Source organism: Frondihabitans cladoniiphilus (genome assembly GCF_039544345.1).
Lineage (GTDB): Bacteria > Actinomycetota > Actinomycetes > Actinomycetales > Microbacteriaceae > Frondihabitans > Frondihabitans cladoniiphilus.
In genome coordinates, this window is sequence record NZ_BAABLM010000002.1 from 452,735 (window position 1) to 565,732 (window position 112,998).

Consider the following 112,998-nt stretch of genomic DNA (forward strand, 5'->3'; position numbering starts at 1 on the left):
CCGGCGAATCCGTGGCTCGGCCAGCTCGTCATGATCGGCGCCACCCTGCTCGTGCTCAGCCCGCGCTACCCCTGGTACGCACTGCTGTTGATCCCCTTCGTCGCCATGACCGGCCGCTGGGAATGGCTCACGATCGCGATGGCATTGTCGGCCCGGCAGTTCTTCCTCTACGGCGGCACCCGACCGCTGACCCTGCTCGTCGCACTCGTGATCATCGTCGCGGTGAGCATCCACCGGTCCGGCCCCGGCTGGCAGGGTCGGATGCGCGACACGGCGTCGAGGGAATGGCACGCCCTGCTCCCGTCCCGACGCCGCCCCCTCGGCGCGCCCGAACCCGCCGAGTAGGCTCCCGTCATGCCGCAGATCAAGATCCCCGACGCCGCCCGCTACCTCGGAGTGAGCGACGACACCGTCCGCCGGTGGATCGACAATGGGGCCCTGGCGAGCGAGAAGAACGCCGCCGGGCGCACGGTCGTCGACGGCCTGGAACTCGCCCAGCTCGCGCGGAAGAACGCGATCCTGCCCGACGACCCGTCCGACGTGGGGCGCTCGGCGCGCAATCGATTCGTCGGCCTCGTGACCGAGATCACGATGGACACGGTCATGGCCCAGGTCGAACTCCAGTGCGGGCCGTTCCGGGTGGTGTCGCTGATGAGCTCGGAGGCGGTGCGCGAGCTCGGCCTCGAGCTGGGGTCGGTGGCGATCGCCGTCGTCAAGGCCACGACGGTGATCGTGGAGACTCCGCCGAGCAGGGCCTGACCGATGGCCGCGACGCGCACCGTGGTGTCGCCACGTCCAGGCGTGTCGATTAGCCTCGGACGATGACGATCTCGCTGGGTATCCCGACCATCCCCGGTCGACCCGATCCGACCCTGCCACCCCGGCCGGACGGAGTGCCCGGGCTCGTCGACCGCTTCGCGCGCACCGCGACCGACCTCCGCGTCTCGCTCACCGACAAGTGCAACCTGCGCTGCACCTACTGCATGCCGGCCGAGGGCCTGCCGTCGCTTCCCCGCGACCAGGCGCTCTCGGCCGACGAGATCGTCCGCCTCGTCGGCATCGCCGTCCACGACCTCGGTGTGAGGCAGGTTCGATTCACCGGCGGCGAGCCCCTGCTGCGCAAGGACCTCGTCGAGATCGTGTCGCGGTGCGCCGCACTCGAACCCCGCCCCGAGATCTCGCTGACGACGAACGCCATCGGTCTGAAGGAGCGCGCCACCGCCCTCGCCGAGGCCGGCCTCGATCGCGTCAACGTCTCGCTCGACTCGCTGCACGCCCAGACCTTCGCGACCCTCACCCGTCGACCGTTCCTCCAGCGGGTGCTCGACGGGGTCGACGCCGCCGCCGCCGCGGGTCTCGGGCCGATCAAGATCAACGCCGTCCTCCTGCCGGGCGTCAACGACCACGAGGCGCCGAACCTGGTCGCCTGGGCCCTCGAACACGGCCACGAGCTGCGCTTCATCGAGCAGATGCCCCTCGACGCCGACCACACCTGGAGTCGCGAGCTCATGGTCACCGCCGCCGACGTCCGCGCCCTGCTCGCTCCTCGCTTCGACCTGGCCGTGGCCCGCGAACCCCGCGACGGCGCACCGGCCGAGCGCTTCACGGCCGTCGGCCGCGGCGAAGAGGCGACGCTCTCGGGCACGATCGGCATCATCGCCTCCGTCACCGAGCCGTTCTGCGACGACTGCCGCCGCACCCGGATGACCGCCGAGGGCAGCATCCGGAGCTGCCTGTTCTCGCACGACGAGACCAATCTGCGCGATCTGCTCCGCGCCGGCGGGTCCGACCTCGAGCTGGCCGACCGCTGGCGTGGGGCCATGTGGGCGAAACCGAAGGGCCACGGGATCGACGACGGCTCGTTCGTCCAGCCGGAGCGTTCGATGAGCGCGATCGGGGGCTGACCCGTGGTCACGGTGACCCTCCGCTTCTTCGCCGCCGCCCGTGCCTCCACCGGACTCGACGAACTGGAATGCGTCTCGGCGGAGCCGCCGACGATCGGCGATCTGGTCGCGACTCTCCTTCCCGCCGCCGGAGTCGATCCTGCCGATCTGGCCGGGGTGCTGGAGCGCAGTTCCTTCCTCGTCGACGGCGTGACGACCCGCGACCGCGGCCTCGTCGTGGCGGACGGAGCCGTGGTCGACGTCATGCCGCCCTTCGCCGGCGGCTGACCACCCGCCGGTAGCCCGTGCCACCCCATGCGCTCGGCAGGGCCGTGTGGTTCGATAGGGCACCGCTTCCGTTTCGCCAGAGCCGGCGGACGACTGCGGACCTTCCCGAGAGGCTCCTATGAGCACGCACGAAGCGAACGACCCACCACCGTTCGACTACGACCCGTCGACGCCGTCGGGGGCCGTGATCGAAGCGCTCTACGCCCTCCAAGACGCAGAGGCGCTGTTCCGCGGGCGCCTGCGCGACCGACTGGGCATCGGTGCCAACGATCTCGCCGCACTGCAGTACCTCGCCCGTCTCGAGACCGTGGGCAAGGAGGTCCGCCCGCGAGACCTCACCCGGACCCTCGGGGTGACGAGCGCTGCCGCGACGATCATCCTGTCGCGACTCGAACTCCGCGGATTCGTCACGCGGACCCCCGATCCGTCCGACGGGCGCGGCCAGATCCTGCGGCTGACACCGCAGGCCAAGAAAGCGCTTGCGACGGCCATCGGCACCAGCCAGGGAGGGGTCCGGACCCTCTTCGCCTCGATCTCGGACCGCGAGGCCAAGCGTCTGGTGCAGTTGCTCTCCGCCGTGACCGCGTCGCTGGATGCCGGAGCCCCGCTCGACCGCTGACCCGTGCCCCACGGTCGGGCCGCGTCGATCAGCGGCGGATCTCCGAGGCCACCGGAGCGGTCAGGAGTGCCGGTTGGGGTGGAACGCCTCGGGGTCGATGTCGCCGAGCGGCAGAGGAACGCGTCCACCGCGCGCGGCGGCGTCGGCACCGGCGGCGAGGGCCGACGGGCGGAGGGTCCAGCCGAGCATCCCCCGGCTCAGATCCGCCACTGCGTAGCCCTCGTCGGCGAGGAGCCTCGCCGCAGCGGCCGAGCGGGGCCCGCGAGCGCAGTAGACGACGACCGGCACGTCGAGATCGAGAGGGGGATGCACGGGGCTGGTCGATCCGAACCCGGCCGCTGCGACGGCCCCCGGGATCATTCCCGCCTCCTGCTCGTGGGTCGCCCGCACGTCGAGCAGCACGAAGTCGTCGCGCCCCTCGGCCCGGGCGGTGAGCCGCGCCTCGAGCTCGTCGGCGGTGAGGCTCGCGACCGGGACAACGGCGGCGGATGCGGATTCGGCGGTCTGCCCTCCCCGGGCGGCGACGACCGCCTCGCGCTCGGCCCGGCGCTCAGCCGACCGGGCGATTCGGCTCTCGCGCCACGTGCCTCCGGCCGCGTCGATCGTCACGATGCGGCCGAGCAGCGGCTCGCCCACGCCTGTGAGGAGTTTCACCGCCTCGGAGGCCAGGACAGAGCCGACGGTGCCGCACAGCGGGCCGAGGACGCCCACGTCGGCGCAGGACTCGTCCCAGCCGCCGGCAGGCGCCTCCGGGTGCAGGTCGCGGTAGTCGACGCCCCGCCCGTCGGGAGCGGCGTCCCAGAAGACGCTCGCCTGCCCGTCGTAGCGGGAGACGCTGCCCCACACCACCGGAAGCCCGCGTGCGGCAGCGGCATCGGCCACGACGTAGCAGGTGTCGAACGAGTCGCTGCCGTCGACGATCAGGTCGTAGTCGTCGAGGATGCTCGCGGTCGCGTCGCCCAGTCGCACCGCGTGCACGTGCACGGTCACGTCCGGGTTCACGGCCCGCACCCACTCGGCGGCCGCCCGGGCCTTGGGCAGGCCCACCTGGTCGGGACGGTAGAGCACCTGCCGCTGGAGGTTCGACAGGTCGACCACGTCGTCGTCGACGATGCCGAGGGTGCCGACACCGCTGGTGGCGAGGTACTGGATCACCGGGGAGCCGAGGCCGCCGGCACCGACCACGAGGACGCGGGCCGCGGTGAGCCGGGCCTGGCCGTCGAGCCCCATGCCGGGCAAGCGAGTGCTGCGGCTGTAGCGGACGGACGGTGCGGCGGGCACACCGCCGGCGACGATCGGAGGCAGCTTCGGCATGGCGAGCCTCTCAGTCGGTGATGACCCGGGCGCCGTGGACCGGCCCGGACGCCCGCACGACCGCGAGCTTGGCGGCGTTCAGAGCGATCTGGAGCTCGAGCGCGCCGTCGAGGTCGGGCGCGAGGAACGCGACCGTCGGACCGGAGCCGGAGACGACGCCGGCGAGGGCGCCGTTCTGCTCGCCGAGCTCGAGGACCGCCGAGAGGCCGGGCTCGAGGTGGAGCGCCGGTGCCTGGAGGTCGTTGTACATGACGTCGGCGAGGAGCCCGGGGTCGCCCGCGCGGAGCGCCTGGAGCACGCCCGAGTCGACCCGGGGCTGCCGGACCGGGTTGATGTCGGCGAGGTGCCGCACCCGGTGCTCGTCGAGTTCGCGGTAGACCGCGGGAGTCGACAGGCCGAAGTCGGCGAGCGCGAGGACCCATTGGAACTGCCCCTGGGCCAGGGCCGGGCTGAGCTCGTCGCCGCGCCCGGTGCCGACGGCGGTGCCGCCCATGAGCGCGAACGGCACGTCCGCTCCGAGCTGGGCGCCGAGCCGGAGGAGCTCGTCTCGGCTGAGGCCCGTGCCCCACAGGGTGTCGCAGGCGAGGAGGCTCGCGGCCGCGTCGGCCGAGCCGCCTCCCATGCCCCCGGCGACGGGCACGTTCTTGTCGATGTCGAGGCGCACTCCCCCGCCGTAGCCCGTCGTCTTCGCGAGGAGCCGAGCCGCCTTGATCGCGAGGTTGGACTCGTCGGTCGGGACCCCCGCGATGTCGACGCCGCCCGTCGACGTGAACGCGACCGAGAAGTCGTCGGCGTGCCGCGCCCGGACGTCTTCGTAGAGCGAGACGGCCTGGTACGCGGTCGCGAGCTCGTGATACCCGTCGTCTTGAAGATCACCGACGGCGAGGAAGACGTTGATCTTGCCCGGCGCACGAGTGTGGACCACGGTCGAGGGCACCACGGACGTCATAGGTCCAACCTAGTGCGGTCAGACGAGGATGCTCGACTCGGCCCTCACCAGCGGGATCACGTCACGGGCGAACCGCTCCATCTCCGCCACCTGGGGCGAGAACTGCAGCAGCAGCGTGTCGACCCCCACGCGCTCGAACTCGAGGATCCGGTCGGCCACCTGCCGCGGGGTCCCGACGAAGCCGGGCCGGAGACCTCGGTTGGAGACGGAGTAGTCGCGGAGGTCGGGCTGGTGCTCGAGGTGCGACTGCTTGATGAAGTCCTGGTAGGACTCGTAGGCGGCCCCCTGGCTCACGTCGGTGATGCGGGCGAGCTCGGCTTCGGCCTCCTCCTCGGTGTCACGCACGATGGCGTAGGCGGCCATGCCGAAGTGGCTGAACGGTTCGCCTCCCGCGGCGGCGCGCTGCTCGCGCATCCCGCGGACCTTGGTGTCGAGTTCGTCGACCGTGCCGCCGTGGGTCAGGTAGGCGTCCGCGAACGACACGATCGCGGCCTTGCCGGCCGGGCTCTCGCCGCCCGCGTAGATCGTGGGCAGAACCTGCGGCTTCGGTTCGAGGTGCGAGCCGGAGATGTCGTAGTAGTCGCCGTGGAAGTCGAAGGGCGTCTCGTTCCAGAGGCCCTTGAGGATCGAGACGAACTCGGTCGTGCGGGCGTAGCGGTCGTCGTGCTCGGAGAAGGTGCCGCCGTATTGGCGCGACTCCTCCTCCCACCAGGCGCTCACGACGTTGAGCGTGAAGCGGCCGCCGGAGATCGCGTCGATCGTGGCCGCCTGCTTCGCGGTGACCGCGGGCAGGTGGTAGCCCGGGCGGACCGCCGCCATCAGCTCGAGCTTCGTCGTGACGGCTGCGAGCGCGGCGGTCAGGGCCCACGCCTCGAGCGACGGGGCCGCGACGCCTTTGATGTCGTTGAGGTTGAGCTCGGGGATGAGGGTCAGGTCGAAGCCCACGCGCTCGGCGGTCTGGACGACCTCTTTCACGTACTCGAAGGTGACGGGCATCTGCTCGTCGTCGACGTTGCGGAGCCAGCCGCCGAAGATCGGGGTCCAGAAGCCGAACCTCACGCGACGGCCTCGGCCGCGACGGCGGCATCGGCGTACTCGGCCGCCAGCAGGCCGCCCAGGAACTTGGCGATCTCGCGGGGGCCGGACTTGTCGGAGGCCGCCTCGACGTCGGGGTTGTAGTTCGTGTTCGTGTTCACGTCGTAGGGCACGACGCGGCCGTCGGCCGTCTCCATGAACTCGACGCCGGCGATCTCGACGCCTGCGGCGCGGAGGAACTCGGGCACCTTCTGGATGAACGGGTGCTCGGCGATGGGGTCGCCGTTCGTGGTGCGCTCTCGCAGCTGGAACAGGGGCGCCTGACCGGGGAGGGCGCAGGCGTCGGCCGGGCAGAACTCGAAGGTGCCGCCGGAGGTGTCGACGCGCACGGCGTAGACGAACGCGCCGCCGACGAACTCGGCGCGCGTGATGAACGACTCGGCGCCGACGAGGAGCTCCTGGATCAGGGTGATGCCGTCGGGCGAGGACTCGAACTCGGGGCCGGCGACCCAGGCGGCGAACTCGTCGTGGGTGTCCCAGCGGCGGACGCCGAGGCCCTTGCCGCCCTGGTTGTGCTTGCTGATGAAGGGCGCGTCGAACGTGGCGGCGACCGCGGCCAGGTCGCGGGTACCGAAGACGGCCTTGGTGCGGGGCACGTCGAAGCCGAGCTTCTGCAGGGCGACGTGCTGCTGCACCTTGCTGACCTCGAGCTCGATCACGGGGCGGCCGTTGACGACGCGGACGCCGTCGGCGGCGTCGAGCCAGGAGAGGACCGCGCGGGTGTACTCCTTCGAGTGCTCGTTGCCGCGGGTGTGGGCGCTGGCGCTCATGCGCGACCAGTAGATGCCGGGGGCCGGTTCGGCGGTGAGGTCGATCGAGCCGTCGGTGAGCAGGAGCTCCTCGACCGGAACGCCTTCGGCGTCGAAGGCCGCCTTGAGCGGAGGGAACCACTCGGGGTTCTCGTGGATGACGTAGACGCGCGGGCTCTTCAGATCGGTCACCGCTCAAGACTAGGCACCCGAGGTGGATGATGCGTCACTGTGTCGTCGCGCTACGGGCGAACACCGGCGCCGCGCGACGTATCTCGGACAACGCAACGTGCCGCGGCGTGTGTCCCGGACCGTCATACGTCGCGCGGCGCCAGCACCACCGGGCAGACTGTCGGCATGGCACGGCAACAGCACTTCGGATGGTTCGTCGGTCGCGGCTTCGGCCCCCAAGGCTGGCTCCGCGACGACTACCTCTGGGGGCACCGCTGGGATCGCCCCGACCTCTATCAGCAGTCGATCAAGGAGCTGGAGCAGGCCGGCCTCGACCTGCTGATCATCGAGGACTCCCTGTCGCCCGGTCCGGCCTCGCAGCTCGACCTGCGCGTGCGCGGCGCGCTCGGGGCGCCCAAGCTCGACCCGCTCCTCCTCACCCCCTACCTCTTCGCGGCGACGAGCCACATCGGCGTCGCTCCCACCGTCAACGCCGGCGTCACGCCGCCGTACCTCGCGGCACGGCAGTTCGCGACGCTCCAACACCTGAGCAACCACCGCGTCGGCCTCAACGTCGTGACGGACGTCGCGAGCAGCCGGCACTTCGGCATTCCCGAGCTGCCGCACGACGCCGCCTACGACCGCGCCGAGGAGTGGATGCACGTTGTCCGGAAGCTCTGGCACAGCTGGGGCGACGGCGCGATCCTCGAGGACACGGAGACCTGGCGCTACGCCGACGGCTCCCAGCTCGACGCCTTCCAGCACCGCGGCCAGTACTTCGAGCTGGACGGGCCGCTGAACGCGCTGCCGTTCCCCGACGGCGAGGCCGGCGACCCGGTGATCGTGTCGCCCGGCGGCTCTGGGCGAGGGCTCGCCTTCGCCGGCCACAACTCCGACGTGCAGCTCGCCCTGGCGCCGCTCGACGTGGAGAGCGTCCGGGCCTACCGCGCGAAGATCCACGCCGCCGCGTCGGCGGAAGGGAGGGATGCGGCCTCCATCAGGATCCTGTTCGTGTTCACGCCGGAGATCGTGGGGAGCGAGGAGGAGGTGACTCGCGTGGTGGCCGCGTCCGCGCATCCCACGGATTCGGAACTGCACGAGGTGATCGAGCGCCAGTCGATCATCACCGAGACCGACCTGACCCGCCTCGACCTCGATCGGCCCCTCGACGTGAACGTGTTCGGGCAGCACGTCTCGAAGGGGAGCATCGCCTCGCTCGTGGGCGACAGCGCGGGGGATGCACCGCTCCGCGACCTGTTCGTGCGGAAGTACCGCAAGGGCTCGATCGCGTCGGGCCAGGGATTCGTCGGCACCGTCGGGCAGGTGGCCGACTTCATCGAGCGGCTGGGCGACGATGCGGGCAACGACGGGTTCATCTTCAACGGCGATCTGCATCCGGCGACGGTGCATCGGATCCTCGACCGGCTGGTGCCGGAATTGCGGAAGCGGGGGATCCTGCGCACGTCGTTCGGGGACGGCGGGCTGCGGGCGAACCTGGCCGACTTCTAGCGGGGGTCGGGGTGCGGGCGTCCTGTGCGGTGGTCCCGCCCGGCGGTCGGGGTGCAGCTCACCCCCGCACCCCGAACCCGCGCGGCCGCACCCCGAACCCGCGCCACCCGAGCCTCTCGCGCCGAGCCGCACCCCCAAGCCGTGCAGCCGCACCCCCTCTCGCCGAGCCGCACCCCGAACCCGCCCGGCCGCACCCGACTCGACCACGACGCACCCTCGTCGGCCGGGGGTCCCCCGCGGAAACTGGGGTGCAGCTCATCCCTGCACCCCGAACCCGCGCGGCCGCACCCCCGCCGACCCGCCACACTTGACCCGCTCGCTCGCACGCAAGCAGGCACGGGGCAAACCCACCCACGCGCCAGCGTCAGGCGGCGTCGCGAGCGATGCGCACGACCGTCGTCGTCAGGGTCTCGCGCAGCCTCGCCACGAGTTCGGGCAGGCGGATGCGGCTCTGCACGAGGCTCACCGCGCACTGGCCCGACGCGGGCTGCCCCACCGAGGCCACGAGCAGCTCGCCGTTCGCCAGGGTCCACTCGGCCGTCGTCCGCTCGGGCAGGCGGTGCACGGCGTCGGGCTCGAGTCCGGTGAGCGCCGCGCCCTGGGCGATCGCCACGTCGAGCAGAGCCGATTGCGAGCCGGGGATGCTCCGGCTCGCGCTCACGGAGAAGGTGCCGTCGGGCTGCTGACCGGGCAACCGCATCCCCCGTTCTTGCGCGTAGCGGACCGCCACCGACTGCGCGCCCCACTCGGGAGCCTCGTAGACGTCGACGAGGAGGCCGACGATCTGGTCGTGCGACAGGCGCGTGGCGGCCTCGGCGTCGAGGATCTCGAACCACTCGGCCACCCCACGGCCGGAGCGGGCCGCGACCGCGGCGTCGCTGAGGGGGCGCGCGGCCCGGTCGGCGGAAGGGCGATCCGTTCGGGCGGCCTCACGGGATCGCTTGCGCGACGGCACGTTATTCGGCCGTGTCGCCCGGAGACGAGGCCAGCCGCACCCGCGCGATCGCCAGGAAGTCGTCGACGGTCAGCTCTTCACCGCGGCTCGTGGCCTGCAGCCCGGCGGCCTCGATGGCCTCGGAGGCCGCACCCGACGTGCCGAACACGGCCGAGAGCGACTGCCGCAGCATCTTGCGGCGCTGCTGGAAGGCGGCGTCGACGAGCTCGAAGACAACACGGCGCTCGGCCTCGGTGCCCTTCGGCTCGCGCCGGTCGTAGGCGACGAGGATGCTGTCGACGTTCGGCACCGGCCAGAACACCTGCCTGCTGACCTGCCCGGCCGTCGACCAGACCCCGTACCAGGCGGCCTTGATGCTGGGCGAGCCGTAGACCTTCGAGCCCGGGGTCGCGGCGATGCGCAGGCCGACCTCGGCCTGCACCATGACGAGGCCGCGCGTGAGCGACGGGAAGTGCTCGAGGAAGTGCAGGAGCACCGGTACCGAGATGTTGTAAGGCAGGTTCGCAACGAGGTGGGTCGGCTCGCTCGGAAGCCGCGTGACCTTCATGGCATCGGCGACGACGACGGTGAGATCGGCCTCGGGCTGCAGCAGCGAGACCGTCGCGGGCAACTGCTCGGCGAGGCGCTTGTCGATCTCGACCGCGACGACCTTGGCGCCCTTCTCGAGGAGACCGAGGGTCAGCGAACCCAGGCCGGGGCCGATCTCGACGACGTCCATGCCGGCCGCGACCTTGGAGGCGGCGACGATGCGGCGGACGGTGTTGCCGTCGTGGACGAAGTTCTGCCCGAGCTTCTTGGTGGGCTGGATGCCGAGGAGGTCGGCCAGGTCGCGGATCTCGGCCGGGCCGAGGAGGGTCGAGGGCGCGTCGCTCATGCCTCGATCACCACGGGCTCGGACTCCCAGGTGCCGTAGACCAGCTCGGTCGTCGAGGTGATGCGGGCGGCGAGCATGGAGACGTCCATTTCGAGTGTCTCGGCCATGGACCGGAGAGTGAGGGGGATGAGGTACGGCGCGTTCGGGCGACCGCGGAACGGCGCCGGGGTCAGGAACGGCGCATCCGTCTCGACCATGATCAGCTCGCGGGGAGCCGCGCGAAGGGCGGCGCGCAGGGGCTCGGCGTTCTTGAACGTGACCACCCCGGCGAACGACATGAACCAGCCGTGCTCCGCGCAGATCGCCGCCAGCTCCGGCCCGCCCGAGAAGCAGTGGAAGACGGTCCGCTCGGGAGCGCCGACCCGGAGCAGGGTCTCGACGACGTCGTCGTGCGCGTCGCGGTCGTGGATCTGCAACGCCAGGCCGTGCTTCTTGGCGATCCCGATGTGCGCTTCGAAGGAGGCGTGCTGAGCCTGCCTCGCCGCGTCGCCGTCCGATCCCTCGGCGATGCGGCTCCAGTCGAGCCCGGTCTCGCCCACGGCTCGGACGCGGGGGCGGCCCGCGAGCTCGTCGATCTCGGCGAGGGCCTCGTCGAGCATGCCGCGGGCGGCATATTTCGGCGCCTCGTTCGGGTGGATCGCGACGGCGGCCAGCACCCGGGGCTCGCGGGCCGCGATGGACGCCGACCACCGAGACGTCTCGAGGTCGTTCCCGACCTGCACGACGCCGCGCACGCCGACGCTCGAGGCGCGGTCGAGGTGCTCGCGGTAATCGAGCCCCTCGCCGTCCTGGATCTCGAGGTGGGTGTGATTGTCGTAGACCGGCACCGTCAGGGCCGACGGCAGTGGCGGGTAGGTCAGGTCGCGCTTCTGCCCGCCGGACTCGGTCGCCCGCGCCCGGAGGTGGGTGGCGGCGTCACCGGCGTCGAACGCCGAGCCCGGCGTGCCGCCGGTGTCGCCGGACGAGGCGCTCGTCACGCGACGTCCGACTCCGGCTGCTCGATGCGGGGGAACAGCGTCGACTCCAGCGGCGTCACCGCCGGGGCGGACGACCACTCGGGGGCGCGATCGATCGGCTGACTGGTCAGCTCGCCCTGCCCGATCGACTGCCAGAGCTTCTGCGTCGCGTCGGGGACGATGGGCGAGAGCAGGACGGTCAGCGTGCCGAGGCCGCGCAGGGCGGTGTTCAGCACGGTGCCGAGACGCTCGCGCGTCGCTTCGTCTTTCGCGAGGACCCACGGCTGCTGCTCGGTGATGTAGCCGTTGAGCACGTCGACGAGCTCCCAGATGCTCGAGACCGCCTCGTTGATGGCATAGGTGGCGATGGAGGCGTCGGCCGAGTCCGTCACCCGGATCTCGGTCTCGCGCACGGCGAGGTCGTCGGCCGTGAGCTCGCCGGCGACCGGCACCTGGCCGTCGAAGTAGCGCGTGATCATGGCGAGGATGCGAGAGGCGAGGTTTCCGAAGCCGTTCGCGAGTTCGGCCTGGTAGCGCGCCGAGATGTCCTCCCACGAGAAGTTGCCGTCTTGACCGAAGGTGATGGCGCGCATGAAGTAGTAGCGGAACGCGTCGACGCCGAAGGTCTCGGTGATCTGCTGCGGCGCGATGCCGGTCAGCTTCGACTTGGACATCTTCTCGCCGCCCACGAGCAGCCAGCCGTGGCCGAAGACGTTCTTCGGCACCGGCAGCCCGGCGGCCATGAGCATGGCGGGCCAGATGACGGCGTGGAAGCGGGCGATGTCCTTGCCGACGAGGTGCATGGCCGGCCAGCGGCGGTCGAACTCCTCCTGGTCGACGCCGTAGCCGATCGCCGTGACGTAGTTGAGCAGAGCGTCGAACCAGACGTAGACGACGTGCTTCTCGTCCCACGGCACCTTGATGCCCCAGTCGAAGGAGGCCCGGGAGATCGACAGGTCGCGCAGACCCTGCTTCACGAACTGCACGATCTCGTTGCGCACGCTCTCGGGTTGGACGAAGTCGGGCTGCGACTCGTACAGGTCGAGCAGCGGCTTTTCGAAATCGCTCATGCGGAAGAAGTAGTTGCTCTCCTTCAGCAGTTCGACCGGCTTGGAGTGGATGGCACAGACGAGCTCGCCTTCGAACGGGCCGGTGCCGTCGACGAGGTCGGACTGCTGCTTGTACTCCTCGCAGCCGACGCAGTAGTAGCCCTCGAACTCGCCCTGGTAGATGAAGCCGTCGTCGTAGAGCTTCTGCAGGAACTTCTGCACGCCCTCTTCGTGGCGGGCGTCGGTGGTGCGGATGAAGTCGTCGTTGGAGATGTTGACCGTCTGGAGCAGGGGCTTCCAGCTCTCCTCGACGAGCTTGTCGGCCCAGGCCTTGGGCGTGACGTCGTGGCTGGTGGCCGTGCGGAGGATCTTCTGGCCGTGCTCGTCGGTGCCGGTGAGCAACCAGGTGTCGTCGCCACGCTGGCGGTGCCAGCGCGCGAGCACGTCGGCGGCCACCTCCGTGTACGCGTGACCGATGTGGGGCACGTCGTTGACATAGAAGATGGGGGTCGTGATGTAGAAGGAGTCGCCAACGGGCATGGGGACCATACTAAAGCCGTGGCGGCGGTGTTACGGGCCGGTGCCGGGGCACCCTCGAGACGACCCGACTCGCTACCCTGGAGCCCTATGCCCCATTCCCGGCGCGCCACGGCTCTCGGCCTTCTCTCTCTCACGTTCTCGACGTTCATCGCGTTGACTTCCGAGCTGCTCCCCGTCGGCCTGATCCCACAGATCGCCGACGCCACCCGGGTCTCGCAGGGCACCGCCGGTCTCACCGTGTCGGTCTTCGCAGTGTGCGTCGCAGTGCTCGCCGTCCCGTTGGCCCGCGCCACCGACAGGTTCCCGCGCAAGTGGTTGCTCGTGACAGTCATCCTCGTCTACGCCTTGTCCGACGTCATCGTGGCGGTGGCTCCCGACTTCGCCGTCCTCCTGGTCGGCCGTGCCGTGGGAGGCATCGGCCACGCCGTCTTCTACTCGGTGGTCACGAGCTATGCGAGCCGTCTCGTCGCCCCGAATCTGGTCGGCCGCGCCATGACGGTGGCATTCGCCGGTGGCTCGTTGGGCAGCATCCTCGGGGTGCCGATCGCGACCGGCATCGGCTTGGCGTACGACTGGCGGACTGCGTTCGTCGTCATGGCGCTGGCCGCGACGGCACTGGCGCTCGTCATCGCGGCCGTCGTGCCGACCGTCGAGAACGCAGGAGTCGCCACCACCGGCACGATCTCTCAGCGAGCCTGGTGGCGGGCCGGCCTCCTCGCCGTGGGTGCCGTCAACACGCTCCTGTTCGTCGGCCAGCACTTCGCCTACACGTACATCACGGCCCTGCTGCGAGTCGCAGGGGTCACCGAACACGATCTGAGCCCGGTCCTGTTCGGCCTGGGCGTCGTGAGCGTCGGCGGCCTGATCTCGTCGGGCGCTTTCGTCGACACCAAGCCGCGACTCGGCGCCCTCCTGCACATGTCGGCCATCGTCGTCGCCCTGGCCGCGCTCGGACTCTTGCTCCTGCTCGGCCTCGGGCTCCCGGCCCTCGTCGCCGTCGCCGTGTGGAACGTGGCGTTCGCCGGTGTCGGCACGTTCATGATGACCGCCGCGATCCGGACCGGTATCGCCTCACCGAGCGTCGCGGGCGCTTTCATCAACTCGACCAGCAACGTCGGCATCACCATCGGATCCGCCTCCGGAGGCGTCGCCCTGGGTCTCGCCGGGCCCTGGGTCCTCCCGGTCGTCGGAGCCGCGGTCTGCGCCGCTGCTCTTGTCGTGATGGTAGTCGCGAGACAGGGCTTCCCGTCGAAGCCCCACCGTGAGCTCAGCCTCAACACCACCGGTTCGATCCGAACGATCCTCCCCCGCACCAAGGGCTGAGCCGGGCGTACCGCCCGGTTCCGGAGGCATCCTCGGATCCCCCTTCTCCTTGCTTTGTCATCGAGGTCATGCTTCACTGATGTCATCGGTGACATGGTTGCGACCGAGCGCAAAGAAGCGACCCAGACCAAGGAGAGAGCAATGACGATCACCACCTCGAACGAACTCACTACTCAGGAGCGGCGCGGGCTCGCGGCCATCTCGACGGACGCCGGCCACATCCTCATCGTGGCCGCCGACCAGCGGAACAGCATGAAGGCCGTCATGCAGGACGCACCCGACGGTACGTCCGCAATCACCACCGAGGAACTCGCCTCGGCCAAGGCGGATCTCGTGACCTTCCTCGCCAACAAAGGCCCCGCTATCCTCCTCGACCCCGAGGTGGCGCTCCCGGCGATCCCGAACTCGGGCGTCCTCAGCCGCGACACCGCCCTGGTGGTCGGCCTCGACTCGTCCGGCTTCGAGACGGTGGACGGCCTCAAGTACACGACCTTCGTGCCCGGCCTTACTCCTCGCCGCGCCCGTGAGCTCGGCGCCGACGTCATCAAGATGCTCTGGTACACGCGCCCGGACAAGCAGGGCCTCGACGATCGCGTCGCCGACGAGATCCGTTCACTGACCGAAGCCGCCGAGAAGGAGGGCATCCTCCTCATCGTCGAGCTCCTGACCTACCAGCTCGAGGGCGAGTCGGACGAGGAGTACAAGGCCGCGTTCCCGCAGCTGGTCGCCGACGGAGCCGCACTCGCAGTGGCCTGCGGCACGAAGCTACTGAAGATCCAGTACCCCGGCTCCTCCGAGGGCGCCGAGCTCGTCAACCGGGCCGCCGCCGGTGTCCCATGGGCCGTTCTCTCGGCCGGCGTCGACCACGAGACGTTCATCGTGCAGGTCCGTGACGCCATGGCCCACGGCGCCGCGGGCGCGATGGCCGGCCGGTCGCTCTGGAAGGACGCCCTCTCCGTAGACCCCGCCAAGCGTCAGGACCTGCTCACCACGAAGGCGCTCCCCCGCCTTCTCGAGCTCCGCGCAGCCGTCGACGGCGAATAGTCCCGAACGACGAAGGCCGCATTCCTACGGGGGATGCGGCCTTCGTCGTCCCGCAACGACCGCTACACGTTCGTGTAGCCGCCGTCGATGGGCAGCGAGACGCCCGAAATCATGCCCGCGTCGTCGCTGAGCAGGAACTCGATCGGTCCGGCGATGTCGTCCTCGGTCGCCCATTTGCCCAGAGGCATGCGTTCGAGGGTCGGTCCCTCGATCTCGGGACGACCCCAGTACCACGCCGACATCTCGGTCATGACGACGGTCGGGTTCACCGAGTTGACGCGAATGCCGTACTTCCCGAGCTCGAGGGCGGAGACCCGGGTGATGTTGTCGAGGGCCGCCTTCGACGAACCGTAGGAGATGTGGCCGACGAGCGCGACGAGAGAAGCCTGCGAGGACACGTTGACGATCGCCCCGCCCCGTCCGAGCCGGATCATCGAGGCGGCGGCGTACTTGGTGACGAGCAGCGACCCTCGGGCGTTGATGGCGATGACCTTGTCGAAGACGTCGATGTCGGTGTCGACGGGGCTCGCGATCTCGCCGCCCCAGCCGCCGCAGTTCACGACGCCCCAGAGATCGCGCCCCTCGATGGCGGCCCGGACCTCGTCCTCGCTCGTGAGGTCGAACGGCAGCGACTCGACGCCGGTCTCGGCCACGATGGGCTCGAGTCCCTCTGCCGTGCTGCCCGAGGCGATGACGTCGGCCCCGGAAGCGACGAGTCGACGCACTGTCGCACCGCCGATCCCTCCGCTGGCTCCGGTGACGAGGATCGTGCGACCGGTGAAGTCGGCCATGTGGTGCTCCGTTCTGGTTCGTGCCCACGACATCGATGTCGTGCGGGGAAGTTCCATCTTGACATCGATGACACGCGGAATCTACGGTTCACCTGTGACCAGCGCAGATCTCGAAGGAACGCGTCGTTTCGACCTCGACGCGTTGGTGGAGCGCGCACGGCGCCTAGCGAGTGCGGGGGAACGCCGCATCCTGGGCATCACCGGGACGCCGGGGGCCGGCAAGACGACCCTGAGCACAGCCTTGATCGACGCGCTCGGCGGAGATGCGGTCCTGATCGGTATGGACGGCTTCCACTTCGGCAGCACCGAGCTCCTCCGCCTCGGACGTCGCGGACGCAAAGGCGCGCCCGACACGTTCGACACCGACGGCTACGTCTCCCTCCTGCACCGCCTGAGCAGGCAGCGCGAAGGCGACGAGACCATCTACGCGCCGCTGTTCGATCGTGGCCTGGAAGAGCCGGTCGGGAGCAGCGTCCCTGTCGCCGCGGAAGTGCGGCTCGTCGTCACGGAGGGCAACTACCTGCTGCTCGAGAGCGGAGGCTGGGGCGGCGTCTCGCCCTTGCTCACAGAGTCGTGGTTCGTCTCCGTCGACGCTGAGGAGCGCCACCGCCGTCTCGTCGCGCGTCGTCTCTCTTACGGCCACGCCACGGACGCCGCCGAGGCCTGGGTGACCGACGTCGACGAGACCAACGCGGCCGTCGTCGACCGGACCGCCGGACGAGCGGATCTCGTCCTGATCTTCGACGCGACGCATCCCACGCCCCCACGATCACCGACGCGGTCCGACGCGACACCGAGGTCGACGACAGCGACGCCGCACACAGCACAAGGAGCCCCCGAATGACCCGTCTCACCGCCGCAGCCCTGCCCGAGCTCAGCGCCCGACTGCCCGTGCCCGTCTATCCGCGCGAGCGGGAGGCGACGGGCATCGTGCACATCGGCGTCGGCGCGTTCCATCGCTCGCACGAGGCGATGTTCGTCGACCGGATACTCCGATCGTCGACCGACGGATCCGCAGATTGGGGCATCTGCGGCGTGGGAATTCTCCCCTCGGACGCTGTGATGCGCGACGCCCTCGGCGAGCAGGACGGCCTCTACACCCTGGTCACCCGCTCCCCGGACGGGTCGGCAGAAGCTCGCATCATCGGCTCGCTGAAGGACTACCTGTTCGCCCCGGACGACGTGGAAGCGGTCGTCGAGCGCCTCGCATCCCCCGCCACCCGCATCGTCTCGCTCACCGTGACCGAAGCGGGCTACCCCGTGGACGACACCAGCGGCTCCTTCGACGCGACGAACCCGGCGGTGGCCGGCGACCTGGCCTCGCCCCACTCGCCGACCGGGGTCTTCGGGCTCCTGACCGAGGGGCTGCGACGACGCCGGGAGCGGGGGGTTCCCGCCTTCACCCTCATGTCGTGCGACAACATCCCCGGCAACGGCACCGTGGCCCGCACAGCGCTCACGTCGTTCGCCACCCTGGTGGACGAGTCGCTCGGCGGGTGGATCTCCGAGAACGTGGCGTTCCCGAACTCGATGGTCGACCGGATCACGCCGGCCACCACGGACGCCGGTCGCGCCGAAGTCGCTCGACGCTGGGGGGTCGAGGACTCCTGGCCCGTCCTCTCGGAGTCGTTCGAGCAGTGGGTCCTCGAGGACGACTTCCCCCTCGGTCGACCCGCCTTCGAGACGGTCGGAGTGCAGGTCGTCCCTGACGTCGAGCCCTACGAGCTGATGAAGCTGCGCCTGCTCAACGCCTCGCACCAGAACATGTCCTATCTCGGTCTGCTGGCCGGATTCGAGACGGTGCACGAGGTCTGTCGCGACACCCGGTTCGCCGAGTTCCTGCGCGGCTACATGGACGAGGAGGGCATCCCGACGCTGCGTCCCGTCCCTGGAATCGATGTCGCCGACTACTGCGACGAGCTGATCGCTCGCTTCTCCAGCGAGGCGATTGCGGACACGCTCGCTCGGCAGGTCGTCGACGGGAGCGCGCGCATCCCCAAGTTCCTGCTCCCCGTGCTGCGAGACCAGCTCGCGTCCGACGGCACCATCGACCACATCTGCCTGGTCGTCGCCGCGTGGAGCGTCTGGCTGGCGAAGGACGAGGGCGTCGTCGACGCCCGTCACGACCGGGTCGTGGCCGCGGCCCGGCTCGAGGAGACGGAACCGGGCGCCCTGCTGGACGTGACGGAGGTCTTCGGCCCGCTCGGCACGAGCACGCGCTTCCGTGACGGCTACCTCGCCGCCCGGCGGCTGATCCTCGCCGACGGTCCTTTCGCCGGACTCGCCAGCGTGACGCGCTCCGCGCGTTTCCGTGCAGATGCATCCGACGGATCAGTGACTTGACATCGATGACTCCCTCGACGGATCATTGACGTGATGTCATCGATGACATAGCTTTCAGATCGACCATGAGGAGACGAACGACGATGTCCACCACCCCTGGTAACGCCCCTGCATCCACGTCGAGCCTCGACCGGTCGACCATCGGTCGACGAGCCACCGGCCGAGCGATTCTGGTCTCCGGGGTACCGGCGAGCGGCAAGACGTCCTTCGGGCGGGAACTCGCGCGAAGCCTGGGGTGGGCTCTTCTCGACCTCGACACGGTCACCAATCCCTTGTTCGAGTACGTCGGGGGCGAGTTCCTCGTCGACGTGCCCACGGCCGATGCGCCCACCCGGGCCACCGTCAACGACGTCCGCTACCAGTGTCTCTTCGACACGGCCGCCGAGGTCATGGACGTCGGCACGAGCGTCGTCGTCGTCGCCCCCTTCACGTCGGAGCGCACCTTCCCGGCGTCGTGGGAGCGCATGTGCGAGCGCCTCGGCGTCCCCGCCGAGGACGTCACGCTGGCCTGGGTCGACACGCCCGCCGAGGAGGTCGTCGCACGCATGACGAACCGCGGCGCCGATCGTGACCTCGACAAGATCGCGCGGCCCCGCGTCTTCCTGACCCCCGACGTCATGAAGGCACCGGGCGTTCCGTACCTCCGAGTCGACGGCCTGCTGGACGTCGAGTCGCAGATCCGGGCGTTCTCCGCCGTCTACGAAAGCACGCCGGCCTCCTCGGAGCTCGCCGGCTGAGCTCGGCACGATCGTCGTCGTGAGGCGAGAAGGGGCCCTGCCGAATCGGCGGGGCCCCTTCTCGGTTCGTCGACGACGTCGTCAGGCTCGCGCCGGCCGAGGGGTCCCCTTTTCGACGATCTCCACCCGCACCCCGCCGTCGACCGGAACGAAGCGCACGAGCTCCAGGGTGTCGATCACGAGGTCGGCCTCGAGCTCGTTCGCTTCGTGGGTTCCCACGACGGCGAGAGTGGTCATTCCCGCCGCTCGGCCCGACTGGAGACCGGCGGGGGCGTCCTCGACCACCAGCACCCGGGTGGGGTCGACGCCCAGCCGCGTGGCCCCCAGGAGGAAGGGCTCCGGATCGGGCTTGCCGTGGACGATGTCCGAGGCGGTGACGATCGTGGCGGGCCGATGGACGCCGGCCGCTTCCATCCGAGCCTCGGCCAGCGGCGTCGAACACGACGTGACGATCGCCTTGCGCTCACCCGGAACGGCGTCGAGGGCCTCGTTGGCACCGGGCAGCATCGTGACGTCGTGGATCTCCTCGATCTCGATGGCCTGAATGCGTGCGGCGCCCTCGTCGACACGGTCGGCCGGGAGCAGCTCGGCGGCGATCTCACCGGCGGGCTTGCCGTGGCCGACCGTGTCTCGGAAGTTCTCCGGGAGACCCTGCTCTCTCCCCCAGCGAGCCCACGAACGGTTCACTGCGGGCGTGGAGGCGACGAGCGTGCCGTCCATGTCGAAGAGCACGGCCTCGAAAACGGTGCCGTCGATAGGGCGCGATGATGTCATGCCTCTACCTTCTCAATAGAAGACGACGACGGCCGCGCCCCGAGGGGACGCGGCCGTCGTCGTCGAGCGGACTCAGCAGGTGGTCTTGTAGACGTAGTCGGCGCCCTCGCCGTCGAGGTTGTCCTTCGTGATGGTGAAGAAGCCCGTCGGGATCTTGGCGGTGACCTTCTCGCCCTTGATGGCGGCCACGGCCTGCTCGACCGCATCCTTGCCGATCAGGGCGGGCTGCTGGGCGATGAGCGCCTGGACGGTGCCGTCCTTCAGCTGGGTGACGGCGTCCGCGCCGGCGTCGAACCCGACGACCTTGACCGAGTCCTGCTTGCCAGCCTGGCGGATGCCCGTGGCGACTCCCTGGGCGGCGAACGTGTTGGCTGCGAAAACACCGACGATGTCGGGATCCTTCGCCAGCGCCGCCGTGGTCAGCTTCGCGGCGGTCGCCGGGTCGTTGTGCGAGTACTGCACACCGAGGTAGCTGTAGGCGGAGTCCGCCTTGGCCGCCTTCTCGAAGCCCTCGACGCGAGCGTCCGCCGTCGAGACACCGGGGTCGGTGGAGATGACGAGGACCTTGCCGCCGCTGGGCGACAGGGACTTGATCGCCTTGAACGCCGCTTCGCCGCCACCCTCGTTGTCGGAGGAGATGGAGGAGGTGGCGAAGGACGGGTCCTTCACCGTCGTGTCGACGAGGACGACCTTGACCCCGGCCGCGGTAGCAGCCTTGAGGGGGGCCTGCATCGCGGAGGTGTCGGTCGGGGCGATCAGGATGGCGCCCGGCTTGGTGGCCACGACGGAGTCGACGATCGGCTTCTGCAGTGTCGGGTCGAACTTCGCGGGGCCCTGCGTGTTGACCGTGACGCCGAGCTTCTTGGCTTCGGCGTCCACTCCGCATTGCATGGTCACGTAGAAGGGATCGCCGGCGACGCCCTGGATGAACGTGAGTTTGATGTTCTTGGCACTGCTGGTGCCGCCTGCGGACGAACCGGAGGCGCAACCGGTGAGGGCCAGCGCTGTGACCGCTCCGACGGCCATGATCGCGAGGACGGGTCGCTTCAACTTCATTGTTTCTGCTCCTAGATGGTGGTGCTGTGGGTGATGACGGGGTGGGGGACAGCGAGGAAAGGGGACTAGTTCTTGGATCGTCGGAGGAGGCCGGTCAGGGACGCGGTGCGCATTCCACCGCCGCCACGGGAGGCCGCCGTCCGCCGACGCTGGTCGATGTACACGGCGACGACGAGCACGAAGCCGACCGCGACCTGCTGCCAGAAGGGCTGGACGCCGATGATGACGAACCCGTTCTGGAGGAACGCGGGGATACACAGGCCGACCGCCGTGCCGAAGATCGTGCCCACGCCGCCGAGGACGCTGGTGCCGCCGATGACGACCGCCGCGATCACGTTGAGGTTGGTCTGCGACTGACCGGCGATGGCTGTCGTCCCGAACTGGGCGAGGGACAGGAGACCCGCGAACCCGGCGAGGCCGCCGGAGAGCGCGTAGACGGAGATGAGTTGGCGGTCGACCTTGACGCCGACGCGGCGAGCCGCCTCCTCGTTCGAGCCGAGGACGAAGGTGTGGAGTCCGAACTTCGTCCGGTGCAGGATGATGCCGAACACGACCAGGAAGACGATGGCGATCACCGAGATGAGGGGGAGCGTCGTGCCCACGAGGTTGCCGTAACCGATGTTGTCGGACAGGACCGCCGGGACGGCCGTGATGTCCACACCGCCGGTGATGACCTGAGCGAGCCCCAGTGCCGCTCCGAGCGAGCCGAGCGTGACGATGAGAGGCGGGACCTTCGCCTTGGCGATCAGCCACCCGTTGAGGGATCCCCAGGCGAGTCCGGAGGCGAGGGCGACGACCAGGCCGACCAGGGCGGTGCCCCAACCGTCACCGCCGACGAAGATCATGGCCTTCGCCGAGACGACACCCGAGAAGACCAGAACCGAGCCGACGGAGAGGTCGATACCGGAGGTGATGATGACGAAGGTGCTGCCGATTCCGAGCACGCCGAGGATCGACATGTTCTGGATGACCTGCCGGAGGTTCGTCCACTGAGGGAACGCCGTCGGAGCCATAACCGTGAAGATGATGAAGATCACGACCAGGACGAGCAGGATCTGGAAGGCCTGGACCCGCAGGATGCGACGCAGGGCTCCGACCGGGGTGTCGGCATCCACGGCATTCGGATTGGCGCGGCTGGAGCCGGGGTCGGTCGTGGTCGGCTTGGCGGGGGTGTGGACGCTCATTTTGCTGCTCCTACGATCGCGCCGGTCATTGCCCCGACCAGCTCTTCCATGTTCGTTTCGGACGCCTTGAACGTCGCGATGCGCGTGCCGAGGCGAAGCACCTCGACACGGTCGGCCACTTCCATGACGTGAGGCATCGAGTGAGTGATGAGGACGACCGCGACGCCCTTGTCACGGACTCGCCGAATGCTCTCCAACACGTTCTTGGTCTGCACGACGCCGAGTGCGGCGGTGGGCTCGTCCAGGAAGACGACACCCTTCGCCCAGGCGACTGCACGAGCGATGGCGATCGCCTGACGTTGACCACCCGACATCGAGCCGACCGGCGACGTCAGGCTCCGGACGGTCGCGCCGAGATCGTCGAACGCGGCACGCGATCTCTTCGCCATGGTCTTGTTGTCGAGGAACCCCAGCTTGCCGGCGAAGCCGTCGGCCATGATCTCCCGGCCGAGGAACATGTTCTGGACGGGGTTCAGATGCGGCGCCAGAGCGAGGTCCTGGTAGACCGTCTCGATTCCGAGCTGGTTGGCCGCGGTCGGGCTGGTCAGGTCGACCCGACCTCCTGCGTAGAAGATTTCGCCCGAATCGAGCGCGAGGCTCCCGGAGAGGGCTTTCACCAGAGTGGATTTGCCGGCGCCGTTGTCGCCGATGAGGGCGACCACCTCGCCCGGGTAGATCTCGAAGTCGCAGTTGTCGAGGGCACGCACGTTGCCGAAGCTGCGAGTCAACCCCTTGGCTTCGAGGATGGGAATTTGTCCGACGGTCATGGCGTCTCTCTCCAGGTTTCTGGGTTGGAGGGCTCACGAAGTCGCACACGTCTCGGCTGCGTCCTCGAAGCTCGATCTCCCGTATCCGGGACCCGGCATCGGGTCTCGCATCGGTTGGTGTCATGAAACTAACCGCACCATGTCATCGATGTCAAGGACAATCTGCAACGAATTGGGCGATACCGTAGGGAGAGCTAGTCATCCATGACACGGCCGTCGTCGAACGCTAGGGGAATCATTCATGATGCAGCTACCGGCGGAAGCAGGAAGAACCGAATGACGACGATGCAGGACGTAGCCCTCAGGGCGGGCGTGAGCGCGAAGACCGTGTCCCGCGTATTCAACGACGATCCCCATGTGACGGACGAGACTCGACAACGCGTCACGGAGGCCATGGCCGACCTCAAGTACGTCCCGAACATGATGGCGCGCACCTTCCGCTCCGGTCGCGCATCCGTGATCGGAATCGCCGTGCCCGACATCGGCGACCCGTTCTTCGCCGCGATCATCCGCTCCGTCGACCGGGAGGCCCGCGTCCGCGGCATGTCGACCGCCGTGACGAGCCTCGGCGGCGACCCGGCGCTCGAACAGCACACGCTCGAGGCGCTCCTCCGGTTGCAGGTCAACGGGCTCGTCCTCGCCCCGATCTCGGACGACCAGTCCTATCTCGGCCCCTGGCTCGAGAACATGCCCGCCGTGTTCATCGACCGGGCGCCGTCGAAGATCACTGCCGACAGCTTCGTCGAGGACGACTTCGGCGGTGCCTTCCTCGCCACGAGGCACCTGTTCGAACTCGGCCATCGGCGTATCGCGTTCGTCGGCGACGAGGCGTCGGTCGTGACGACCGGTCAGCGCCTCCGGGGGTATCTCGCGGCAGTCGACGAACTCGGCCTCGGAGAACATCCGGAACTCATCCGTCGCGCAGCCACCGAAGACGCAGCCGAGGCCGTCACCAGCCTTCTGGCCGAGCCGGACGCGCCCACGGCGATCTTCTCGTCGAACGCCCGCACCTCGCTCGAGGTCTTCCCTGCACTCCAGCGCTCCGACCGCACCGACGTAGCCCTCATCAGTTTCGGCGACTTCCCCATGGCCGCAGCGCTGCAACCGTCTGTCTCCGTCATCGACCAAGACCCGGACCGCCTCGGTCGTCTCGCGACCGAGCGCCTGTTCGCGCGACTGGAGACGCCCTCGAAGCGACTGAAGCGCACGACGGTACTCCCGGTGACTCTCATCGAGCGCGGGTCGTCGAAGGTTCCGGCGAGGCCCTCCGCCGACTGATCGCCCGAGGGCGCTTCTTCACCGCGCGGCGAGCGCCCCCTGATACAGATCACGCTTCGAGAGCCCGGTCGCGTCGGCGACTTCGGACGCCGCATCCTTCAATCGATCTCCGGCGGCGACCGCGGCCAGCACCAGCACGACGCCGTCGGCAAGCTCGACCTCGCGCTCCGGCGCCCCCTCGATCACGATGCAGATCTCTCCGCGGACCCCCTCGGCGGCCCAGGCGGCGAGCTCGGCGGCCGACCCGCGCCGGACCTCTTCGTGCAGCTTGGTCAGCTCGCGGCAGACCACGACGCGACGGTCCGCTCCCATCGCCGTGACGACGTCGGCCAGCGACTCCCCCAGGCGGTGCGGCGACTCGAAGAAGACCATGGTGCGGCGCTCGTCGGCGAGCAGACCGAGGCCCTTGAGGCGATCGCCCTGCTTGCGCGGCAGGAAGCCCTCGAAGGTGAAACGGTCGGTCGGCAGACCCGCCACGGCGAGCGCCATCAGCACGGCGCTCGGGCCGGGCAGAGCCGTCACGGTCACCCCCGCGGCCGCCGCCGCCTCGACCAGAGGGAATCCCGGGTCGCTGATCGCGGGCATGCCGGCGTCGGTCAGCACGAGCACGTCGACCGTGCGGGCGAGCTCGACGATCTCGGCCGCCTTCTCTCGTTCGTTGTGCTCGTGGAGGGCGATGAGACGGGGCCGGTTCTCGATGCCGAGGGCCCGCATCAGGTGGATCGCCGTGCGGGTGTCCTCCGCCGCGATCACCTCGGTGTTGGTCAGCGCTTCGACGAGACGGGTGGAGGCGTCCCCGAGGTTTCCGATGGGGGTGGCGGCGAGAACGATCACGCGTTCATTCTCGCGCAGAGCGGCGCGCGTTCCCCTTGCCCGGCCCCTCTACGATGGCGGGATGACCTCTGGGCCCGGTGGCGACTTCGACGAGCTCGTCTCCGCGCAGAACGGCGTGATCGGGCACGACGTCGCGACGACCGGCACCCTCACCGCGGCCCAGCCGAAGCACGCCTTCCCCGACCACGTCGACCGTACGCACCGCTCGACCCGGCTCGACGCCTGGTGGGGCCGTGTCCTCGGCACTCCGGCCCGGCAGCGCGCGTGGACCTGGATCGGTCCGGCTCTCGTCACGATCCTCGCGGCGGTCCTCCGCCTCTGGCACCTCGGCCATCCGAACACACTGGTCTTCGACGAGACCTACTACGTGAAAGACGCCTGGTCGCTGTGGAACCTGGGCTACGAGGGCTCCTGGCCCGCGAACCCCGACCCGCAGTTCGCGGCCGGGAAGGTGAACATCTTCCTCCAGGCCGGGTCGTACGTGGCGCATCCCCCGCTCGGAAAATGGATCATCGGTCTGGGCATGGCCGTCGTCGGCCCCACGAACCCGGCGAGCTGGCGCATCTCGACGGCGGTCGTCGGCATCCTGTCGGTCCTGATCGTGACGCTCCTGGCCCGCCACCTGTTCCGGTCGAACGTGCTCGGAGTTCTGGCCGGGTTCCTGATGGCGATCGACGGCAACGCCATCGTCATGTCGCGGGTCTCGCTGCTCGACAACTTCGTGATGTTCTTCGCCCTCCTCGGGTTCTCCGCGATCCTGCTCGACCGGCGGTGGACGGCGCGGAGGCTGGAACGCTGGGTCACCCGGATGGACCACGCGGGGCGCGACCTGACCTGGGGCCCGGTGCTGTGGTGGCGGCCGTGGCTCATCGCGGCCGGGCTAATGCTCGGCGCCGCCTCCGCGGTGAAGTGGAACGGCGTCTACTTCCTGGCCGCCTTCGCGATCTACTCAGTGGCAGTCGACATGGCCGCTCGCCGCCGCGCCGGCGTCGAGTTCTGGGGCACGGGCACGATCTTCCGGCAGGGCCCCGCGACGTTCCTCCTGATGGTTCCGATCGCGCTCGCCACCTACCTCGCGAGCTGGACCGGCTGGTTCGTCACGAAGGGCGGCTACTACCGCGAGTGGATCGCGCAGGGCGGCGAGCGCTGGAAAGGCGCCCTCGCCTGGGTGCCCGACAGCGTGCAGAACTTCTGGCACTACCAGGCGAGCATCTACCAGTTCAACGTCGGCCTCTCGACCCCGCACCCGTACCAGGCCAACCCCCTGCTGTGGCTCCTCATGCAGCGCCCGACGAGCATGTATTACCTCGGGCTGTCGAAGGGACAGGCGGGATGCACGACCGACCGCTGCGGCGAGGCGATCACGGGCATCGCCAACCCCCTGATCTGGTACGCGGCCGTGCTGGCCTCCGCCTACCTCGTCTACCGGCTGGCGCGCTACCGCGAGTGGCGCTACGGGCTGATCCTCGCGGGCCTCGGCGCCGGCTACCTGCCCTGGCTGATGTACCTGCACCGCACGGTGTTCCAGTTCTACACGATCGCCTTCGAGCCCTATCTGATCCTCGGGCTGGTGGCCGTGTGCGGCATCATCCTCGGCAAGCGGACGGACGCCTGGAATCGACGACTGTCGGGAATCCGGGTCGTGGGGATCCTCGTCGTCCTGTCGGCGCTGCTGTCGATCTACTACTACCCGATGTGGACGGCGACGCTCGAGAACTGGCCGTTCATCAACTCGCACTACTGGCTGCTGAGCTGGAAGTAGCTCGCAGTCTTCCCGCGGCGGCTCGGCCCGCTTCCAGTGGCGAGGCCTGCTAGCTGCGCGTCAGCCCGCCTGCAGCGCCTCCACTGTCGTGACCGGCAGGCGGCAGGCGAAGTCGCGGCAGAGGTAGGCGGTGGCGTGGCCGTCGAGGGCCGTGCGCCCCTCGAACAGCTCGAAGCCCGCGGCGGCCCAGGCAAGGGCCTGCTCAGGCGTGACCACGGCGGCGATGCGACCGGGGCCGGCGAAATCGCGCGCCGCCCGAGCCAGAGGGCCGTCGCGCTCAGCCTCCGGCGCCACGACGACGAGCTGCGTGGCCTCGGCCGCGAGGTCGGCCGCGAGCGACAGGCTGGCCCCGAACGCGATCGGGCTGTCGAGCGCCAGAGCCGTCACGGAGGCCACGGCCCGCGATGCCGCGTCGCGGTGAACGGGGGATGCACTCAGTTGCGAGAGCAGGAACGCCGCAGTGGCCATCGCACTCAGCCCCGACGGGTACGCGCCTTCCGACGGGTCGCGTGAGAGCTGCGTGCCCTGGGCGAGGAGGACCGGGTTGCCGGGCGTGGGCGGGGCGAAGACGCGTGGGTCGGGCGCCCAGGCGCCGGACTTGTCGCCGCTGGGCTCGTTCTCGGGCTCAGTCGTGGGCTCGCCGCCGGGCAGCAGACAGGCGTCGACGAGCGTCCTCGCCTCGACGGCCCAGGCCGCGTCGCCGGTGGCGAGCGCCAGGCGGATCAGACCGGTGGCGAGCATGCCGTAGTCCTCGAGGGTGGCGGGGGCCGCCGACAGGCCGCGGTCGGAACCGGCGCGGAGGAGTTCTCCCGTGGGGGTGCGGTGCTCCGCGAGGAGATGGGCTGCTGCATCCCGCGCTGCTCGGATCCACTCGGGATGCCCGTGCCGCGCACCGGCCTCGGCGAGGGCCCCGATGGCCAGGCCGTTCCAGCCGGTGAGCACCTTGTCGTCGACGGCGGGGGCGGGATGGCGGGCGCGCTCCTCGGCGTCGAGGGCGTACCAGCCGCCCTCGTTCCGGGCGCCGTCGAGGATCGACTCGCTGTCTTGAGCGGAGCCGAAGCCGCCGCTGGGGCGACGGAGGGTGGCAAGGAGGAAGGACGCGATGCCCGTGGTGATCGTGGCGGTGCCCGGTTCGTCGCGGCTACCCCGTTCTTCGCGGCTACCCGGTTCTTCGCGGCGCGAGTACGCGTCGAGCAGCAGGGCGTTGTCGTAGAGCATCCGCTCGTAGTGCGGGTCGTGCCAATCGCGCCTCGTGGCGTAGCGGAAGAAGCCGCCGTCGACGTGGTCGCGGAGCGGGGACGCCGCCATCCCCGCGAGGGTGCGCCCGACCAGGGCGTCCGCCACGGCGTCTCCCCCGGCGGCCCGCTTCACGAGGAGGTTCTGGATCGGCGCGACCGGGAACTTCGGAGCGGCGCCGAAACCCGTGAACTCGCGGTCCTCGTGTTCGGCGAGGAGGGCGACGACGCGCTGCAGGTCGGCCTCGGTCGGCAGGGTCGTCGAGTCCGACGTCGGCTGGGCCGCGAGCGCCCCCTGGATCTCGGCGGCCGTCGTCTCGACCTCGCCCCGGCGGCTCGTCCAGGCGTCGGTCACGGCGTCGAGGACCTGCGTGAACGACGGGTGCCCCTGTACGGGCGTCGGCGGGTAGTAGGTGCCGGCGTAGAAGGCCCGGCCCTCGGGCGTGACGAAGACGGTCAGCGGCCAGCCGAGATTGCCGGTGAAGGCCGAGGCGGCCGCGAGATACGAGGCGTCGACGTCGGGATGCTCCTCCCGATCGACTTTGACGGCCACGAACCGGTCGTTCAGATGCTCGGCCAGCTCGGGATCGCTGAAGCTCTCGCGAGCCATCACATGGCACCAGTGGCAGGTCGAGTAACCGATCGAGACGAGGACCGGCACGTCCCGCCGCCGCGCCTCGACGAAAGCCGCCTCGCCCCACGGCTGCCAGGCGACGGGATTGTCGGCGTGGCTGCGGAGGTACGGGCTGATCGAGTCGGCGAGGGCGTTGGGCACGTCGCCCACGCTAGACCGGCCGCGGGGACGGGGTCAGGTCCTCGTTCCCGCGGCCGGTGGCTCTGCGACGGCGGCTGTACGTCGCTCCGGGTCTGCGTCGCCTTCTAGGCGTGGACGGGTGCCGGTGCCTCGGTGCTCGCGAACTGCTTCACGAGCTCGCGCTTGAGGATCTTGCCGCTGGGGCCGAGGGGCAGGGCATCGACCACGTGGATCACCCGGGGGAACTTGTAGGCGGCGATTTCGTCGCTCACGAAGTGGATCAACTCGTCGGGGGTCACCGTCGCCCCGGGACGGAGCACGACAGCGGCCTCGATCTCCTGGCCGTGCAGCTCGTGCGGCACCCCGAAGACGGCGGCCATGGTGACGTCGGGATGCGCGGCCAGCACCTCTTCCACCTGGCGGGGGTACACGTTGTAGCCGTTGCGGATGATCATGTCCTTGGTGCGGTCGACGATCGTGAGGTAGCCGTCGTCGTCCTTCGTCCCGAGGTCGCCGGTGCGGAACCAGCCGTCGACGATGGCCTTCGCCGTGTCGTCGGGGCGGTTGAGGTAGCCGCTCATCAGGTTGTGGCCACGGATCACGAGCTCTCCGATCGAGCCGTTGGGCATCAGCACGATCCGGTCGTCGACGCTCGAATCGGCGATCTCGACGTCGACGCCCCAGATGGCGGTGCCGATGGTGCCGGGGCGTGGCGTGACGCCGACGTGGTTGAAGCAGGCGACGGGCGAAGTCTCGGTGAGGCCGTAGCCCTCGTGGATCTCGGCGCCGTAGACCTCGCGGAACCGGTCGATGATCGCGACCGGCAGCGCTGCCCCGCCCGAGATGGCGTAACGGAGGTCGGGTCGTTCTTCGGTGCGCGTCGCCGCGTCGAGGAGGGCCATGTACATCGTGGGCACGCCCATGAAGACGTCGCAGCCCTGCTCGATCATCACCCGCAGAGCCGTGTCGCCGTCGAACTTCGGCACCATGACGACGGTCGCACCGGCTCGGAAGGCCGTGTTCATCGTGCAGGTCTGCCCGAAGGTGTGGAACAGCGGGAGCGCCCCCAGGACCTTGTCGCCGGAGCTCATCTTGAAGGTCGACATGAGGAGCACGTTCACCTGCTCGATCAGCGCGAAGTGGGAGCCCTCGGCCCCCTTCGGCTGGCCCGTCGTCCCGCTGGTGTACAGGATCGTGGCGGTGTCGAACGGGTTGCGCGGCACGTACGTGTCGATCGGCTCGGCCGCTTCGGCGAGCGCTTCGAGACGATCGAACGGCAGCTCGCTGTGCTCGGGCGCCAGCACGGTGACGACGTCGACGCCCGCGAGCCCGGCACCGGCGGCGCCCTCGGCGAGGAGCGGTGCGGCGCAGACGAGCATCGTCGAGCCGGAGTCCTGCAGCACGTACTCGATCTCGTGCTGCTTGAGCAGCGCGTGGATCGGGACGGCCACGGCACCGAGGGCGAGGATCGCGTAGTACACCCGGGGGAAGTCGGCGACGTTGGGGATGAGCATGGCGACCTTGCTGCCGGGCGTCACCCCCTTGAGCCGGAGTGCTCCGGCGTAGGCGCGGGTCTCGTCCCAGAGCTGTCGGTAGCTCGTACTCTGCGGTCCGACGACCACGGCGATCTCGTCGGGGAACCGGTCGGCCGACTCCTTGAGGATGGCCGCGACCGAAGCGGTGGCCTGGGTGGTAGGAGCTGTTCGGGTTTCGGGGGTGCTCATCGGCTTCCTCTGCGTCGTCGTTGACGGCCCGGGAGTGTCAGCTCGTCGGGCGCGAGTGATGCTCGAATCATACGTTCGCATCCGGCTGCCGTCACCAGGAACTTCCCGCTTTCGTCGCCGGCCGTGCTGACTCCGCTCCCGCTGTTCAGTCGAACCCGGCACCGCCGTCCGCGTCGTCGGACTCCTCGCTCCGTCCGATGCCGCGGTCGGCCGTGTTGACGCGCGCCCGCCCTCTCATCCCCCGACGCCCTGGTATCGACACGAGAGGAAGGCCCCAGTTCTTCGAGGTCTCGTCCGCGAGGTCCATGTCGCCCAACGCTCGATAGGGATCACCTTCCTCCCATGCCCGGTGGAGTCCTCCCACTGGTTCGTCGATGAGGTCCAGCCAGTCGTCTCGAAGGGCGTACCAGCGTTGCGGGTCGTGGCGGATCAGCCGGACGAACCCCGACGCGCGAAGGGTGCCGAGATGCCGGGAGACGGCGCTCCAGCCGACCTGGAAGCGATCGAACACCATGAGCGCGAGGTCGCCCGACGAGGCAGGCCCCCAGCACAGGAGCTCGATGAGGTAAAGGCGGACGGGCTCGGCCAGGATCTGGAACGGCGACAGGCTGCGTGCAGGCATGAGTCGAGGGTGCCCGTCGACAGAGCGTCTGTCGTCGGCTCATGCGGCATCTGTGGAGAGCGGGAGCGGGCGTGGTGGTTGTGGAGAGCAGGCGGGCTGGACGGGCGGCCGGGTTTGATTTTCGTTGATTGACTCCGGAGTCAATCAAGGAATTTCGCACTGCATCTCCGGGCGACCCCCTCGAGAGGTGCGCCCGAGTGAGCGGCAGAGCAGGCCAGCGCAGACCAACGGGGCGCCACATGAGCGGCCACCAGCAGACCGTGTGACGGCACGGCATGTGACAGCGGGGCTGAGGCTGAGCCCGAGCGCGGGGGTCAGGGAGTCGAGTCGCGGTAGCGGCGGTAGGCGCGAGCGACGGTGTGACGGGCGCGGACGGTCTGCGGACCGAGCCAGGGCCAGGCGAGGGCGGCGCCGGCCAGGATTCCGGCTACGGCGAGCACGAGTGCGGCCGGCGCGTACCACGGCACCAGGAAGACGAGGCCACCGGGAGTGACCAGGTGGAGGACGACACCGGCGTCCAGCAGGAGATCTCTCAGCACCGGCAGAGCGAGCACCGCGGCGACGACTCCGACCGCCCACCGCACCCGACGGTCCGCTCCCGGTGTCCGGGCGAGAAGAACGGCCGCCACGACGGCCAGAACGACCTGCATCACCTGGACGCCGACCATCACATTCGAGAAGAGGCGGAAACCGGGCGAGGTCACCAGCGCGAGGGCATCGACGCCCGGGCCCGAGACCACGGCGGTCGTGATCCTGGACTCCAGCGCCAACGCCAGCCCGATGGCCCCTGCACCGATGAGCAGCCCGGCGATGAGTTCGGCCCGGACGCCCCGGCTGCGGACGACGGACGGACGGAGAAGCACGAACCCGACGAGGAGGGCGAGCGCGCCGGCGATCTGGAGGTCTCCACCTCCGATCGGCAGACCACCCGTCAGAGGGCGGCCGGCGAGGATCAGGTCGATGACGAAGGCGACCGCCACGGCGGCACCGGCGACCACCGTGCGGCTCGGCGCCGCACGGAACGGCTTGTCAGAAGGTCTCGACGTCGTCGTCATGCCGATCATCGTGCCACGGCAGCTCGCCGTCGAGGAAGCCCAGAGTTCGATCCCGATAGCGTTCGTCGAGCCGCTTGCCCGCCTCCGATCGCGCGAAGAGCCTCGCCCGCGAGTGCCTCACCGGTTCGATACTGCGGGCGTCCCAGGCAGCGTCGAGAGCCAGTCGGCAGTCCTGGGCCTGCTCCTCGTCGCCCATGGCCTCCAGCAGAGCGAGGTGCCGCGCGATCTCCGTGTTGCGCCAGCGGTACTCGTCCTCGCTGCGCGCCACGATGATCCCCCGGTCGTTCCGTCGGGCGAAGCCGGTGTGGACGAGTCCTTCCAGCCGCTGCTCGACCTCCGCGCTGGTGAGCGGGAGCCCCAGGCGGGCGCAGACGCTCTCGTGGAACACGGGCAGGGCCTCGACCCCGTCGAGAAGCAGGTTGATCAGGTGCACGTTGACGGGACTCACCATGATCACGAGGCCTTGTATCGCTGATTCGGGCGTGCCGTAGGGAATGGGAACCGACCCGTTCTCCCAGGGGCGTTCGGAGAAGCGGAACCGACCACGCGTGCTGGTGCTCATCGTGCGGGCTCGGGCTCGGGTGCCGACTCGGACGCGAGTGCCGACTCGAGCGACGGCTGGCCCAGGTCGCCGGCCGCGACGCGCGCGGCGTGCCGGAGACCCGCTTCGGAGACCTGGAAGGCCCCGGCGGCCCAGCGTCTTGCGGACAACCAACTGCCGGCGCTCCGACTCGCGGAGAACGCGTCGAGGATGTCCTCGGCCTGTTCGTGGTCGCCCTCGTCGTGCAGCCAGTCGACCTGGTCGAGGAAGGCGGCGCACCGGTCGGCGAAATCGGCCGCCCCGCGATCGGCGACGCGGCCCTTGCCGGTGCGGGAGACGTAGCCGATGCCGACGAGACCGTCGAGCGTCTCCGCGGCCCTGGACGTCGCGATGCCGAGGCGCTCGGCCGTGAGGGCGGCGATCTCCGCCTCCGAGGTGAGCCCTTCGTGGACGAACTCGAGGAGGGAGAGGCAGACGGGGTCGGTGAACACGTACAGGGCTTGGATGCCGTCAGGAGAAGTCATGGGACGAGGATGACCTGCGACGCGGCTGCCGGACGGGCCCGAGTATCCCCCTGTGGAGAACTCGTCATCGAGGTACGCCTGTGGAGAAGGCAACAGGAACCGCGGAGACAGCGCACCTAAAATTGGTGACCTCATGACAACCACGACGCCCAGCGCGCTGCCTCCCATCGTCTTCCCGCCCGAGCTGCCCGTCAGCCAGCGGCGCGACGACATCGCGAGCGCCATCCGCGACAATCAGGTGGTCATCGTGGCGGGGGCCACCGGCTCGGGCAAGACGACCCAGTTGCCCAAGATCTGCCTCGAGCTCGGGCGCGAGATGATCGGCCACACGCAGCCCCGGCGCATCGCGGCGCGGACGGTCGCCGAGCGCATCGCCGACGAACTCGGCGGCGAGGTCGGCGGTCTCGTCGGCTATCAGGTGCGCTTCACCGACGAGGTCGGGCCGGAGACCCGCATCAAGCTGATGACCGACGGCATCCTGCTCAACGAGATCCACTTCGACCGCGATCTGAAGCGGTACGACACGATCATCATCGACGAGGCCCACGAACGCAGCCTCACCATCGACTTCCTCATCGGCTACTTCAAGCAGCTGCTGCCTCGGCGTCCCGACCTCAAGCTCATCATCACCAGCGCGACGATCGACCCTCAGTCGTTCTCCCGCCACTTCGACGACGCTCCGATCATCGAGGTGTCCGGGCGCACCTACCCGGTCGAGATCCGCTACCGCCCGCTCGTCGCCGACAGCGAGACGGAGGGCGACACCGACGTCGACGACGAGACGGACGACGACGACAGCGGCCGAGGAGGCGGCGGGCGTCGCGAACGGCCCGACGACAAGGACTACCTGCAGGGCATCAACGAGGGGCTCGACGAGTTGGCCCGCGAGAGCGACGGCGACGTGCTCGTGTTCCTCTCCGGCGAGAACGAGATCCGCGACGCCGAGGAGTCCATCCGGGGCCGAAACCTGCCCTTCACCGAGGTGCTCCCGCTCTACGGGCGTCTGAGCGCAGCCGACCAGCACCGCGTGTTCGAGAGCAAGCGCACGGCCGGCACGAGGCGGCGCATCGTCCTCGCCACCAACGTCGCCGAGACGAGCCTGACGGTCCCGGGCATCCGGTACGTCATCGACGCCGGCACGGCCCGCATCAGCCGTTATTCGACCCGTGCCAAGGTGCAGCGTCTTCCGATCGAGGCGATCTCGCAGGCGAGCGCCAACCAGCGCTCCGGCCGCTCGGGCCGCACGAGCGACGGCATCGCGATCCGCCTCTACTCCGAACAGGACTTCACCAAGAGGCCCGAGTTCACCGAACCCGAGATCCTCCGCACGAACCTCGCCGCCGTTATTCTGCAGATGATCTCGCTGGGCCTCGGCGACATCGCTGCCTTCCCGTTCCTCCAGCCACCGGACAGCCGCGGTATCAAAGACGGCCTCGACCTCCTCCGCGAGCTCACCGCCGTCGACGCCGACGGCCGCATCACCCGCATCGGCAAGCAGATCACGCGTCTTCCGATCGACCCGCGGCTCGCCCGAATGGTGCTCGAGTCGAAGCAGCACGGCACCACCCGCGAAGTCATGGCCATCGTGTCCGCGCTGAGCATCCAGGACCCCCGCGAACGGCCCCTCGAGCGCCGACCGCAGGCCGACCAGCAGCATGCACGCTTCACCGACCCCTCCGGCGACTTCCTCACGTTCCTCAACCTCTGGAACTACTTGGAGGAGAAGCAGAAGGAGCTCGGTTCGAGTGCCTTCCGCCGGCTCTGCAAGAGCGAGTACCTCAACTACCTGCGCATCCGCGAATGGCAAGACGTCTACCGCCAGCTGGTCCGGGCGTCGAAGCCCCTCGGCCTCCACCTCGGCGACCCGAAGGCCAATCCCGACGGCGTCCACAAGTCGCTGCTTGCGGGGCTGCTCAGCCAGATCGGCTTGAAAGACCTCCAGAAGAAGGACTACGTCGGGGCCCGCCAATCGCGATTCGTCGTCTTCCCCGGCAGCGCGCTCGCCAAGAAGCAGCCGAACGCGATCATGAGCGCCGAACTCGTCGAGACGAGCCGTCTCTTCGCGCGCGTCAACGGCGCCATCGACCCGGCCTGGGCCGCCCCGATCGCCGGCGATCTGGTCAAGCGGAGCCACTCCGAGCCCCACTGGGAGAAGAAGCAGGGGGCCGTCGTCGCGTTCGAGCGCGTCACCCTCTACGGGGTCCCGATCATCCCCCGCCAGCGCGTGCAGTTCTCGCGAATCGACCCCGTCTACGCCCGAGAGCTCTTCATCCGACATGCCCTGGTCGAGGGCGACTGGGAGAGCCACCAGAAGTTCCAGCAGCAGAACGACGCCCTGATCGACGAGCTGACGGAGCTCGAAGAGCGCACCCGGCGACGCGACATCCTCGTCGACGGCGACGCGGTTTTCGAGTTCTACCACCGTCGGGTTCCGGCCGACGTCAGCAGCATGCGCAGCTTCGAGGGCTGGTGGAAGAAGGCGCGCGTCGCCACCCCCGACCTCCTCACGATGAGCGCCGAAGACCTCCTGGGCGAAGACGAGCCCGAGGTCGACGAAGACGCCTACCCGTCGATCTGGCAGCAGGACGACCAGAAGCTCACCCTGCGGTACCGGTTCGAGCCCGGTTCCCACGACGACGGCGTCACGGTGCTCGTCCCGCTTCCGCTGCTCGCCCGCCTCCGGCCCGAGGGGTTCGACTGGCTCGTGCCGGCCTTCCGCGATGAACTCGTCACGGCTCTGATCAAGTCCCTTCCGAAGCAGATCCGCAAGAACGTCGTGCCCGCCGCCGACTGGGCGAAGAAGATCACGGCCGAGCTCCCGGCCGAAGCTCCGACAGATGCCCGGGTTCCGTTCACCGCGACGGTCGCCGAGGTCGTCAAACGGCTCTCCTACACGCCCGTCACGGCCGACGACTTCGACGTGACGAGGCTCCCCGGCCACCTGCGCATGACCTTCGCCGTCGTCGACGAAGAGGGCCGTGTCGTCGGCATCGACAAAGATCTGGCCACCCTGCAGCGCGAGCTCAAGCGAGACACGCGCGCCAGCGTGGCGAGAGCGACCGAGACGCCGACCGTCACCATTCAGCGCGACGGCATCACGAAATGGGACTTCGACGACCTCCCGACCGTGCTCGACACGAAGCACGGCGACACCACCGTTCGCGCCTATCCCGCGCTGGTCGACGAGGGCTCCTCGGTGTCGATCCAGCTCATGGCCACGGCCGCCGATCAGGCCCTCGCCACGCCGAGAGGCGTGCGCCGGCTCCTGATGCTGGCCGTCCCCTCCCCGATCGCCTACGTGCAGCAGCACCTCACGGCGCCCGAGAAGCTCATCCTCGCCACGAGTCCCTACCAGAACACGGCAGCCCTGTTCGCCGACTGCCTCACCGCAGTCGTCGACGACGTCCTCTTCCGGGTCAAGCCGCAGGGGCTCGTCTTCACGAAGAAGGAGTTCGAGACGGTCCGCGACAGGGTATCCGCCGCCGTCATGGACAGCATGTTCCAGACCGTCTCACTCGTCGCTCGCACCCTCACCGCCACCCGCGACGCCGACAAGGCCCTGAAGCAGGCGACGAACATCTCCCTCCTGCCGGCGTTGACCGACGCTCGAGAACAGCGCGACCGTCTGGTCTTCCCCGGCTTCGTCTCCGCCACGGGTCTCGCTCAACTGCAGCGGGTGCCGGTCTACCTCGTGGGCATCCAGCGCCGCATCACGAAGCTGCTCGAGAACCCGGCCCGCGACCGCGCGTGGATGGTCGAGGTGCAGCAGGCGACGACCCGGTACGTCGATGCCGGGGGCACATTCCCACCGCGGCCCGAGCATCCCACGCCCCTGGTCCGTGCTCGGTGGATGCTGGAGGAGTTCCGCCTCAGCCTGTTCGCCCAAGACCTCCGGCCGGCCGAGTCGGTGTCGCTGCAGCGGATCGTGAAGGTGCTGGCCTCGGCCTGACGGAGGCGACGCTCAGAGTTTCCGGTACATCACCTCGAGGCCGACGAACCCGAGCGACGGATGCTCGAACGCTTCGGGCACCGTCGCCAGCGTCTCGAAGCCGAGCGAGTGCCAGAGCGCGACCGCTCGGGTGTTGGTCGCGACGACGGCGTTGAACTGCATGCTGCGGTAACCGGCGTCGCGGGCGGCGACGAGCACGTGCTCGCCCAGCGCCCGACCCACGCCCCGACCCGCTGCCGACGACGAGACCATGAACGAGGCCGTGGCGACGTGACTGCCCCGCCCGTCGCGGTTCGGACCGAATTTCGCGGAACCGAGGATGCCCGCCCCCTCGTCGTCCACCGCCACGACGACCTCGAACCCCGGTGCGAACCAGAGCGGCCGCGCCTCATCCGCCTCGAGCCCCGTCGGCAGCGCGTAGGTCTCGCCGGCCTCGACGATCTCGCGGAAGAACGGCCAAATGCCGGGCCAGTCGGCCTCGGTCGCAGGTCGGATGAGCATGTCCCCACGCTAGCGGGGCAGGATGGCAGCATGACGACGCACTCCGGGACGACCGCACTCGTGGCCGTCGACGAAGCCTGGTTCGGATCGTGGCGCGGCCCGAGCATCCTCCGTCTCACGAATGGGCTGATCTCGTACGACGGCCCGGCCGACGCCTCCGATCGCGGCGTGCCCCGCCTCGACGGCACCGTGCTCGCCCCCTTCACCGACTCGCACGTCCACCTCGGTCTGATCGATGCCGCGCGGCTCCCGGGCGGTGGCATCTCGCGCGTGGTGGACCTCGGCTGGGATCCCGCAGTCGCCTCCACCTGGCTGGCCCCCCGCCCGTCCTGGCCCGACGTTGCCCTCGCCGGAGGCCTCCTCGGCGCCCCCGACGGCTACCCGTCGAGAAGCGGCTGGGCCCCGCCCGAGGCGGCGCTCCCCGTCTCGACTGCTTCCGACGCCGAACGCGTCCTCTCCGAGATGCGAGACCTCGGGGCGACCGTGGCGAAGATCAGCCTCAACGCCGAGGCCGGCCCGGTCTGGGACGACGCAGTGCTCGCCGCCGTCGTCGACATCGCCCACGCCCTCGCGCTGCCCGTCGCCGCCCATGTCCAGGGCCGCGGCCAGGCCGCGCGCGCCCTCACCGCCGGAGTCGACCTGTTCGCCCACACCCCGTTCTCGGAGAAGCTCACCGACGACCTCATCGAGCGCCTCGCCGAGGCCACCACCTGGATCTCCACCCTCGACATCCACGGTCACGGGGCCGGCGGCCGCACCTTCCGCCTGGCCGTCGACAACCTGCGTCGCTTCCACGCGGCGGGTGGTCGCGTCCGGTACGGCACCGACCTCGGCAACGGCCCCCTCCCGGTGGGGCTCAACGGGCGCGAACTCGACGCGTTGCGAACCGCCGGCCTCGACGGGGATGCCCTGCTCACCTCCCTCGTCGCCACCGACGCCGACGAACCCTCCCGCCGGCTCACGTTCGTGCCGACACCCCGTCCTCCCGCAGGCGAGCTCATCCCCTGGCTCCTCACCGCCACCGCCCCGACCGCCGACGATCTGCTGGAGCGCCTCCGATGACCCTCGACACCGCCGCCCCTGGCGACTATGCCGCGGACGGCACGGATCCCGCGGTGCTCGACGCGGCTGATCCTCTCGCATCCTTCCCGCCGCGGTTCCTGCCCAGCGACGACGTCGTCTCCTACCTCGACGGCAACTCCCTCGGCCGGCCCCTCGCCGCGACGCTCGGACGGCTCGACCGCTTCGTCCGCCACGACTGGGGCTCTCGGCTGATCCGGTCCTGGGACGAGCAGTGGATGGACCTGCCGACGACGCTCGGCGACCGCATCGGCGCCCTCTGCCTCGGAGCCGCCCCCGGCCAGACCGTGGTCGCCGACTCCACGACGGTCCTCCTCTACAAGGCGATCCGCGCCGCCCTCGACTTCGGGCAGCGGTCCGGCCGCAGCGAGATCGTGATCGACGACGACCAGTTCCCGACCGACCGCTTCGTGGTCGAGGGCATCGCCGAAGAGCGTGGGGCGACCATCCGCTGGATCCACGTCGACAAGACCCTCGGCGTCACACCCGACCTGCTCGCGCCCGTCGTCGGCCCCTCGACCGCCGTGGTGGTCGTCAACCACATCTCCTACCGCTCCGGCTTCCTGGCCGATCTCGCCGAGGTGACCCGGGTCGTCCACGAGGCCGGCGCCCTGATCGTCTGGGATCTCTGCCACTCCACCGGCGTCGTCCCGATCGAGCTCGACGCGGCAGGCGTCGACTTCGCCGTGGGATGCACGTACAAATACTTGAACGGAGGGCCCGGCGCCCCGGCCCTCGCCTATGTCGCGACCCGCCTGCTCGACGAGCTCGCGCAACCGATCCAGGGCTGGATGGGGGCCGCCGACGTGTTCTCGATGGCCCCCGCGTACGAACCGGCCCCGAGCATCCGCCGGTTCCTCAGCGGGACTCCGCCGATCCTCGGGATGCTGGCCATGCAGGACATGCTCGACGCCATCGAGGAGGCCGGCATCGAGGCGATCCGTGCGAAGTCGCTCGCGTTGACGGACTACGCCTTCGCGCTGGCCGACGCCTGGCTCGTCCCGCTCGGCGTGAAGACGGCGACACCGAGAGAGCGGGGGATGCGCGGAAGTCACGTCACCCTGACCCACCCGTCCTTCCGCGAGGTGACGGCCCTGCTCTGGCAGCAGGGCGTGGTCCCCGACTTCCGCGGACCCGACGCCCTGCGGATCGGACTCTCGCCCCTGTCGACCACGTTCGTCGAGGTGCAGGTCGGCGTGGCCGCGATCCGGGATGCCCTGCTGACCCTCGAGGAGGAATCATGACCACGACCGGAGACGCCTTCGAAGACGACCAGCGTCACGAACTCCACGCCACGTCGTTCGGCGGAGCGGCCCAGGCGTACGAGCGCGGCCGTCCGTCGTACCCGGCCGAGGCCGTCGACTGGCTCCTGCCGGCGGGCGCCGCTCATGTGGTCGATCTCGGTGCGGGCACGGGCAAGCTGACCCGGCTGTTGGTCGACCGCGTGGCCGACGTGACCGCGGTGGAACCGTCCGAGGGGATGCGCTTCGAGCTCATCCGCGCGGTACCCGGCGTGCAGGTGCTGCCGGGGTCCGCCGAACGGTTGCCCCTCGATGGCGAGAGCACCGACGCCGTGCTGGCCGCTCAAGCGTGGCACTGGGTGGACCCGGCGCGCGCCGTACCGGAGGTCGCGCGCATCCTGCGCCCCGGCGGCACTCTCGGTCTGGTCTGGAACATCCGCGACCGCTCGGCACCGTGGGTCGACGAGTTCGAGCGCATCATCGGGTCCGCCTCGGGCAGCGACATCGAATCGGACGCCCCGGTCGTCGGCGCTCCCTTCGGGCCGATCGAGCGGCGCGACTTCCCCTGGGTCGACTCGATCACGCCCGACGACCTCGTCGCCCTCGTCGAGTCGCGGAGCTACGTCATCACCCTGTCGCACGCCGACCGGGTCGCCGTGCTCGACGACGTGCGGCGTCTGCTCGAAACCCATCCCGCGCTGGCCGGGCGCTCGACGGTCGACGTGCCGTACGTGGCGCGGTGCTCGCGGGCGGTGCTGCTGCCCTCGACCTGACTCCGCGCTGCCGCAAATCGCGAGCGATCCGCGCGCCCGCGCACTGCCGGCCCCGAGTTCTCGCGGGCCGCCGGTGGGATCGCTCGACATGTGCGGCAGGGACAGGGCCGATAGGGTCGTGGGATGCACCTCCGCCGTGGTCTCGCCTGGTCCGGCATCGTCGTCGTGGTGCTGTTGTTCGTCGGCATCGGCATCGTCGCCGCCCTCGTCGCGGGTCACCAGGTGACCGTGCAGAACCGTCCGCCGGCCACGAGCTCCACCCCCTCCCCCTCGGTCACGCCGACGCCGTCCGTCACCCCGACGCCGACGTCGTGATCCCGCCCCCGAACAGGGGAATGCGGCGACCCATCGGACACTCCTAGATTCATTCCGCGGGGGGCGCCGATCACAGCTGCCTTCTCGCGCACCCTGGCGGTCACGCCGACCCGAGCCCGAAGAAGGTCCCCTCTCTTGACGATGGATCACGTCCAAGACCCCCAGTTCGCCACCCCCGTCGCGCCGACGCCGTTGCCGCTCCGTTTCTCGGCCCCTCCGGGTTGGCCGAGGCCGAGCGTCGACTGGCTCGCCGCGAACCAGGGCTGGGACCCGCCCGCCGGCTGGACCCCCGCACCCGGCGTCGCCCCGGCCCCCGTGGGCTGGGTCTGGTGGACCCGAGACGAGGTCGGCTGGAAACGCGCCACGGGTGCCATCCGTACGGCGTTCCTCCGCCGCATCATCGTCGCCGCGTCCGTCTCCGTGATCGGCATCGCCCTGACGGTCGCCACGCTCACCTTGCACACGACGTTCGTGTTCGTCGCCTGGGGGGCGATTATCTTCGGCCCGGTGACCGTGATCCGCAACCTCGTGGCACTCCGACGCGCGAACGCCGCCTTCCTCGTCTCCATCCGAGGCAAGGCGGCCGAAGTGCGCCAGACGCTCGACACCACGACCTACAGCAGCTACCTGGCAGGGAATCCCCCCGAGCCCCTGCCCTTCGACGCCTTCCTGGCCCAGCGCTCGGGGGAGGCCTGGTCGTTTACGGGCGTGTGGCCGCTGACTCAGAACCATCTCGGCGTCACCGACCAGTTCGCCTTCCCGGCTCCCCCGACCTCCAAGGCGCGGACCGTCAGCACCGTCGTGTTCGCGGGGATCGCTGCCGTGGTGCTGATCGGCATCGTCGTGACGAGCGTGGGAGCCGCGCACACGGGCTCGTCGACGGCTTCGGTCGTTCGCGGCGACGGCGGCACCTCCGCCTCCGGCCCTGCCGACGTGCAGGCATTGCCTGCGGGCGACCGCGACTTCACGACGACTTTCCTCGACGAGGACGCCTCCAGTACCGCGACCTGCAATGCGGACTACTGCTGGGGCGTCCGCATCACCTCGAAGTCGACCTGCACGAAGGCGGAGATCGTGATGGAGTTCTCCCCCACGAAGACCGGCGAGCCCACCCGGCACGAGTCCTACATCCTGCCCCTGAAGAACGGGACGGGCGACATCGCCGCGGCAGCGCTCGACCGCACGGAGAACTACGCCGACATCGCCGACTCGTGGTGCCTCGCGAGCTGACCGGCGAAAGCGCAGCGCACCTCGGCCCGCGGACGACGAAGGGCACCGGCCGCAGCCGGTGCCCTTCTGTCGGCGACGAGGCCTAGAAGTCCCAGTCCTCGTCTTCGGTCGACTCCGCCTTGCCGATCACGTACGACGAACCCGACCCGGAGAAGAAGTCGTGGTTCTCGTCGGCGTTCGGCGACAGGGCCGACAGGATCGCCGGGTTCACGTCGGTCGTCTCCTTCGGGAACATCGGCTCGTAGCCCAGGTTCATCAGCGCCTTGTTGGCGTTGTAGTGCAGGAACTTCTTGACGTCCTCGGTCAGGCCGACGCCGTCGTAGAGGTCTTGCGTGTACTGGATCTCGTTCTCGTAGAGCTCGAAGAGGAGGTTGAACGTGTAGTCCTTGATCTCCTGCTTGCGCTCGTCCGAGGCCCCTTCGAGCCCCTTCTGGAACTTGTAGCCGATGTAGTAACCGTGCACGGCCTCGTCACGGATGATGAGGCGGATCAGGTCGGCCGTGTTGGTGAGCTTCGCCCGCGACGACCAGTACATCGGCAGGTAGAAGCCGCTGTAGAAGAGGAACGACTCGAGCAGGGTCGAGGCGACCTTGCGCTTCAGCGGGTCGTCGCCCGTGTAGTAGTCGAGGACGATCTGGGCCTTCTTCTGCAGGTTGACGTTCTCGGTCGACCAGCGGAAGGCGTCGTCGATCTCGGGCGTCGAGGCCAAAGTCGAGAAGATCGACGAGTAGCTCTTGGCGTGCACCGACTCCATGAACGCGATGTTCGTGTAGACGGCCTCTTCGTGCGACGTGATGGCGTCGGGGATGAGGCTGATCGCGCCGACGGTGCCCTGGATCGTGTCGAGCAGGGTGAGACCGGTGAACACGCGCATGGTGAGCTGCTGCTCGGCCGGCGTCAGGGTGTTCCACGACTGCACGTCGTTCGACAGCGGGATCTTCTCGGGCAGCCAGAAGTTGTTGACGAGACGGTTCCAGACCTCCACGTCTTTGTCGTCCTGGATGCGGTTCCAGTTGATCGCCTGCACGGCCTGGATGAGCGGGATGCTCTTGCCTGTGGCGTGGACCGGGTCGGTCATGGTCATTCGGTGTCCTGAATTCGTAACGGATCGATGAGTGCGGTGGGAGTCGCTGCGTCGTAGCCGGGGCTACAGCATGCAGCTGACGCAGCCGTCGACCTCGGTGCCCTCGAGGGCCATCTGGCGGAGACGGATGTAGTAGATGGTCTTGATGCCCTTGCGCCACGCGTAGATCTGCGCCTTGTTGATGTCGCGCGTGGTGGCGGTGTCCTTGAAGAACAGCGTGAGCGAGAGACCCTGGTCGACGTGCTGCGTGGCTGCAGCGTAGGTGTCGATGATCTTCTCCGGGCCGATCTCGTAGGCGTCGGTGTAGTACTCCAGGTTGTCGTTCGACATGAACGGAGCCGGGTAGTACACGCGACCGAGCTTGCCCTCCTTGCGGATCTCGATCTTCGACGCGATCGGGTGGATCGACGACGTCGAGTGGTTGATGTACGAGATCGAACCGGTCGGCGGCACGGCCTGGAGGTTCTGGTTGTAGATGCCGTGCTCCATGACGCTGGCCTTCAGGGCGAGCCAGTCGGCCTGCGTCGGGATGGCGACCTCGTTCTCGGCGAAGAGCGACGCGGCGCGGGGCGTCGTGGTGGTCCACTCCTGCTCCGTGTACTTGTCGAAGAACTCGCCGGACGCGTACTTCGAGTCTTCGAAGCCGCCGAAGGCGACTCCGCGCTCGATGGCGATCCGGTTGGATGCACGGAGCGCGTGATAGAGGACCGTGTAGAAGTAGATGTTCGTGAAGTCGATGGCCTCTTCGCTGCCGTAGTGCACGTGCTCGCGCGCCAGGTAGCCGTGGAGGTTCATCTGACCGAGGCCGATGGCGTGCGACGAGTCGTTGCCGACCTCGATGGAGCGGACGGAGGCGATGTGGCTCATGTCGCTGACGGCGCTCAGACCGCGGATGGCCGTCTCGACCGTGCGCCCGAAGTCGGGCGAGTCCATCGACAGGGCGATGTTCATCGAGCCGAGGTTGCAGCTGATGTCCTTGCCGATCTCGTTGTACGAGAGGTCTTCGTTGAACGTGGTCGGCGTGTTGACCTGGAGGATCTCCGAGCAGAGGTTCGACATGTTGATCCGGCCCTTGATCGGGTTGGCCTTGTTCACCGTGTCTTCGAACACGATGTAGGGGTAGCCCGACTCGAACTGGATCTCGGCGATGGTCTGGAAGAACTCGCGAGCGTTGATCTTGGTCTTCTTGATGCGCGAGTCGTCGACCATCTCGCGGTACTTGTCGCTGATCGAGATGTCGCCGAACGGCACGCCGTAGACACGCTCGACGTCGTAGGGCGAGAAGAGGTACATGTCCTCGCCCTTCTTGGCCAGCTCGAACGTGATGTCGGGCACGACGACGCCGAGGGAGAGCGTCTTGATGCGGATCTTCTCGTCGGCGTTCTCGCGCTTGGTGTCGAGGAACCGCAGGATGTCCGGGTGGTGGGCGCTGAGGTAGACCGCACCGGCGCCCTGGCGCGCACCGAGCTGGTTGGCGTAGCTGAAGCTGTCTTCGAGGAGCTTCATGACGGGGATGATGCCCGAGGACTGGTTCTCGATCTGCTTGATCGGGGCGCCGGCCTCGCGGATGTTCGACAGCGAGAGGGCGACGCCGCCGCCGCGCTTCGAGAGCTGAAGCGACGAGTTGATGCCGCGGGAGATGGACTCCATGTTGTCTTCGATGCGGAGGAGGAAGCAGCTGACGAGCTCGCCGCGCTGGGCCTTCGCCGTGTTGAGGAAGGTCGGCGTCGCGGGCTGGAAGCGGCCGGCGATGATCTCTTCGACGAGGTCGACGGCGAGCTTCTCGTCACCCTGGGCGAGGCCGAGGGCCGTCATGACGACGCGGTCTTCGAAGCGCTCGAGGTAGCGCTTCCCGTCGAACGTCTTGAGCGTGTAGGACGTGTAGTACTTGAACGCGCCGAGGAAGGTCTGGAAGCGGAACTTCTTCGAGTAGGCGAGGTCGTTCAGCTTCTCGATGAAGGCGAAGTCGTACAGGTCGATGGTCGCCTGCTCGTAGTACTCGTTCTCGACCAGGTAGTCGAGGCGCTCCTTCAGGTTGTGGAAGAACACCGTGTTCTGGTTCACGTGCTGAAGGAAGTACTGCTTCGCCGCCTCGCGGTCCTTGTCGAACTGGATCTCCCCGTTCGGGCCGTAGAGGTTGAGCATCGCGTTGAGCGAGTGGTAGTCCATCGCGTTGCTCGGGGCGGCGATCACTTCGAGGTCATCGACTGCTGCGTCCAAAATTGTTCCAATCCGTCTTGTACTGCTTTTACGTCGTCTGGGGTGCCGAAGACCTCGACACGGTAGAGAAGGGGCACGTCGCACTTGGCGGCGACGATGTCGCCGGCAAGGCAGTAGCCCTCACCGAAGTTGGTGTTGCCCGCAGCGATCACGCCGCGGATGAGGGACCGGTTGCCCTCGTCGTTGAGGAACCGGATCACCTGTTTCGGCACGGCCCCCCGATCTTCGCCGCCACCGTAGGTGGGCAGGACGAGGACGTACGGGGAGGTGACGTGGAGCGGTTCGTCGCTCGGGAAGAGGGGGATCCGCTCGGCCGGCACCCCGACCTTCTCCACGAATCGAGCCGTGTTGCCCGAGACGCTGGAGAAGTAGACGAGATTCGTCACGAGACCCCTTCGGGGAGTGAGGAGCCGGTTACGCGATCTGCGCGGCGAGGCCGGCGATCTTGTCGGGACGGAAGCCGCTCCAGTGGTCTTCGTCGGTGACGATGACGGGGGCCTGGAGGTAGCCGAGCGCCTTGACGGTCTCGAGGGCCTTCTCGTCGACGGACACGTCGAAGACTTCGTACTCGATGCCCTTGTTGTCGAGGGCGCGGTAGGTGGCGGTGCACTGCACGCAGGAAGGCTTGCTGTAGACGGTGATTGCCATTGGATTTCCCCTTCGGATTGCTCTGGTTACAACACCGGGAGTAGAGCGGCGATTCCCCTGGAATCGCCCTCTCAGTGCCTGGAATCGGCACTGTCGTTCTCTCGAGCTCTTGTGGCTGTTGCTGCTGGTCGATACTACATCTAGGGGCAGACACTGGAAGGCGCAACTAGATGCAGTGTTACACCGCTGTAATTACGAGGGTGCGTTTATCCACAGGCGTTCTCCCCAGGTCGGGCGGGTTATCCCCGGAAAATGGCCTCTCTGCACACCCTCCTCCACACCACCGACACTGCTTCTGTGGATAACCCGGGCCCCGGACTTTTTTTCGAACCGGCGTGTCGCTCCGGGCGACGATCCGAGCATCCCCCGCCCCGCCTGGTGGGTGTCCGTGGCTCCTTCTAGACTGGCTTCCTCGTGGGCGCCTATTCGAATCTTCTGAAGACGCCGGGGGTCGCTCGGATCATCGCCGCGCAGTTGACCGCCCGGTTCCCGTTCGGCATGCTCTCGCTCGCCTTCCTCCTCCACGTCGAGCACGTCACGCACTCGTACGGCGCCGCCGGCATCGTGCTCGCGGCCACGAGCGTCGGGCAGGCCATCTCCGGGCCGCTGACCAGTCGGTGGATGGGTAGTTGGGGCATGCGACCCGTCCTCGCCCTCACGCTGACGGTGTGCCTCGCGAGCCTCCTGGTCTTCGCGCTCGCACCGCTCACGCTCCCCCTCTTCATGGTGGTGGGCTTCCTCGCCGGGCTGAGCGTGCCTCCGATCCAACCGGCCGTCCGCACCATCTACCCCAAGATGGTCAACTCGACCCAGCTCACTCCTCTCTTCTCCCTCGACGCGTCCGCGCAGGAGATCATCTGGGTCGCCGGCCCCGTCATCACCACCTTCGTCGGAACGCAGGTCTCGACCGTGGCGGCCATCCTCGTCGCGGCGGCCTTCCTGATCGGCGGCGGGCTGTGGTTCATCTTCTCGCCCGAGGTCGGCCGGGTCCGCATCCCCCGGAGCAAGCGGTCCTTCGGCAAGGTGCTCACCCGCCCCACCGTCCTCCTGTCGACGCTCACCGGCTTCCTCCTCATCGGCACCTGCGCAGCCGTCGAGGCCGGCGTCATCAGCGCCTTCGGCGACGGCAGCCCCAATTCCGGGTTCGTGCTGGCGATCTTCGCGATCGGCTCGCTCGCCGGCGGTCTGGCGCTCGGTCACCTGCCGGTCGGCCCGTGGGCCCTGCCCCTCCGCCTGCTGATCGTCTTCGTCGGCATCGTCCTGACACCGATCATGGCCACGAACTTCTGGTGGCTCTGCCTCACCCTCCTCATCGCCGGCATCGGGATCGCACCCGCCCTCGCCACGATGTTCGCGATCGTCTCGTCGAGCGTCAGGTTCAGCGACACCGCCGAGGCCTACGGCTGGGCCGGCACGGGGCAGCTCATCGGCGCCGCCATCGGGTCGGCCATCGCGGGGGCGCTCATCGACCGGATGGGCACGGTCGGCGGCCTGTACGTCGCCGGCGTCTTCGCCCTCGTCGGGGTCCTCGTACCGACGGTGTTCAAGCGCGTCCTCCCCGATCTGCGCGGGAGTGACGCGAGTCCGCTGGCCGACACCGAGCCGGTCCCGATCCAGGCGAGCTGAGGGCGACGCCGGGTTCCTGCACGACCCGGCCCGAGCATCCCCCGACCTGAACATCCGGCGAATGGCCGTGGCCGTCGCGCGCGCGGCGGCTCGACGGTCGATAATCGACACATGACCGACAGCGCCGTCCCCTCCGTCCGCCTCAACGACGGCAACAGCATCCCCCAACTCGGGCTGGGCGTGTACAAGGTCGATGACGACGGAGCCGAGCAGGCCTGCCTCTCCGCGCTCGAGGTGGGCTACCGGCACCTCGACACCGCGTCGTACTACGGCAACGAGGCCGGTGTCGGCCGGGCGCTCAAGGCGTCCGGGCTCGCGCGCGACGACGTCTACGTCACCACCAAGGTCTGGAACGACCAGCAGGGCTTTGAATCGACTCTCGCGTCGTTCGACCAGAGCATGGAGAAGCTCGGTCTCGACGTCGTCGACCTGTATCTGATCCACTGGCCGGCACCCAAGCAGGACCTCTACGTCGAGACGTATCGCGCTCTCGAGAAGATCCGCGAGGAGGGGCGCGCCCGGTCGATCGGCGTGTCCAACTTCCAGACGCACCACCTCGAGCGCCTGCTCGGCGAGACCGACGTCGTGCCCGTGATCAACCAGATCGAGGTGCAGCCATGGCTGCAGCAGCGGGAGCTGCGCGAGTTCGGCGACGCCCGCCACATCGTGACCGAGGCGTGGTCGCCTCTGGCCCGCGGGCGGATCCTCGACGACGCCCTCCTGCTGCAGCTCGCGGCGAAGCACGGCAAGTCGACCGCGCAGATCGTCATCCGCTGGCACCTCCAGACGGGTCTCGTCGTCATCCCGAAGTCGGTCACGCCCTCGCGCATCGCCGAGAACTTCGACGTCTTCGGATTCGAGCTCGACGCCGACGACCTGGCTGCCATCGCCGGGCTCGACTCGGGCGAGCGCGTCGGGTCGCACCCCGATCACGTCGGCTGACCCCGGTAGCGTGGGTGCGCACCCACGAGCTAGGAGCCCCATGACCATCACCGCCGCCGCAGACGGATCCGCCCTCGGCAACCCCGGCCCCGCCGGCTGGGCCTGGTACGTGGACGACGACCGGTGGGCTGCCGGCGGCTGGCCTCGCAACACCAACAACGTCGGCGAGCTCACCGCCGTGCTCGAACTCCTGCGCGCGACGGCCGACGAGCCCGACGACCTGCACATCCTCTGCGACAGCCAGTACGCCATCAAGGCCTGCACCGAGTGGATGGCGGGCTGGAAGCGCAAGGGCTGGCGCAAGGCCGACGGCAAGCCGGTCATGAACGTCGAGATCATCAAAGAGCTCGATCAGGCACTGCAGGGGCGCCGCGTCCGGTTCGAGTGGGTCAAGGGCCACGTCGGGCACGAGATGAACGAGGCCGCCGACGTCCGGGCACGCGGCGCCGCCGAGGCGTTCCAGGCCCGTCGTCCCGCTCCCTCCGGCCCCGGCTGGCCCGGCAAGCCGGTCACCACCGTCTCCGCCGAGGCCGCCGCGTCACCCGAGCCGCCCGCCACCCTCTTCTAGCCGGAACCGCGTCGCAAATCGCGAGTGAAACGCTCCGGCCTCGCACGCTTCGCGGTCGCCTGCGGGGGTGCTGCCGCAGATCACTCGACATGTGCGAACAGACCGGAAGAGCAGGGGCGAGAGCGCGGGATGCACGACCCCCGTCAGACGGAAGCCACCGGCCCGACGGCGGTCACCCGCAGCACCGCGAGCCCCTGCTCGTTCGACTCCGCCAGGTCGATCGTGCCGCTGATGCCCCAGTCGTGGTCGCCCTCGGGGTCGTCGAAGATCTGGCGCACCTCCCACACCGTGGGCTCCTCCGTCACGACGAGCATCGCGGCCGAGCGGGCCGACGGGCCGGTGCCGATCGACGCGTATTCGTCGTAGTAGCGGTCGAGCGCGGCGCCCCACTCGTCGACGCCGAAGCCGGCCGCCGCGTCGAGTTCGCCGAGGGCCGTGGCGTCGTCGAGCGCGGCGAGCTGCACCCGCCGGAACAGCTCGTTCCGCACCAGCACGCGGAACGCGCGGTGGTTGCCGGTGAGGGTCCGCAGGACGGGCGGCACGATCGCGTCGTGCGATTCGACCTCGCTGGGGTTGATCATCTCCTCCCACTCGTCCAGCAGCGACGAGTCGACCTGCCGCACGAGCTCGCCGAGCCACTCGATGATGTCGAGGAGATCGTCGGTCTTGGCCTCGTTCGGGATGGTCTGCCGGAGGGCCCGATAGGCGTCGGAGAGGTAGCGCAGCACGAGCCCCTCCGAGCGGGCCAGGCCGTAGAAGTTCACGTAGTCGCCGAACGTCATCGCCCGCTCGTAGAGGTCGCGGACCACGGCCTTTGGTGACAGCTCGAAGTCGCCGATCCAGGGCTGCGACGCCTTGTAGGTCTCGAACAGGGCCGTCAGGAGTTCGTCGAGGGGCTTCGGCCAGGTGATCTGCTCGAGCAGCTCCATCCGCTGGTCGTACTCGATGCCCTCCTGCTTCATCGCGGCCACGGCCTCGCCGCGGGCCTTGAACTGCTGCTGCGACAGGATCGGCCGGGGGTCGTCGAGAGTCGACTCGACGACGGAGACCATGTCGAGCGCATACGTGTCGGACTCCGGGTCGAGCACCTCGAACGTCGCCAGCGCGAACGGCGACAGCGGCTGGTTCAGGGCGAAGTTCGGCTGCAGGTCGACGGTCAGGCGGATGGACGGGGCGGCGACCGACCCGTCGGCGAGGGTCGCGCCCGGAATCTGTTCGACGACGCCGGATTCGCGCAGCGCCCGGTAGATCGAGATCGCCTGGCGGGCCAGGGCGAAGCGGGCGGGGGCGGACGAGTGGTTGTCGAACACCAGCGAGCGCACGTTCGCGAACGCGTCGCCGCCTCGGGCGATGACGTTGAGCATCATCGCGTGCGTGATCTGCATGCTCGACGTCAGCGGCTCGGGGTCGGCGTCGATCAGCTTGAAGAACGACGGCTCGCCCCACGAGACGAAGCCCTCCGGCGCCTTCTTGCGGATGATCTTCCGCTTCTTCTTCGGGTCGTCGCCGGCTCGCTTGATCTGGGCGAGGTTCTCGATCTCGTGCTCGGGCGCTTCGAGGGTCACCGTCCCGGCCGTGTCGTACCCGGCTCGACCCGCGCGCCCTGCGACTTGATGGAACTCGCGGGCGGTGAGCTGTCGCATCCTCGTCCCGTCGAATTTCGTCAGCGCTGTGAGCAGGACGGTGCGGATGGGCACGTTGATGCCCACGCCGAGGGTGTCGGTGCCGCAGATGACCCGGAGGAGCCCGCGCTGGGCGAGCTGCTCGACGAGCCTGCGGTATTTCGGCAGCATGCCGGCGTGGTGGACGCCGATGCCGGCCCGCACCAATCGATTGAGGGTCTTGCCGAAGCCGGTCGAGAAGCGGAACCCGGCGATCAGCGAGGCGATCTCGTCGCGCTGCTCGCGGGTGGCGATCTTGATGCTCGAGAGTGCCTGCGCGCGCTCGAGGGCGGCGGCCTGCGAGAAGTGCACCACGTAGATCGGCGCCTCGCCGGTGGAGAGCAGCTCTTCGACGGTCTCGTGCACGGGTGTCGTCGCGTAGAAGTAGTGCAGGGGCACGGGGCGTTCGACACCGGTGACGAGAGCGACCGGCTTGCCGGTGCGGCGCTCCAGGTCGTCGGTGATCGGGCGGACGTCGCCGAGCGTGGCGGACATGAGCAGGAACTGCACTCGCGGCAGCAGGAGCAGCGGCACCTGCCAGGCCCAGCCGCGCGACGGGTCGGCGTAGAAGTGGAACTCGTCCATCACGACCTGCTCGACGTCGGCGTCGGCGCCGTGACGAAGAGCGAGGTTGGCGAGGATCTCGGCCGTGCAGCAGATGATGGGCGCGTCGGAGTTCACCGACGAGTCGCCGGTGACCATGCCGACGTTCTCCGGCCCGAACAGCTCGACCAGAGCGAAGAACTTCTCGCTGACCAGCGCCTTGATCGGCGCCGTGTAGTAGCTGCGCCGCCCCTGTGCGAGGGCGACGAAGTGCGCCCCGGCGGCGACGAGCGACTTGCCGGTGCCCGTCGGAGTGCTGAGCACGACGTGCCCGCCGCTGACGAGCTCGATCATCGCCTCGTCTTGAGCGGGATAGAGCGGCAGCCCGCGGCGCTCGGCCCAGGACGCGAAGTCGAGGTAGACCTGGTCGGCGTCGAACTCGCCGTCGCCCTTGGTGTCGTTCGGGCCGTAGTACTCGGCGAGGAGGGCGGCGAGGGGCGGCTTCGTGTCGGACATGATGTCTCCATCGTGCCCTACCGGCGAAGGGCGAGGCGCCGGGGGATGCCCGGACCGCTCTTCGGAAGAGTGCGCCTCCGTCGACGACCGTGACGGTCGGACAGAGGCGCACACATGCTCCTGGTGATCACGGCCGCCCGGAATCGGATCAGGTGACTACGCGCAGCCGAAGCCAGTGGTGAGCATGTTCGCTTCGGTAACCAGCCGAAAGCACCTCCAAGCTATATGTTTCCGTATGGATGCACGGGGTGATTTCTGGGGTGATAGACAGCGCAGTCCTCCCCCGCGGCTCGTCGGAAACCCGAGGACGACCCGGGCTCGCGTGCTGTAGACAGGACGGACAGCCCCCTGATCCCGCCGGCCATTCCGGCAGAAGGAGTCGACGATGTCGTCCACCACCTCGCCCGCCACTCGTGTCGTCGTCACCGGCGGATCCGGAAAACTCGGTCGGGCGGTCGTCCGCGACCTGGCCGAGCACGGCTACGAGGTCGTCCTGCTCGACCGCGTCCCCTCCCCCGACCCCGTCGACGGCGTGACGTTCGTCAAGGTCGACCTGTCGGACTACGGCCAGGTGATCCAGGCTCTGACGTCCGTCGACGACCGCTACGACCACATCGACGCGGTCGTGCACCTCGCGGCGATCCCGGCGCCGGGGATCATCCCCAACGCGGCGCTCTTCACGAACAACGTGACCGCCAGCTACAACGTCTTCGCCGCCGCTCGGGCCGCCCACATCCGCAACGTCGTCTGGGCGTCGAGCGAGACGCTTCTTGGCATCCCCTTCGACATCGACCCGCCGTACATCCCCGTGGACGAGAACTACCCCGTGCGCCCCGAGAGCTCGTACTCGCTGGGCAAGGCCGTCGAGGAGGAGATGGCCCGCCACTTCACGCGCTGGGACCGCCAGCTCAAGCTCATCGGCCTCCGCTTCTCGAACGTCATGGACGACTCCGACTACGAGGCGTTCCCGTTCGACGAGACGCCCGAACCGCGGTCGTTCAACCTGTGGTCGTACATCGACTCCCGCGACGGGGCGCAGGCCGTGCGCCGTGCCCTCGAATCCGACCTGGTCGGCTTCGAGGCGTTCGTCATCGCCGCCTCCGACACCGTGATGAACACGCCCACGGCCGTTCTGGCCGACCGGTTCCTGCCCGACGTCGAGCGCCGCTCCTCTCTGGAGGACAACACGCCGATGCTGTCCAGCGACAAGGCCCGCGACCTGCTCGGCTTCGTGCCCGAGTACTCCTGGCGCGGCTGGGGCGACCGCGTCGGGCACTGATCCCGGGGCGGTCGGGCAACGACCGGAGGCGGCTAGACCCGCAGCATCCCCACGGCGACGAGGTCGCGGACACGAGGCACGAGCTCTCCGCGCAGCGCGTCCTCGTCGGCGTCCAGCAACTGCGCGAGCGCTCCGACGATGGCGCCGACGCTGAGCTCACCGTCGCAGGCGCCGACGAGGCCGGAGAGCGCCGTGCCCGACTCCACCGCACGCCCGAACCCGCCGCCCTGCCGCAGCGTGATGACGGTGGGGTCGTCGTTGCCCGGCCAGTAGTGGCGCTCCTCCGTCACGTCGCCGGCGACGCGCAGGGGCACGAGCAGGAGCTCGTCGTCGGACACCTCGCGGAGCCAGTCCTGCGCGTCGAGACAGGCGAGGAGGTGGGATCCGAGCCCCAGATCGTTGGAGCCGAGCGCGGATGCCAGGCGCTCCACCGTCTCGAGGCCATGGGCACGGGGATCCCCCGGTCGTCGCAGCGTCACATAGCCGAAGCCGACCTCGGTGACGCCCCGATCGGCGAAGTCGTCGAGCCAGGCCTCGTAGAGCCGCTCGAAGTCGGGCGTGCCGGGTCGGGTGCCGCCGTCGCGGATCCAGGTCTCGGAGTACGCCGCGACGTCTTGAACCTCGCGTTCGACGACCCAGACGTCGAGCGGCTGCTCGCCCCGCGCCGCCCAGTCGAGCACCGAGTAGGCGCCTCGCTTGCCGCGGCCGCCGGTCTCCCAGTTGCCGAGGAGCTGCGCGACGCCGCCGGGGTTCAGGTGCGCGGCCGCCTCCGCCACGACGGTCGCGACGAGGGCGTCGCCGACCATGCCGCCGTCGCGGTACTCGTACGTCGGCACGCCCTCGGCACGCGGCGTGATGACGAACGGCGGGTTCGAGACGATGTGGTCGAAGCGCTCCCCCGCGACCGGCTCGAACAGGCTGCCGAGACGGAACTCGATGCCGTCGATCAGGTTGAGGGCGACGTTGAACCGGGCGAAGACGAGAGCCCGCTCGGAGATGTCGGTGGCGACGACGCGGCGGGCGTGCCGCGCGGCGTGCATGGCCTGGATGCCGCAGCCCGTGCCCAGGTCGAGCGCCGTGTCGACCGCCCGCGGGATCATCAGCCCGCTCAAGGTGTTCGAGGCGCCGCCGATGCCCAGCACGTGGTCTTCGCGGAGGGGCCCCTGCAGGGCCATCTCACCCAGGTCGGAGGCCACCCACCAGTTCGCCTCGCCGGACGCGTCCACGAACGAATAAGGGCGAAGGTCGACCCGGGGATGCACGTCCTGCCCCTCGACGGAGATCAGCCCCAATTCGGCGGCGCCTTCGAGCCCCAGCGTCGGCAGGGCCGCGGCCACGGCGTGCGCGGGCTGCGCGTACCCGAGCACGAACAGCAGTGCGAGCGTGTCGGACGCCTGCTCCTCGGCACTGGTCGGGACCCGGCTCGCGAGGGCCCGTCGCGCTGCGAGGCGCTCGCCCCGGAACAGCGCGGCACCGCCGCTGGCGCCCCAGGCGCCGGCTCCGCTCAGACGGGCGACGGTGAAGAGGGAGCGGCCGAGGTCGTCGCGGAGGCGCGCGAGGAGGTCGGGCGAGGACTGCAGGTCGTCAGGCACCCGACCATCCAACTACACGCCGGTGGTGCCGGAGTCCGCGACCTCGAGCACGGTCGCGATGGTGCGGGGGTGGGCGAGGATCCGGAAGTGGCCTCCCGCGTGCAGTCGGACGTTGCGAGCGCCCACGAGTTCGCTGCCCTCCGGGATGTGCGGATCGAACTCGCCGTAGATCGAGACGATGCGAGCGTTGATCGCCTGATTCCTCGCGAGCAGGAGGGTGGTCGGATCGCGGGGCGAGAACGCGCGGATGCTCTTCAGCAGGAGGTAGGGCGCGTACCGGGATCCGGAGAACGGCGTGCAGACGGCCACCATGGCATCGACCCGGTGCGCGTCGTCGAGCATCGCCATCACGTACTTGCCGATCAGACCGCCCTTGCTGTGGGCGAGCAGCACGACGTCGTGGAGATCGTGGTCCAGCACGTAGGCGGCGACCTCCTTCGCCGTGTCGGCGACGGGCCGGCCGTTCCAGGCGAGGGCGTCCAGCACGTGCACCGGGTGGCCGGCCGCGTGGACGTGCGCGATGAGCGGGCGGAGGAACGCCCAGGTCTCCCAGACGCCGGGCAGGACGACCACGGGGCGCCCCTCGCCGGAGAGGTAGGTGGGTGCATCCCGCGGGCCGGTGATCGCCCTGAGCTGCCAGTAGGCGGCGAACGCGTAGTCGGCGACCCACCAGCGGGCGTCGCGGGCGAGCAGGCGGAGGCGGGAGGTCATGGCCCGCTGGACGCTACTCCCGCGCGACGCGCGACGCGCGACGTCTCACGGACTCGTGGACGTGCCGCGGCACGTCTCGACGACCGTCATACGGCGCGCGGCGCCGGGTCGGGGCGCGGCTGCGGCCTCGCCCATCGGAGAACCCACCCGCACCCTCGTCCCCGCGAAAACCCCCCTGTCGACAAGGGTGCCTCGCGGCCCCCAGGGTGCGCCTCCGCGGGACGAGGGTGCACCTCCGCGCGACCAGGGTGCACCTCCCCATTCGGGAGCGAAGCGACCCTTCAGCTGTTCTGACAAGCACACGAGAAATGGCCCCTCGGGAACGCGCTGAGCGCGGAACACCGAAGAGCCATTCGGGAGCGAAGCGACCCCTTCAGTTGTTCTGACAAGCACAAGGAAAATGGCCCCTCCGGAAAGCGCTCTGCGCTGACGACGGAGGAGCCATTTGCATCGTGGAGCTAAGGGGATTCGAACCCCTGACCTTCTCATTGCGAACGAGACGCGCTACCAACTGCGCCATAGCCCCAAACTGCGTTGCAACGATATCACTGTTGCGAGGCAGTCCTGAACACGCGGCTACCGCTCCCGGCGGGGCACCCGCCGCGACGCATCGGCGTCGGCGGCCTCTAAGCGCTTGGCCGCATCCGCCTCGCTGGCGGCGTGCGAGACGATCTCGATGGCGCCGGTGGGAGCGTCCACGCGCATGTGGGTCTCGATGTCCTGCAGCGAGGCGCCGCGGGTCTCGGGCACGAATTTGAAGACGAAGAGGATGCCCAGCACACCGATCACGGCGAAACCGATGAACGTGATCCCGCCGCCGACCTTGGCCACCACGGGAAGGAACGCCAGGGAGACCGCGAAGTTCGTGAGCCAGAGGAAGAGGCCGGCGATGCCCATGCCGAGACCGCGGATCTGCGCCGGCACGAGCTCGGAGATGATCAACCAGGTCGTCGTGGCGACGGCCGCCTGCTGGAACGCCAGGAAGACGACCATGAGCCCCAGCGTGACGAAGGCGAGGGCGGTGGAGTCCTTGCTGTACGGGTACATGATGCCGAGGGCGATGAGTGACAGGACCCCGCCGGCCGAACCGCCGATGAGGAGCCGGCGGCGCTTGACCTTGTCGACGAGGCGCAGGCCGATGATCGTCGCGGCGACGCTGACGATGCCGATGGAGATCGACGACAGGACGGCGACGCCGCTCGAGAGGCCGCTCTGCACGAGCAGGGTCGGTGCGAAGTAGATGACGGTGTTGACGCCGGTGATCTGCTGCAGGATCGCGATGCCGATGCAGATCAGCAGCGTGCGGGTGATCCACCACTCGGAGAGCCCGCGGATCCCCTTGCTGCTGGCCGATTCGGCTTCTCTCCCGAGACGGATGGCCGCGAGCTCTTTGCGAGAGGCCTCGGCGCTGTGCCCCCGACGGAGCACAGCGAGCGCTTTCTCGTCGCGCCCCTTGCGCTGGTACCAGGCGGGCGTGTCGGGCAGGAACAGCATGCCGAGCACCAGGACGATGGCGGGCACCGCGGCGATGCCGAGCATCCATCGCCAGGCCCCCGAGGGCGCGAGGAGCGCGTTGACGATATAGGCCACGAGCTGCCCCGTGACGATCATGAGCGTGTTCAGCGACACGAGCCGACCGCGGACGGACGACGGGGCCATCTCGGAGATGTAGAGCGGCACGATGATCGACGCGATGCCGACGGCGATGCCGAGGACGGCGCGGCTGCCGATGAGCACTCCGTAGTCGAGAGCCAGGGCACTGCCGGCGGTGCCGACGATGAAGACGATGCCGGCGACGATGAGGGCCATGCGGCGCCCGAGCGCGTCGGCGACGCGGCCGCCGAGGACGGCGCCGAGGGCCGCCCCGATGAGGAGGATGCTCGTGACGAGACCCTCTGCGGCCGCATCGAGGTGGAAGGCCGGCTTGATGTAGAGCAGCGCGCCCGAGATGACCCCGGTGTCGTACCCGAAGAGCATGCCGCCGATGGCCGCCATGACGGCGACGTTGCGGATGAACGCCCGCCGGGCCTTGGGGCTGACGGGAGCGTGCTCAGCCGGGTCGACGTCGTGCTGCCCCTCGCCGACCGACGGAAGGACTCCGGTCTCGACGGTCGTCATCGGATGACGATCGTCGTGCGGATCGTGCTGCTCGGTCGGCTCGGTATGGTGCGTCTGCGACACGTCTCTCCATCGTTCTCGGGCGGAATGCCCCAGCACCGTCGGTGAGACATCGGTGGATTCGACCAGCGAAGCCACACAATGTTCTGACAAACGTACGCCCCTGTGGCTGCCAGCGCCCAATCGGTGGCAGCCGGCCGGGGTACGTCGAGACGGGTGGGGTCGCCGGAATCCGAGGACGTCAGACCGCGCGGCGGCGGCGGAGGATCTCGTCGAGCTGGATCTCCTGGGTCTCGTTCTCGTCGAGGAATCCCATGCGCGCGAATCGGCTTTCGGGTCGTGGCGCCCGGTCGACCGAGGCGGCGGGCGCCGCGGCCGGGGTCTTGTTCGGAGAGCGGTCGACGTCGACGTCGACGTCGAGGTCGATGTCAACCGGAGCCGGTGCGGCGGAGACGATGCGCACGGGCGACTCCTGGCGACGACGACTGGCATCCAGCGCGGCCTCGGCGAGCGCGACCTCGCGGAGCGCCTCGTGCTGGGCTTCGAGGGCGGCTTCCTGCTGAGCCCGACGGAGGTCGTCGACCGAGCTGGCAGCAGAGGCGCGCAGGGCGTCGACGTCGGCCTGGGAGACCGGCGACGCGGGCGCGGCGGAGGAGCGGGCGAGACCTCGCACGCTGCCGCGACGGAGGTAGAGCGGGCGCGGGACGGGCACCGGGGTCCAGGTGCGCTCGGCCTCGACGGCGGCACGTGCATCCCGCGCTTCGAGGTGGGCGACAGCCGTGGTGCGGGGTGCGAAGTCCTGCAGTGCCTGGGCCTGGACGGGCTCGGCGACGACGGACTCCGGAGCGGCCTGAGAACGACGGGCGCGAGCGCGCGAGACGGCGGCGAGCTGGGTGAGCACGGCGACCGATCCGGCCCCGAAAACGAGGCCGGCCGCGAGCAGGAGCCAGTCGGAGGCGAGGTTCACAACTCCGAAGACGAAGGCGACGAGCGAGGCCACGAGCACCAGGGTCGCCACGAGGCGGGTGCGGCGGAGGCGGCGGGCGGCGAGCGCAGGCTGGTTCGCGGCGGCGCGGAGCACGGGGGCCGTCGCGGCCAGTTCGCGTGTGATGGCGCGCTGACGGGCGGCCTCTTGGGCACGGCGGATGGCTTCGCGCTTCGCCGATTCGGAGCGGAGGATGCGCTGGGCCGAGGCCACGGACCGCGCGTTCGCCTCGATGTGGATCTCTTCGGGGACTTCGCTGGTCTCGGCCAGGATCCGCAGGGTCTGCTGCAGCCGCACGGCGTTCCTCTCGGTCGCGAGGTATTCCTGTCGCTTGTGCCAGGAGGGGATCAGGTAGGCGAGCCAGAGCAGCGCGACGAGCCCGAGGACGATGCCTCCACCCCATGACCCGATTCCCATGGTGGCAAGGGTAGGAGCGGCGTGGCACCCGGCGCGGTTCATCGGAGGGTGTGTCCGTGGCCTTTCGGCCGGCGACCCGCGGAATCTGAAATACAGAAAACTCTTGACGCTTCGCGTTTTGTATTTTACATTCGATGTATTCGCTCGACCCGACCGAATCCGAACCCACTCCAGAAGGACTCCCGATGTCTCCCTCGTTCCCCACGCTCGTCAAGACCGCCGGCTGCACGCTCGGCATCGCCACCCTCGTCTTCGTCGGCCTCCCGACCCAGGCCCAGGCTGCCCCCGTCTCCTCGATGTCCACCAGCGCCTTCGGCCCGGCCGTCGTCGCCGACAGCTCGACCGACACCGACACCGACACCGAAGCGGGGGATGCCCCCGCCGACGACCAGGCCGACGCCGACGCCTCCCCCAGCGACCCCTCCGACGCGGCCACGTCGCCCGAGGCCCCCGTCGCTCCCGCCCCCACTCCGGCGCCGGCACCGGCTCCTGCGCCCGCTCCCGAGATCCCCGCCGAGCCCGTCGCCTCCCCCGCCCCCGTCGCCGTGGCCACCGACGCCGCGCCGATCGAAACCGCCCCGGCCGCCGCCCCCGAGGCTGCCCCGGCCGAGGCCGAGGTCACGCCGAGCGCCGTCGTCCCCCTCGCCATGACCACCGCCGCACCGCCCAAGATCGTCACCCCGGGCATGCAGTTCGAGATCGGCACCCACATCACGTGGGGTTCCTACAGCATGCCGACCAACCGACTCACGACGACCACGACCTGGACGGGTGCACTGTTCGTCAGCGCCCGCGAAGTCCACAACGGCGGCAGTGGCAGCAAGGGATGGAGCGTGGTGGGAACGAAGGCCACCTCCACGAAGTACAACAGCGGTTCGGGTGGCAGCGGTCGCTACTCGAATTACTACGCGAAACTCGCCGTGCCCGCCGGCGCACAGAACGGCGATACGTTCGCGTATACCCAGAGCGTCGTCCTCGCTGGGTCCGATACGGACTCGGGTTCGGCGACGAGCGAGACCGTCGAGATCATGGTCAACGGCGCCGACGAGACCCGCGCCCCCGAAGGCGTGACCGTCGACCGCGGCACCGGTGTCGTCAGCGGCACGGGTGTGCCGGGCTCGACGATCACGATCGTCGACGCCGACGGCAAGCCCCTCGAGACCGGACCCGTCGGGGACGACGGCCGCTTCTCGGTCTCGGTACCCGGCATGAACGCCGGCGGTCTCGGCGTCACGCAGACCATCGGCGGCGTCGCCTCCGAGTCCGTTCCCGTGCGACTCTCGACGGCCACCCCCGACATCACCGGCCACCAGGTGATCGACGGCAAAGGCATCGTCTCCGGCACCGGGGAGAAGGGCGCGACGGTCGTGGTCCGCGACGCCGACGGCACCCCGATCGGCAGCGTCGAGATCACCGCCGAGGACGGCTCGTGGACCCTTCCCCTCGACGTCGACCCGACCGGCTCGTCCGTCACCGTCACCCAGGAGGCCGACGGTCTGGTGTCGCAGTCGACGACGGTCGACTTCATCACTGCGGAGGCGACCGTCGGCGAGCCCGTGGTCGACGCTGATGGCACCGTCCACCTCGGCGGCACCGGCGCCCCCGGCTCCACCATCGTCATCAAGGACGGCGACGGCACGATCATCGACACCGTCGAGGTCGACGAGAACGGCGACTGGGAGTACACGCTCCCGGAGATGCCCGAAGGCGGCGAGCTCGTCGTCGTCCAGGAGAACGACGGCATCGAGTCCTCCCCGGTCACGGTGACCATCGACGTCCCGGCTCCGTCGCTCGGCGACGTCGACCGGCACGACGACGGCAGCACGACCGTCGGCGGCACGGGCCTGCCCGGCAGCGTCGTCGAGGCGAAGGACGAGAACGGCGACGTCGTGGCCTCCACCGTCGTCGACGAGAACGGCGACTGGACCCTCGAGATCCCCGCCCAGAAGGACGGCGGCACGATCACCATCGAACAGTCGAAGAACGGCGCCTCCTCCGGCACCATCTCGCTCGAGGTCGCGCCGGCTCCCGAGCCGACGCCCGGCTCCGGCGCGGGCAACGGCAACGGCAACGGATCGGGCACGGGCACGGGGAACAGCGCCGGCTCGGGCTCGAACAGCGGTTCGAACTCGAACAACGGCACGGACTCCGGCTCGAAGGGCAGGACCGGCACCACGAACCGCACCGGCACCGCCGACGTCCTGACCGGCCTCTTCGGCGGCACCGGCAGCACCTTCCTGTTCGACGATCTCGTGAACGACGCCCCCGTCGTCGAGACGGCCGACGAGCTGGACGGACCCGACGCCGGCGCCCGAGACGGCTCGGACGACGTCCTCGCCGGCGGTGCCGCGTCCGGATCGCACGACGGTGGCTTCTTCGCCGGCATCGGCGGCGCGATCCTCACGATCGGCGCCACCGCTGCGGCCGCCGCCCTCGGCGCGCTCGCCTGGCTGCTGATGGCCCTGGCCCGCCGCCGCCGCACCGAGCAGGGCGGCGAGAACAGCTAGTCGCGTAAAGCACTCCGCACGGCCGAAGCCGGGCGACCCGAGGTCAGGGTCGCCCGGCTTCTTCCAGTGCGGACGGCGGCACGGTGCCGACTCCCGGAGGGACTCGCCCGGCGAGCCACCGCTGGAGGACCCCCTCGCGCACCTCCTCGGCCACGAGCGCGAAGCAGAAGTGATCGCGCCAGTCACCGTTGATGTGGATGTAGCGCCGACGGAGACCTTCGTAGCGGAAGCCGAGCTTCTCGACCACCCGCAGAGACGGCCCGTTCTCGGGTCGGATGCAGATCTCCATCCGGTGAAGGCCGAGGCGCTGGAAGCAATGATCGGTCGCCAGCGCCACCGCGGTCGGCGTCGCGTTGTTACCGGCGGCGTCCTGGGTGACCCAGTAGCCGATGGTGGCCGACGCCAGGCTGCCGTAGGTGATGCCGGAGACGTTGAGCTGCCCGATGAAACGGCCGTCGAGCTCGATGGCGAACGGAAGGCCGAGCCCCGCCCGTGCATTGGTCTGCAGCGAGCGGATGCTCGACCTCACGTCGATCGTGGTGAATCCGTGCGGGTTGGTGGCCTCCCATTGCCGCAGCCAGGAGCGGTTGTCCGCGAGGGCCCTGTCGAGGTCTCGGGAATCCCGAAGTCGCAGGGGTCGGATTCCGACCCGCCCCTGCGACAGCGTAGGGATGGTGGTCACGTGATCGGTGTCTTTTCTGGAGCTCGACGATCAGTCGAGGGTGGAGGTGAAGTCCTTCAGCCAGGCCTTGAGCTCGTCTCCGAGGTCGGCACGGTCGCTGGCGAGCTGGACGATCGCCTTGATGTAGTCGAGTTTGTCACCGGTGTCGTAGCGGCGGCCACGGAACACGACGCCGTACACGCCGCCGGTCCACTCCTCGGCGCCGGCCATCTTCTCGAGCGCGTCGGTCAGCTGGATCTCGCCGCCCTTGCCGGGCGCCTGCTTCTCGAGCACGTCGAAGACCTCGGGGCGCAGCACGTAGCGGCCGATGATGGCGAGGTTGGAGGGGGCCTCGCCCTGCGGGGGCTTCTCGACGAGACCGGTGATCTTCACCACGTCGTCCTCGTCGGTCGCCTCGACCGTGGCGACGCCGTAGAGGTGGGTCATCTCCGGCGGCACCTCGAGGAGGGCGACGACCGAGGCGTTCTTCTTGCCCTGCACCTCGAGCATGCGCGACAGCAGCGGGTCGCGGGCGTCGATGATGTCGTCACCGAGCAGGACGGCGAACGGTTCGCGCCCCACGTGCATCGCGGCTCGGAGCACGGCGTGCCCGAGACCCAGCGGGTCGCCCTGACGCACGTAGTGCATGTCGGCGAGGTCGGTCGACTGGTTCACTTTCGCGAGCTTCTCGTGGTCGCCCTTCTTCCGAAGGGTCTCCTCCAGCTCGGAGACGTGGTCGAAGTGGTTCTCGAGAGCGTTCTTGTTGCGCCCGGTGATCATGAGGACGTCGGTGAGACCGGCGGCGACCGCCTCCTCGACGACGTACTGGATCGCCGGCTTGTCGACGACGGGGAGCATCTCCTTCGGCATGGCCTTGGTCGCGGGCAGGAATCGAGTTCCCAGCCCTGCTGCGGGAATGACGGCTTTTGAAATGGTGAATCCCATGCCGGTCAGCGTATCTATTCCGTGCGTTACGTGGCGGTTAAGATTGCGAGCATGACTGACGCCGTCGGCGACGCCAAGCGCGCCCTCCGAAGAGAACTCCGCTCCAGACGGCGAGCCATGACGGAGAAAGAGCTCGCCGAGTCCACCGAAAAGCTGACAGAGCGACTGACCTCGCTGGCCCTCGAACTGGGGGTGACCTCGATGTCCGCCTACCTGTCCGCGGCCGACGAACCCAACACCCGGCCGTTCCTCAATTGGGCCAACGAGCGCGGAATCCGGGTCCTGTTCCCGATCACGCGCGCCGACGGCCTCCTCGACTGGGCGCTGTCGAGCGACTTCGAGACCGAGACCGAGGGCCTGTTCGGCATCCCCGAACCCGTCGGCCCCGTCCTCAGCCCGATGGCCATCAACGACGTCGACCTCATCGTCATCCCCGCGGCGCAGATCGACAGCACCGGCATGCGCATGGGTTGGGGCAAGGGCTACTTCGACAAGACCCTCGGATCGATGGCCAGGCGCCCGCCGGTTTATGCTGTGGTGTTCGACGCCGAGTTCGTGCAGACCGTTCCGAGCGAGCGCCACGACCAGCCCGTCGACGGCGTCGTCACCCCCTCCGCGATCCACCGCTTCTAGAAGGCCGCCTTGCCCACTTACTCCTACCGCTGCACCGAGTGCGACAACGCGTTCGACATCCAGCAGTCGTTCACCGACGACACCCTCACGGTCTGCCCCGTCTGCGGCGGCAAATTGCGCAAGGTCTTCAGCCCGGTCGGCGTCACGTTCAACGGCTCCGGCTTCTATCGCACCGACTCGCGTGCGAAGCCGAGCGGCGGGTCGAGCGGGTCGAGCGGCTCCGGCGGTTCGAGTGGCTCCAGTGGCGATTCGAGCAGCAAGAGCGGGGGATCCACCGGCTCCGGTTCGTCCGACAGCAAGCCCTCGAGCACCCCGGCGTCCAAGCCGGCGTCCTCCGGTTCGTCGAGCGGCGGGTCGACGCCCGCCTCCTAGCCCCGATACGCTCCTCATGGTTGAGTCGATGGAGATTCACGTTTCGAACACCACCACCGACAGCACGTCCAGCGACTGAGAAGGAGCACCCGTGAAGGGCTTCAAAGAGTTCATCCTCCGAGGCAACGTCATCGATCTGGCCGTAGCGGTCGTCATCGGTGCTGCGTTCACCGCCATCGTCACCGCCCTCGTGACGAACATCTTCAACCCTCTGATCGGCGCGCTTTTCAACGCGTCGATGCTCGACAAGGCCCTGATCGTCTCGATCCCGACCGTCTCCGGCGGCCAGGCCGACCTGAAGTTCGGTGCCGTCATCGGCGCCGCCATCAACTTCATCATCATCGCCGCCGTCGTCTACTTCTGCCTCGTCCTACCGATGAACGGCTTCCTGAAGCGCGCCTTCGCCCGCCAGAAGGTCGAAGAGGGCACGCCCCAGGAGGTCCCGCCGACCGACGTCGAGATCCTCAGCGAGATCCGCGACCTGCTCCGCGCACAGAACTCCTCGCTCAACACGACCGGCGGCTCGCACGCGGCCGAGGTCGCCCCGCCCACGCCGACCGGCACCACCGGCGTGCCCGGAATGCCCTCCGCCTAGTCCGCACCACAGCGAGAAGCCCTGCAGAGGATCCCCCTGCAGGGCTTCTCGCATTCGCGGAGCGGCATCTCGTCGGTCAGCTCTGCAGAGCCTCGGTCGGCGGGATCCGTGCAGCCCGCATGGCCGGGTAGAGCCCGGCGAGAGCACCGATGACGAGCGTCGCCCCGAGCCCCCCGCCCAGCACGATCGGCGGGATGGTCACCGGCCAGCCGTTCGACACGGCGAACGCCGCCGTCACGCCCGAACCGATGACGACTCCGGCGAGACCGCCGAGCAGCGACAGGAACAGGGCCTCCGCGAGGAACTGGCGCCGGATGTGCGGCCGCGCCGCCCCGAGCGAGCGCCGGAGGCCGATCTCCTTCCGGCGCTCCAACACCGAGATGACCATCGTGTTGGCGACACCGATCCCGCCGACGAGCAGCGCCACCGAGCCCAGCCCGACGAGCAGACCGGTGAACGCCTGCTCGGAGGCCTGCTTCGCCGCGAGCGCGTCGGAGGGGCGCTGCATCGTGATGTCGGACGGGGAGGCGGGCTGCACCGTGGCCGGGATGAGCTCGCGGATGCGGGTGAGCCGCTCCTCGTCGGCACGGACGTAGACCGTGCTGGGGTGGACGCGATCGCCGGTCAGTTTCTCGCCGGCCTTCTCCCCCATCAGCACCGACGAGTCGATCTCGGGGGCGAGCTCGACCTTCTCCAGCACGCCGACCACCGTGTGCACGGTCGTTCCGACGAGGATCTGCTGCCCGGCGTGCGTGATGCCGAGGTGCTCCGCAGCGGCGGCTCCCAGCACCACGACCGGGAACTCGGACTGCCCGTCGGTCAGCCATGATCCGGTGGCGAGCGAGCCCCCGACGACGGGAAGCAGCCCCTTCGACGTCGTCCGGAGCGCGAGACCTCCGGTCGCGCCCTTCTCCACCGCAGAGCTGCGGTAGGCGCCGAAGCCGTCGATCGCTCCGGTCGCCGCGGCATCCTCGACCCCGTCGACTCTCTTGGCCGACCCCTCCGCCGTGTAGGGCATCGGGACCTTCTCGCCGAAGAAGTCCTCGCCCTGCTCGGCCACGAGGAGGTTCGTGCCGAGCCTGTCGAGAGTGGCTGCGAGCTGAGCCTGACTGGACGACGAGATGCCCACCACTGCGATCATGGCCGCGATCCCGATGGCGATGCCGAGGGCGGACAGGACGGCCCGAGTCGGCCGGGCCACCAGCCCCGCGAGACCGAGGCGGAGGACGTCGGATGCCAGGAGCCGCGACCTCAGACGGGCGTCGGTCACGAGGATCCCCCGCTCGTCACCAGGACCGGACCGATGGTCGCGGCGTCCGCGCTGTCTCCGGCCAGCTTGCCGTCGCGGATCATGACCCGGCGCGGCAGCTTCTCGGCCAGAGCGTTGTCGTGCGTGATGACGATCACCGACGTGCCCTGCCCGTGGAGCTCGTGGAGGAGCTCGACGATGCCGGCGCCGGAGCGCGTGTCGAGGTTGCCTGTCGGCTCGTCGGCGAGAAGGAGCGGGGGCCGGTGGACGACGGCGCGGGCGATGGCCACGCGCTGTCGTTCACCACCGGACATCTGGTTCGGCTTGTGGCCGAGCCGATGCCCGAGCCCCACGCGCTCGAGCGCCTCGATCGCGCGAGCCCGGCGTTCCCGAAGGGGGACGCCGGAGTAGAGGAGTCCATTGGCGACGTTGTCGGTGGCCGTCGTGCCCTCGCTGAGGTGGAACTGCTGGAAGACGAAGCCGATCCGGTGCGCTCGGAGGCCCGAGAGCTCGCCGTCGGACAGACCGGCGACGTCGATGCCGTCGATGAGGACGGTTCCGGAGGTGGGACGATCGAGGGTCCCGAGCACGTTGAGCAGCGTCGACTTGCCCGAGCCCGAGGGCCCGACCACCGCCAGCATCTCGCCCGTGTCGACGCTCAGCGACACGCCGTCGAGCGCTCGGGTCGGCGGCTTGCCGTACTCGCGACTCACGTCGAGGAGTTCGATGACGCTCGTCATGCCGGCACCACGACCTTCTGCCCCGCCTCGAGGCCCTCGCCGGTCACCTCGACACGGTCGCCGGCGAAGAGGCCGGTCGTGACCGTGACCGGCTTGGTCGCTCCGGCAACACCCACCACCTCGACGACGAATCCGCCTCCTGCGCGAGCGCCGAGCGCGGTCACGGGGACGGAGAGGACGTCCTTCTTCTCCTCCGAGACGAAGTCCACCGACGTCGTGCCGGCCGAGAGGTCGCCGGCGGCCGCGGGATCGTCCATCGTGATGCTCACGGGGACGGTGGTCTTGCCGCTGTCTTCGTCGACCTGGGGCGCGCCGACACCGGTCACCGTGCCGCCGACGTGCTTGCGATTGGGCAACTCGACGTCGACGACGCCGCCGAAGGTCGCGAGTGGGGAACCCACCGACAGATCGACCCGCACCAGCTTCTCGGTGCGCTGGGTCGAGTACAGCTCGGTGCCCGGCGCGGAGGCCTGGCCGAGTGTCGCCGTGACCTGCTGCACGACCATGTCCCCCTCACCGAAGACGATTCGGCCCAGCTCGACCGCACCCGTGCGCTCCAGGCCGGCGTCCTTCTGCCAGGCGCTGACGGCCGTCTTCGTGCGCGCGTCGAACTTCTCGTCGGCGGCGACCTTCAGGTAGCCCCAGTCGCGCAGGTTCTGCTCGAGCTGCTGCACGTCGGGCCCCTTCGCCATGCCCTCTTCGAAGGGGCGCCACTGCGGTAGAGCGCCCGCGAAATACGCGACCGGCAGATTGTCGACGCGGTACAGGGTGTCGCGGGGCTTCAGAACCGTTCCGACGGCCGGCAGCTCGGTGAGGGTGCCGCCGATGCCCCCGGCGACGCTCGGCCCCGCCGGCCGGACCAGTTTTCCGGGCTCGGTCTTGGTGCCCTTGAGGTCTCCCCGGTCGACTGTGGCCGTCGCCGTCTTGACCTTCGATTTCGCCGTGTCGGCCTCGGGCTGGGGTGCGAGAGGACCGAGCACGAGGATGCCCGTGGTGGCCAGGACGGCGACTCCCGCCACGCAGGCGGTCACCACCCAGGCTCGTCGCGAGGTCACTTCGAGCCCAGCGCTTCTTTGGAGCAGGCCTCGTAGTCGTCGGCCGAGAATCCGGCGGAACCGTCGCTCGAGGTGATGGTCTGCGACGCGTCGTCGTCGACCTCGTAGCCCTTCTTTCGAAGACACTCGTTGATCTTCGGCTGGGCCTTCTCGAAAGCGGCCTGCTCCTTCTTCTCCTTGTCGCTCGTCGGCCGGGGCCCGAGCCTCTTCGTGACGTCTTCGATGCAGCCGCCGAAGTCCTCGTTGAACGCCTCCATGTCGGTGTCGTCGGAGAGGCCCGGGGCCTGTTGCGCGCCTCCTCCCGTGGGGTCGGGGATGTCATAGCCCTTGTCGCGAAGACACTTGGCGTTGGCGGCGTCCCATTTCACACCGGTGACTTTCGAGGCCGAACTCGGCTCTGCTTCGGAACCACCGCCGGACGAGCAGGCGGCGAGGCTGAAGGCCAGAGCAGGGACGGCCAGAAGGGCGAGGACGGACGTGCGGAAGCTGGGTGCTGTGTTCATGAGGGATTCCTTGGTCGTGCGGATGGGTGTTCGGGCTGCGGGACGGGACGGGAGTCAGTTGCCGCTCGAGGCGGGGCCGCCCATGAGGCCGCACTCGGCGATGACCTCGTCGGGGATGTCTGCCGGGCCGATCTGCGGAGTGCCGCTCTCGCCGGGGTCCCCGCCGGTGTCGTAGCCCTTCTTGCGGAGGCACTCATTGCCCTCCTGGATCTTCTTCTCGGACTCGGAGGTCTGCTTCTTCTCGGCATCGCTCACCGGGCGGGCGCCGAGCCGGCTCTTCACCTTCGTCTGGCAGGCGGAGAAGTCCTTCTGGTAAGCGGCGGGGTCCATGCCGGGAGTGATCGTGATGCCGACGGCCGGTCCGTTCCGTTCGGGGTCGGCGACGTCGTGCCCGGCGTCGCGCAGGCAGGAGACGAGCGCGAGATCCCAGTCGTAACCGGATGCGGCTGCCTTCTTCGTCTTCCCGGCGTCGGGCTCGGAGGAGTCGGAGGAACAGGCGACGAGGCCGCCGAGGAGGAGCGGCAGCAGAGCCGCCGAGGCGGCGAGGCCGACCAGACGGGTGGAGCGAGTCGGAGTCATGACGTGTCCTTTCAGGGGGACGCACTGCGCGTCGGAGTGCCTCCATCCCAGCGAGGCGGGGGTTGCGAGCCCGTAAGATCTCCGCTTTATCTTTTGTGAAGTTTGACATGTCACACTCGAAGCAATCAATTCGAGGAGGATTCATGCGCGTGCTCATCGCCGAAGACGAGGTGTATCTGGCGGAGGCCGTCGAGACGGTCCTGACCCGGGAGGGGATGGCCGTCGACGTCGTCCACGACGGCGGCGACGCCCTCGAGCGGCTGAGCGTCAACGACTACGACGCCGTCGTCCTCGATCGCGACCTTCCCGGCGTCCACGGCGACGACGTGTGTCGCTCGATCGTGGCCGACGGCAGCGGGGTCTTCGTCCTGATGCTGACCGCGGCAGGTCGGCTGACCGAGAAGGTGGCGGGGTTCGAGATCGGCGCCGACGACTACCTGGCCAAGCCGTTCGAGTTCCCCGAGCTCATCGCTCGGCTGCGCTGCGCTGCGCGTCGCCCGCGGGATGCCCGGCCGCCCGTCTTGGAACGAGGCCCGGTGCGACTCGACACGTTCCGGCGCGAGGTCTACCGCGACGGCCGCTATGTGCGGCTCAGCCGGAAGGAGTTCAACGTGCTCGAGATCCTGCTCGCGGCAGACGGCGGCGTCATCAGTGCCGAGCGCCTCCTCGAGAAGGCGTGGGACGAGAACGCCGATCCCTTCACGAACTCGGTGCGCGTCACGATCTCGACGCTGCGACGCAAACTGGGCGAGCCGTCGGTGATCGACACGGTGTCGGGCGTCGGCTATCGCTTCGCCGATCCGGACGCGGTCTCGCGGTGAAGACCCTTGCATCCCACCTCGTCCCGGCTCGGTGGAATCCGCGCACCAGCGCGCGCCTGCGCCTCACGGCGACGTTCACGGCCCTGATCCTCACCGTGGGCGCCGCGATCCTCGTGACGATCTTCCTCATCATGTCGTTCGTGCCGCAATACGACTTCAGCGCGAACCCCGGACTCCTGCCGGACGGCGGAACGGTTCCTCTCACCGAGACCGAGTCCGGTTCTCCCGCGATCCTCATGGACGAGGCCGATCCGGCCGACGCCGAGGTTGCGTCTCTCGCCGTGGTCACGATCAGCGATCCGGCCGAACTCCGAGGGCTCCTCCTGTCGACCTCGGCGATCGTCTTCGCGTTCGTGCTGGTCGGCGGCGCCATCGCGAGCTGGATCGTCGCCGGGCGCGTCCTCCGGCCCGTCGAGCAGCTCACCGAAGCGGCCCGGAAAGCCGCCGACGGTCGCCTCGACCACCGGATCGCCCACGACGGCGCGCCCGACGAGCTGGGCCGGCTCGCCGAGACCTTCGACGACATGCTCGAGCGCCTCCAACGCTCCTTCGAGGCCCAACGCCGATTCGCCTCGAACGCCTCCCACGAACTGCGCACTCCCCTGGCGACGACCCAGGCCCTGCTCGACGTCGCCCTGCTCGACCCAGACGACTTCGACCGCGAGACCCTGACCACGAAGCTCCGGGAGACGAACACCCGCAACATCCAGACGGTCGAAGCCCTCCTGGCCCTGTCCGATGCGCAGGCCGGCACCACCGCCACCGAGCCGGTCGAGCTCGACGAGATCGCGCGCGAGGTCGTCGCGAGCTCGCTGGCCGACGCCGCCGAACGCGATGTCACGATCCACTCGACGATCCTCGCCGGCCGCGTCATCGGCGACGCGACCCTGGTGCGTCTCCTGGTCGGCAACCTCGTGGGCAACGCGATCCGCTACAACGTGCACGGCGGCGACGTGTGGCTGACCGTGGCCGACGGCGTCGTCCGGGTCGAGAACACCGGCGTCGCGATCGCCGACGACGACCTCCCTCGCCTCACCGAGCCGTTTTTCCGCGCAGCCGGGCGCGTCACCAATTCGCACGGGCTCGGCCTGGCACTGGTCGACGCCATCAGCCGGGGGCACCGAGCCTCGCTCCGCCTGGACGCGCGACCGGGCGGCGGTCTCGTGGTCACCGTCACGTTCCCCTAGCGAGTGCCGCGCGTCAGCCCCAGTGCGGCGGGACGTCCTGCTTCAGGCGCGAATCGTTGTCACTCGAGTCGACACGGCGGTCGACCGGTGCGGGCGTCGGATCGCTGCCGGGCACGGGGTCGGTCGTGACCCGTCGACCGCGCTTGCGAGGGCGGAGCGCAGGGGGCGTGGGATGCGCGACCAGACCGTCGCGGGCATCCCCCGTCTCGTCATCGCTCGTCGACACCTCGCACCGTCGCCCGGGCTCAGCGCGAGTTGACGTGCTGCCGAGCCGACAGGCCCGGGGTCTCGTCGTCAGGGTGCTCGCCCGCGACCTGGTGGCCGATGCCCAGGACCTCGGCGATGCGCTCGGCGACGGCGTCGGGGTCGGTGAAGAGCTGGAAGGCGTGCACGCGGACGTAGTGCCAACCGAGGCGGCGGAGGATCTCGGGACGCTCGCGAAGCGACTCGCGGAGGCTCGACTGCACGAGAGTGGAGTCGGTCTCGATCGTGACGCAGACGCCGTCGTGTGCACAGACCAGCCCGAGCTTGCCCCGGTGGCCGAGAGCGACCGGGATCCCCTTGGACTCGAGGCGCCGGGCGAGGTCGACCAGCATCGGGTCGCTGTCGTCGGGGACGTGCTCGGCGCTGGTGCGGACCTGCACCTCGGCCAGGATCTCGGAGAGGGCGACGGTGCCGTGGCCCATGCGGTTCGGCTCGATGTCGCTCGGCTGGAAGCAGGTGACGATCACCATCGACCGGCGGGCGCGGGTCATGGCGATGGCGAGGAGGCGCTCCCCGCCGGGCTCGCCGAGCGATCCGAAGTCGCTGAGGACGCGGCCGTGCGGGGTGCGGCCGTAGCCGATGGAGAAGACCACGTGGTCGCGGCTCTGGGCGACGGCCTGCTCGAGGGTGGCGACCATGAAGGGCTCCCGACGGTCGCCCACGACGAACTCGGTCAGGTCTTTGTGACCGGCGACGGCGGTGAGCACGGCCTGCTGCACGCGGATGGCGTGCTTCTGGCTCGCGGTGATGACCATGAGCGACTCGAGCGGTCGGCTGCGGGCGTGCTCGAGGACGAGTGCGACCACGCGGTCGACCTCGGCGTCGACGCTCTCGACGGCGCCGGACTCGGGGTCGGGCACGGCGCTGCCGCCGGAGACGTAGTCGAGGGCGATGCTGCCGTGTCCGAGGAAACTGCCTGCCCAGGGGAGGGACTCGATGCGGCCGCCGTAGAAGCGACGGTTGACGAGCTCGGCCAGGTCTTCGCCGCCGGCGCGGTAGCTGCGCGTCAGCGACAGGGTCGGCAGGAGCGTCGAGAGGCGCGCCAGGGCGCTCTCCTCGTGCAGTTGCGAGAGGCGCGACTCGGCAGTGGCGGTGGCGTCGAAGTCCTCTTCGGACTCTTCCCGGCTGCGGGGCTGCTTGGCCGGAACCCGGCTCTCGTCGGTCGCCGGGCGGACCGCTATCTCGAAGTCGGAGGGGGTCTCGGTCACCGGGTCGCCGAAGGCGACGGTCTGCTTTCCGCGTCGGATGGCCCCGACGTTCTCGGCGATCGTGGTGGCACCGGCGTCGACGAGGACGACCGTGTCGAACGGCACGGTGTCGGCGATGCGGTGCACCTCGTACGGCGAGGCGAGCCAGACCGGGGCGATCGGGCGAGACAGGTGCGGCGCGGCGTCCTGCAGCAGACGACCCGTGACGTGTTCGCGGCGGAGCAGCTGCTTGAGCTGCGCGGCCTCCTCCGGCCAGTCGACCAGACCGATCTTCCAGTTCTCGGCGAGCTGCCATGCCAGGGACTGAGCACTGCCGGCGGCGTGGGCCTCGTCGACGAGACGGAAGTCCGCTTCGAGCCGGTCGAGCATGCCCGTGTTGGCCCCGAGCAGTGCACGGTCGGCCTCGAGGAGCGACTCGAAGGCGGAGCGCCACCAGGCGAGTTCGAGCTCGGCGGCGACCTGCGCCTCGGGCACGTGCCGGTTCGCGAGGTCGGTGATCAGCGGCGCGAGCTCGAGGTCGCGCAGCGTGATCATGAGCTCGGTGCGCTCCTGCAGGTTGTTCAGCACGTCGCTCTCGGCGGCGAGCACCTCGAGCTTCTGCTGCAGCTCGTCGATGCCGATGAGGCCGAGCTGATCCTCGCCCTCGAGGTGGAGCGGTCGATCGAGCTGGGCGAGGTCGTGTTCGACCTGACGCTGCAGGACGATGGTGTCGGCGATGCCGGTGGGAACCTCGGGCGGCGTGCCCGAGACGACGTAGCGCTGCCAGAGGATGCGCTGCTGCTGCACCCGCTGGAGCGCTTCGTGGAGGTCGGGAACGTGCATCCCCGGGCGGACGTACTCGTGGGCCAGCTTCTTCAGCCGGCGCCGGTCGCCGCCCGACATGCTGCCCTCGCGTCGGCCCGAGGTGGCCTCGACGAGCTCGGCGACCGAACGCTCGAAGACGACGGGGAGGAACTTGTCGAGCGTGTCGCGGATGTCGGCGAGCAGGCGCAGGTACACGCCGAGTTCGCGGATGTTGACGAAGGGCCGCATCCGCGTCGAGCCGATGACCTCGTTCGCCCTTTCGAGGAGGAACGGGAGGTCGCGGTGGTGCAGGTTCTTGGCGATCTGGTGGGCCTGGCCGGCGCTCAACTGGTCGTCGAAGACGGAGCCGTACCAAGGCGAGTCGCCGGGGCCGTAGCGGAACTCACCGAGGTTGGCCGCGTTGACCATGGTCTCGGCGACGCGACCGCGCCCCTCGACCATGGATTCGACGCTGTGGCGGCTGAGCCGCGCGGTGGTCGAGGGCGGAGCCGGCAGCAGAGCGAGGCGGGCGAGTTCGGTGAGGGAGTCGAGCACGGAGACGCCCAGCACGGGGTCCTTCCGGCTCAGCGCGCCGCGGTAGTCGACGAGCACGCGGCGCAGGCGCACCAGGGCGTCGTCGACCTCGGCCATGCCGGCCTGCTTGGCCTTCTCGTTGCGGCTGATGGCCTTGATGACGTCGCGACGCAGGGTCGACGGCGACACGGCCACCCCGGGCAGGCCGATCTCGGTGAGGCGGGAGCCGATGCCGCGGAGCGTCGCGCGACGGGCGCTGACGACCAGGACGCGCTTGTTCTGCGCGACGAGCGTGCCGATGGCGTTGACGATCGTCTGCGTGCCACCGGTGCCGGGCAGCGTCTTCACGACGAGCGAGTTGCCCGCCGTGATCTGCGCGATGACGTTCTCCTGCTCGGCGTCGGCGTCGAGCAGCAGGGTGTCGGTCTCGGGGCTCCGGCTGTCTTGCGGCGTGGCGGAGACGGGCCGGTAGGACTCCTTCACCTGCCGCAGGGCGCTCGGGTTGCCGGCGAGCGCGTCGAGCACGGGGTGGTCGAGCTCGCGCGCGTCCGACACCATCGCGTCGGCGACCTCGGCGAAGGTCGAGACCACGAGACGGGGATGCACGGTGAAGCCGTCGAGATGAGCCGTCAGCCCTCTCAGCCGATCGATCACCGGGTTCGGCGTGAACGAGCCCTCGCGGTCGGCCAACGCCACGAACGACGCGGAGTCGAGCGAGATGCCGAACTGGTCGTGCAGGGCGTCAGCGAGGGCCGGGTTCAGGATCGGGGCTCCGAGGAGGCGGAGGTCGAAGTCGCGACCATGGCGGCGGATCGCCAGAGGGCGGAGGAGAAGGGGAGCGCGGAACCGCTCGCCGGCGAACGACCACTGCGCGATGCCGATGGCGAGGTGAACGGCGTCGATGCCGCGGACGGTGCTGAGCTCGAGGCCCTTGGCCGCGATCTCGCCGGCGGCGAGGCGCGCGGCGCGGAGCGCGAGGTCGTCGCGGATCAGGCTCGACAGCAGAGTGGTGCGCCCGGTGATGAACTGCGCGAGGCCGCCGGGGTGGGTCGTCGAGAGCTCGATCCGCGACCGGGTCTCGTCGCGGAAGTGCAGGAGGGTCGAACCGCCGCCGACCGTGGCGAGGCGTGCGCGCCAGCCGTCCCAGGCGGGCTCGGCCACGTTGCCGACCTGCAGGTTCGGAGTGCCGAGCGTCAGCGCGTGCGGCATCGTGGCCGACGAGGCGGGGGCCATCGGGGTCGACGGAGCACTCACGCCGGAGTCGAGTCCGTCGTCGTCGCCCTGGTTGTCATCCGCACGCCACACCCTTCGACCTTAAGGCGTTGCGGCCGGAAATGCCGGGAGGACGGGCTGTTTTCTCGGGACCGCCAGGTTGCTCGGGCGTCAGGGCGTGCATCCTGACGCTCTCTCGTTTTATTTACAGGCTAACGAGAGTGCGATTTCATATGGAAACCCTGCATAATGCTCCTATATACAATCTGCGCCCGTAACGCTGAGCCCTTGTCGTCAATCAGGAGAGCACCATGCCATTCGAGCAGAAGTACACCCCCGAGACCCGTGAAGCATCTCTCGCGCGCGTCCTCGAGCGGCGCGAGTCCGAGCCGGGCAACCGCTCGATCATCCGCGAGACGGCCGACGAGTTCGAGGTCGGCGAGCAGAGCCTCCGCGGCTGGATCCGCGCCTACGAGAAGGCGAACGCGCCCGAGCCCGAACCGGTCGCCGCTCCCGAGGCCGTCGCCGACCCGGTCGCCGCGACGACTCCCGCCCCGGCCCGTCGAGGCCCCGGCCGCCCGCCGGCATCCGCTTCCGCCGCTGCCGCGTCGCCCACGACGAGCAGCGACGAGTCGGACTCCCGCATCTCCGAGCTCGAGGCCGAGGTCGCCAAGCTGCGCCGCGACCGCGAAGCCCTGAAGAGCGCGCTGGCGGTGCTGCTCGGCGACTGATCGGTTTTCCGGGTCGGCCGGCCGATCAACCGGAGCGCGGGTCGGTCGGCCAATGAGTCGGTCGACCAGTCCTCAGTCGCCCTCGGGGCTCGCGCCGGTGGCGACGGGACGGTCCGAATTCGACCAGGCGCTCCACGAGCCGGGGAACACCGCGGGCTCGAAACCGGCCAGCGTCATGGCGACGGCGTTGTGGGCGGCCGTGACACCCGAGCCGCAGTAGACGCCGAGCGGTGCATCCCGCGTGATGCCTGCTGTTTCGAAACGGGCCCGGAGAGCCTCGGGCGCGAGAAAACGACCGTCGGCATCGACGTTGCCCCCGGTCGGCACGCTCACCGCCCCGGGCACGTGCCCGGCCTTCGGATCGATGGGCTCGACCTCACCGCGGTACCGCTCGCCCGCGCGACTGTCGACGAGGGTGCCGCTCGACGCCACGTCGGCCGCCCCATCGGCGTCGAGGACCGGCAGATGCCCGTACTCGAGCACGACGGAACCGGAGCGGAGCGGGGGATGCCCGGGGCCGGTCTCGAGAGGGAGCCCGGCCTCGCGCCACCCGGCCAGCGCGCCGTCGAGCAGTCGCACGTCGGCGACGCCCGCGTACCGCAGCAGCCACCAGGCCCGGGCCGACGCCATGTTCGCACTGTCGTCGTAGACCACGACCGTCGAGTCGGCGTCGATGCCCCACACCCGCGCGGACTCCTGCAGGTCGGCCACGGCCGGGAGCGGATGGCGGCCCTCGGACGGCGCGCCGTGCGCGGCGAGCTCGGTGTCGAGAGCGACGAAGATCGCGCCCGGCAGGTGGGCCTCGGCGAAGTCGGCGGGCCCGGCACCCGGCCGGTCGAGCCGCCAGCGGACGTCGAGGACGACGACCGCGGCGCCCCGCTCGTCACGGAGCCGGGCGAGGTCGACGGGACGGATCAGGAGGTCGCGGGCCGGGTCGCTCGTGGGGTCGCTCGTCATGCGAGAAGCGTAGACCGCTAGCGTTCAGGCATGCCGTCGCCGTACGAGATCGCCCTGGGCCCCGCCCTCGACGGACTGCATCCCCGTCTCCGCGCCTACTTCGGCGAGATCCCGCCCGGGAGCGTGGGGCGAGGCGAGGGCGTCTTCGCGAGCGTCGGCACCCCTCGGCGGTGGCTGTGGCCGGTGCTGTCCGTGCTCGGGCGGCAGGGCATCCTCTTCGCCGCCTGGGCTTCGGACGTGCCGTTCACCGTGACGAACCGCCCCCTGGTCGATGCGGACGGCAACACGGCGGTGGGCGCCCTGCGCACCTTCGTCTTCGCCTCGGGCAGCCGGACCATGACGGACGCGATCACGGCGACGCCGACGGGTCTCGTCGACGTGCTCGGGATCGGGCGGCGACTCGAAGCGCCGCTCCGGGCTCGGGTCGACGGCGGCGCACTCCGGCTCACCTCGCACGGTGTGACGGTCGCCCTCGGCGGACGACGCCTGCGGCTGCCCGGGTGGCTGTCGCCGCGCGTCGAGCTGACGGAGCGGTTCGACGACGAGACCGAGCGGCAGCAGGTGTCGCTCACACTCGAGGCGCCCCTGGTCGGCAGACTGTACGAGTACGAGGGCAGGTTCACTTACACCGTGGTGCCTTCGGAGCAGCCGGGCTCGGAGCACCGAGACCATTCGTCCTGAGGGGGATCCCATGACCGACCGCATCGTCCTGGCCGGCGCTTCCGGTTTCATCGGGCAGCACCTCGCCGAGGCCTTCCGTGCCGACGGGGCCGAGGTGGCTCTCATCGGGCGGAACGGGCCTGACGCGACCTGGGGCGACACGACGGCCATCACCCGGCTGCTCGACGGCGCCGACCTCGTGGTCAACCTCGCCGGCAAGAGCGTCAACTGCCGGTACACGCCCGAGAACCGCGCCGAGATCCTCCGCTCCCGCATCGAGACGACCCGCGAGCTCGCCGTGGCCTCCGCGGCCGCGGCCACGCCCCCACGCCTCTGGCTCAACTCGTCGACGGCCACCATCTACCGGCACGCCGAGGACCGCCCGATGACCGAGTCGACCGGCGAGATCGGCACCGGCTTCTCGGTGTCGATCGCCACCACCTGGGAGGACGAGTTCTTCCGCCACGAACTGCCCGGCACGCGGAAGGTCGCCCTCCGCATGGCGATCGTGCTCGGCGACGGGAGTGCCCTCGTGCCGCTGATGAACCTCGCGCGCGCGGGCCTCGGCGGGCCGCAGCTCGACGGACGCTGGCCAGCGACGAAAGCGCGCCTCGATGCCGGCACGTACCACCGCTTCGGGGCGCGGGGCGGTCGTCAGAAGTTCAGCTGGATCCACCTCGACGACGTGCTCGGCAGCATCCGCTTTCTCCGTGACCACGAGGAGATCGACGGCGTGGTCAACCTCGCGGCGCCGAACCCGAGCGACAACCGCACGATGATGCGGACGCTGCGGCGCGTGCTGCGGGTGCCGGTCGGGATCCCGGCGTGGCGGTGGATGCTCGAGCTGGGGTCGGCGGCGATCCACACCGAGACGGAGCTCGTGCTCAAGAGCCGATGGGTGGTTCCCGAGCGTCTCGAGGCGGCCGGCTTCCGGTTCGAGCATCCTCACCTCGAACCGGCTCTGCGCAGCATCGTGGCGGCTCGCCGCTGAGCGCGGCGGGGTGGCTGAGCGCCCCGGGGTCACCGGGCGAGTCCGCTCAGTAGGCCCCGACGACCTCGTCGGACGTGACCGAGCCGGCCGGGACGACGCCCTCGGCCAGTTCGCGCTGGACCGACAGGGCGAGTTCGCGGAGCAGCACGAGGTCGACGCTGTCGACGCCGCGGGGCTCCGGGTCCATCACGCACAGGGCGCCGATGCGGACCCCCTCCGGCGTCTCGATGGGGTGGCCGGCGTAGAAGCGGACGGCGGGGTGGGTGACGAAGCGGTCGTCGTGCCAGACGTCGGGCACGACGAACGGGGTGCCGCTGCGGATCGTCTCTCCGCACATGGCACCACGCAGGGGCGCCTCCTGGACCATGCTGCCGGTGAAGGACTTGTTCCAGACGCGGTCCTCGTCGATCACCGAGAACGCCGCACCGGCTGTACCGAGGAGCACGCGGGTGCGCTCGACGATGTCGTCGAACCGCTTCTCGTGAGGGGAGTCGAGGATGCGCAGGGCCCTGATCGCGGAGAGGCGCACCTCGTCGCTCTGCGGGAGGTTGCGCGTCTGACGGGCCGTGCGGCAGGCGAGCACCCGCGCATCGAGCAGGGGGGCGAGCCGGTCGGCCTGGTGACCGGCCCAGACCTGGAACGCGTCGGACACGCTGCCCCGCGGTGCGTCGCCTTCGCGCGTGAACTCCTCGGACTCGACGGGAGCGGCGAGGAACGTGACGCCGTCGCGGTTGCGGCAGATCTCGCGGCTGATCTCGTCGAAGAGGGCGGCCTGCTTGTCGACGAGGCTGCCTTCCTTGACAGAGAAGGCGCGGAGCGAGCTCGGACGGTGGACCCCCATCAGGAGGATCTCGGCGCCGCCGTGGGACTCGGCGCAGATCCGGTCGAGGACGGCCTCGAGGCCCGCCCGCCACGAACGCGCCGACGTGAGCCGGAGCGCGTCGCTGACCCCGAGGACGATCACGACGGCGTCGAAGGAAGCCAGACGGTCGCCGGGCAGGGCATCCCCCGCGTTCTTGATGGTGATGCCGGGGTCGGCGACGACTTCGACGTCCACCCCGCGGCCGGTGCGGTGCGACAGCTTGCGGGCGAGGTGACCGGGAAGGGCCAGGTCGTGGCTTCGGACGCCCCAGCCGACGGCCGCTCCGTTGCCGAAGACGAGGATGCGGTCGGGGTCGATGCCCGGAGCGTGGGCCCGCGGGTTGTCGTCCGGGCGAGGCAGACCGAGACGCCCGCCGACCTGGTTGTACCGCCCCCGGAGGAACGGGAGGATGCAGTGGTGGAGGATCGACGGCACGGGATTTCCTGGTTCTGGTCGGGTTTCTCCGACGGGTGATCGGAGGACTACCCCCCGACTATCCCCCGGGTGACCAGTGGGGTACAAGGCCCCACTCCGGGGTGAGACCGACTCGTCTCGACGGAGCGGGGGCCGTGGCCTCAGTCGGCGAGCAGCACCCGGAGGTAGGCCGCGGTCTCGTCCGGCCCGTCGACCTTCACGCCCGTCAGGGGCAGGACCAGCACCGGGTAGTCGTTGCCGCCCTCGTCGAGGCGGTCGCCGACGAAGATGGTCTTCTCGAAAGCGATGCCCGTCTCGCGCTCGAGCTGACGCATGCCGTAGGCCTTGTCGACGCCCTGCAGCGTCACGTCGATGGACGTCGAGCCGCCGGAGCGGACCTCGAGATCGGGGAGCTGAGGCGCGATGGCCGCGCGCAGAGCCTCTTTCTTCGACCCCGTGGGATCCCACTTCTTCTTCTCGTCGACCGGCGCCTCTTGACCGAGCGCGGAGAAAGTGACCTGCGAACCGCGGTTCTCGAGGATCGGGCCCCAGGTGTCGGACTCCCAGTAGCCGAGCTCGCGGGCGGTGCGCTCGATGATCTCGAACGCGTCGGTGATCTGCTGGTCGGTGAGGTTCGTGGCGTAGCGCTGCACCCAGGCGCCGTCGTCGAAGCGCCAGTACTGAGTGCCGCAGGTGGGCATGAGGTGGAGGCGGGTGAACGCCTCGGCGTCTTCGGGCAGGCGGTTGACGACCTGCATGCGGAACTGCTCGATCTGACCGCCCGAGATGATGCAGACGTCGACGTGCCGCAGCAGCTCGACGAGCAGCTCGGCCATCTCGTCGCTGAGGGCGGTCTTCGACGGCGCGAGGGTGTCGTCGAGGTCGAAGGCGATCATGGCGGGCAGGGTCGTCGGGGCGTCCTGCCAGGCGAAGGGCTGCTGCGAAGTGGTTCCGGTCATAGTGTCGACGAGCCTATCGAAGTCAGGGCTCGACGCTGAGTTCTTGCCCGGGTGAAAGGTGGATCTGCTCGGGTGGCTCGTAGCCGACGAACCGGTCGATCAGGACGTCGACGTCGGACTCGATCACGAGCATGTCGGTGAAGCGGGGATGCGTGAACCGGTGGTCGCGCATGTTCGCCACGAGGGCCACCAGCGGGTCGTAATAGCCCGCGACGTTGAGCAGGCCGCAGGGCTTCTGGTGGATGCCGAGCTGGGCCCAGGTCCATTGCTCGGTGATCTCCTCCAGCGTGCCCGGGCCGCCGGGCAGCGCGAGGAACGCGTCGGAACGGTCGGCCATGATGGCCTTCCGCTCGTGCATCGTGTCGACGACGATCAGCTCGGTGATCTCGTAGTGCGCCTCTTCGCGGGACTGCAGCGAGTGGGGGATCACGCCGGTGACGGATCCGCCCGCCTCCATCACGCCGTCGGCGACGGCGCCCATCAGCCCGACGTGACCGCCGCCGTACACGAGCCCGATGCCCCGTTCGGCGAGGCGGGTGCCGACCCGGTAGGCCTCGTCACGGTAGACGGGGTCGTTGCCGGGGCTGGAGCCGCAGAAGACGGCGATGGTGAAGTCGTGGCTCATGGGGTCATCCGGTGTTCTGGACGCCGGCGGCGATCCCGTTGACGGTCAGGAGGAGGAGACGGTGGTCGGCATCCGCCGGGTCGTTGACCTCGGAGGTGCGGATCCGTCGCAACGCGCGGAGCTGCAGGAGGGAGAGGGCGTCGACGTACGGGCTGCGGAGGCGGACGGCGCGACTGAGCACCGGCCGGTCGGCGATGACCTCGGCGTTGCCGCTGGTCGCCATGACCCACTTGCGCGTGAGGGCCATCTCGTCGAGGACCTTCGCGCTGAGGTCGGGACGGTCGGCGAGGGCGAGGTACGCCTTCGCGATGCCGTCGTCGGTCTTGGCGAACGACATCTCGACGTTCTTGATCATCGAGGCGAACAGGGGCCACTCGGCGTAGGCCTCACGGAGCACGTCGACGTCGCCCACGGCCTCGAGGGCCGAGCCGAGGCCGTACCAGCCGGCGAGGTTGATGCGCGCCTGGCTCCACGCGAAGACCCACGGGATCGCTCGAAGGTCTTCGAGCGACTCGACCGAGAGGCCGCGCCGGGCAGGCCGCGAGCCGAGGGCGAGCAGGCCGATCTCCTCCATCGGGGTGACCGTGGCGAACCAGGGTGCGAAGCCGTCGGCCTTGACCAGGCCGAAGAAGGCCTCGCGCGAGGCGAGGTCCATCGTGTGGGCGAGGTCGCCGAAGCGGTCCGCCGCAGCGGAATTCAGCACCTCGTTCGACGGGCTCGACGCCATCAGCGTCGCGGCCGCCATCTGCTCGATGTGGCGGGCGGCGATGGTCGCGTTGCCGTACTGGGCGAAGATGACCTCGCCCTGCTCGGTGATCTTGAAGCGACCGTCGACGGAGCCGCGGGGCTGCGCCATGACGGCCTCGTTCGCCGGTCCGCCCCCTCGGCCGAGGGCGCCGCCGCGACCGTGGAAGAGGGTGAGCACGATGTCGTTCCGCTCCGCCCACTGGGCGATGCGCGCCTGCGCGTCGAAGAGGGCGAACGTGGCACTGACCGGACCGACGTCTTTGGACGAGTCGGAGTAGCCGAGCATGACCTCGACCTTGCGACCGGTCGCGGCGAGACGCTCCTGCACGGAGGCGGTCTGGAGGGTCTCGTCGAGGATGCGCGTGGAGGCCTCGAGGTCGGCGAACGTCTCGAACAAGGGGATCACGTCGAGCACCGGCGCCGCCTCTTTCGACCCGAGCGCGATCTCCGCCAGGGCGGTGACGTTCGCGAGGTCTTGGGACGACTGCGTGAACGACACGATGTAGCGCGAGGCCGCCCGGATGCCGTAGCGCTTCTGCAGACCGGCGATGGTGCGGAACACGTCGAGCACCTCGACGGTCATCGGGCTGAGCTCGCCGCCGGCTCGGGCCTCGGCGAGAGCCTGACGGTGCACCTGCGAATGCTGGCGCACCTCGAGTTCGGCGAGGTGGAAGCCGAACGTCTCGACCTGCCAGATGAGGTTCTGCAGCTCGCCGTTGGCGCTGCGGTGCGCTCCGGCGGCCGCGAGCGACGTCTGCACGATGCGGAGCTCGGCCAGCAGCTCGTCGGGCGAGGTGTAGGCGAGCGCCGACTCGCCGCGCCGCGTGGCGTCGATGCGCCCGGCGATGAAGAGGAGCACGCAGCGGTGGATCTCCTGCGGCGACCGGACGCCGATCTCCGCGGCCACGGTGGGCTCGAGCTCGCGGAACCGGTCGGCCAGGGCGGCGAGCGCGGCATCGGCCGGGGTGTCGTCCTGGTCGAGGGTGAGGGTGCCGCCGATGCGGGTGGTGGCGCGGTGGAGGCCGAGCAGCACGTGCTCGGCGGCGATCTCGGCCGCGGCCTTCGTCACCTCGGCCGTCACGTGCGGGTTGCCGTCGCGGTCACCGCCGATCCAGCTGCTGAGGCGGAGGAACGCGGGCGCCTTGGCGGGGGCACGGCCGGCCTCGTCGCCGAGGAGCCGGTCGTCGAGCAGCCGGTACACGCGGGGCACGACCTCGAACAGGGTCTGGTCGAACACGCTCATCGCGGTGCGGACCTCGTCGAGCGGCGTCGGCCGCGTGGTGCGGATCGGCGAGGTGCGCCAGAGGGTGTCGATCTCTTCCAAGAGGCGCCGCTCGTTCTCGCCCAGGGCGACGGCGTTCTCGGCGCGGTCGCGCTCGGTCAGCAGCTGGCTGATGCGGCGGATGGTCGACGACACGGCCCGACGACGGGCTTCGGTGGGATGCGCGGTGAGAACGGGCTGGAAGCGCAGGTTCTGCAGACGCGCGGCCGCCTCGTCGGCACCGACCTCGTCGACGAGCACGTCGAGGGTCGCCGGCAGCGAGTCGGAGACGGCGCCCTCGTTCGGGCCCCGACTCTGGAGGACCCGCACGCGGTGGTGCTCCTCGGCGAGGTTGGAGAGGTGGAAGTAGCAGGTGAAAGCACGGGCGACCTCTTCGGCACGCTCGTGGTCGAGGGCGTCGACGACGTGCTGACCGTGCTCGGGCGAGGTCTCGGCCGTGCCCTCGTAGGCGCCGATGACCGCGGCCCGCAGGCTCTCGACGTCGTCGAACAGCTCGCGCCCGCCGGCCTCGATCAGCACCCGGCCGAGCAGGCTCCCGAGGAAGCTGACGTCGGCCCGTAGATCGCGGTCGACCGCGTCGCTGATGTCGTCGCGACTCGCTCCGTCGGGGCGGCGGGCTCCCTCGATCGTCGTCATGTGCATCCTTTCGAAACCGGTCCCTTCATCCTATGGGCGGCTGATTTCGTGCAGATGACACGACGTCACGCGGCGCCTCCGTTGCACACTCGTCAGTGTCGGCTGCGTCGGGCCCGGGCGGCGAAGGCGTCCAGGGCTTCCAGGACCGCCGGTGCCTCGTAGACCCGATTGCGGGTTCCGGTTCCGATCTGACGGACGACACCCGCGGCTACGAGGTCGTCGATGCCGTTCTGGGCGTTGCGAGTACTGACGCCCAGGACGAGACCGGCGACAGCCGCGTCGAGGACGGGCTGCCGTTGCAGGACGTCGAGAAGGCGAGAGGCAGCACTCCCCCGCCGCGAGGTCACGGCCTCACTCCAGCCGACGCGTGCCTCGGTCAGATCGGCGACCAGACGGCGGCCGTTCACCACTGCCCGGGACGAAGCCGTGGCGAGGGCGCGGACGATCGGCACGACATCGCCCTCGCGGTAAGCGGTCAGGGCGCCGAAATAGCCGTCGGTGTCCTGCAGCAGCCCTGCTGAGACAGGCACCATCACGTGACTCGTCACGCCGAGACGGTGCAACATCGCCTGGATGAGTGCGCGCCCGGTCCGTCCGTTGCCGTCGGGGAACGGATGGATCGTCTCGAATTGAGCGTGGGCGACGGCGATCTGCGGGAGCGCCGGCAGGTCGAGCCGTCGGGCGAATGCGACGAGGTCGGTCATGGCTGCGCCGACCCGGTCGTGGTGGGGAGGAACGAAGGCGGCACCGTGCGGACTGTTCGAGAAACCACCTCCGATCCAGACCGGCCGCTCACGCCAGCCGCCGACGAATTCCGGGCTGTCGTCTTTCAAGATCTCGGACTGCATGCGAACGATGCTCGCTTCGTCCAGATCGTCGGCCAGCTCGAGAGCTGCCTGGAGTGCGCGCACGTTGCCGACGACGAGACGCGAATTGCCGCCGGACTTCCGACCGAACTCCGCCAAGGCGATGCTCTTGGCAGAGGCCGTCAGATTCTCGATCTGCGAACTGGCCGCACTCTCGCTTCTCAGCAGGATCGCGGAGAAGGGTGCGACGACGGAGCCGCCGGCCGAGTCGAACCGACTCAGGTCGAGGAGGGCCTCTTCGAGAAGGACCGCGGTGTCGTCGTCGAACGCCGGCAGTCGCCGTGTCGCGATCGGCGGAACGACGGCCGCGTCGTAGGGGCCTCGCGATCGAAGAGAGGATCGCCGCGATTGCCCGGGCTCCGGCTCGCCGTGCCACGGTCGGGGCTCGAAGCCGACGGCGGGCCATGCCAGCGGTTCGTCAGGAGAGAGCATCGAACCACTATACGGATGTTTGTAGCCATAAGCATCGGCATGGCTCGCGGTTCGGACGGGAAGCCAGGGCGGCCCGCCTCCTCACCGAGGAAGGGACGAGGCGGACGATGGAAGGGCGACGCGGTGCAGGGCGTCTAGGACGGTATCGAGTGCCGCCTCGAGAGGCCAGGCGGCACGCTCGGGCTGACTGAGCACGAGGCCACCCTGAATGGCCGCGAGGATCGAGACGGCGAGCTTGCGGGCGTCCGCCGCGGGGTCGACGAGGCCTGACGCCCGCATGCGCTCGATGCCGGATGCGAGGGCGTCGCGCCACTGCCGCATGCTCGCGGCGATGGTGGCTTCGAGCTCGGGGTCGAGCATGGCCGCCTGGGTCGCGAGCGAGCCGATCGGGCAAGCCCAGCGGCCGAGGCCGATGTAGTAGTCGACGAGCCCCGCCCGCCAGCGCTCCCACGACTCGTAGGTCGAGAGATCGTGGATCTCCGGCTCCTGGGCGGCGAGCAGTTGCTGACCTTCCCAGAGCGCGACCTCGCGGACGAGTTCGGTCTTGCCGCCGGGGAAGTAGTGGAAGAGCTGGCTCTTGCTGGTCAGTGTGGCGGCCCGGACGGTGTCGAGGGTCGTGCCGCCGATGCCGGACGCGAGGATCTGCTCGCCGGTCGCCTCGATGATCCGCTGACGCGTCGCTCGCCCCCGTGCCGTGATCTTCGTGTCGTCCATCGCCCCAGACTACTTCACTGGACCAATGAGTCCATTGCCCTGGACCGACGAGTCCACTGCATGCTAGGAATGGACCATGCAGTCCAATGAAGAAGTCCTCGCCTCCCTGCCCACCGATTCCCGGCTCGCCGGGCGTACCGCCGTCGTCACCGGCTCGTCCAGCGGGATCGGCGAAGCCATCGCCCGAGTCCTCGCCGCCTCGGGCGCCGAGGTCGTGGTCAGCGGTCGCGACACCGCGCGCACTCAGGGCGTGGTCGACGCGATCACGGCCGCCGGTGGCACCGCCCACGCGGTCGCAGCCGATCTGGCCGGCTCGTACGCCGACCTCCGCACCTTCGCCCGGGAGGCGACCGAGGCCCTCGGCGGCCGAGTCGACATCCTGGTCAACAACGCCGGCGTCTACCCGGTCGTCCCGACCGCGCTGCTCCCCGACGAGGCCCTCGACGCGGTGCTCGCCACCAACATCCGCGCTCCGCACGTCCTCGTCGGCGAGCTGGCACCGGCAATGGCCGACCGGGGAACCGGCGCCGTTGTCAACATCGGCTCGTGGATGTCGCGAGTCGGGATTCCCGCCGGCGCGATGTACACCGCGTCGAAGGCGGCGATCGAGCAGATGACCCGCACCTGGGCCGCCGAATTCGGTCCCCGCGGCGTGAACGTCAACTCGGTCGCGCCGGGCGCGACGGCGACTCCCGGCAACGCCGAGGCGAAGGCGCAGCTCGACGCGATGACGGCCGGCACGGTCGCCGGCGTCGCCGTCCGCCCCGTCGACATCGCCTACGCCGTGCGCTATCTCGTCTCCGACGAGGCCGCACTCGTGCACGGCACGATCGTCGACGTCGACGGAGGCATCCTGCACGCGCGTCTCGCCTGACCCCGCCAGTAAACGGCCGACACACGGCCCACCGACCAACGAAAGGAATGGGGGCGGTCGGCGAAAGCTGCACGCACTGCAGATACGCTAGGGTTCTCAAGCGGAACGTTCACTCCGCTTGAGAACGGGGAATCGTTGACCACCTCCATCACCACAGCCAAACGCGCCAGCCACCAGGTGACCTTCGTCGTCCTGGCGGTCGGCGTGGGGGCGTACGCGCTCCTCCAGTCACTCGTCACTCCGGTGCTGCCGACCATCCAGGCGGCCCTCCACACCTCGCAGGCCAACGTGACCTGGGTGCTCACGGCCTACCTGCTGAGCGCCTCGATCTTCACTCCGATCGTCGGCCGCCTCGGCGACATGCGCGGCAAGAAGAAGATGTTCGTCATCGCGCTGATCGCCCTGGCCGTCGGTTCGCTCCTGGCAGCCCTGGCCACCACCCTGCCGATCATGATCGTCGCCCGCGTCATCCAGGGCGTCGGCGGTGGCGTCCTCCCCCTCGCCTTCGGCATCATCCGCGACGAGTTCCCGTCCGAGCGCGTGCCCGGGGCCGTCGGCCTCATCGCCTCGCTCACGGCGATCGGCGCCGGGCTCGGCATCGTGCTGGCGGGCCCGATCGTCAGCGCGCTGAACTACCACTGGCTGTTCTGGATCCCGCTGATCATGATCGCGCTGGCCGCCCTGGGCGCCGCGTTCCTCGTGCCCGAGTCGGAGAACACCACGCCCGGCCGCATCAACTGGCTCACGGCCGTGCTCCTCTCCGCCTGGCTCGTCGCCCTGCTCGTGGCCGTCAGCGAAGCCCCGACCTGGGGCTGGGGCTCCGTCTCCGTCATCGGCCTGATCGTGGCGGCCGTCGTCATCGGCGTCGTCTGGGTGCTGGTCGAGGCCCGCTCGGCCAACCCGCTCATCGACATGAAGATGATGGCGATCCGTGCCGTCTGGACCACCAACCTCGCCGCCCTGCTCTTCGGCGTCGCGATGTACGCGCTCTTCGCGTTCCTCCCCGAATTCCTGCAGACCCCGTCGGCGGCCGGCTACGGCTTCGGCGCGTCCATCACGAAGTCGGGTGTGATGATCCTGCCCCAGGCCGTGTTCATGTTCCTCGTCGGCCTCGTGGCCGGTCGCCTCGCCCAGCGCTTCGGCTCGAAGCTCGTGCTGATCGTCGGTGCCCTCATCGGGACCGCGGCCCTGCTGATCCTGGCCCTCGCCCACACGCAGGAATGGGAGATCTACCTCGCCACCGCCCTCACCGGCGTCGGCTTCGGTCTCGCCTTCTCGTCGATGTCGAACATCATCGTCGCCGCCGTCCCGCGTGAGCAGACCGGCGTCGCGAGCGGAATGAACGCGAACATCCGCACCATCGGCGGATCGCTCGGCGCCGCCGTCATGGCCAGCATCGTCACCGCGAAGGTGCTGCCGACCGGCCTCCCCGTCGAGTCGGGCTACACCAACGGCTTCCTGCTGCTCGCCGCCGCCGTGTTCCTCTGCGCGGTGGCCGGCGTCTTCATCCCCGCCATCGGCCGCCACCCGGTCGGCGGAAACCTGGAGGAGCCCGAGGTGGCCCTGCGTCACGGCGAGCTCGCCCTGGTCCCCGGCGGTACGGTCGTCGGAGACGAATCGGAATAACGACGCTTCTCCTCACGGGCGGCGCGAATCGGAGCAGCACCATGACGACCTCGACGGAACCCGAGCACCGCGCACTCCGGCGCGACGCGAGCGAGAACCGTCGACGTCTGATCGAAGCGGCCCGGCTCGTGTTCGCCGAGCACGGCATGGAGGCCGGCGTCGAGGAGGTCGCCCATCGGGCGGGGGTCGGCGTCGGCACGCTCTACCGCCGGTTCCCGACGAAGGACGCGCTGATCGCCGAGCTCGTCCGCACGCTGCTCGACGAGGTCCTCGAGTCCGCCCGGCAGGCTTCGACCGTGCCGGGCGGCGACGGCCTCGAGCACTTCCTGTTCGACGTCGGCGCCGCTCACGCCGCCAACCGCGGCTGCCTGGCCCGCCTCTGGAACGACGAGACGACGACGACCCTCCGCCAGGAGATCCGCACCCGGATGGCGACCCTCCTGGACGACGCCCGACGGCACGGCCGCATCCGCGACGACGCCACGATCGCCGACGTCGACCTCACGTTCTGGTCGCTCCGCGGGGTGCTCGAGGCCTCGGGGCACGACCTGCCGGACGCCTGGCGGAGGCAGGTGGCGATCAGCGTGGCAGGCCTGCGACCGTCCGCCGAGGCCCTGTCGCAGCCGGCACTGGCCTAGAGGTGGCCCCGACCGGTCAGACGGGCGGCAGCGTCACCGTGAGCAGCGTGTTCAGGTGCCGCCGCAACCGCTCGGGGACGTCGAGGCCGAGGCGGTAGAACGAGTGCAGCTGCAGGCCGTCCCAGAGGGCGGTCAGCCACACGGCCTCCTCCTCCGGATCGAGCTCGGGACGGAGGATCCCCGCCTCCTGCAGCACCGTCATCGCCGCCGTGAATCGCGCGATCACGACGCCGTACCGCCGCTCGAAGAACCCGTGCGCGGGATGCGCGGGGTCGACGGATTCGCAGACCAGCACCTGATACAACCGCACTTGGTCGAGGTCGGCTTCGTTGGCCCGAGCGAGCGGGTACACAGCCGAGAGTGCAGCCAGGGCCTCGTCGCTCGTGGCGAAGGACGTGGGCAGATTCGGATCGCGCGAGCCCAGCACCGCCTCGAGCAGAGCCTGCTTGTTCGCGAACCAGTACAGCAGCGCGCCGTGGGAGGTCTCGAGATCGGTCGCGATCTGGCGGAGGCTCGTCGGCCGATAGCCGCCTCGGGCGAACGCGCGAGCCGCCGCCTCGACGATGCGGCGCTCGGTGAGCTTGCCGCCGACCTCGTCCGCCTCGCGAGCGCGCACCGGCAGGCGGTAGTCGACCTCGGCGACGACTCGCGCGGCGTCGCCCGCCTTGGAGCCGGACTTGCCGTCGACGGCATTCTCCTCGAGGCGCCTGATCCACGCCTCGAGGAGAGCCACCGGGTCGATCCGCTCCGGGAAGTACGACCAGAGCAGCACGAGCCCGCTCCACCCCGCATAGACCTCGAGCGACCGCTCGCCGAACGCCCCGGACAGCCGTTGCAGGGTGCGGTCGAAACGAGAGGCCAGATAGTCGTGCGCGGGATGCTCGGGGTCGGTCGCCTCCCCCAGCAGGATCGTCGTGAGCTCGAGCTCGTGGGGCTTCTCCATCCGTTGCGCCGCCAGGAGAGTGGTGAATTCTCGCGGTGACACGGCGGTGCTCGCGAACGAGGCGAGGTGCTCCTCGTTGCGATTCTGGATGCGGGCCAGCAGTGCCGTGAGAACGTCCGCCTTGGTGGCGAAATGGCGCTGCAGACCCGGCGTGCTCATGCCGATGGCCTGCGCGATCGCCCGGAGGGAGGTCGCGTCGTAGCCGGTCGTGCCGAAGAGGGCCTCGGCCGCGTCGAGGATCTCGGCACGCGATTTGATCGACCGAAGTCGTCGCCCGTCGATGCCCGTCCGCATGCCGTTCCCCTCTTTGTCAGGACACTAGCACTTTTGCTCACCTTTGTTTATAGTCGGTCAAAAGTAAGTTGCCACGCGGTCGAACAAACCAGTTCGGTCTCACCTCCGAACGCCTGGTAGCAGACCTCACCACCTCTGCGAATGCGCCCGGACCCGCGCTGTCAGATTGATCAGGAGATGACATGCACGACGACACGATCGCCACCGCGCTCGACGAATTCGGGCGCGCCCATCACCTTCCGCCGCTCGCCTGGGCGATCCTCCACGAGTCGCGCCGAGTCGCGATCCAGGGTTTCGGCGGCGAGGCCAACATCCGCCTCTGGGTCGACGCTCTGGAGCTGAACGGGGCGAGGGCCCGCACCGGCAAGCACCGCTGGAGCGGAGAGCTCGGAGAGTGGCGGGTGGACCTGCTCGCGGCATAGGGGCGGGGCGTGCATCCCCCGCTCCACGTGCCTTACGCCCGGCGGGTGCCCGAGCGCTCAGTGCGCTTCGTGGACAGGGGATAACCGCGGAACCTGAAAGGGAGTTGTGTCTTGGAGGTGCCTGACCGGGCACATCGTCGGCAGACCGTCGTCGTCTCTCCACAAGAAAGAAGAAGACACATGTCAATCCTCGGACTCATCATCAGTCTCCTGGTCATCGGCCTCATCGCCGGCTTCATCGCTCGCGCCGTCGTCCCCGGCAAGCAGAGCCTCTCCATCCCCATGACCATCCTCCTGGGAATCATCGGCTCGTTCGTCGGCGGATTCCTCGGCTACCTGATCTTCCACCACGACGCCATGGACGGCTTCTTCCAGCCCGCCGGCATCATCGGCTCGATCATCGGGGCGATCATCGTCCTGGTCATCTACACGAGCGTCAAGGGTCGCCGCAGCGTCAGCCATTGACCGCGACGGTGACGACGGTCGCCTGACATCGAGAGCCCCCATCCGATCGGGTGGGGGCTTTCGCACGCCCGGAGCCGGGGCCGAGGGCCTGGCCGGCGAGCGGGCGTCAGCTCGTGAACGACCAGCGCAGCGGCAGCGACGCCCCGAGCCCCTGGTAGCCGTTCCCCGCAGTGGGGTCGAGGGTCGCCGAGAACGTGAACGGGAGCGCCTCGCCGACCGAGGGCGCGGCCGGCATCCGGAGATCCGAGGCCTTCGCGGTCCCGAGCGCCTGGGCGGACCCCTCGAACACCGTGGTCGATCCGGACCGGATGGTGACGAGGATGCGCGCGCAGAGGTCCGTCGCCGACCCGGGATCTCCCGCCGCGGTCGCCGCCTGCGTACACGGACCCTCCGGTTCGAGGGCGAACGTGCCGGCCGCCACCGACCCGATGTTCGCGATGCTGATGGTCGTGACGACGGTGCGGCCCGGGGGCATCGCCAGGTCGCCGCCGAGCTTGTTCACGGCGGAGCAGGTGGAGGAGTCCAACGACACGGTCGTGCCCTGGACGCTGGTGCAGGTGTGGCCGGCGCTCGACTCCTGCATGACCAGGGTCCCGGCCCCTGCGCTGTCGGTGCCGTTCGTGACGCTGGCGGTGAAGCCGGCGAAGGTGCCCGACCCGCTGAGCGCGAGACCCGCCACGGCCACGACCGACACCACCAGCGGCAGGGGCGCGAAACGCTCTCGGAGCGGTGCGAGGCGGATCTTGGGTGGCACGGTGCTCCTCGTCGGGATGGTCCGTTCACTATGCCCGGGGCGGCACGGGTGCGTCCCGCCCCACTTCTGGGAGGCCTCCCCACTTCGGGGTAGCGGGAGGGACGGCGTGTCGGGGGTCGCGGGTACCGTCGACGACATGTCCGACTCCCCCACCCCGTTCACGATCCCGGTCGACTCCGACGCCCTCGCCGATCTGCGCGCGAGGCTGCGTGCGACCCGCTGGCCGGATGCCCCCGAAGACGCGGGGTGGAGCCTCGGCGCCGACCTCGGCACTCTGCGGGAGCTCGTCGCCTACTGGATCGACGGCTTCGACTGGGAGGCGCAGGTGCAGGCGCTGTCGACGGTGCCGCACTTCCGCGCGAACCTCGGGGGCACGGGCGGGGTCGAGGCGCTGGGGGTGCACTACGTGCACGTCGCGGCGGCGCCGGGCGGTGCATCCCCGGCTATGCCGTTGCTCTTGGCCCACGGCTGGCCCGACTCGTTCTGGCGCTTCGGCAAGGTGATCCCTCTGCTGACCGACCCCGGCGCCCACGGCGGCGACCCGGCCGACGCCTTCGACGTGATCGTGCCCGACATGCCCGGCTACGGCTACTCCGATCGGCCCACCGGCCCCGCGCTCGACACGATCGGGGTGGCGAAGCTCTGGGCCGAGTTGATGACCGCTCTCGGCTACGACCGGTTCGGGGCCGCGGGCGGCGACATCGGCAGCGGGGTGGTCCGCTATCTGGCGCTCGACTTCCCGTCCCGGGTGGTCGGGGTGCATCGCATCGACGCGAATCTGGCGGCCGGGGCGGCGGACGCGTTCGAGCTGACACCGGAGGAGAAGGGGTTCGCCGAGCAGGCCGCCGAGTGGAACGCCGCCGAGGGCGCCTACGGGCATCTGCACCGCACCAAGCCGCAGACCGGCGCCTTCGGGCTGAACGACTCCCCTGTCGGCCTGCTCGCCTGGATCGTCGAGAAGATGCAGTCGTGGAGCGACGGCGAACTCGAGGCGGTCTACACGAAGGACGAGATCCTCACCAACGTGACCATCTACTGGCTGACCGAGACGATCGGCTCGTCGATGCGCATGTACCAGGCGAACGCCGCGATCCCGGTCGAGCAGCAGCTCCGTCGCGTCGAGGTGCCGTCGGGGTTCTCGCTCTTCCCGGGCGATCTCCTGCACCCGCCGAAGGCTTGGCTCGAGCGTTCCACGAATCTGGTGAGCCTGCACGAGATGCCGCGGGGTGGCCACTTCGCCGCCTTCGAAGAGCCCGAGCTCTATGCACGCGAGCTGCGTGACTTCTTCCGGCCGCTCCGCACCGCGGCGGTGTGAGTCAGGGCCGCGCTTCTCGCCGACCCGGCCGACGTCCGACCACCTGACGCACGACGAGCGCGACGACCCCAGTCGCTGCAGCCACCCCCGCGAGCCGGAGCGACGCCCCCGTGACGTCGCTGCGGAACACCAGCCCGACCATCTGCGCCAACTCGTCAGGAAGCCGGAGCAGCGCCCGCGACCCCGCCGCGGCGACGATGCCGGACAACGCCGCCGTGCCCGCCCAGAGCACCACGAGAGCGACCACGGCGCCGACGATCCGATGCCACGACCGCAGGCCGGCGGCCCCGATCGCTGCGCCGACGGCAATCCCCGGCAGCCACGCGGCGACGAAGACGCCGAATCCCGGCGTCGAGAACGATCCCACGGGCCGGACGAATCCGACGATCCAGGGCCCGAGGGTCACGCTCGCGAGCGCCACCGCGACGACCGCTCCCGAGCCGCCCGGCCTCGCCAGCAGCCGGAAGACCACGGCTCCCAGCGCGATCAGGAGCACGATCCAGACGCTGACCGCGACGAGATAGACCAGCGAGTCGTCGACGAGGCGGACCACCCCGGCGGGATGCCCGAGCCCCCGCCCGACCGCGATCGCCGTCTGCACGAACGCGGCGAGCTGCGCCACCAGCAGCCCGATCAGAGTCGCGAGGCGGGCCCGACTGTCGGCGTGCACGACTCGGCTCGCAGCGATGCGCGTGGCGATGCCGGCGAGGGCCGAGCCGATCAGGATCGTTCCGGCCACGAGGTCGAGTTGGTACTGGCTGAAGGGCAGGAACACGATCGGCATCTGCGCCTCGCTCGTGGTGGGGGTGGCCCAGAGGTTCTGCAGCGTGAGGCGGCCGCCGTGCGCGAGCGGCGGCAGCATGCCCACGAGCGCGCAGGCCACGCCGAGCAGCCCGAAGAGGACCAGTCGCCTCGAGCGCCGCAGTGCATCCCCCATGTCGTCGAGGGTAGCTGCGACCCGGCTGGCAAGCCCCTGGGCTCGGCGGGGTCGGATCGTCCGTATCGCGGAAAAACCCTGGTCGGGGGATCCCCGGGGTCGCGTAATGCAGAAGTGACGAGACGATCCACCCACCGAAACGCGGGCTCTCTACGGTGAAGCCGGGGGCGACAACAGTTCCACTCCGTCTACTCCGTCTACTTCGTCACCGAGGAGCATCCATGAAGTTCGGCGCGTTTCTTCCCACGACCAACAACGGCTACATCCTGTCGACCGCGTCGCCGCAGTTCATGCCCACGTTCGAACTGATCAAGGACGTCACCGTGACCGCCGAGCGGTGCGGCTTCGACTACGTGCTGTCGATGGCGAAGTTCCGCGGCTACGGTGCCGACGGCGACGGGTTCTGGGACTACGCGACCGACCCGTTGGCGGTCATGGGCGCCCTGATCGGGGCGACCAGCACCATCGGCCTCTGGGGCTCGATCGGGCTGCCGACCATCCACCCCGCCGTGGCCGCGCGCATGGCGGCGACCTACGACGACGCCAGCGGCGGGCGTTTCGCGATGAACATCGTGGCCGGGTGGAACAAGGCCGAGTACGACCAGATGGGCCTCTGGCCGTCGGACGACTACTACTCGAAGCGCTACAGCTACGTGAACGAGTACGTCGAGGTGCTGCGCGGGCTCTGGGCCGACGGCCGGCTGACTCACCACGGCGCGAACTTCGACCTCGAGGACTGCCTGGTGCAGCCGCGTCCGCCGCACGGCGTGCCGATCATGATCCCCGGGCAGTCGGCGAGCTCCATCGAGTTGGCGGCCGAGCGGGCCGACGTCAACTTCGTCACCGGCTCGTTCGACGTCGTGGCCCAGGCCCGCCGCGACCTGGTCGCGGCGACGGCCGTGACCGGTCGAGAGGTCGGCACCTCCGCTCTCTACGGGGTCATCACGGCGCCGACCGACGAGGAAGCGCTCGCACAGCTGAAGACGTTCTCCGACGCCACCGACGTGACGGCGTTCACGAACCTCGGCGTGGCCGCGAGCGGCGACACGGTCGGTCTCGCCGCGACGCGCTACATCGAGCCGCAGGCCATCGAGATCGACGTGACCTTCGAGCACCCGACCCGCGCCGAGGTGGTGCAGGGTCCGTGCCTGTTCCACCCGCACCTGGTCGGGTCGTATGAGCGCGTGGCGGCGTTCCTCGCCGACCTCGAGAGCGAGGCGGGCGTCGATCGGGTGTGCCTGTCGTTCCCCGACTACCGCGCCGACGTGGCGGGCTTCGCCCAGAACGTGATCCCACGGGTGGAGGCGTTGCTCGCGGCGTCTCCGGCTGTGGCGCCGGAGGTCGTCCCCGCCTGAGCTCGTCTCGGGGTCCGGCTGCGGCGGCGGCTGCGGCGACTCCAGAACACGCCGCTCACTTTCGAAGGTGAGCGGCGTGTTCTGGAGTCGGGCGGGGCAGGGCAGGGCAGGGCGCGCGGCCGACGGCGGCGGGGCGCGCGGCCGACTCCACAAACGACGGCCACACGCGAACATGAGCGGCGTGTTCTGGAGTCGGGCGCGGCATGACAGGGCGGGGCAGGCGGCCGACTCCACAAACTACGGCCACACGCGAACATGAGCGGCGTGTTCTGGAGTCGGGCGCGGCAGGGCGGGACGGGGCGCGCGGCCGACTCCACAAACGACGGCCACACGCGAACATGAGCGGCGTGTTCTGGAGTCGGGCCGACGACGAGTGCACGCACGGCGGGCACGCACGACTACGGTCGGGGCATGCGGATCCTCCTCGCGCCCGACGGCTTCAAGGGCAGCCTCAGCGCGGCCGAAGTCGCCACCGCCCTCGCCGAGGGGCTCGCCGACGGCCCAGGCCCCGAGCACCGGCTCACCCTCCTCCCCCTGGCCGACGGCGGCGACGGCAGCGTCGAGACGGCGATCGCCGCGGGCTGGTCCCGGCGAACGGCGAGAGCGCGGGATGCCCGGGGCGACCACCACGAAGCCCCGTACGCGGTCTCCCCGGACGCCTCGACCGCCGTGATCGAAGTCGCGGCGACGTGCGGCCTGGCCGCCCTCCACGGCGATCTCGCGCCCCTGACGGCGTCGACGCGAGGGGTCGGGGAGGTGCTCCTCGCGGCCCGGGAGGGAGGAGCGAGGCGGATCGTGCTGGCGCTCGGCGGGAGCGCTTCGACGGACGGCGGCACGGGCATCCTCGCCGCCTTGGGGGTTCGCTTTCTCGACGAGGACGGCCGTGAGGTCCCCGATGGCGCGAAGGGGCTTCCGCGGATCCGCCGTGTGGACGCGACAGGACTCGCCGAATGGGAGGGCGTCGAGCTGATCGCCGCGACCGACGTGCAGAGCCCGCTGACCGGCGTCGGAGGCGCGGCCGAGGTCTTCGGACCACAGAAGGGCCTCGGACCCCTCGACGTCGAACGCACCGACGCGGCTCTGGCGGCACTGCCCGTGCTCCTCGCCCAGGCGGGGTTCGACGACCCGGCCACTGCGGCCACGATCCCCGGCGCCGGCGCGGCCGGAGGAGCCGGCTTCGCGTGCCTGATGCTCGGGGCACGGATCGTCTCGGGCGCCGACTTCTTCCTCGACCTGGTCGGCTTCGACGCGCTGGCGGCCGACCACGACCTCGTCGTGACCGGCGAGGGCAGCCTCGACGCCCAGACGGCCGCCGGCAAGCTCGTGCAGGTGGTCGCCCGCCGTTCCGGAGCGACTCCGGTCGTCGCCGTGGTCGGTCGATCGACCCTGGGGCCGCGGGATGCACGGGCCCTCGGCCTGGCGGACGTGATCGCTCTGGCCGACCGCACTTCGGCCGACAGTTCGCGCGATCCCGAGCTGACGCGGCGGCTCCTCCGTGCCATCGGGCGCGACCTCAGTGCCCGGCCGGATCCGCCCCGTTGACGAGCAGGTCCCCGACCAGCCGGTGCCGGTAGATGCGCGGGTTGTGCGACGACAGCGTGCGGGCGTTCCGCCAGTGCCGGTCGAGCAGGATCGTGCGGCTGGTGCCGGACGCCCCGAGCACGTCGAACACGAGCGTGGCCATCTCGAGCACGCTGTCGGTGATCACGCCCTGCGCCTCGGCGACGGCGAGCCAGCTCGCGATCCGATGCGGCTCGTCGTGGTGCTCGAGGAAGGCGTCGACCGAGGCGAGACTCGCGTCGAACGCCCCTTCGGCGGCGAAGAGCAACGCCGCCAGACGGCCCACCCCCTCGAGGATCTGCGGGTCCTCGGTCGGCTCGGCCGTCGTTCCGTTGTCGTGCGAGCGGCGGCGAGCGCGGAGGGCGTCGATGCCGTCGCGGAGGATCGCGCGGCCGATGCCGATCAGCAGCGAGTGGAGGACGCTCTGGTAGTACTGCGCCTGGTAGTCGTACCGGCTGGCGTAGGGGATCGCGTCGGCCACCTCGACGAACGCATCGTGGTAGGTGACGCTGCCGCTTCCGGTGAGGCGCTGCCCGAAGCCGTCCCAGTCGTCGTTGACGCTCACGCCGTCCTGGTGCGCCGCGACCAGGGCGACGCGCTTCTCGCCCGCGGGGTCGACGGCGAGCACGGTGAACCAGTCGGCGTAGATGCTTCCCGTGGCGTAGAACTTGACACCGTTGACCCGCCAGCCGCCCTCGACCGGAACGATGGTCGTCTCGATCGTCGACTGCGTGTGCGCGCCGTTCTCGCTCCACCCGCCGCCGATGATCTCGCCGCGGCCGAGGCGGTCGAGCCAGATCTCCGACCGGCCGTCGTCGCCGACCTCCTCCGAGGCGTGCAGACGGTCCTCGACGAACGAGTAGTGGTTCCGCCAGATGTGCGCCAGGTTGACGTCGACCTCGGCCAGTTCGGCCAGCAGCCGGAACAGGTCCGACAGGCGGGCGCCGAGACCGCCGCGGTCGGCGGGGTTCCGGAGGCGCGCGAAGCCGGCGTCGGTGAGCCAGCCGAGCTGTTCGCGGGCGAGGAGCTCGTCGCGTTCCCGGGCGAGGGAGTCGACGGCGATCCGGCGGAAGACGGGGCGGAAGCGGTCCGCCAGGGCCCGGTAGCGAGCATCCCCCGATCGGATCTCGAGGGGGGAGACGGCTGTCGCCGAGCTCGCAGCGGACGAGGAGCGGCCCGCGTCCTCGAGCCGTGCGGACGTCGTCATGCTCGCCACGATGCTCCTTCGGGCCAGAGCCTGCCACCCCGGGAGTCATGCCGCGTCATACGAGGTCACGACCTCGCGCGTCGCCCGGCCCCGTGACCACCATGGGACGACCGGCGCTCGTCCGGTGAAGGGACCGCCCATGACTCAGACACCGCTCGCCGGCGCGACGCTCACCGACGCCGCCGTGCTCGGCCTGCTGGCCGACCGCCCCGCAGCGAGGGCGCGGCTGGCGGATCTCGTCGACGCGGGGGTGCCGTCGGTCGTGCTCGGCGTGGACCGGGGCGACGAAGGCCGCATCGACCCCGCCGTGGCCGCCCAGGCCCTCGCCGCTCTCGAACCGCGGCTCGGGGTGGTGGTGGCGGCCGACCCGACGCGCGACCATCCCTACAACCTCGCCCGGCGCCTCCTCTCTCTCGATCACCTCACGGCGGGGCGCGCCGGCCTCGCCCTGCTTGCGCGGAGGCCCACCGGTGCCCGCGCCTCGACCACCTCCTGGTCGGCCGGCATCGACGACGCCGACACCCCCGAGTTCGCCCGGCTCGTCGCCACCCTCTGGAGCACGTTCCCCCGCGACGCCCTCGTCGGCGACCAGGCGTCCGGCCTCTTCGCCCACTCCGAGCGGATCGTCCGCACCGACCACCACGGCCGCTGGAGCGTCGACGGCCCGCTCAACTCTCCGTCGAGCGTGCAGGGGCTCCCGCCGATCCTCTGGTTCGGCGATGCCGACGACCCCGAAAGCGCCGAAAGAGCGCGGGATGCAGGGGCCGATCTCGTCGCCCTCGAAACCGACCTCGCGGGCCTCCCCGGCAGCCTGGCGGCCGGGCACACCGGCGTGGTCGTCCGCCTCCCCACCGGCACCCTGCCCGAGGCCGTCGAACGCATCGCCGCGCTCGGCCTGGCCGGACCGAGCGGTACCGGCAGCACCCTGCGCGACCTGCTCGGCCTGCCCGGGCGCCCCGTCGACACGAGCGGTCTCGAGCCCGCCTTCGCCGCCCCGACGGAAGGCCACTGGTGACCGCCGCTCGCCGGGTGCTCCTCGGCGTCAACCTGCAGGGGTTCGGGCAGCGTCCCGCCGCGTGGCGAGTGCAGGACGTGCATCCCACGGACCTGATCGGGCCGGAGTTCTGGGCCGACCTCGGGCGCATCGCCGAGCGCGGCCGTCTCGATGCGGTGTTCTTCGCCGACAACCCCAGCCTCGGCGACCCGAACGTGCGGGCTCTCGGGCTGATCGAACCGTTCACGGCGCTGCAGGCGATCGCCGACGCCACCGAGAACCTCGGCCTCGTCGGCACGGCCTCGACCACCTACAATGATCCGGTCGAGCTCGCCGAACGCCTGCTGTCGCTCGACCTCGTCTCCGGTGGCCGGGTCGCCTGGAACGCCGTCACGACCTACAACCCCGCCGTCTCCGGCAACTTCGGCGTCTCGGGCAACCCCGATCGGACGACGCGGTACGCGCGCGCCGCCGAGTTCGTCGACGTGGTCACCCGGCTCTGGGCGACCTCCGGCACCGGACGACGCGTCGACTACACGGGCGACCACGTGGAGGTACACGCCGGCCTCGACGTGCCGCGCTCGGCCCAGGGGCAGCCCGTGGTGTTCCAGGCGGGCGGCTCGGACCAGGGGCGCGACCTCGCAGCGCGCTTCGCCGAGGGGGTCTTCAGCGTCGAGCTCACTCTGGACGCCGCCGTGGAGAACCGTCGACTCCTTCGCGCGGCAGCCGCATCGCATGGCCGCGACCCGGACGACGTCCGCATCGTGCCCGGGCTCTCGATCGTGCTCGGCAGCACCGAGCAGGAGGCGAACGACCTCTACGACTCCCTCGAGGCCCTCGCCCCGGACGGCTACGCCGAGCACGCGCTGAGCTCGTACCTCGACGTCGACGTGACCACGCTCGACCCGGCCCAGCCCATCCCGCCCGAATACCTCGACCGGCCGTTCGACGAGAACACCTACGGCGCCTCGGTCGGCTACCGCCGGACGGTCACCCGCTGGGTGCGCGAGAACAACACGTCTGTGCGCGCGCTGGTGCGCGGCTTCGGCGGCTACGGCGCCCGCATCGTCGTCGGGACGCCGGAGCAGGTCGCCGACTCGATCGAGACCTGGTTCCACGCCGGGGCGGCCGACGGGTTCAACCTCATGGTCGACCGGTTCCCGACCGGGCTCGCCGAGATCGTCGACCACGTGATCCCTCTGCTGCAGGAGCGCGGCCTCTTCCACCGCGAGTACGAGGAGCCGACCCTGCGCGGCCGGTTCCGCACCGCGAGCGCGGTGCCCGCTCGCGCTTCGGCCTCGGTCTCTGCCTCCGCCGCCGACCTCGCCCCCGGCGCAGCCCCCGAAAGGATGTCCCGATGACCGGATTCTCGACCGAGCAAGTCCACGCCGGAGCGCACCCCGAAGCCGAGTTCGGCGCGCGGATCACCCCGATCTACCTCAGCGCCGGGTTCGTGTTCGACGACTTCGACCACGCCGAGGCACGGTTCGCCGGGACCACGGCGGGCTACGTCTACTCGCGCATCAACAACCCGACCAACGCGGCGGTCGAAGCCAAGATCGCCCGGCTCGAGGGCGGGACCGCGGCGATCCTGACCGGCAGCGGACAGGCGGCCGTGACCGTGGGCCTTCTCGGTGTGCTGAAAACGGGGGATCACCTCCTGTCGGCCCCGAGCATCTACGAGGGCACCCGCTCGCTGTTCCGCGACAACTTCGCCCGCTTCGGCATCGAGGTCGAGTTCGTCGACGAGCCGCTCGACCTGGAGGACTGGCGGCGCCGGATCCGGCCGACCACCCGTCTCCTCTATGCCGAGGCCATCCCCAACCCGAAGAACGACCTCGTCGACTTCGAGGCGATCGCGGGTCTCGCTCACCAGCACGATCTGCCCTTCGCCGTCGACAGTACGGTTCCGACGCCGTACCTGTTCCGGCCGATCGACTTCGGCGCGGACATCGTCGTCCACTCGGCGAGCAAGTTCCTCGCGGGCCACGGCGCCTCCATCGGCGGGGTCGTCGTCGACGCCGGACGGTTCGACTGGGCGAAGCGCCCCGACCTCTTCCCGCATCTCGCCGAGTCCGTCGACGGCGCGGGCGGGCCGAGCTACACCGAGAAGTTCGGCGCGCAGGCGTACTCCGCGTTCACCCGCGGGGTCATCGCGTCGCGCCTCGGAACGAGCCTCTCGCCGTTCAACGCGTTCCTCTTGCAGCAGGGCCTCGAGACCCTGTCGCTCCGCCTCGATCGGCACACGGCCAACGCGCTCGCCCTCGCGACCTGGTTGGAGGCGCGCCCCGAGGTCGCATCGGTGGACTACGCCGCTCTGCCCTCGAGCCCGTCGTACGCGCTGGCGCAGAAGTACCTGCCGCGCGGCGCGGGAAGCGTCTTCGCCTTCACGCTCCGCGGGGGCCGCGACGCCGCCCGGACCGTGATCGACTCGGTCGAGCTGTTCACCCGGATGACCCACATCGGCGACGTCCGCTCGTTGATCCTGAACCCGGCCACCACGACGCACGGGCGGCTGAGCCCTGCGGAGCGGGACGCCGCCGGCATCCACGACGGGCTCGTCCGTCTCTCGGTGGGCATCGAGGACGTCGCCGACCTCGTCGCGGACCTGGAGCAGGCGTTCGGGGCGTTGGCCCGCTGACCGCCGGAGGGCGCGTCAGGCGTCGCGGCCGGGGCTCGGCGCGAAGCCGTCCGAGAGTACGGCCTCGCCGGCCCGGTGCCGTTCGAAGAAGAGCAGCGTCGAGGCGGCGATCGTCCGGCGCTGGTCGCCGCCCAGGAGTCCGTGCTCACCGTGCGGAACGAGGCGGACGGTTCCGAACGGGAGCTGCGTCGCCCACGAGACGGCGTCCGCGACGTCGGTGACCTCGTCCGCGTCGCCGTGGAAGACCAGGGTCGGCACGAGCAGGGCTCGCGCCTGTGGGAGGGACACGCCCCGCGGGAGCCGGGGGCCGCGCACGCTCAGGCTGCCGAGGACGAGCGCGTCGACCGGTGGCGCGTCCGAGACGGCGATCTGGGCCGCGAGGGTGGCCCCCACGTCCGAGCCGACGAGGAACAGCGGGCCGGTGTTGTTCGGGTCCTCCAGCGCGGACAGGACGCCCAGCCGGGACGAGAGCGGGTCGATGGAGACGTCGGCGAAGATCTCGACCCGGAAGTCGGCCAGGGTCAGGTGGTCCGTGAGGTAGCCGAAGTCGCGTTCGGTCTCACCGCTGCCCGCGAGCACGACCACGGTCCCCCGCACGTCGCCGACCGGCTCCTGCACCCGATCCGGCAGCGATCCCGCCTGGAGGCCCGTCACGACCGTCCACCCCGACGTGCCGTCGTCTCCCTCGTCGAGGTCTCCCCTGTCGTGTCCACGCCTCGATCCTCGAGGGCGCTCGCCCGCCTGGCGAGGAATGATGACGAAGAGTTGCAGAGTGCTACGTCCGTCACGGGGCGTCATTGATTTCGCGGTCTTTTCGCGAACCGGGGAGGATCGAGTCCTCCCGCTTTCGCATCGAAGGAAGAACACCGTGTCCGCATCCTCCCCCGCTCCCCAGCTCCCCCAGCGCGCCAAGCGCGGCCGTGGCGTCCTGATCGGCATCATCGCCGCGATCGTCGTGATCATCGTCGTCGTCGTGATCATCGTCGTGGCGAACCGGAACAATTCGTCCTCGAGCTCCGCCGGGGCCACCACGAACGCGCCGCAGACCGTCTCGATCGGTGTGGCCGACGCCGCATCCCCCTACTGGAAGACCTACCAGGACCTCGCGAAGTCGAAGTACAACGTCACGATCAAGCTCGTGAACTTCACCGACTACAGCCAGCCGAACCCGGCGCTGAGCCAGGGGCAGACCGACCTCAACGAGTTCCAGCACATCCAGTACCTCGCCAACTACAACGTGACGAGCCACGACGACCTGCAGCCGATCGGTGCGACGGCCGTCTATCCGCTGCCGCTCTACTCGACGAAGTACAAGGCCGCCTCGAGCATCCCCGACGGCTCCGCGGTCGCGATCCCCAACGACGCCGTCAACGAGGCCCGCGGCCTGCTCGTGCTGCAGTCGGCCAAGCTGATCACCCTGAAGGACGGTGGCAACGCCTTCTCGACCGTCTCCGACATCGAGACCCACAAGGTCGACGTCACCGCCCTCGACGCCTCGCAGACCGCCGGCGCCCTCCAGGCCGGTTCCGTCGCCGCAGCGATCGTCAACCAGAACTACGCGACCCAGGCCAAGCTCGCCAAGACCGACGCGATCTTCAAGGACGACCCCTCGTCCGCGAGCGCCGCACCGTACGTGAACGTCTTCGTCGCGCAGAAGAAGGACATCACGAACCCGCTGTACCTGAAGCTCGCCGCGCTCTACCACACCGCCAGCGTCGAGAAGGGCGTCGAGACCCAGAACAACGGCACCGCCGTCTTCCGCACGACGTCGGCCGCCGACCTCCAGAAGGAGCTCGCCACGGTCGAGTCGCAGGCGAAGGCCGCCGCGAGCAAGTGACCTCGACCTCGACAGCTCCGGCTCTCGTCCGCCTCGAGCACGTCAGCAAGGCCTACGACACCCCCGGCGGACGCCGGGTCGCCGTGGACGACGTGTCGCTCGAGGTCCGGGAGGGCGAGATCCTCGGTGTGATCGGCTACTCGGGCGCGGGCAAGTCCACGCTCGTCCGGCTGATCAACGCGCTCGAACTCCCGACGGGCGGGCGGGTGTTCGTCGGGAAGGACGAACTGACCGCGCTCCCCGAACGGCGCCTCCGCGAGGTCCGCCAGGGCATCGGGATGATCTTCCAGCAGTTCAACCTGTTCCGCTCGCGCACCGTGGCCGGCAACGTGGGGTACCCCCTCCGCGTCGCCGGCCTCGGCCGTGCGGAGCGCGATGCGCGCGTCGCCCAGCTCCTCGACTTCGTCGGCCTCCTCGATCGCGCCTACAGCTACCCCGAGCAGCTCTCCGGCGGCCAGAAGCAGCGCGTCGGCATCGCCCGCGCGCTCGCGACGAACCCGCGCCTCCTCCTCGCGGACGAGGCCACCAGCGCCCTCGACCCGGAGACGACGGCCGACGTCCTGGCCCTGCTCCGCCGGGTGAACCGCGACCTCGGCGTCACCGTCGTCGTCATCACGCACGAGATGGACGCCATCCGCTCGATCGCCGACCGGGTCGTGGTCATGGACCAGGGCAAGGTCGTCGAGGAGGGCGAGGTGTACGACGTCTTCTCGAAGCCGTCCACCGCCGCGGCCGCCCGCTTCGTGCAGTCGGTCCTCCAGGACCGCCCGCCGAAGGAGACCATCGCCCGTCTCCGCCAGTCGCACGAGGGCCGCCTCGTGACCATCCAGGTCGCCGAGATCAAGGGCTTCATCGGTGTCGTCTCCGGCGTCTTCGCGAGCCAGGGCGTCGACACCGAACTCGTCTTCGGCGGCATCAGCGAGATCCAGGAGCGGGCCATCGGAGCGCTGACGTACGAACTCGTCGGCGACGACGGAAAGGTGGATGCGGCGCTCACCGCCCTCACCGACAAGGGCATCACCTGGACGGAGGAGCACTGATGGACTTCTTCTTGAGCAACATCGACGTCTTCGTCACGGCCATCTGGCAGACGCTGTTCATGGTCTTCGTGTCGATGGTGGTGGCCGGGATCATCGGCCTCGCGCTCGGCATCGCCCTCTACATCACACGCCCCGGCAACCTGCTGTCGAACCGGACGGTCTTCACGGTCCTCAACGTGATCGTGAACATCATCCGTCCGATCCCGTTCGTCATCTTCATCACGGCGATCAACCCGCTGACGACCAAGGTCGTCGGCACGACGATCGGTCCGAGCGCGGCCGCGTTCGCGCTGTCGCTGGCGGCGTCCTTCGCCGTCTCGCGCATCGTCGAGCAGAGCCTCGTCGGCATCGAGCCCGGAGTGATCGAGGCCGCCCGCGCGGTCGGAGCCGGGCCGTGGCGCATCATCGTCACGATCCTGATCCCGGAAGGCCTCGGCCCGCTGATCCTCGGCTACTCGTTCATCTTCGTCGGCATCGTCGACATGTCGGCTCAGGCCGGCATCATCGGCGGCGGCGGCCTGGGCGACTTCGCCGTGGCGTACGGCTCCCAGCGCTACAACTGGCCGGTGGTCTACATCACGGTGGCGACGATCGTGGTCCTCGTGCAGCTCGGGCAGTTCCTCGGCAACTACCTGGCCCGCAAGGCGCTCAGACGCTGACACGGGTCGACGCGCGAGCACGATCCTCCTCGACGCCGATCGGCCCCCGGCCGGTCGGCGTCGTCGTGTCGAGCCAGGCCTCGGCGAGCAGTTCGTACGACCGTACCCGCGCCTCGTGGTCGTGCGTGACGGTCGTCACGAGCAGCTCGTCGGCCCCGGTGACCCGCTGCAGGGTCTCCAGGCGCTGTACCACCGTCGACGGACTCCCGACGAACCGTGTGTCGAGACGGTCCTGCACCGCCGGCAGCAGCTCGGGGTCGAGCGGATCCGCCCGCACCTCGTCCGGGCTCGGGTACGCGATCGCCCCCGATCCCACCCGGATGGACGCGACCCACTCCGCGTAGCCGAGCGCCAGCTCCTCGGCCTGTTCGTCGGTCTCCCCGACCACCACGTCGACCGAGACGATCAGGTGAGGCTCGGCGATGCGGCCCGGCACGAAGCGGGCCCGGTACTCCGCCACCGACTCGAGCACGTTCGACGGCGACACGTGGTAGTTCGCCCCGTAGGGCAGTCCCAGCCGGCCGGCCACCCGAGCGCTCTCCCCCGCGGTCGAGCCGTGGATCCACACGTCGACCCCGCTGTCCTCGACACCGACCCCCTCGGCGGGATGCACGGCCAACGTGTTCCCGTGCGGATCGCGATACGTCCCGTCGAAGAACGCCAGGATGTCCTCGACCTGGGAGGCGAACCCCTCCGCGTCGCCGAGGGTCCGCCCCAGGAGCGCGAACTGGACGAGGAAGCGCTCGCGATCGAACCAGCGGCGCGACGCCGGCGGCGGGACGACGAGCCCGTCGACGGTGCGGTTCGCGGGGTGTTCGGGCTCCGCTGCGGCGGTGGGCGGTGCATCCTGCGCCCCCGGTTTCGGGGCACCCGAGCGACCGAGTCCCAGATCGAACCGCGGGCCGAACAGCCCGGCCAGGGTTCCGAACGCCTCGGCCACCTGGATCGGCTCGTAGTTGCCGAGGATGGTCGCGGCCGTGCCCAGGCGGATGGTGCGGGTGGCGGCGCCCAAGGCGGCGAGCACCGTGTGCGGGGACGATCCGGCGATCCCCGGGTTCAGGTGGTGCTCGGCCAGCCAGTAACGCGCGTAGCCCGCGGCCTCGGCGCGCTGAGCGAGGTCGATCGTGTTGTGGAGCGCCTGACGCGAATCGCTTCCGGTCGAGATGGGCACCAGGTCGAGGACGATGAGGGGCACTCTGCCCGGGGCCCGACCCCCGGCTGCCCCGGGCAGAGCGGTCATCGGGTCACTCGCCCGTCTTCCAGGCGCCGGTCAGCTGCTCGAGGCGGCTGTCGGCACCGAGGGTGATCCCGTGGACGTCCTTCGACGTCGCGAGGATGGTCGTCAGTTCGTGCACCGGGATCTCGTGGTACTGCGAGGCCAGGCGGTCCTGGATCTGGCCGATCACGACGTTCCGCTCGGTGGCGTTCGCGATCGTCTGCTGCTTCTGCAGCAGCGCCTCCAGCGTCGGGTCGTCGATGCGGCTGTAGTTCGTCGCCGAGGTCGAGAACGAGGTGCGGAGGATGTCGCCGTCGGCCCGCGACGAGTTGCCGAACTGCAGGTCGTAGGTGCCGCTCGAGAGCGTCTTGATGAAGTCCGGCACGGTGCTCGACTGCAGAGTGATGGCGATGCCGGCCTTCTTCAGCTCCTGCTGCACGAGCTCGAGCGTGGTCTGGTTCGGGCTGAAGTTGGTGATCCAGGCGACCGTCAGCGACAGCTTCTGGCCGTCCTTCTCGCGGATCCCGTCACTGCCGGCCTTCCAGCCGTCCGCGTCGAGGATCTTCTTCGACTCGGCCAGGTCGAAGGCGAAGTGGCTCTTCTCGTTCTTGTACCCGGGCGTCGTCGAGGCGAGGGCGCTGGTGCCGACGGGGAAGAGCGAGTTCAGCGACGTGTCGCGGACAGTCTTCGAGTCGATCGCGTGGGCGATGGCCTCGCGGACCTTCTCGTCGCCGACGATCGGACGCGACTCGTTGAACGAGAAGCCGAACGCGAGGCCCGGGTTGGTCCGGTCGACCAGGTCGTAGCCGGCGGACTTCAGGGTGTCGACGTCGGTCGGCTGCACGGAGCCGATCGCGTCGAGCTGACCGGACTCGAGGCTGCCCGAGCGGACGCTGGCCTCCGGGACGACCTGGAACGTCACGCTCGAGAGGTGCGCGGCACCCGTGTTCGCGGCGCCGGTGGGGCCCCAGGCGTAGTCCTTGCGCTTCGCCAGGACCGTCTTCACGTTGGGCGAGTAGCTGGTGAGCGTGAACGGACCCGAGCCGACGACGCCCTTGCCCGTGGCCCGCGAGTCGTACGGCAGCTTCGTGGTCGCGACCGAGACGATGCCGAGACCGACCGACGAGGTGGCCTGGGGGAACGCCGCGTTCGACTTCGAGAAGTCGACCTCGACGGTCGACGAGTCGACGACCTTCGTGCCCGAGTAGCCGCTGAACGAGCTGATCGCGGTGCTCTTGGCACCGGCCGCGACGATGTCGTCGAAGGTGGCCTTCACGGCGTCGGCGTCGAGCGGGGTGCCGTCGGAGAAGGTGACGTCCGAGCGCAGGTGGAACGTGAAAGCGGTCGCGTCGGCGTTCGCCGTGTACGACTTCGCGAGCCAGGGCTTCAGCGCACCCGTCTTCGGGTCCTGGTAGAGCAGCGAGTCGACGAGCTGGCGCGTCACGTAGAGCGTGTCGTTGCCCGAGCCCGTGCCCGACGGGTTGAGCGAGATGGGGTCGTTCGCGATGGCGAAGGTGAGGCTGCCGCCGTCGACGGGCTTGCCGCTCGCGGAGGCGGACGACGTCGACGCCGAGCCCGCGGAGGAGCCTCCGGTCGAGCAGGCGGCGAGCGCGACGACGGCGGTGACGGTGACGGCGAGGCCGAGAGCGGCTCTCGTTCTGATTCTCATGGTTCTCCAGGTGCGGTGGGGTGCGGTGCTGTGATGGTGGAAAAGGGGGATGCTCGGGCCGGGTCAGACGCGGACGGCCTGCCCCGGGATCGCCTCGAGCAGGGCCTTCGTGTACTCGCTCGACGGCGCGTCGAAGACCTGGGCGGTGGGAGCCAGCTCGACGAGCCGACCCCGGCGGAGGACCCCGACCCGGTCGGCGATCTGCCGCACGACGGCGAGGTCGTGCGAGATGAAGAGGTAGCTCACGCCGAGCTCGGCCTGAAGCCCGGCCAGCAGGTCGAGGATCTGCGCCTGGACGGACACGTCGAGGGCCGACACCGGCTCGTCGAGCACGAGCAGCTCGGGCCGGAGGGCGAGCGCCCGCGCGATGGCGACACGCTGCCGCTGCCCGCCCGAGAGCTCGGCCGCCCGGCGCTTCAGCACCGAGGCGGGCAGCTCGACGAGGTCGATCAGTTCGACCGCCCGAGCCTTCCGGGTGGCCCGGGAGCCCTCGCCGAACGCGGCGAGCGGGTCGGAGACGATCGAGCCGATCGAGAGTCGCGGGTTCAGGGCGGCGTACGGGTTCTGCTGCACGATCTGGGCGCGGCGACGGAAGGCGCGCAGTCGGGAGCCGCGGATGCTCGTCACGTCGTCGCCGTCGACGGTCACGGTGCCGGAGGTGACGTCGGCCAGCCGGAGCGCGAGCCGCGCCGTGGTCGACTTGCCCGACCCGGACTCGCCGACGAGGGCGAGCGTGCCGCCGCGGGGGATGCCGAAGGAGACGTCGTCGACGGCGCGGGTGACGCCGTGGCCGAGGGTGCGCGGGATCGGGAACTCCTTGACGAGCGAGGTGGCGACGAGGACGTCGTCGGCACGGGCATCCCCCGTTTCGGGCTCTTCGTTCGCGCTTGCGCGGGCCTCGATCTGCAGGGCACGCAGGGCGGGCGCGGACTGGAGGCTCGGGGCCGCCGCGATGAGCTTCTTCGTGTACGGGTGCTTCGGGGAGCGCAGGACCTCGTCGGGGGTGCCCTCTTCGACGACGCGGCCGTCGGAGAGCACGACGATGCGGTCGGCCCGGTCGGCGGCGACGCCGAGGTCGTGGGTGATGAAGAGGACGCTCGTGCCCGTCTCGGCGACCAGGCGGTCGAGGTGGTCGAGGATCTGGCGCTGGACGGTCACGTCGAGGGCGCTCGTCGGCTCGTCCGCGATCAGGAGGTCGGGCCTCGCGATGAGGGCAAGGGCGATGAGCACCCGCTGGCGCATGCCGCCGGAGAGCTCGTGCGGATACTGCTGCGCCTGCACCTCGGGGTTCGCCAGACCCGCCTCGCGGAGGGCCTCGACGGCACGGCGGGCGGCGTCGGCCTTGGAGGCGAGCCGGTGGACGACGAGGACCTCGGCGACCTGGGCGCCGATGCGGGTGACGGGGTTGAGCGAGACCGTGGGGTCCTGCGGGACGAGGCCGATCCGGCGACCTCGGATCCCACGGAGCTCCTTGGCGGTGGCGTGGACCAGGTCGATCCCGTCGAAGGCGACGGAACCGCCGGTGATCGTGGCGTTGGAGGCGAGGAGTTGGATGACGGCCTGCGCGGTCGTCGACTTGCCGGAACCGCTCTCGCCGACGACGGCGACCTTCTCGCCCCGGTGGATGCGCAGGGAGACGTCGCGGACGGCGGGCACGGTCGTCCGGCCCGAGCGGTAGTCGACGGCGAGGGAGTCGATGGCGAGGAGGAGTGCGGGTGCGGGTGCGTCGGTCATCGCGAGCGCCGCCCTTCGGTGTCGAGGGCGCGGGAGACCCGGTTGGCGGAGAGGACGGTCAAGGCGATGACGATGCCGGGAGCGGTCGTCAGCCACCAGGCGGTGCGGAGGAAGTCGCGGCCGGTCGAGACGAGCGATCCCCACTCGGGCGTGGGCGGCTGGGCGCCGTAGCCGAGGAAGCTGAGGCTCGAGACGGCGAGGATCGCGGTTCCGAACTCGAGGGCCGCCAGCACGAGCACGGGGCCGGCGCTGTTCGGCAGCACGTGCACGAGCAGCACGCGCCACCAGCGGTTGCCCGAGGCCTGGGCCGCCTCGACGTAGACGGACGTGCGCACCCGGACGACCTCGGAGCGCATGATGCGCGCCACGGTCGCGATGCTCGCGAGCCCCACGGCGATGGCCACGTGCACCGTGCCGAAGCCCAGCACGGTGATCAGGGCGAGGGAGAGAAGCAGGCTCGGGATCGCGAGAAGGACGTCCGCGATCCGCATCACGACGGTGTCGACCCAGGAGCCGACGAAGCCGGCGAGGAGGCCGAGGACGCTGCCGACCACGAGACCGATGCCGACGGCCAGGAGCGCTGCGCCGAGGGTCAGGCCGGTTCCGTGGAGGACCCGGGCGAAGAGGTCGCGGCCGAGCTGGTCGGTGCCGAACCAGTGGCCGAGGTTCGGCCCCTGCAGCTTGTCGATAGGGTCGCCGCCGAGGGGGTCCTGGGTGGGGAAGATCCCCGGGGCGATCGCCGCGACGAGGACCGCGAGGATCCAGACCGAGGCGCCGAGGAGGAAGGGGCGGCGCACGAGGAAGGCGAAGAACCGAAAGACGGGTCCGCGGGAGCCCGGGGCCCCCTGACGTTCGGCCAGGGCATCCTCGAACCGGTCGTCGGCGGTGGCGCCGAACACGTCGGGGCCGTGCTCGACCGCGGGCGGGGCGAGGCGGGTGGTCTCGCTCATCGGGTTGCTCCTTCGGAGACGGGTGCGGGAACGGCGCTCTCGTCCGGAAGCGGAGCGAGCAGGCCCGCCTCGAGCTGCTTGCGCAGACGACGTCGGCTTCCGGTCAGCACGATGCGCGGGTCGAGCAGTGGGTAGATCAGGTCGACGAGGAGGTTGGCGAGGACGAACACGGTGGCGGCGAACAGGACGACGCCCTGCACGACCGGGATGTCCTGCTGCTGCACCGCCGTCGCCGTCACGCGCCCCAACCCGGGCCGCGAGAAGATCGTCTCGGTCACGACCGTGCCCGAGAGCAGCTGGCCGACGATGAGGCCGCTGACGGTGAGGGCCGGGAGGGCCGCGTTCCGAAGGGCGTGACGCAAGTGGATGCGGCCGCGCGACGCCCCCTTGGCCCAGGCGGTGTCGATGTACGGCTCGCGCAGGGTCGACACGAGGCTCTTCGAGAGCAGCTGGGCGATGGTCGCGCCGGTCGGCAGCGCGAGCGTGATGGCCGGCAGGACGAGAGCGGAGGCGCTCTGGTCGCCGATCGCCGGGAACAGCGGGATGCCGAACGAGAACCACTGGATGAGCAGGAGGGCGAACCAGAAGCCGGGGATCGAGACGCCGAGCGGCGGCAGGCCGAGGAGGAACTGGCCGAGCCGGCGGAAGCGGGTGAGCGTGGCCAGGAAGGCCAGACCGCCGCCGAAGACGACCGCGAGGACGAGGCCGAAGAGGGCGATCTGCACCGTCGGCCCGATGGCCTCCCCGACCACGTCGATCACCGGCCGGCCGCTGCCGATCGACGTGCCGAAGCGGCCCTGCAGCAGGTTGCCGAGCTGATGGAGGTACTGCACGATCAGCGGCTGGTCGAGCCCGAGCTGGTGGCGGAGCTTGGCGAGCTGCGCCGGTGACACGTCCGAGGCGTCCGGTCCGATCAGGATCTTGACCGGGTCGCCGGGCAGCACGTAGAGCACGAGGAACGAGACCGTCCACGCGGCCCAGAGCACGCCGACGGCCTGGAGGAGCCGGAAGCCGAGGTAGCGGATCACGAGACGAGCGCCGCCTGCCAGCCGAGGGCCGGCGCGACGAGTCCCGCCAGGTCGGACACGATCTGCTCGTAGTCGCCCCGGCCGAACTCGTAGGGCAGCTCGAAGCGGAGCTCGTCGACCTCGGCGAGCACGGGGTCGGAGTTCAGGATCTCGACGAGGTCGGCCGCCGGTCCGACGAGGTCCTTCGAGAAGTTGATGCTGCGGCCGGCGAACTGCTGCGGCTTCAGGGTGCGCTCGTGGCGGCTCGCCTCGAAGGCCCGGTAGCGCTCCCGAGCGGCGGGGCCGGCATTGTCGGTCGGCAGCACCACGCGGCCGGCGGCGATGCGCGGCGTGCGGTCGCCCCGGAACTCGCGGCGGAACAGGGCGATCTGCTTGAGCTGGGCGTCGTGGTAGTCGTCCGAGTCCTCGGCACTGGTGAGGTTGCCGAGCAGCAGGTTGAGTCCGGCCGACGCCGTCCACGAGATGGACTTGTAGGAGGATCCGCCGTACCAGACCCGCTCGTCCAGCCCCCTGCTGTACGGCTGGAGACGCGGGCGCTGCACGTTGCCGGGCGAGTGGATCACCGTGTCGGCGTCGCCGAGGAAGTCCCCGCGCAGGTTCGAGACCAGCCGCTCGACCCGCCCGTAGGACAGGTCGTAACCGCGCCAGTCGCCGTCGAAGACGAGGTCGCCGATCAGGTCGGCGTGCGGCGGCACGCCGGCGCTCACCCCGATCTGGAGCCGGCCGTGCGAGAGCACGTCGGCCAGCGAGAGGTCTTCCGCCAACCGGAAGGGGCTCTCGTAGCCGATCGGGATCACGGCCGTGCCGAGCTCGATGCG

The 112,998-nt window shown here is 69.8% G+C and carries 103 protein-coding genes and 1 tRNA gene (2 of these 104 only partly in view); 46 read left to right on the top strand and 58 right to left on the bottom strand.

Annotated elements, in window-relative coordinates; translation table 11 throughout:
• From ABEA39_RS07145 to ABEA39_RS07165, 5 genes are all read left to right on the top strand, one after another.
• Nucleotides 1-345: the final stretch of a glycosyltransferase 87 family protein gene (locus tag ABEA39_RS07145; protein ID WP_345374839.1), read on the top strand. 1,089 nt of this gene lie to the left of the window's left edge; only the last 345 of its 1,434 coding nucleotides appear in the window; its start codon lies off the left edge, out of view; the stop codon is at nt 343-345.
• A 9-nt stretch (nt 346-354) separates the two neighbouring features.
• Nucleotides 355-759: a TOBE domain-containing protein gene (locus ABEA39_RS07150; protein ID WP_345374841.1), complete on the top strand. Its 405-nt coding sequence runs from the start codon at nt 355-357 to the stop codon at nt 757-759.
• Nucleotides 760-821: 62 nt separating this feature from the next.
• Nucleotides 822-1,904, top strand: a complete 1,083-nt coding sequence (gene moaA / locus ABEA39_RS07155) for a GTP 3',8-cyclase MoaA (protein ID WP_345374843.1) — start codon at nt 822-824, stop codon at nt 1,902-1,904.
• A 3-nt stretch (nt 1,905-1,907) separates the two neighbouring features.
• Nucleotides 1,908-2,171: a MoaD/ThiS family protein gene (locus tag ABEA39_RS07160; RefSeq protein WP_345374845.1), complete on the top strand. Its 264-nt coding sequence runs from the start codon at nt 1,908-1,910 to the stop codon at nt 2,169-2,171.
• A 118-nt stretch (nt 2,172-2,289) separates the two neighbouring features.
• A complete protein-coding gene (locus ABEA39_RS07165) occupies nt 2,290-2,790 on the top strand; it encodes a MarR family winged helix-turn-helix transcriptional regulator (protein WP_345374846.1) in 501 nt (166 codons plus the stop codon).
• 60 nt (nt 2,791-2,850) lie between these two features.
• Here the strand turns inward: ABEA39_RS07165 and ABEA39_RS07170 are convergent, their stop codons facing one another.
• From ABEA39_RS07170 to ABEA39_RS07185, 4 genes are read right to left on the bottom strand one after another with little or no spacing between them, the layout of a single operon-like run.
• Nucleotides 2,851-4,104, bottom strand: a complete 1,254-nt coding sequence (locus ABEA39_RS07170) for a ThiF family adenylyltransferase (protein WP_345374848.1) — start codon at nt 4,102-4,104, stop codon at nt 2,851-2,853.
• A gap of 10 nt (nt 4,105-4,114) precedes the next feature.
• Nucleotides 4,115-5,053, bottom strand: a complete 939-nt coding sequence (locus ABEA39_RS07175) for a 4-(cytidine 5'-diphospho)-2-C-methyl-D-erythritol kinase (RefSeq protein ID WP_345374850.1) — start codon at nt 5,051-5,053, stop codon at nt 4,115-4,117.
• A gap of 18 nt (nt 5,054-5,071) precedes the next feature.
• Nucleotides 5,072-6,112 carry an LLM class flavin-dependent oxidoreductase gene (locus ABEA39_RS07180; RefSeq protein ID WP_345374852.1) on the bottom strand — a complete coding sequence of 347 codons (1,041 nt, stop codon included), beginning with the start codon at nt 6,110-6,112 and terminating at the stop codon, nt 5,072-5,074.
• Entirely contained in the window at nt 6,109-7,089 is a 981-nt protein-coding gene (locus tag ABEA39_RS07185; protein WP_345374855.1) for an ATP-grasp domain-containing protein, read from the bottom strand. Before ABEA39_RS07185 ends, ABEA39_RS07180 begins: the two co-directional genes overlap by 4 nt.
• A gap of 165 nt (nt 7,090-7,254) precedes the next feature.
• Here ABEA39_RS07185 and ABEA39_RS07190 point away from each other — a divergent pair, with 165 nt between their 5' ends.
• On the top strand, nt 7,255-8,577 hold the full coding sequence (locus ABEA39_RS07190; protein WP_345374857.1) for an LLM class flavin-dependent oxidoreductase: 1,323 nt from the start codon (nt 7,255-7,257) through the stop codon (nt 8,575-8,577).
• A gap of 364 nt (nt 8,578-8,941) precedes the next feature.
• Here ABEA39_RS07190 and ABEA39_RS07195 read toward each other — a convergent pair whose 3' ends face one another.
• The 4 genes from ABEA39_RS07195 to metG all read right to left on the bottom strand — a co-directional run bounded on the left by ABEA39_RS07195 (nt 8,942) and on the right by metG (nt 12,951).
• Complete coding sequence (locus ABEA39_RS07195; RefSeq protein WP_345374859.1) at nt 8,942-9,421, bottom strand: hypothetical protein; 480 nt, start codon at nt 9,419-9,421, stop codon at nt 8,942-8,944.
• A 112-nt stretch (nt 9,422-9,533) separates the two neighbouring features.
• Entirely contained in the window at nt 9,534-10,406 is an 873-nt protein-coding gene (gene rsmA / locus ABEA39_RS07200; RefSeq protein WP_345374861.1) for a 16S rRNA (adenine(1518)-N(6)/adenine(1519)-N(6))-dimethyltransferase RsmA, read from the bottom strand.
• Entirely contained in the window at nt 10,403-11,266 is an 864-nt protein-coding gene (locus ABEA39_RS07205; protein ID WP_345375311.1) for a TatD family hydrolase, read from the bottom strand. The genes rsmA and ABEA39_RS07205 overlap by 4 nt, the downstream gene beginning before the upstream one ends.
• Before the next feature lie 113 nt (nt 11,267-11,379).
• Nucleotides 11,380-12,951 (bottom strand): methionine--tRNA ligase, encoded by a 1,572-nt coding sequence (metG, locus tag ABEA39_RS07210; protein ID WP_345374863.1) that lies wholly within the window; start codon nt 12,949-12,951, stop codon nt 11,380-11,382.
• Between the two features lie 87 nt (nt 12,952-13,038).
• Here metG and ABEA39_RS07215 point away from each other — a divergent pair, with 87 nt between their 5' ends.
• Entirely contained in the window at nt 13,039-14,274 is a 1,236-nt protein-coding gene (locus tag ABEA39_RS07215) for an MFS transporter (RefSeq protein WP_345374866.1), read from the top strand.
• 141 nt (nt 14,275-14,415) lie between these two features.
• Nucleotides 14,416-15,318: a hypothetical protein gene (locus tag ABEA39_RS07220; RefSeq protein ID WP_345374868.1), complete on the top strand. Its 903-nt coding sequence runs from the start codon at nt 14,416-14,418 to the stop codon at nt 15,316-15,318.
• A gap of 62 nt (nt 15,319-15,380) precedes the next feature.
• Here the strand turns inward: ABEA39_RS07220 and ABEA39_RS07225 are convergent, their stop codons facing one another.
• A complete protein-coding gene (locus tag ABEA39_RS07225; protein ID WP_345374870.1) occupies nt 15,381-16,109 on the bottom strand; it encodes an SDR family oxidoreductase in 729 nt (242 codons plus the stop codon).
• A gap of 94 nt (nt 16,110-16,203) precedes the next feature.
• Here ABEA39_RS07225 and ABEA39_RS07230 point away from each other — a divergent pair, with 94 nt between their 5' ends.
• The 3 genes from ABEA39_RS07230 to ABEA39_RS07240 all read left to right on the top strand — a co-directional run bounded on the left by ABEA39_RS07230 (nt 16,204) and on the right by ABEA39_RS07240 (nt 19,189).
• On the top strand, nt 16,204-16,953 hold the full coding sequence (locus ABEA39_RS07230) for a nucleoside/nucleotide kinase family protein (protein WP_345374872.1): 750 nt from the start codon (nt 16,204-16,206) through the stop codon (nt 16,951-16,953).
• A complete protein-coding gene (locus ABEA39_RS07235) occupies nt 16,950-18,452 on the top strand; it encodes a mannitol dehydrogenase family protein (RefSeq protein WP_345374874.1) in 1,503 nt (500 codons plus the stop codon). Before ABEA39_RS07230 ends, ABEA39_RS07235 begins: the two co-directional genes overlap by 4 nt.
• 83 nt (nt 18,453-18,535) lie before the next feature.
• The gene (locus ABEA39_RS07240; RefSeq protein WP_345374877.1) at nt 18,536-19,189 is read left to right on the top strand and encodes an AAA family ATPase; all 654 of its coding nucleotides are present in this window, start codon (nt 18,536-18,538) and stop codon (nt 19,187-19,189) included.
• Between the two features lie 81 nt (nt 19,190-19,270).
• Here the strand turns inward: ABEA39_RS07240 and ABEA39_RS07245 are convergent, their stop codons facing one another.
• The 4 genes from ABEA39_RS07245 to ABEA39_RS07260 all read right to left on the bottom strand — a co-directional run bounded on the left by ABEA39_RS07245 (nt 19,271) and on the right by ABEA39_RS07260 (nt 22,970).
• Complete coding sequence (locus ABEA39_RS07245; protein WP_345374879.1) at nt 19,271-19,963, bottom strand: HAD-IA family hydrolase; 693 nt, start codon at nt 19,961-19,963, stop codon at nt 19,271-19,273.
• A 72-nt stretch (nt 19,964-20,035) separates the two neighbouring features.
• The gene (locus tag ABEA39_RS07250; RefSeq protein ID WP_345374881.1) at nt 20,036-21,019 is read right to left on the bottom strand and encodes an ABC transporter substrate-binding protein; all 984 of its coding nucleotides are present in this window, start codon (nt 21,017-21,019) and stop codon (nt 20,036-20,038) included.
• A gap of 65 nt (nt 21,020-21,084) precedes the next feature.
• Nucleotides 21,085-22,203, bottom strand: coding sequence for an ABC transporter permease (locus tag ABEA39_RS07255; RefSeq protein WP_345374883.1), 1,119 nt, complete (start codon nt 22,201-22,203; stop codon nt 21,085-21,087).
• The gene (locus ABEA39_RS07260) at nt 22,200-22,970 is read right to left on the bottom strand and encodes an ATP-binding cassette domain-containing protein (protein WP_345374887.1); all 771 of its coding nucleotides are present in this window, start codon (nt 22,968-22,970) and stop codon (nt 22,200-22,202) included. The genes ABEA39_RS07255 and ABEA39_RS07260 overlap by 4 nt, the downstream gene beginning before the upstream one ends.
• A 276-nt stretch (nt 22,971-23,246) precedes the next feature.
• Here ABEA39_RS07260 and ABEA39_RS07265 point away from each other — a divergent pair, with 276 nt between their 5' ends.
• Nucleotides 23,247-24,248, top strand: a complete 1,002-nt coding sequence (locus ABEA39_RS07265; protein ID WP_345374889.1) for a LacI family DNA-binding transcriptional regulator — start codon at nt 23,247-23,249, stop codon at nt 24,246-24,248.
• Nucleotides 24,249-24,266: 18 nt separating this feature from the next.
• Here the strand turns inward: ABEA39_RS07265 and rsmI are convergent, their stop codons facing one another.
• Complete coding sequence (gene rsmI, locus ABEA39_RS07270) at nt 24,267-25,082, bottom strand: 16S rRNA (cytidine(1402)-2'-O)-methyltransferase (protein ID WP_345374891.1); 816 nt, start codon at nt 25,080-25,082, stop codon at nt 24,267-24,269.
• Between the two features lie 61 nt (nt 25,083-25,143).
• Here rsmI and ABEA39_RS07275 point away from each other — a divergent pair, with 61 nt between their 5' ends.
• Entirely contained in the window at nt 25,144-26,844 is a 1,701-nt protein-coding gene (locus ABEA39_RS07275; protein ID WP_345374894.1) for a dolichyl-phosphate-mannose--protein mannosyltransferase, read from the top strand.
• Nucleotides 26,845-26,904: 60 nt separating this feature from the next.
• On the opposite strand, the gene ABEA39_RS07280 is transcribed toward ABEA39_RS07275, so the two are convergent.
• The 6 genes from ABEA39_RS07280 to ABEA39_RS07305 all read right to left on the bottom strand — a co-directional run bounded on the left by ABEA39_RS07280 (nt 26,905) and on the right by ABEA39_RS07305 (nt 33,299).
• The gene (locus ABEA39_RS07280) at nt 26,905-28,854 is read right to left on the bottom strand and encodes a thioredoxin domain-containing protein (RefSeq protein WP_345374896.1); all 1,950 of its coding nucleotides are present in this window, start codon (nt 28,852-28,854) and stop codon (nt 26,905-26,907) included.
• 104 nt (nt 28,855-28,958) lie between these two features.
• The gene (locus tag ABEA39_RS07285; protein WP_345374899.1) at nt 28,959-30,557 is read right to left on the bottom strand and encodes a long-chain-fatty-acid--CoA ligase; all 1,599 of its coding nucleotides are present in this window, start codon (nt 30,555-30,557) and stop codon (nt 28,959-28,961) included.
• A 145-nt stretch (nt 30,558-30,702) separates the two neighbouring features.
• Nucleotides 30,703-31,179, bottom strand: a complete 477-nt coding sequence (locus ABEA39_RS07290) for an ArsR/SmtB family transcription factor (RefSeq protein ID WP_345374901.1) — start codon at nt 31,177-31,179, stop codon at nt 30,703-30,705.
• A gap of 314 nt (nt 31,180-31,493) precedes the next feature.
• On the bottom strand, nt 31,494-32,234 hold the full coding sequence (locus tag ABEA39_RS07295; protein ID WP_345374903.1) for a hypothetical protein: 741 nt from the start codon (nt 32,232-32,234) through the stop codon (nt 31,494-31,496).
• Nucleotides 32,209-32,796, bottom strand: a complete 588-nt coding sequence (locus ABEA39_RS07300) for a hypothetical protein (RefSeq protein WP_345374906.1) — start codon at nt 32,794-32,796, stop codon at nt 32,209-32,211. Before ABEA39_RS07300 ends, ABEA39_RS07295 begins: the two co-directional genes overlap by 26 nt.
• The gene (locus ABEA39_RS07305) at nt 32,793-33,299 is read right to left on the bottom strand and encodes a hypothetical protein (RefSeq protein ID WP_345374908.1); all 507 of its coding nucleotides are present in this window, start codon (nt 33,297-33,299) and stop codon (nt 32,793-32,795) included. Before ABEA39_RS07305 ends, ABEA39_RS07300 begins: the two co-directional genes overlap by 4 nt.
• 133 nt (nt 33,300-33,432) lie before the next feature.
• On the opposite strand from ABEA39_RS07305, the gene hrpA reads away from it, so the two are divergent.
• Nucleotides 33,433-37,248: an ATP-dependent RNA helicase HrpA gene (gene hrpA, locus ABEA39_RS07310; RefSeq protein ID WP_345374911.1), complete on the top strand. Its 3,816-nt coding sequence runs from the start codon at nt 33,433-33,435 to the stop codon at nt 37,246-37,248.
• 12 nt (nt 37,249-37,260) lie between these two features.
• On the opposite strand, the gene ABEA39_RS07315 is transcribed toward hrpA, so the two are convergent.
• On the bottom strand, nt 37,261-37,749 hold the full coding sequence (locus ABEA39_RS07315; protein WP_345374913.1) for a GNAT family N-acetyltransferase: 489 nt from the start codon (nt 37,747-37,749) through the stop codon (nt 37,261-37,263).
• A 30-nt stretch (nt 37,750-37,779) separates the two neighbouring features.
• On the opposite strand from ABEA39_RS07315, the gene ABEA39_RS07320 reads away from it, so the two are divergent.
• The 5 genes from ABEA39_RS07320 to ABEA39_RS07340 all read left to right on the top strand — a co-directional run bounded on the left by ABEA39_RS07320 (nt 37,780) and on the right by ABEA39_RS07340 (nt 42,388).
• The gene (locus ABEA39_RS07320) at nt 37,780-38,811 is read left to right on the top strand and encodes an amidohydrolase family protein (protein WP_345374915.1); all 1,032 of its coding nucleotides are present in this window, start codon (nt 37,780-37,782) and stop codon (nt 38,809-38,811) included.
• On the top strand, nt 38,808-40,073 hold the full coding sequence (locus tag ABEA39_RS07325; RefSeq protein WP_345374917.1) for a kynureninase: 1,266 nt from the start codon (nt 38,808-38,810) through the stop codon (nt 40,071-40,073). The genes ABEA39_RS07320 and ABEA39_RS07325 overlap by 4 nt, the downstream gene beginning before the upstream one ends.
• Nucleotides 40,070-40,843, top strand: coding sequence for a class I SAM-dependent methyltransferase (locus tag ABEA39_RS07330; protein ID WP_345374919.1), 774 nt, complete (start codon nt 40,070-40,072; stop codon nt 40,841-40,843). Before ABEA39_RS07325 ends, ABEA39_RS07330 begins: the two co-directional genes overlap by 4 nt.
• 123 nt (nt 40,844-40,966) lie before the next feature.
• Nucleotides 40,967-41,158, top strand: a complete 192-nt coding sequence (locus tag ABEA39_RS07335; protein WP_345374921.1) for a hypothetical protein — start codon at nt 40,967-40,969, stop codon at nt 41,156-41,158.
• A 141-nt stretch (nt 41,159-41,299) separates the two neighbouring features.
• Nucleotides 41,300-42,388, top strand: coding sequence for a hypothetical protein (locus ABEA39_RS07340; protein ID WP_345374923.1), 1,089 nt, complete (start codon nt 41,300-41,302; stop codon nt 42,386-42,388).
• Between the two features lie 82 nt (nt 42,389-42,470).
• On the opposite strand, the gene nrdF is transcribed toward ABEA39_RS07340, so the two are convergent.
• From nrdF to nrdH, 4 genes are all read right to left on the bottom strand, one after another.
• On the bottom strand, nt 42,471-43,466 hold the full coding sequence (gene nrdF / locus ABEA39_RS07345) for a class 1b ribonucleoside-diphosphate reductase subunit beta (protein ID WP_345375313.1): 996 nt from the start codon (nt 43,464-43,466) through the stop codon (nt 42,471-42,473).
• 69 nt (nt 43,467-43,535) lie between these two features.
• Nucleotides 43,536-45,641, bottom strand: a complete 2,106-nt coding sequence (gene nrdE, locus ABEA39_RS07350) for a class 1b ribonucleoside-diphosphate reductase subunit alpha (protein WP_345375315.1) — start codon at nt 45,639-45,641, stop codon at nt 43,536-43,538.
• A 20-nt stretch (nt 45,642-45,661) separates the two neighbouring features.
• A complete protein-coding gene (gene nrdI / locus ABEA39_RS07355) occupies nt 45,662-46,078 on the bottom strand; it encodes a class Ib ribonucleoside-diphosphate reductase assembly flavoprotein NrdI (protein WP_345374925.1) in 417 nt (138 codons plus the stop codon).
• A 28-nt stretch (nt 46,079-46,106) separates the two neighbouring features.
• A complete protein-coding gene (nrdH, locus tag ABEA39_RS07360; RefSeq protein ID WP_345374927.1) occupies nt 46,107-46,340 on the bottom strand; it encodes a glutaredoxin-like protein NrdH in 234 nt (77 codons plus the stop codon).
• 414 nt (nt 46,341-46,754) lie between these two features.
• Between nrdH and ABEA39_RS07365 the strand changes: the two genes are divergently transcribed.
• The 3 genes from ABEA39_RS07365 (at nt 46,755) to ABEA39_RS07375 (ending at nt 49,476) form a co-directional block, all read left to right on the top strand.
• The gene (locus ABEA39_RS07365; RefSeq protein WP_345374929.1) at nt 46,755-47,966 is read left to right on the top strand and encodes an MFS transporter; all 1,212 of its coding nucleotides are present in this window, start codon (nt 46,755-46,757) and stop codon (nt 47,964-47,966) included.
• A 111-nt stretch (nt 47,967-48,077) separates the two neighbouring features.
• A complete protein-coding gene (locus ABEA39_RS07370) occupies nt 48,078-48,908 on the top strand; it encodes an aldo/keto reductase (protein WP_345374932.1) in 831 nt (276 codons plus the stop codon).
• Between the two features lie 40 nt (nt 48,909-48,948).
• A complete protein-coding gene (locus ABEA39_RS07375; protein WP_345374934.1) occupies nt 48,949-49,476 on the top strand; it encodes a ribonuclease H family protein in 528 nt (175 codons plus the stop codon).
• Nucleotides 49,477-49,619: 143 nt separating this feature from the next.
• Here ABEA39_RS07375 and ABEA39_RS07380 read toward each other — a convergent pair whose 3' ends face one another.
• Nucleotides 49,620-52,196, bottom strand: a complete 2,577-nt coding sequence (locus ABEA39_RS07380) for a DEAD/DEAH box helicase (protein WP_345374936.1) — start codon at nt 52,194-52,196, stop codon at nt 49,620-49,622.
• A gap of 385 nt (nt 52,197-52,581) precedes the next feature.
• Between ABEA39_RS07380 and ABEA39_RS07385 the strand changes: the two genes are divergently transcribed.
• Nucleotides 52,582-53,475, top strand: a complete 894-nt coding sequence (locus ABEA39_RS07385) for an NAD-dependent epimerase/dehydratase family protein (protein WP_345374938.1) — start codon at nt 52,582-52,584, stop codon at nt 53,473-53,475.
• 32 nt (nt 53,476-53,507) lie between these two features.
• Here the strand turns inward: ABEA39_RS07385 and ABEA39_RS07390 are convergent, their stop codons facing one another.
• From ABEA39_RS07390 to ABEA39_RS07410, 5 genes are all read right to left on the bottom strand, one after another.
• Nucleotides 53,508-55,067 (bottom strand): DUF7059 domain-containing protein, encoded by a 1,560-nt coding sequence (locus tag ABEA39_RS07390; protein WP_345374940.1) that lies wholly within the window; start codon nt 55,065-55,067, stop codon nt 53,508-53,510.
• A 12-nt stretch (nt 55,068-55,079) separates the two neighbouring features.
• Nucleotides 55,080-55,778, bottom strand: coding sequence for an esterase/lipase family protein (locus tag ABEA39_RS07395; RefSeq protein WP_345374943.1), 699 nt, complete (start codon nt 55,776-55,778; stop codon nt 55,080-55,082).
• A 453-nt stretch (nt 55,779-56,231) separates the two neighbouring features.
• Nucleotides 56,232-56,304 (bottom strand) — tRNA-Ala (locus tag ABEA39_RS07400).
• Between the two features lie 50 nt (nt 56,305-56,354).
• On the bottom strand, nt 56,355-57,896 hold the full coding sequence (locus ABEA39_RS07405) for a sugar porter family MFS transporter (protein ID WP_345374945.1): 1,542 nt from the start codon (nt 57,894-57,896) through the stop codon (nt 56,355-56,357).
• A 241-nt stretch (nt 57,897-58,137) separates the two neighbouring features.
• The gene (locus ABEA39_RS07410; protein WP_345374947.1) at nt 58,138-59,298 is read right to left on the bottom strand and encodes a hypothetical protein; all 1,161 of its coding nucleotides are present in this window, start codon (nt 59,296-59,298) and stop codon (nt 58,138-58,140) included.
• A gap of 185 nt (nt 59,299-59,483) precedes the next feature.
• Here ABEA39_RS07410 and ABEA39_RS07415 point away from each other — a divergent pair, with 185 nt between their 5' ends.
• Nucleotides 59,484-61,805 carry an Ig-like domain-containing protein gene (locus tag ABEA39_RS07415; protein WP_345374949.1) on the top strand — a complete coding sequence of 774 codons (2,322 nt, stop codon included), beginning with the start codon at nt 59,484-59,486 and terminating at the stop codon, nt 61,803-61,805.
• A 43-nt stretch (nt 61,806-61,848) separates the two neighbouring features.
• Here ABEA39_RS07415 and ABEA39_RS07420 read toward each other — a convergent pair whose 3' ends face one another.
• Complete coding sequence (locus ABEA39_RS07420) at nt 61,849-62,487, bottom strand: GNAT family N-acetyltransferase (protein WP_345374951.1); 639 nt, start codon at nt 62,485-62,487, stop codon at nt 61,849-61,851.
• Nucleotides 62,488-62,517: 30 nt separating this feature from the next.
• The gene (gene galU, locus ABEA39_RS07425; protein WP_345374953.1) at nt 62,518-63,411 is read right to left on the bottom strand and encodes a UTP--glucose-1-phosphate uridylyltransferase GalU; all 894 of its coding nucleotides are present in this window, start codon (nt 63,409-63,411) and stop codon (nt 62,518-62,520) included.
• 51 nt (nt 63,412-63,462) lie between these two features.
• On the opposite strand from galU, the gene ABEA39_RS07430 reads away from it, so the two are divergent.
• The 3 genes from ABEA39_RS07430 to mscL all read left to right on the top strand — a co-directional run bounded on the left by ABEA39_RS07430 (nt 63,463) and on the right by mscL (nt 65,011).
• Nucleotides 63,463-64,044, top strand: a complete 582-nt coding sequence (locus tag ABEA39_RS07430; protein WP_345374955.1) for a 5-formyltetrahydrofolate cyclo-ligase — start codon at nt 63,463-63,465, stop codon at nt 64,042-64,044.
• A 9-nt stretch (nt 64,045-64,053) separates the two neighbouring features.
• Nucleotides 64,054-64,416, top strand: coding sequence for an FmdB family zinc ribbon protein (locus tag ABEA39_RS07435; RefSeq protein WP_345374957.1), 363 nt, complete (start codon nt 64,054-64,056; stop codon nt 64,414-64,416).
• Between the two features lie 91 nt (nt 64,417-64,507).
• Nucleotides 64,508-65,011 carry a large conductance mechanosensitive channel protein MscL gene (mscL, locus tag ABEA39_RS07440; RefSeq protein WP_345374959.1) on the top strand — a complete coding sequence of 168 codons (504 nt, stop codon included), beginning with the start codon at nt 64,508-64,510 and terminating at the stop codon, nt 65,009-65,011.
• 76 nt (nt 65,012-65,087) lie between these two features.
• Here the strand turns inward: mscL and ABEA39_RS07445 are convergent, their stop codons facing one another.
• From ABEA39_RS07445 to ABEA39_RS07465, 5 genes are read right to left on the bottom strand one after another with little or no spacing between them, the layout of a single operon-like run.
• Nucleotides 65,088-66,281 (bottom strand): ABC transporter permease, encoded by a 1,194-nt coding sequence (locus ABEA39_RS07445; RefSeq protein ID WP_345374961.1) that lies wholly within the window; start codon nt 66,279-66,281, stop codon nt 65,088-65,090.
• Nucleotides 66,278-67,000: an ABC transporter ATP-binding protein gene (locus ABEA39_RS07450; protein ID WP_345374963.1), complete on the bottom strand. Its 723-nt coding sequence runs from the start codon at nt 66,998-67,000 to the stop codon at nt 66,278-66,280. The genes ABEA39_RS07445 and ABEA39_RS07450 overlap by 4 nt, the downstream gene beginning before the upstream one ends.
• Nucleotides 66,997-68,055 (bottom strand): peptidoglycan-binding protein, encoded by a 1,059-nt coding sequence (locus ABEA39_RS07455; RefSeq protein ID WP_345374965.1) that lies wholly within the window; start codon nt 68,053-68,055, stop codon nt 66,997-66,999. Before ABEA39_RS07455 ends, ABEA39_RS07450 begins: the two co-directional genes overlap by 4 nt.
• Entirely contained in the window at nt 68,052-68,558 is a 507-nt protein-coding gene (locus tag ABEA39_RS07460) for a hypothetical protein (RefSeq protein WP_345374967.1), read from the bottom strand. The genes ABEA39_RS07455 and ABEA39_RS07460 overlap by 4 nt, the downstream gene beginning before the upstream one ends.
• Before the next feature lie 54 nt (nt 68,559-68,612).
• The gene (locus tag ABEA39_RS07465; RefSeq protein WP_345374969.1) at nt 68,613-69,137 is read right to left on the bottom strand and encodes a hypothetical protein; all 525 of its coding nucleotides are present in this window, start codon (nt 69,135-69,137) and stop codon (nt 68,613-68,615) included.
• Between the two features lie 143 nt (nt 69,138-69,280).
• Between ABEA39_RS07465 and ABEA39_RS07470 the strand changes: the two genes are divergently transcribed.
• Entirely contained in the window at nt 69,281-69,958 is a 678-nt protein-coding gene (locus ABEA39_RS07470; RefSeq protein ID WP_345374971.1) for a response regulator transcription factor, read from the top strand.
• Complete coding sequence (locus ABEA39_RS07475) at nt 69,955-71,145, top strand: sensor histidine kinase (protein ID WP_345374973.1); 1,191 nt, start codon at nt 69,955-69,957, stop codon at nt 71,143-71,145. Before ABEA39_RS07470 ends, ABEA39_RS07475 begins: the two co-directional genes overlap by 4 nt.
• Nucleotides 71,146-71,158: 13 nt before the next feature.
• Here ABEA39_RS07475 and ABEA39_RS07480 read toward each other — a convergent pair whose 3' ends face one another.
• Entirely contained in the window at nt 71,159-71,371 is a 213-nt protein-coding gene (locus tag ABEA39_RS07480; protein ID WP_345374975.1) for a hypothetical protein, read from the bottom strand.
• A 19-nt stretch (nt 71,372-71,390) separates the two neighbouring features.
• Nucleotides 71,391-75,239, bottom strand: a complete 3,849-nt coding sequence (locus ABEA39_RS07485) for an AAA family ATPase (protein ID WP_425556936.1) — start codon at nt 75,237-75,239, stop codon at nt 71,391-71,393.
• A gap of 218 nt (nt 75,240-75,457) precedes the next feature.
• On the opposite strand from ABEA39_RS07485, the gene ABEA39_RS07490 reads away from it, so the two are divergent.
• The gene (locus ABEA39_RS07490; RefSeq protein ID WP_345374977.1) at nt 75,458-75,877 is read left to right on the top strand and encodes a hypothetical protein; all 420 of its coding nucleotides are present in this window, start codon (nt 75,458-75,460) and stop codon (nt 75,875-75,877) included.
• Between the two features lie 72 nt (nt 75,878-75,949).
• Here ABEA39_RS07490 and ABEA39_RS07495 read toward each other — a convergent pair whose 3' ends face one another.
• Nucleotides 75,950-76,834, bottom strand: coding sequence for a sulfurtransferase (locus ABEA39_RS07495; RefSeq protein ID WP_345374979.1), 885 nt, complete (start codon nt 76,832-76,834; stop codon nt 75,950-75,952).
• A gap of 30 nt (nt 76,835-76,864) precedes the next feature.
• On the opposite strand from ABEA39_RS07495, the gene ABEA39_RS07500 reads away from it, so the two are divergent.
• Both ABEA39_RS07500 and ABEA39_RS07505 read left to right on the top strand, forming a co-directional pair.
• Nucleotides 76,865-77,515 carry a DUF4166 domain-containing protein gene (locus ABEA39_RS07500; protein ID WP_345374981.1) on the top strand — a complete coding sequence of 217 codons (651 nt, stop codon included), beginning with the start codon at nt 76,865-76,867 and terminating at the stop codon, nt 77,513-77,515.
• Between the two features lie 10 nt (nt 77,516-77,525).
• Complete coding sequence (locus ABEA39_RS07505) at nt 77,526-78,485, top strand: epimerase (protein ID WP_345374983.1); 960 nt, start codon at nt 77,526-77,528, stop codon at nt 78,483-78,485.
• A 46-nt stretch (nt 78,486-78,531) separates the two neighbouring features.
• On the opposite strand, the gene ABEA39_RS07510 is transcribed toward ABEA39_RS07505, so the two are convergent.
• The 6 genes from ABEA39_RS07510 to ABEA39_RS07535 all read right to left on the bottom strand — a co-directional run bounded on the left by ABEA39_RS07510 (nt 78,532) and on the right by ABEA39_RS07535 (nt 86,022).
• Nucleotides 78,532-79,782 (bottom strand): GAF domain-containing protein, encoded by a 1,251-nt coding sequence (locus ABEA39_RS07510; protein WP_345374986.1) that lies wholly within the window; start codon nt 79,780-79,782, stop codon nt 78,532-78,534.
• Between the two features lie 140 nt (nt 79,783-79,922).
• A complete protein-coding gene (locus ABEA39_RS07515; RefSeq protein WP_345374988.1) occupies nt 79,923-80,720 on the bottom strand; it encodes an HAD-IIB family hydrolase in 798 nt (265 codons plus the stop codon).
• A 22-nt stretch (nt 80,721-80,742) separates the two neighbouring features.
• Nucleotides 80,743-81,345 carry an LOG family protein gene (locus ABEA39_RS07520; protein WP_345374990.1) on the bottom strand — a complete coding sequence of 201 codons (603 nt, stop codon included), beginning with the start codon at nt 81,343-81,345 and terminating at the stop codon, nt 80,743-80,745.
• A 4-nt stretch (nt 81,346-81,349) separates the two neighbouring features.
• Nucleotides 81,350-84,010, bottom strand: a complete 2,661-nt coding sequence (locus ABEA39_RS07525; RefSeq protein WP_345374994.1) for a phosphoenolpyruvate carboxylase — start codon at nt 84,008-84,010, stop codon at nt 81,350-81,352.
• Between the two features lie 92 nt (nt 84,011-84,102).
• A complete protein-coding gene (locus ABEA39_RS07530; protein WP_345374998.1) occupies nt 84,103-85,308 on the bottom strand; it encodes a Fic family protein in 1,206 nt (401 codons plus the stop codon).
• A gap of 81 nt (nt 85,309-85,389) precedes the next feature.
• Nucleotides 85,390-86,022 (bottom strand): TetR/AcrR family transcriptional regulator, encoded by a 633-nt coding sequence (locus ABEA39_RS07535; protein WP_345375003.1) that lies wholly within the window; start codon nt 86,020-86,022, stop codon nt 85,390-85,392.
• A gap of 76 nt (nt 86,023-86,098) precedes the next feature.
• Here ABEA39_RS07535 and ABEA39_RS07540 point away from each other — a divergent pair, with 76 nt between their 5' ends.
• The 3 genes from ABEA39_RS07540 to ABEA39_RS07550 all read left to right on the top strand — a co-directional run bounded on the left by ABEA39_RS07540 (nt 86,099) and on the right by ABEA39_RS07550 (nt 89,160).
• Nucleotides 86,099-86,896 carry an SDR family NAD(P)-dependent oxidoreductase gene (locus tag ABEA39_RS07540; protein WP_345375006.1) on the top strand — a complete coding sequence of 266 codons (798 nt, stop codon included), beginning with the start codon at nt 86,099-86,101 and terminating at the stop codon, nt 86,894-86,896.
• Between the two features lie 135 nt (nt 86,897-87,031).
• The gene (locus tag ABEA39_RS07545) at nt 87,032-88,522 is read left to right on the top strand and encodes an MFS transporter (protein WP_345375009.1); all 1,491 of its coding nucleotides are present in this window, start codon (nt 87,032-87,034) and stop codon (nt 88,520-88,522) included.
• A gap of 41 nt (nt 88,523-88,563) precedes the next feature.
• Nucleotides 88,564-89,160: a TetR/AcrR family transcriptional regulator gene (locus tag ABEA39_RS07550; protein ID WP_345375012.1), complete on the top strand. Its 597-nt coding sequence runs from the start codon at nt 88,564-88,566 to the stop codon at nt 89,158-89,160.
• Nucleotides 89,161-89,176: 16 nt separating this feature from the next.
• Here the strand turns inward: ABEA39_RS07550 and ABEA39_RS07555 are convergent, their stop codons facing one another.
• Nucleotides 89,177-90,397, bottom strand: coding sequence for a TetR/AcrR family transcriptional regulator (locus ABEA39_RS07555; protein WP_345375014.1), 1,221 nt, complete (start codon nt 90,395-90,397; stop codon nt 89,177-89,179).
• A gap of 182 nt (nt 90,398-90,579) precedes the next feature.
• Here ABEA39_RS07555 and ABEA39_RS07560 point away from each other — a divergent pair, with 182 nt between their 5' ends.
• Complete coding sequence (locus tag ABEA39_RS07560) at nt 90,580-90,819, top strand: hypothetical protein (RefSeq protein ID WP_345375016.1); 240 nt, start codon at nt 90,580-90,582, stop codon at nt 90,817-90,819.
• Nucleotides 90,820-91,005: 186 nt separating this feature from the next.
• The gene (locus ABEA39_RS07565) at nt 91,006-91,284 is read left to right on the top strand and encodes a GlsB/YeaQ/YmgE family stress response membrane protein (RefSeq protein ID WP_345375320.1); all 279 of its coding nucleotides are present in this window, start codon (nt 91,006-91,008) and stop codon (nt 91,282-91,284) included.
• 106 nt (nt 91,285-91,390) lie between these two features.
• Here ABEA39_RS07565 and ABEA39_RS07570 read toward each other — a convergent pair whose 3' ends face one another.
• Nucleotides 91,391-92,038: a hypothetical protein gene (locus ABEA39_RS07570; protein WP_345375018.1), complete on the bottom strand. Its 648-nt coding sequence runs from the start codon at nt 92,036-92,038 to the stop codon at nt 91,391-91,393.
• Nucleotides 92,039-92,174: 136 nt separating this feature from the next.
• On the opposite strand from ABEA39_RS07570, the gene ABEA39_RS07575 reads away from it, so the two are divergent.
• Nucleotides 92,175-93,353 carry an epoxide hydrolase family protein gene (locus tag ABEA39_RS07575; RefSeq protein WP_345375021.1) on the top strand — a complete coding sequence of 393 codons (1,179 nt, stop codon included), beginning with the start codon at nt 92,175-92,177 and terminating at the stop codon, nt 93,351-93,353.
• Between the two features lies 1 nt (nt 93,354).
• On the opposite strand, the gene ABEA39_RS07580 is transcribed toward ABEA39_RS07575, so the two are convergent.
• The gene (locus ABEA39_RS07580) at nt 93,355-94,290 is read right to left on the bottom strand and encodes a hypothetical protein (RefSeq protein ID WP_345375023.1); all 936 of its coding nucleotides are present in this window, start codon (nt 94,288-94,290) and stop codon (nt 93,355-93,357) included.
• A 221-nt stretch (nt 94,291-94,511) separates the two neighbouring features.
• Here ABEA39_RS07580 and ABEA39_RS07585 point away from each other — a divergent pair, with 221 nt between their 5' ends.
• Together ABEA39_RS07585 and ABEA39_RS07590 are read left to right on the top strand one after the other, a co-directional pair.
• Entirely contained in the window at nt 94,512-95,645 is a 1,134-nt protein-coding gene (locus ABEA39_RS07585; protein WP_345375025.1) for an LLM class flavin-dependent oxidoreductase, read from the top strand.
• A gap of 411 nt (nt 95,646-96,056) precedes the next feature.
• Entirely contained in the window at nt 96,057-97,187 is a 1,131-nt protein-coding gene (locus tag ABEA39_RS07590) for a glycerate kinase (protein WP_345375027.1), read from the top strand.
• Here ABEA39_RS07590 and ABEA39_RS07595 read toward each other — a convergent pair.
• Nucleotides 97,159-98,412, bottom strand: a complete 1,254-nt coding sequence (locus ABEA39_RS07595; protein WP_345375029.1) for an acyl-CoA dehydrogenase family protein — start codon at nt 98,410-98,412, stop codon at nt 97,159-97,161. The two genes, ABEA39_RS07590 and ABEA39_RS07595, sit on opposite strands and share 29 nt — an antisense overlap.
• Nucleotides 98,413-98,551: 139 nt before the next feature.
• Here ABEA39_RS07595 and ABEA39_RS07600 point away from each other — a divergent pair, with 139 nt between their 5' ends.
• From ABEA39_RS07600 to ABEA39_RS07610, 3 genes are read left to right on the top strand one after another with little or no spacing between them, the layout of a single operon-like run.
• Nucleotides 98,552-99,427 (top strand): LLM class flavin-dependent oxidoreductase, encoded by an 876-nt coding sequence (locus ABEA39_RS07600; RefSeq protein ID WP_345375031.1) that lies wholly within the window; start codon nt 98,552-98,554, stop codon nt 99,425-99,427.
• A complete protein-coding gene (locus ABEA39_RS07605) occupies nt 99,424-100,767 on the top strand; it encodes an NtaA/DmoA family FMN-dependent monooxygenase (RefSeq protein WP_345375033.1) in 1,344 nt (447 codons plus the stop codon). The genes ABEA39_RS07600 and ABEA39_RS07605 overlap by 4 nt, the downstream gene beginning before the upstream one ends.
• On the top strand, nt 100,764-102,047 hold the full coding sequence (locus ABEA39_RS07610; RefSeq protein ID WP_345375035.1) for an O-acetylhomoserine aminocarboxypropyltransferase/cysteine synthase family protein: 1,284 nt from the start codon (nt 100,764-100,766) through the stop codon (nt 102,045-102,047). Before ABEA39_RS07605 ends, ABEA39_RS07610 begins: the two co-directional genes overlap by 4 nt.
• Nucleotides 102,048-102,062: 15 nt before the next feature.
• On the opposite strand, the gene ABEA39_RS07615 is transcribed toward ABEA39_RS07610, so the two are convergent.
• Nucleotides 102,063-102,845: an alpha/beta hydrolase gene (locus tag ABEA39_RS07615; protein ID WP_345375037.1), complete on the bottom strand. Its 783-nt coding sequence runs from the start codon at nt 102,843-102,845 to the stop codon at nt 102,063-102,065.
• Nucleotides 102,846-102,915: 70 nt separating this feature from the next.
• On the opposite strand from ABEA39_RS07615, the gene ABEA39_RS07620 reads away from it, so the two are divergent.
• From ABEA39_RS07620 to ABEA39_RS07630, 3 genes are read left to right on the top strand one after another with little or no spacing between them, the layout of a single operon-like run.
• Complete coding sequence (locus tag ABEA39_RS07620) at nt 102,916-103,884, top strand: MetQ/NlpA family ABC transporter substrate-binding protein (protein ID WP_345375039.1); 969 nt, start codon at nt 102,916-102,918, stop codon at nt 103,882-103,884.
• Entirely contained in the window at nt 103,881-104,924 is a 1,044-nt protein-coding gene (locus tag ABEA39_RS07625) for a methionine ABC transporter ATP-binding protein (RefSeq protein ID WP_345375041.1), read from the top strand. Before ABEA39_RS07620 ends, ABEA39_RS07625 begins: the two co-directional genes overlap by 4 nt.
• Entirely contained in the window at nt 104,924-105,583 is a 660-nt protein-coding gene (locus ABEA39_RS07630; protein ID WP_345375043.1) for a methionine ABC transporter permease, read from the top strand. Before ABEA39_RS07625 ends, ABEA39_RS07630 begins: the two co-directional genes overlap by 1 nt.
• Here the strand turns inward: ABEA39_RS07630 and ABEA39_RS07635 are convergent.
• From ABEA39_RS07635 to ABEA39_RS07660, 6 genes are all read right to left on the bottom strand, one after another.
• Nucleotides 105,573-106,823 carry an LLM class flavin-dependent oxidoreductase gene (locus tag ABEA39_RS07635; RefSeq protein ID WP_345375045.1) on the bottom strand — a complete coding sequence of 417 codons (1,251 nt, stop codon included), beginning with the start codon at nt 106,821-106,823 and terminating at the stop codon, nt 105,573-105,575. The two genes, ABEA39_RS07630 and ABEA39_RS07635, sit on opposite strands and share 11 nt — an antisense overlap.
• 4 nt (nt 106,824-106,827) lie before the next feature.
• On the bottom strand, nt 106,828-108,468 hold the full coding sequence (locus ABEA39_RS07640; RefSeq protein WP_345375047.1) for an ABC transporter substrate-binding protein: 1,641 nt from the start codon (nt 108,466-108,468) through the stop codon (nt 106,828-106,830).
• Between the two features lie 63 nt (nt 108,469-108,531).
• Nucleotides 108,532-110,202, bottom strand: a complete 1,671-nt coding sequence (locus ABEA39_RS07645; protein ID WP_345375049.1) for an ABC transporter ATP-binding protein — start codon at nt 110,200-110,202, stop codon at nt 108,532-108,534.
• Entirely contained in the window at nt 110,199-111,152 is a 954-nt protein-coding gene (locus ABEA39_RS07650; RefSeq protein ID WP_345375051.1) for an ABC transporter permease, read from the bottom strand. Before ABEA39_RS07650 ends, ABEA39_RS07645 begins: the two co-directional genes overlap by 4 nt.
• On the bottom strand, nt 111,149-112,180 hold the full coding sequence (locus ABEA39_RS07655) for an ABC transporter permease (RefSeq protein WP_345375053.1): 1,032 nt from the start codon (nt 112,178-112,180) through the stop codon (nt 111,149-111,151). The genes ABEA39_RS07650 and ABEA39_RS07655 overlap by 4 nt, the downstream gene beginning before the upstream one ends.
• A protein-coding gene (locus ABEA39_RS07660) for an LLM class flavin-dependent oxidoreductase (protein WP_345375055.1) crosses the window boundary here: on the bottom strand, nt 112,177-112,998 show its 3' portion. It continues 207 nt past the right edge of the window; 822 of the gene's 1,029 nt are visible here — the last part of the coding sequence; the start codon falls outside the window, past its right edge; it ends in the stop codon at nt 112,177-112,179. Before ABEA39_RS07660 ends, ABEA39_RS07655 begins: the two co-directional genes overlap by 4 nt.

What these genes read in the sequence shown, in the direction of transcription:
- ABEA39_RS07150 (WP_345374841.1), top strand. Translation starts at nt 355, where the DNA reads ATGCCGCAGATCAAGATCCCCGACGCCGCCCGCTACCTCGGAGTGAGC.
- moaA (WP_345374843.1), top strand. Translation starts at nt 822, where the DNA reads ATGACGATCTCGCTGGGTATCCCGACCATCCCCGGTCGACCCGATCCG.
- ABEA39_RS07165 (WP_345374846.1), top strand. Translation starts at nt 2,290, where the DNA reads ATGAGCACGCACGAAGCGAACGACCCACCACCGTTCGACTACGACCCG.
- ABEA39_RS07170 (WP_345374848.1), bottom strand. Translation starts at nt 4,104, where the DNA reads ATGCCGAAGCTGCCTCCGATCGTCGCCGGCGGTGTGCCCGCCGCACCG.
- ABEA39_RS07175 (WP_345374850.1), bottom strand. Translation starts at nt 5,053, where the DNA reads ATGACGTCCGTGGTGCCCTCGACCGTGGTCCACACTCGTGCGCCGGGC.
- ABEA39_RS07190 (WP_345374857.1), top strand. Translation starts at nt 7,255, where the DNA reads ATGGCACGGCAACAGCACTTCGGATGGTTCGTCGGTCGCGGCTTCGGC.
- rsmA (WP_345374861.1), bottom strand. Translation starts at nt 10,406, where the DNA reads ATGAGCGACGCGCCCTCGACCCTCCTCGGCCCGGCCGAGATCCGCGAC.
- metG (WP_345374863.1), bottom strand. Translation starts at nt 12,951, where the DNA reads ATGCCCGTTGGCGACTCCTTCTACATCACGACCCCCATCTTCTATGTC.
- ABEA39_RS07215 (WP_345374866.1), top strand. Translation starts at nt 13,039, where the DNA reads ATGCCCCATTCCCGGCGCGCCACGGCTCTCGGCCTTCTCTCTCTCACG.
- ABEA39_RS07220 (WP_345374868.1), top strand. Translation starts at nt 14,416, where the DNA reads ATGACGATCACCACCTCGAACGAACTCACTACTCAGGAGCGGCGCGGG.
- ABEA39_RS07225 (WP_345374870.1), bottom strand. Translation starts at nt 16,109, where the DNA reads ATGGCCGACTTCACCGGTCGCACGATCCTCGTCACCGGAGCCAGCGGA.
- ABEA39_RS07235 (WP_345374874.1), top strand. Translation starts at nt 16,950, where the DNA reads ATGACCCGTCTCACCGCCGCAGCCCTGCCCGAGCTCAGCGCCCGACTG.
- ABEA39_RS07240 (WP_345374877.1), top strand. Translation starts at nt 18,536, where the DNA reads ATGTCCACCACCCCTGGTAACGCCCCTGCATCCACGTCGAGCCTCGAC.
- ABEA39_RS07245 (WP_345374879.1), bottom strand. Translation starts at nt 19,963, where the DNA reads ATGACATCATCGCGCCCTATCGACGGCACCGTTTTCGAGGCCGTGCTC.
- ABEA39_RS07250 (WP_345374881.1), bottom strand. Translation starts at nt 21,019, where the DNA reads ATGAAGTTGAAGCGACCCGTCCTCGCGATCATGGCCGTCGGAGCGGTC.
- ABEA39_RS07255 (WP_345374883.1), bottom strand. Translation starts at nt 22,203, where the DNA reads ATGAGCGTCCACACCCCCGCCAAGCCGACCACGACCGACCCCGGCTCC.
- ABEA39_RS07260 (WP_345374887.1), bottom strand. Translation starts at nt 22,970, where the DNA reads ATGACCGTCGGACAAATTCCCATCCTCGAAGCCAAGGGGTTGACTCGC.
- ABEA39_RS07265 (WP_345374889.1), top strand. Translation starts at nt 23,247, where the DNA reads ATGACGACGATGCAGGACGTAGCCCTCAGGGCGGGCGTGAGCGCGAAG.
- ABEA39_RS07275 (WP_345374894.1), top strand. Translation starts at nt 25,144, where the DNA reads ATGACCTCTGGGCCCGGTGGCGACTTCGACGAGCTCGTCTCCGCGCAG.
- ABEA39_RS07285 (WP_345374899.1), bottom strand. Translation starts at nt 30,557, where the DNA reads ATGAGCACCCCCGAAACCCGAACAGCTCCTACCACCCAGGCCACCGCT.
- ABEA39_RS07290 (WP_345374901.1), bottom strand. Translation starts at nt 31,179, where the DNA reads ATGCCTGCACGCAGCCTGTCGCCGTTCCAGATCCTGGCCGAGCCCGTC.
- ABEA39_RS07295 (WP_345374903.1), bottom strand. Translation starts at nt 32,234, where the DNA reads ATGACGACGACGTCGAGACCTTCTGACAAGCCGTTCCGTGCGGCGCCG.
- ABEA39_RS07300 (WP_345374906.1), bottom strand. Translation starts at nt 32,796, where the DNA reads ATGAGCACCAGCACGCGTGGTCGGTTCCGCTTCTCCGAACGCCCCTGG.
- ABEA39_RS07305 (WP_345374908.1), bottom strand. Translation starts at nt 33,299, where the DNA reads ATGACTTCTCCTGACGGCATCCAAGCCCTGTACGTGTTCACCGACCCC.
- hrpA (WP_345374911.1), top strand. Translation starts at nt 33,433, where the DNA reads ATGACAACCACGACGCCCAGCGCGCTGCCTCCCATCGTCTTCCCGCCC.
- ABEA39_RS07315 (WP_345374913.1), bottom strand. Translation starts at nt 37,749, where the DNA reads ATGCTCATCCGACCTGCGACCGAGGCCGACTGGCCCGGCATTTGGCCG.
- ABEA39_RS07320 (WP_345374915.1), top strand. Translation starts at nt 37,780, where the DNA reads ATGACGACGCACTCCGGGACGACCGCACTCGTGGCCGTCGACGAAGCC.
- ABEA39_RS07325 (WP_345374917.1), top strand. Translation starts at nt 38,808, where the DNA reads ATGACCCTCGACACCGCCGCCCCTGGCGACTATGCCGCGGACGGCACG.
- ABEA39_RS07330 (WP_345374919.1), top strand. Translation starts at nt 40,070, where the DNA reads ATGACCACGACCGGAGACGCCTTCGAAGACGACCAGCGTCACGAACTC.
- ABEA39_RS07335 (WP_345374921.1), top strand. Translation starts at nt 40,967, where the DNA reads ATGCACCTCCGCCGTGGTCTCGCCTGGTCCGGCATCGTCGTCGTGGTG.
- ABEA39_RS07340 (WP_345374923.1), top strand. Translation starts at nt 41,300, where the DNA reads ATGGATCACGTCCAAGACCCCCAGTTCGCCACCCCCGTCGCGCCGACG.
- nrdF (WP_345375313.1), bottom strand. Translation starts at nt 43,466, where the DNA reads ATGACCGACCCGGTCCACGCCACAGGCAAGAGCATCCCGCTCATCCAG.
- nrdE (WP_345375315.1), bottom strand. Translation starts at nt 45,641, where the DNA reads ATGGACTACCACTCGCTCAACGCGATGCTCAACCTCTACGGCCCGAAC.
- nrdH (WP_345374927.1), bottom strand. Translation starts at nt 46,340, where the DNA reads ATGGCAATCACCGTCTACAGCAAGCCTTCCTGCGTGCAGTGCACCGCC.
- ABEA39_RS07370 (WP_345374932.1), top strand. Translation starts at nt 48,078, where the DNA reads ATGACCGACAGCGCCGTCCCCTCCGTCCGCCTCAACGACGGCAACAGC.
- ABEA39_RS07375 (WP_345374934.1), top strand. Translation starts at nt 48,949, where the DNA reads ATGACCATCACCGCCGCCGCAGACGGATCCGCCCTCGGCAACCCCGGC.
- ABEA39_RS07380 (WP_345374936.1), bottom strand. Translation starts at nt 52,196, where the DNA reads ATGTCCGACACGAAGCCGCCCCTCGCCGCCCTCCTCGCCGAGTACTAC.
- ABEA39_RS07385 (WP_345374938.1), top strand. Translation starts at nt 52,582, where the DNA reads ATGTCGTCCACCACCTCGCCCGCCACTCGTGTCGTCGTCACCGGCGGA.
- ABEA39_RS07395 (WP_345374943.1), bottom strand. Translation starts at nt 55,778, where the DNA reads ATGACCTCCCGCCTCCGCCTGCTCGCCCGCGACGCCCGCTGGTGGGTC.
- ABEA39_RS07405 (WP_345374945.1), bottom strand. Translation starts at nt 57,896, where the DNA reads ATGACGACCGTCGAGACCGGAGTCCTTCCGTCGGTCGGCGAGGGGCAG.
- ABEA39_RS07410 (WP_345374947.1), bottom strand. Translation starts at nt 59,298, where the DNA reads ATGGGAATCGGGTCATGGGGTGGAGGCATCGTCCTCGGGCTCGTCGCG.
- ABEA39_RS07415 (WP_345374949.1), top strand. Translation starts at nt 59,484, where the DNA reads ATGTCTCCCTCGTTCCCCACGCTCGTCAAGACCGCCGGCTGCACGCTC.
- galU (WP_345374953.1), bottom strand. Translation starts at nt 63,411, where the DNA reads ATGGGATTCACCATTTCAAAAGCCGTCATTCCCGCAGCAGGGCTGGGA.
- ABEA39_RS07430 (WP_345374955.1), top strand. Translation starts at nt 63,463, where the DNA reads ATGACTGACGCCGTCGGCGACGCCAAGCGCGCCCTCCGAAGAGAACTC.
- ABEA39_RS07450 (WP_345374963.1), bottom strand. Translation starts at nt 67,000, where the DNA reads ATGACGAGCGTCATCGAACTCCTCGACGTGAGTCGCGAGTACGGCAAG.
- ABEA39_RS07460 (WP_345374967.1), bottom strand. Translation starts at nt 68,558, where the DNA reads ATGAACACAGCACCCAGCTTCCGCACGTCCGTCCTCGCCCTTCTGGCC.
- ABEA39_RS07465 (WP_345374969.1), bottom strand. Translation starts at nt 69,137, where the DNA reads ATGACTCCGACTCGCTCCACCCGTCTGGTCGGCCTCGCCGCCTCGGCG.
- ABEA39_RS07470 (WP_345374971.1), top strand. Translation starts at nt 69,281, where the DNA reads ATGCGCGTGCTCATCGCCGAAGACGAGGTGTATCTGGCGGAGGCCGTC.
- ABEA39_RS07490 (WP_345374977.1), top strand. Translation starts at nt 75,458, where the DNA reads ATGCCATTCGAGCAGAAGTACACCCCCGAGACCCGTGAAGCATCTCTC.
- ABEA39_RS07495 (WP_345374979.1), bottom strand. Translation starts at nt 76,834, where the DNA reads ATGACGAGCGACCCCACGAGCGACCCGGCCCGCGACCTCCTGATCCGT.
- ABEA39_RS07500 (WP_345374981.1), top strand. Translation starts at nt 76,865, where the DNA reads ATGCCGTCGCCGTACGAGATCGCCCTGGGCCCCGCCCTCGACGGACTG.
- ABEA39_RS07505 (WP_345374983.1), top strand. Translation starts at nt 77,526, where the DNA reads ATGACCGACCGCATCGTCCTGGCCGGCGCTTCCGGTTTCATCGGGCAG.
- ABEA39_RS07515 (WP_345374988.1), bottom strand. Translation starts at nt 80,720, where the DNA reads ATGACCGGAACCACTTCGCAGCAGCCCTTCGCCTGGCAGGACGCCCCG.
- ABEA39_RS07520 (WP_345374990.1), bottom strand. Translation starts at nt 81,345, where the DNA reads ATGAGCCACGACTTCACCATCGCCGTCTTCTGCGGCTCCAGCCCCGGC.
- ABEA39_RS07525 (WP_345374994.1), bottom strand. Translation starts at nt 84,010, where the DNA reads ATGACGACGATCGAGGGAGCCCGCCGCCCCGACGGAGCGAGTCGCGAC.
- ABEA39_RS07530 (WP_345374998.1), bottom strand. Translation starts at nt 85,308, where the DNA reads ATGCTCTCTCCTGACGAACCGCTGGCATGGCCCGCCGTCGGCTTCGAG.
- ABEA39_RS07535 (WP_345375003.1), bottom strand. Translation starts at nt 86,022, where the DNA reads ATGGACGACACGAAGATCACGGCACGGGGGCGAGCGACGCGTCAGCGG.
- ABEA39_RS07540 (WP_345375006.1), top strand. Translation starts at nt 86,099, where the DNA reads ATGCAGTCCAATGAAGAAGTCCTCGCCTCCCTGCCCACCGATTCCCGG.
- ABEA39_RS07550 (WP_345375012.1), top strand. Translation starts at nt 88,564, where the DNA reads ATGACGACCTCGACGGAACCCGAGCACCGCGCACTCCGGCGCGACGCG.
- ABEA39_RS07555 (WP_345375014.1), bottom strand. Translation starts at nt 90,397, where the DNA reads ATGCGGACGGGCATCGACGGGCGACGACTTCGGTCGATCAAATCGCGT.
- ABEA39_RS07560 (WP_345375016.1), top strand. Translation starts at nt 90,580, where the DNA reads ATGCACGACGACACGATCGCCACCGCGCTCGACGAATTCGGGCGCGCC.
- ABEA39_RS07575 (WP_345375021.1), top strand. Translation starts at nt 92,175, where the DNA reads ATGTCCGACTCCCCCACCCCGTTCACGATCCCGGTCGACTCCGACGCC.
- ABEA39_RS07580 (WP_345375023.1), bottom strand. Translation starts at nt 94,290, where the DNA reads ATGGGGGATGCACTGCGGCGCTCGAGGCGACTGGTCCTCTTCGGGCTG.
- ABEA39_RS07585 (WP_345375025.1), top strand. Translation starts at nt 94,512, where the DNA reads ATGAAGTTCGGCGCGTTTCTTCCCACGACCAACAACGGCTACATCCTG.
- ABEA39_RS07590 (WP_345375027.1), top strand. Translation starts at nt 96,057, where the DNA reads ATGCGGATCCTCCTCGCGCCCGACGGCTTCAAGGGCAGCCTCAGCGCG.
- ABEA39_RS07595 (WP_345375029.1), bottom strand. Translation starts at nt 98,412, where the DNA reads ATGACGACGTCCGCACGGCTCGAGGACGCGGGCCGCTCCTCGTCCGCT.
- ABEA39_RS07600 (WP_345375031.1), top strand. Translation starts at nt 98,552, where the DNA reads ATGACTCAGACACCGCTCGCCGGCGCGACGCTCACCGACGCCGCCGTG.
- ABEA39_RS07610 (WP_345375035.1), top strand. Translation starts at nt 100,764, where the DNA reads ATGACCGGATTCTCGACCGAGCAAGTCCACGCCGGAGCGCACCCCGAA.
- ABEA39_RS07615 (WP_345375037.1), bottom strand. Translation starts at nt 102,845, where the DNA reads ATGACGCCCCGTGACGGACGTAGCACTCTGCAACTCTTCGTCATCATT.
- ABEA39_RS07630 (WP_345375043.1), top strand. Translation starts at nt 104,924, where the DNA reads ATGGACTTCTTCTTGAGCAACATCGACGTCTTCGTCACGGCCATCTGG.
- ABEA39_RS07635 (WP_345375045.1), bottom strand. Translation starts at nt 106,823, where the DNA reads ATGACCGCTCTGCCCGGGGCAGCCGGGGGTCGGGCCCCGGGCAGAGTG.
- ABEA39_RS07640 (WP_345375047.1), bottom strand. Translation starts at nt 108,468, where the DNA reads ATGAGAATCAGAACGAGAGCCGCTCTCGGCCTCGCCGTCACCGTCACC.
- ABEA39_RS07645 (WP_345375049.1), bottom strand. Translation starts at nt 110,202, where the DNA reads ATGACCGACGCACCCGCACCCGCACTCCTCCTCGCCATCGACTCCCTC.
- ABEA39_RS07650 (WP_345375051.1), bottom strand. Translation starts at nt 111,152, where the DNA reads ATGAGCGAGACCACCCGCCTCGCCCCGCCCGCGGTCGAGCACGGCCCC.